A 96,263-nucleotide genomic window follows, 5' to 3' on the forward strand; every position below is an offset into this window, starting at 1 on the left:
CCGATGATGCATCCGTCCGGTCTCGGCGACAGCGAACACGCCGGTGCACGCCGCGGCGATCCGGGTGGTCGCCTCGTCGAGGCGCCCGAGCGAGGCGATGACCGAACGAGCATCTCGGCTCTGGAGGACGTCGTTGGTAGCGGCGGCCGCAAGGGTTCCAAGCGCAGGGACGACGACCACGTCGAACTCTCCGGACTCCGACAGCGGGTGGTCCACCGACAGGGTCATCGATGCCGTCGTGGTCACTCGCCGTTTCGGTCCGAGGATGGCGAGTTCGATCGGGTCGATCCGCGGGTCGACATCGCCGCGGGCTCCGTCGGCCACCCGCACGATGTCGATGATCGACGCGATAGCCGAACCGAAGCAGCCGTCGATCGCGATCAGCCCGATACGCATGACGTAAACAATAGCAATACTGCCGTATACGCCACTCCCCACCGGCCCTCGCTCGTCATACGCTGAACTCGTCCCAAGAAGAACCCCGACGTCAAGGAGAGTCCCTCATGTCCACACCCGCATCACTTCCGTATGCCTTCGTCGCCAAGATCGTCGCGGCCGATGGACAGCACGACGCGGTCGCCGATCTGCTCGCCGGCGCTGTCGCACTCGCCAACGAAGAAGTAGGAACGATTGTCTGGTTCGCGGTCAGGACCCACGCCGACACCTTCTGGATCTTCGATGCATTCCCCGACGAAGCCGCTCGCGACGCCCACGCCAACGGCGCCATCGTCGCAGCCCTGATGGCCAACCAGCACCTCCTCGGCGCAGCACCCGAGATCCTGGCGGCCGACGTCCTCGCGTCCAAGCTCCCGTAGTCCGCCAACGCACGAGACGATCGCGCCCCGCCGAGCCGTCGCCAGGTCGAGACGCAACGCCACGCTGCGTTGCCGAGCGGTGCGAGGCCTATCGGCACACGGACAGGATGCCGGCCGCGAGCGCTCAGCCGGCGAGGGGTCCGTCGCAGAGGAGAGCGACGTCGGTGTCGGGCAGAGCCGTGAGGCCAGCGCATCGCGCGACCGCCAGAACGGTTCGCCGGAGCCGCCTGTCGGAATCGAACGGACGACCTCATCACGTCGGCTTTGCGTCTATCGCTTGATGCGCCCACTGGGCGAACGAGCCGCTGACCTGCGCAAACGCCGAGCGTGGAGGACGCCGCCATCCGGTGGTGACCGACGACGACCGACCAGTACCGACCGTTTCACCGGAGCTTGCGGCGGCGTCGAAGCCGAGCAAGCTCCATTCTTCTAGCTCACCGCGCCCTCCTCCTCGCCGGCCCCGTCGTCGGCGAAGACGTTTCAGGGGTCTTCTCAGATGACGGTGTAGGTCGGCCGGGAGCGTCGGTCCGCAGATAGACGTCGAGGTCTCCCGACGACGGAGGTTCCTACGCCATCCGTCCGAAAGACCTCGACGTGACCGACGCTACCCCGCCGGCCGGCTTCGGCCGCCCTGACCTGACCGCCTTCGCTCGACTCGACGGCCTCGGTCTGCACACCGGCGCGGACCTGCTCACCGACAAGCAGAGCGACAGGCTACGCGCGCTGTTCGTTGATGACGCTCACGTCGAGGTCGAGGCGACCTGGGGTGTCTACCAGCGCATGATCGCCGCCTATCGCCACGAGGACCGGCAACGTGGCCGCGAGCTCATGAAGAAGCTGATCACCGACCTCAGCGCCGGCGTCCCCAAGGTGCTCACCGAGCTCACCACCCTGGGCCGGACCCTGAAGAAGCGAGCCGCTGACGTGCTCGCCTACTTCGAACGACCCGGCACCAGCAACGGGCCGACCGAGGCGCTCAACGGAAGGCTCGAACACCTGCGCGGCTCCGCACTCGGGTTCCGCAACCTGACCAACTACATCGCCCGAAGCCTGCTCGAGACCGGCGGCTTCAGACCCCAACTCCTACACCCCCGATGGGGATGAGCCGCTCAGCTCCGGCGCGGCCGCCCCGTGAAGTGCTTCACCCCGTAGACCAGGAGGAGCAGGATGCCGCTCAGCTGCAGGGCGAGCGAGAAGCCGGAGGCGAATTCACCGGCCGGCCACACCAGCCTCAGCACCAGCGCGACGAACATCGCTGTGACCCCGACGACGAACAGGACTCGATTCCGCATCCGTCGAGTCGACCATCCGCACGCGCATCGGGGCCAGCCGGACGGCTCAGCTCAGGCGCTCGGTCAGGTGGACGGTGACGACGTCGCCGAGGTCCTTGCCGATCGTCTTCCGCAGTTTCGCGCTGATCGACAGCATGTGACCGCCGGCGCCGGTCGGCAGCAGGCCCGCGGTCACCGGCTCGCCGTCGACGGTGGCGACCACCTTCACGGACCTCCCTGTGCCGAGCAGCTCGACGGAGCCGGGCACCTCGACGCACGACCAGAGGTCGCCCTTCACGGTGACGCCGATCGGGGCGGTGAAGGCGAGGTCCAGGGGGCCGGCGCTCATGCGCTCTCCTCCGCGGACGCCGCGCTCTCGCCGGAGGAGTCCTGCCCGCTGTACCGGTCGAGGATCTCGTCGTACATCGCGGCGTCGAGCAGACCATCGGACAGGGCCCGGCTGACCTCCTCGAACTCTCCCGGGTCGAGGGTCGTCCAGTCGAAGCCGTCGCTCGGCGATCCGGGCCGGTAGCGCCGGCGGCCGAGCTCGTCGACGGCCTGCTCCCGCGTCAGCTCCCCCGCGGCGAAGCGCTGCGCGATCCCGTACGGTGTCGCGGTGGAGAAGCCGGAGCGCACGTGCGGCAGCGCGGCGGCGGCCTCGATCCCGTCGGACACCTCGTCGATCGACATGCGGACCCCTCCCGTCCGAGGGTCCACCGACCCTCCCGTCGACCCTACGACGAGACGTCGCATCCCGGTCGGGCCGGGCGACGCGCACTGCCCTCGACAGGCGGCTACCGTTCCTCCATGACCGGACACGCCGCTACGTCCCGGTACGAGTTCCGCGTCGACTCGCGCACGCTCGTCGCCCACGACTTCCCCGGCACTCGAGCCCCCCGCGCTGCAGTCGTCTGGTGCGGAGGGACACCGCACACCGGCGCACTCCTCGCTCCCCACGTCGACGCCGCTGCGGCGCGCGGCATCCGGCTCGTCTCCGTCGCCCGTCCCGGCTTCGGCGGCTCGATGCGCGCTCCCGGACGGAGCATCGCGGATGCGGCCGCCGATGTGCTCCGCGTCGCCGACCTGCTCGGGATCGAGCGCTTCGTGGTGACGGGCTACTCCGGCGGCGGCCCGCACGCACTGGCCGTCGGGGCTCTCGGAGGTGATCGCGTCCGGGGCGTCGCGACGTTCGGCAGCCCGGCGCCCTTCAGTGACGACGGAGCATGGTTCGACGGCATGCAGGATCCGGGCGCTCTCCGCAGCGCGCGCAACGGCCGGGCTGCGCGCGAGGAGTGGGAGGAGACGGCCCGCTTCGATCCGGAGCAGTTCACCGGTGACGACTACTCGGCCCTCGACGGCCCGCTGACGGCGCTCGGCGCAGAGGCCGGCCGCGCCTCGGAGCTCGAACAGGGCGGGAGCGTCGACGACGACCTCGCCCTCGTCATGCCCTGGGGCGTCGACCTCTCGCGCCTCACCGCGCCGGTCCTCCTCCACCACGGCGCGGCCGACAGGGTGGTCCCGGTGGCCCACGCGGAGCGGATCCGCCGCCTCCACCCGGCTGCGGAGCTCACGATCCGGCCCGGTCGAGGCCACATCGGCGTCCTGCTCGACTGGCCGGACGTCCTCGACCGCCTCCTCGCGGACGGGTTCCTCGGGGACCGCCCCGGCAGCGGAGGCTGAGCGTCTCATCGCGGCCGGCAGCGGATCCGACGCGCAAGGTGGGCCTGGAAGGGCCACGCTTCGGGAGGGCTCCCTCCGCGAGGATCACGGCATGGCCCCCCACACGGATCCCCGCCGATGACTCTGCAGGACCTCGCCGACGAGCTCGCCCAGGCTCTCGACCGCCCGGTGACGATCGAGGACGCCTCGAGCCGGGTGCTGGCCGCGACGCGCGCGCGCGAGGAGGCGCCTCACGACGGCGTGTTCCCCGTCCAGGATCCGCGGGGCCGGCTCGCGACCCTCCTCCTCCCCCGGGAGCGGCCCGCGCCGCTCACTCCGGCCGAGTACTCGCTCATCGATGCGGCCGTCCGAGCGATCCGCCGCCTCCTCGGCCCCTCGACGCGGGCGGGCGGCAGCTCCCGGCGCGCAGACGTCCTCGCGGCGCTCCTGTCGGGCGACGGCGGCACCCGGCGCGCCTCCTTCGCCGAGGCGGTCGAGCGCCGCTGGCTGCGCCGGGACGCCCAGACCGTGGTCCGCGCGGTGCGGCTGACCGGCCCGACCGGCTCCCTGCAGCGGACGGCGCTGGCGCGGCGGATCGACGCGAGCGCCGCCTCCGGCCTGACGTTCCTCGGCGACCAGGAGGGTGTGCTGTTCTTCGTGAGCGTGGAGGCGCCCGAGGCCGCCGCGGAGGCGGACGACGTCCTGCGGGCGGAGGCGCGCGGCCGCGGCACGGCCGTCGACGCGATCGGCTCGGCGCACTTCGACGTCCGCGACGACGACCTCCTGCCGACCGCCGAGCGGGCCGCTCTCGCGGCGACCATCGTCGGCTCCCTGCCCGACGGCCGTAGCCGGGCCGACATCGCCGAGCTCGGGGCCTGGGTGCTCCTCGCCTCGATCGGGGCGGACAGCTCGCAGCTCGCCATGCTCTCGCCGGCCGCGGCGACGCTGCTCGAGCGGGGCGACGAGGTGCAGCGGCGGACGGTCGAGGCCTACCTCGACGTGCGCGGCAGCGTGCGGGAGGCGTGCGGGCTCCTCCACATCCACCGCACCACGCTCTACTACCGCCTCGACAACCTGCCCGAGGCGGTCCGGGAGGCGCTCGACGACGGCCTCGCCCGCAGCACGCTGCACCTCTGCCTCAAGCTGATGAAGTTCCGCGACGGGCTCGAGCGGCGGCGGGCCTCGTGACCGTGGCCGGGGACCTCCCGCAGGTCCGCCTCTACGGGCGGCGCGAGAGCCGCGACGCGTGGGAGATCCGCGACCTCCTCTCGCGCAGCGTCGTCTCGTTCTCGTGGACGCCGATCGACACGGACGAGCAGTGCCTCGCCGTCGCGGGGCATCCGCTCGCCACCGCGTCGCTCCCCCTCGTGGTGTTCCCGGACGGCAGCCGCGCCTCCGATCCGACGCTCGCCGAGGTCGCGGCCCGGCTCGGCTGGGTGGGCTCGCCGCGGCTCGCGGAGTACGACCTCTCCATCTACGGAGCCGGCCCGGCCGGGCTCTCGGCCGCCGTGTACGCCGCCTCGGAGGGGCTGAAGGTCGTGGTCCTCGAGCGCTCGGCCATCGGCGGGCAGGCCGGCTCGAGCAGCCTGATCGAGAACTACCTCGGCTTCCCGCACGGGATCGCGGGAGCCGATCTGGCCGAGCGCGCGCGGCAGCAGGCCGTCTCGTTCGGCGCCGAGCTGCTGCGGATGCGCGAGGGGATCCGCGGGCGCTTCGCCGACGACCGGATCCACGCGCTGCTCGCCGACGGGACGACCGTCGTCGCCCGCACCAACATCTGCGCCACGGGCATCCAGTGGCGCCGGCTCGGCCTCGAGCGCGAGGACGAGCTGCTCGGCGTCGGCCTCTACTACGGCGCCGGCACGAGCGAGGCGCCGCTCTGCGAGGGCGAGGACGTCGTGGTCGTCGGAGGCGGCAACTCGGCCGGGCAGGCCGTGATGAACCTCTCGGCGCACGCGCGGCACGTGACCATGCTGGTCCGCGGCCCGGATCTGGCCGACAGCCTCTCCTCCTACCTCGCGGAGCGCGTCGTCCGGCAGCCGAACGTGACGATCCTGCTCGACTCGCGCGTCACCCGCCTGCACGGCGCCGACGCCCTCGAGTCGATCGAGGTCGAGAACTCGGCGACCGGTGTGCACGGGGCGCTGGCCACCTCCCACCTCTTCGTCTGCATCGGGGGCGAGCCGGATACGACGTGGGCGGCGGAGACCGCGATCGTCCGCGACTCCGGCGGCTACCTCGTGACGGGACCGGATCTCGCCGGTGAGCACGCGGCTCGCGACTGGCCGCTCGAGCGGGCGCCGTTCTACCTCGAGACCAGCGTCCCCGGCTCCTTCGCCGCGGGCGACGTGCGCCGCAGCTCGGTCAAGCGCGTCGCCTCCGCCGTCGGCGAGGGCGCGATGGCCGTCACCTTCGCCCACCGCCACCTGCAGGAGACCTCGTGAGCCGCCGGCTGCCGATGGTGCGCCACGGCGTCGGCTTCTGGATCGTCGCCGCGACCTTCCTGCTCGTGATGGCGTACTCGACGGTGCCGACTCCGCTCTACCCGCTCTACCAGCAGCTCGACGGCTTCCCACCGTTCGTGATCACCGTCGTCTTCGCCGCCTACGCGGTCGGAGTGATCGTGAGCCTGTACCTCGCCGGTCACGTCAGCGACTGGCTCGGCCGCCGCCGGGTGCTGCTGATCGCGGTGCTCGTCTCGGCGATCTCGGCCGTGCTCTTCTCGCTGACGACGGAGGTGCCGGGGCTGATCGTCGCCCGCTTCGTCAACGGCGTCAGCATCGGGATGCTCACCGCCACGGCGACCGCCCACCTCGGCGAGCTGCGCGCCCGCGCCCGGCCCGACGAGAACACGATCGTCGCCGCGTCGATCTCGGGCGCGGTGAACCTCGGCGGACTCTCGCTGGGCCCGCTGCTCGGAGGGGTCTTCGCCGAGTTCCTGCCCGATCCGCTCCTCCTGCCGCACCAGGTGTTCCTGGTCGCGCTGCTCGTGGCGGGCCTCGCGCTGCTCCTCGTGCCCGAGACGGTCGACGTGCCGGAGACGGCGCCCGCCTACCGGCCGCAGCGGCTCTCGGTGCCGGCGGACGCGCGCAGGGCGTTCCTGCTCGCGGCGTTCGGAGCGTTCTCGGCCTTCTCCGTCCTCGGCCTCTTCACCTCGCTCGCACCGACGTTCCTGGTGCAGACCTTCCAGGTGCGCGACCACCTGCTGGCCGGCGCGACGTCCTTCGCCGTGTTCGCCTTCGCGGCCCTCGGCCAGCTGCTGCTCGTGAAGGTGGGGATGCGCCTGCAGCTCTCGATCGCGGTGGCGGGCTGCGCGGTCGGGCTGGCGGCGGTCGCGGCCGGAGCGATCGCTCCGCAGCTGGGAGTGTTCCTCGCCGGGGCCGTCGTCTCGGGCTTCGGGGTGGGGCTGCTCTTCAAGGGCTCGATCGGCACGGCGGTCGCCCTCGCGGATCCCGCCCGCCGGGGCGAGACCCTGGCGGTGGTGTTCCTGGTCGCGTACACGGGGCTCGCGGTGCCCGCACTGGCGGCGGGAGCGGCGCTCAACCTCGTCGCCGCGACGACGGTGCTGACGGTGTTCGCGGCGCTCGTGCTGGCGGCGACCGCGACGGCCGGCGTGCTGCTGCGCGCCCGCAGCGCGGCGGCCGGGCGATGAGCGGCGGAGCGGGGCGGCGCTGCGGGGTGCGGGCCGGCGGCCGTCCGGGTGCCGGCCGCGTGCACCCCGGACGGCCGCCCGCCGCATCAGAAGTCCTCGCGCCGCTCCTGCTCGGCCTCCGCGGCCGGCTCGAGCGCGGCGAGATCCCCGAGCGCGAGGCGCAGCTGGCGCAGCAGCCACTCCTCGGTCAGCGCACCCGCGTCGAGCGCGTCCAGCCGGCGGAGGCGCTCGGCGGCCGACCCGGTGAGGTCGGCGGGCGTCCCGGCGCTCATGCGCCGTACCCCGCTCCGCGGAGCAGGCGGCGCAGGTCGACGAGCTGCTGCTCGTCCACGTCCTTGTGGTGCGGCCGGTGGAGGGTCTCGGTCGTCGAGCCGACCGTCACCGAGAAGGCGCCGTCGTGCTTCTCGTGGACGGTGCCGACGGCCTCGAGCAGCGTCAGCACGTCCGCCCAGAGGACGTTGTGGCTCGGCGAGTCCTCGAGCAGCCGCTCGAGGGTGTCTCGCTGGTTCGAGTGGAGGTGGCGGGTGTCGATCATGAACGGCCCTTCGGTGTCTGCGCACGCGCCCCGGTGGCGGTGCTCGGCGTCGCGTCCGACGGTAGGCGCGCGGGTGGAGCCGGTGCGCGAGTCGGATGACTCGAAGAGCGGACGCCGCGGGGCGGCCCCGCGAGAGGTGCGGCCGTGAATCCGGAGCCGGGCGACCGCCTCGACGAGGAGGACTCTCCCCGCACGCCCGCGCTGCCCGAGGCCGCCGTCTCCGCCGCGTCGCTCCCGGACCGGCCGGCCGCGTTCCTCAACGCCCTGCTGACCGAGCACTTCGTGCTGGAGTCGGCGCGCGGGATCACCGTGACGGAGTCGAGCAGCCGCGCCTCGCTCTACCTGACGATGCTCTCCAGCTCGCTCGTGGCCTTCGGCTTCCTCGCCCCGACCCGGTACGCGATGGGGTTCCTCGCGGTGATCATCCCGGTCGTCGTGCTGCTGGGGGTGTTCACCTACGAGCGGCTGGTGCAGACCTCGATGGAGGACATCGCCGCGCTGACGGCCATCCAGCGCATCCGCCGCTACTACGGAACGCTGCTGCCGGGCGCGGGCGCCTACTTCGCGGTGCCGCGTGGCCGCCACGCGCCGAACGAGCTGCTCGAGATCGGCCGGCGGCAGAGCTGGCGGGGCATCTTCTTCACGATGTCCTCGGCGATCGCGGTGGTCAACTCGATCGTGGCGGGCGCCGGAGTCGCGCTCGCGCTGACGCAGAGCGGCGCGGACGAGGTCCCCGCGATCGCGTGCGGGATGGCGGCCGCGGTCGTCCTCGCGGTGCTGCACGGGGTGTACCAGTTCCACCGCTACCGGCAGATGCGGCTGCGGATCGCCGAGGCGGAGGCGCTGGACGGGGTCGAGAGGGGGTGACGGGGCGGGGCTCGGCCGGCGGGGTCCGGAGCTGACGAACACCGATCAGGCGCGGCGTCGGCCGCCGGCTGGGCAGCTGGCTCCGACCTGCTCCCGCGACTGCTCCCGCGACTGCTCGAGAGTTGTCGCAGTCGACGCCCAGTGCGACAACTTCTGGACTCTCGTGGCGATCGCTCCTGGGCGGGCCGCCGCGACCATTCAGAAGTAGCCGTCGTCGGTCGCGAGTACGGCGACTCCTGGCTACTCGCCGGCTGTGGACAAGCGTTGGGCGTCGGCGGCTCCGACGGCCGCGACTGCTCGAGAGTTGTCGCAGTCGACGCCCAGTGCGACAACTCCTGGACTCTCGTGGCGATCGCTCCTGGGCGGGCCGCCGCGACCATCCAGAAGTCGCCGTTGTCGGTCGCGAGCACGGCGACTTCTGGCTGCACGCCGCCTGCGGACGTGCGCAGGGAGCCGGCGGCCGGCGACTGTCCAGGAGTTGTCGCAGTCGATGCCGAGTGCGACAACTCCTGGACTCTCGCGAAAGTCCTGCGCTCTCGCGGAGGCGCGCGGCTCAGCCGCGCTCGGCGCGCTCGGCGAGGAGGTACTGCCAGTCGCGCGGCACGCGGTCCTTCGGCCCCGGGGTGGTCTGGCTCGCCGGGTGGCTCTGCGGGTCGGCCAGGGCGGGGCCGTCGGCGTAGTCGTCGGTCCGGTAGTCCCAGAACCAGTCCTCGCCGGGCTCGAAGCTGCGGATGACCGCGTGGCCGGTCGAGTGGTAGTGGGCCGTCGCGTGGCGGTTCAGCGAGTCGTCGCAGCAGCCGATGTGCCCGCAGAGCGCGCAGCGGCGCAGGTGCAGCCACCACGAGCCGGACTGCTCGCACTCGACGCAGCCGGGGCCGCTCGGCGGGACGGAGGGGTCGATCATCTGCTGCGACGTCATGCGCTCAGCATGCGCCTCCCGCGGCGGCAGGCACCAGGTCGGATGACTCGATCCTGCGGCTCCGTCACGCGCTCCGGGCGTCCTCGAGGCTGAGGAGCGCGTCGCGGAGCCCTGCCCGCGAGGTCACCCCGAGCTTGGGGAAGATCCGGTACAGGTGCCCGCTGACGGTGCGGGGCGAGACGAAGAGCTGCTGGGCGATCTGCTTGTTCGACAGGCCGGCGGCGGCCAGGGAGACCACGCGCCGCTCCTGCTCGCTGAGGTCGGCGGCGACCGGCGCCTCCCCCGCTCCGCCTGCCGCCCGCAGCTCGTGCTGGGCGCGGGCGAGCCAGAGCTCGGCTCCCACCGCGGCGAACCCCGCGGCGGCCTGGCGGAACCGGGTGCGGGCCTCCAGCCTGCGCATCCGGCGGCGCAGCCACTCGCCGTGGCAGAGCTGGACGCGTGCCCGTTCGAACGGCCACTCCTCGGAGGCCGGGTCGAGGGCGCGCTCGAAGAGGGCGCCCGCGCCGCCGGTCGGATCGAGGACCGCGGTCGCCGCGAGGGCGAGCATCCGCCCGCGGGGAGCGAGGGGCCGCGCGGCGAGGTCCGCCGCGGCCGCCGCCAGCTCGGCGCAGTGCTCGGGCAGGCGGAGGCGCGAGGCGGCCTCGGCTGCGTCGAGGAGCTCCAGCGGGTCGCCGCCGACGCGGGAGGAGGAGCGGGCGTGCGCCTCCTCGAAACGGCCGCCGCCGAGGTCGAGCGAGCACAGGGCGTGATCGGCGGCGCGCGCGACCGACGCCGCTCCGTGCCGCAGCGCCCAGGCCGTCGCGCGCTCGGCGCACTCGAGGGTGCGTGCGCGGTCGCCCTGCAGGGCGTGGATCCGGGCTCGAGTCGCGTCGATCAGCGCGCGCACGGCGGGCAGGTCGTCGGCGCGGGCGGCGGCGCGGTCGAGGTCGGCCGAGGCGTCGTCGAGGCGACCGCCGTCGAGTGCGGTGGTGCCGCGGCGGAGGAGGGCGAGGGCGCCGGGCAGGCCGTCCGCCTCCTCCCCGCCGTCGAGGAGCCCGGCGAGGCGGTCGCGGCGCTCGTCCGAGACCTCGAGCAGCGACCAGGCGAGGTGCAGCGCGACCGTCTTCCACGGGTCGCCCGTGACCGCGGAGTCCTCGGCGAGCCGCAGGCGGCGCTCCCACTCCTCGCCAGGGACCGGCTGCACGCAGGCCTCCACGAGGCGCAGGACGGGATCGAGGGGGTGCTCCTCGCCGACGGCGAGCGCCTCCTGCCACCATGCGGGATCGCCGCGGAGCATGCAGGCGAGGTGGAGGACGGTCGTCAGCAGGTCGGCGGCGTCGTCGTGAGGGGCTGCGTGGTCGGCGGGGAGGCTGCTGACGTCGTCGCGGGAGGCGCCGGTCTCGGCGGGAGAGACACCGCCGACGGGAGAGACACCACCGACAGACGAGGCACCACCGACTCCCGCGCCCCCACGCCCCACCCGAGCGCCGAGCCCCCGGAGGGCCGCGCGGCGGACCCCGCCCACGTCCCCCGTGCGGAGCAGCGCATCGGCCAGCCGCGCCGCCTCGACGCCGGCCCTGGGAACCCCGCCGTCCTCCCGCGAGCGATCGACCACCCGCTCGAGGGCCGCCGCGTCGCCGGTGAAGGCCGCGACGGCGGCCGCGCGCGTCTCGAGCTCCTCCCGCAGAGCAGCACCGCGCGCACTCGAGCGCGCCTCGGCGAGGAGGAGCAGCGCCTCCTGCGGCCGACCCGCGCGGAGTCGCTCCTCCGCCGCGTCCCTCAGCAGCCGCGCCCGCTCCTCCGGCCCGGCCGCGTCGTCCGCCGCGAGCAGCAGGCGGAGGTGCGGGGCCGACTCCGGGCGCTCGGCGAGCCGCCTCCGGGCCGCCCGCAGCGCTCGGGGCGTCGCCGTCGAGAGCACCACCGCTCGGACCACCGGGTCGCGGAACGCACGGCCGCCCGCCGTCAGGATCCCCGCCTGCACCAGGGCGCTGTCCCCGTCTCCGAGGGCCGACCCGATGCTCTCCGGGAACTCGGCGCCCGCCACCGCGGCGACCAGGAGCGCCTCCCGGCTCGGCTCCGACAGCGGAGCCAGCAGATCGAGCACCCGGGTCTCGGCCTGCTCGAGTCGCGGGTAGACCGGGAAGGGCGAGGGAGCGTCCTCGTCGGCCCAGGCCCGCCCGAGGACATCGAGGAGCAGCGGATTCCCCTCCGCGACCCGCAGCAGGCGCGCCTCGACGGCGAGCGGCCGGCGGCCGCCGTGGGCGCGCAGGAAGCCGCGGGCCGCCTCCGCATCGAGGGGCTCCGTGCGACGGTGCCGGAGGCCCTCCCAGCCGGCGAGGACGCGACGGTCGCCGGTGGCGAGGAGGCAGGCGGCACCGACCTCGTCGACCAGCCGGGTCACCAGGGCCTGGAGGGTCTCGCGGGCGGCGACGTCGAACCGCTCCCAGTCGTCGACGACGATCAGGAAGCCGGGGTCGCAGGGCGAGGCGGAGGAGTCGCGCACCCGCTGCAGACGGCCGATCAGCGTGGCGAACAGCGCGAGCGAGGACGCGCCGATCACGGCGTCGCCCCGGTCCGGCCGCACCTCCACGACCTCGCAGCCGGCGGCGCGAGCGGTGGCCGCGGCGGAGCGCAGCATGTGCGTCCGGCCCGAGCCGATCCCGCCCTCGACCACCAGGAGCCGCTCCCGCGCGGGCGACGCCGAGCTCAGCATCCGGACCACCACGTCCTCGGGGGCGCTCGGGTGCGCGGGCGGCGAGGAGAGTGCACTGATCGTCATCGCGACTCCAAAGGGACGGGTTCCGAGGACCCCATGCTGACCGCCGGGCGCGGGCGCGCTCTCCTCCCTCTGTCGGAACCCTCCGGAGCGCACCCTCTGTCGAACCGTCCCGAGCGCCCGTCTCCCGGTCGGCGCCGGGCAGGAGGCACAGGAGGGCAGTGGGCCCCGCGAGCGCCCGACGGTACTCTGTGTCCCACCGGACGACCGGTACGGCCCCACCCCCGCACGACCGCCGCTCGACGCGGCGGGTGATCCGATGGAGTCGCACGATGAGCTCTCGCAGCCCCCTCGCGGAGTTCCTCCGCGCTCGCCGGGCGGCGCTGCGGCCGGAGCAGGTCGGCGTGCCGACCGCGGGCACCCGGCGGCGGGTGCCGGGCCTGCGCCGCGAGGAGGTCGCCGACCGCGCCCGGATCAGCCGCGACTACTACCTCCGCGTCGAGCAGGGGCACGCGGTCGCCCCGTCCGACCAGGTGCTGAACGCCCTCGCCGAGGCGCTCGCCTTCGACGAGTTCGAGCGCGCCTACCTCTTCCGGCTCGCCCGGCTGCGCCCCGGGCCGCGCGATCCCGACTCCCCTCCGCCGGGCCAGGGCGTGGAGTCGCTGCTCGCCCACTGGCCGAGGACCCCGGCGTACGCGTTCGACCGCAACCTCGACGTCCTCGGCGCGAACGACCTGATGAGCCGTCTCGCCCCCGACAAGGGCGTGCCCGGCGCCAACATGCTGCTCTCCACGTCCCGCGGCTACGCGCGCGCCGTGGCGAACGGCGACCCGCCGGACCAGCTGCAGGCGTGGGCCCAGGTCTTCCGTGAGCTGATCGCCGCACTGCGGTTCTACAGCGACCCCGACGATCCGCGGGTGCACGAGATCGTCGGCGAGTGCTCGGTCGAGAATCCGCTGTTCCGGTCGATCTGGGCCGAGTACCAGGTCCGCCCCTTCACCCACCGGTGGATCCGCGTCCACGTCGAGCCGTTCGGCTGGCTCGACCTCGAGATGCAGACCCTGGAGCTCGCCGGCGCTCCGGGCCGGTACGTCGTGACCTACCTCGCGGCAGCGGGGACTCCGGCGGCCGCGGCCGTCGACGTCCTCGCCTCGCTGCGGCACGCTCCGGAGGCGGGCACCGCGCTGGCCGCCCCGGCCGGCGCCTGACTCGTGGCGGCGAGCCGCGCGAGCGCCTCGCGGCCCGCCGCGTCACCCGCCTCGAACAGGAGCAGGAGGCGCGCGCCGTCCCGGACCAGCCGGTAGTCCATCGGAACGGAGCCGACCGCGGTGTCGAGGAACACGACCGACCCGCGTGCGTCGGCCTCCGCCCCGGCCGCCCACGAGTCCGCGAACCGCGGGCTCCTCGCCGAGAGCTCCCCGACGACCGTCAGGAACTCTCGGTCCCCCCGATGCCGCTCGAGCGAGTCGCGGAGCATCGCCGCGACCTGATCGGCGGCGGACCCCCAGCAGGGCAGGTCCTCGACCTCGGACGAGTCCAGGAAGGTGAAGCGGGCGATGCTCACTCCTGGGGCGAAGGCGGGCGAGAGCGCCCGCGCGAGCGGAGTCGCGGCCAGCACCCGCAGGTGCCGGTCCAGCAGCACCGCCGCCCTCCCCGCCCACGGCAGGAGCGCCGCCTCGTGATCCTCCGTCATGTCCCCGTCCCCTCCGCGCGTCCCGCCCTCAGCGCAGCGGAGTGATCCCCTGCGTCCCGGGCGGGAAGGTCGCCAGCACCTCCTCCGGGATGTTCAGGTGCTGCGCGACCAGCGACGGCGGCAGGTGGCTCAGCCACTGGGCGAGCGACACCTCCTCGTAGCGGGAGCTCTTGAAGGTCTCGATGTAGACCAGCGTGTCGTCGCCGGTGTTCTCCACGTAGTGGCCGAAGTTGCGGCGCACGACGCCCACGTCTCCGGCGTGGAAGTCGGTCGTGTTGGCGTGCGGGCCGGTGTTGAAGACGGTCATCCGAGCGGATCCGCGGAGGTAGTACTGCCACTCGTCGGCGTTGGGGTGCCAGTGCAGCTCGCGCATCGAGCCGGGCTCGACGGTCGTCAGCGCGGCCGAGACCGTGCGCGAGGCCGGGAAGTTCGTGCTGTCGGCGATCTGGATCCGGCCGCCGCTGTTCTGGTGCACGGGCTCCGAGCGGGAGAGCCGGAAGATCACCGCCTCGTCGCCGTCCTGCACCCCGGCCGCGGCCCGGTCGGCCTGGAGGTCGCCGGGCACGTCGCCCGGGAAGATCCAGAGGTCGTGCAGCGGGATGTCGCGGAAGACCTCCTGCGCGACGCCGAAGTTCTTCGCCAGCACGTCCGGCGGCGTGTGCGCGAACCAGTCGGTGAGCAGGAGCGTGTTGCTCTCGGACTGCTCGCCGTCGTCGAACGCGAGCACGAACTCCGCCCCGTCCGGGCCGAGGCCCTGCAGGGAGTGCGGCAGGCCGGGCGGGAAGTACCAGAGGTCCCCCTCCTGCACGTCGTCGACGCTGGGCCGGCCGGTGCGGCTGAGCGTGGTGATGCGGCAGTTCCCCTTGGTCATCAGCGCCCACTCGGCGCTCTGGTGCCAGTGCAGCTCGCGGATCCCGCCGGCCTCGAGGTACATGTTCACGCCGGCGATCTCGTTCGAGATCGCGAAGTCGGCCTGCGTGAGCTCGCGCGCCCAGCCTCCCCGCTGCACCCGCCGCGGCGAGATGTTGAAGGAGGACCAGAAGAACGGCTGCGTGCTGATGTCCGTCGCGGGCGCGGCGATCTGGTTCGGGAACAGTCCCTCCAGGACGCGGTTCTGCGGGCCGGTCATCGTGTTCGCCGAGGGATCGCCCTCGGTGTTCACGATCCCCTCCTGGGGGAGGTCCGGGTCTCCGAAACCGGGGGTCTCGTGGTGCGGAGCGGTGCTGTCGTCGGGTTCCACGGCGTTCTCCCTGCTGATCGTCCTGCGCGCCTGCGCTGCTCCGATCCCACCGCTCCGGCCCGGGCGGCACCACGGTCATCCGACTCGATCCGCGCCCCGACGACCGGCCCGGGTCAGCCGCCCAGGCCCTCGAGCACGTCCCGCGAGGGCACGAAGTAGACCCCGCCGGTCGTCGCGGTCGAGAAGTCGAGGAGGCGGTCGTGCCGGCCCGCGGGCACGCCGACGAACATCCGCGTCAGCATCGTCTCGATCACCGACAGGTCGGCGGCCAGGCCGAGGAAGTACGTGCCGAACTCGCCCTTGCCGGGCCGGCCGAAGGGCATGTTGTCGCGGAGGATGTCGTGCTCGGTCCCGCCGGCGTCGACCACGGTCGCGAGCCCCTTGTGCGAGAGCTGCGCCGGATCGTCCTCGCGCTCGACGTTGTCGGCCTTGCTCCGGCCGATGACCCGCTCCTGCTGCTCGGTGGTGAGCGCGTGCCAGGACGTCAGGTCGTGCAGGTACTTCTGCACGACCAGGTAGCTGCCGCCCGCGAACGCCGCGTCCTCCGCGCCGATCAGCGCGACGCGGGGCAGCGCCTCCCCGGTCGGGTTCTCGGTGCCGTCGACGAAGCCCAGCAGGTCGCGGTTGTCGAAGTAGCGGAAGCCGACCACCTCGTCGCGGACGACGACGTCCTCGCCGAGCGCGTCGAGCAGGAGTCGCTCGAACTCGAAGCAGGCGTCGTCGCGCTCCGCCCGGATGTGGAACAGGAGGTCGGTCTGCGTCGAGACGGCCGTGTGCGCCGCGCCGACCACCTCCCGGAACGGGTGCAGCTGCGCGGGGCGCCCCTCCCCGCCGAAGCGGTCCCACGCGTCGCTCCCGATCCCGACCAGGCAGGAGAGGCGCAGGCCCAGGTCGCGGAAGCCGACCGCGCGGAGGATCCCGCCCACGTCGGCGACGACGTCCCGCACGCGGTCCGCGGCGTCCTGCCCGCCGACGATGTCGAGCGAGAGGAAGACGGCGGATCTGCTGAGCGGAGCGACGACCGCCTGCGGCTCGCTGGGGACGCGGTCCTCGACGGTCACCGGAGCACCGCCCGCCGGGGCGTCGTCGTCCTGGGCGTCGGCAGGGCCGTCGTCGTGGGCGTCGTCGTGGGCATCGCGACCTCCGATCCGCGCGCCGCGGGAGGGCGCGTCCGCCGCGATCCTGTCAGCGCCCGCGGTGCCGGTCACGAGTCATCCGACCCCACTCGGCGAGCGCGGCCGGCGGCCCCGGCACCGCCCGGGCGACCAGGTCTGGACGATCGTCGGAACATCTCCCCGCGCTCTTCAGGGAGCGCTCCCACGCCCCTATCGTGGAGCCGCTCCCCACCCTCATCCGGGGAGGCACCACCTTGGACACGACCCGGGCCGGGCTCGGGATCGACACGAGCACGGAGGTTCGAAGATGCCGTTTGTGACCACGGACGACGACGTCGAGATCTACTACAAGGACTGGGGCAGCACCGACGCGCAGCCCATCGTCTTCCACCACGGCTGGCCGCTGTCGTCCGACGACTGGGACGCGCAGATGCTGTTCTTCCACGCGCACGGCTACCGCGTCATCGCGACCGACCGCCGCGGGCACGGACGCTCGACCCAGGTCGGCACCGGACACGACATGGACCACTACGCCAGCGACGTGAACGCGGTCGTCGAGCACCTCGACCTGCGGAACGCGATCCACATCGGCCACTCCACCGGAGGCGGTCAGGTCGCGCGCTACGTCGCGAAGTACGGCGAGCCCCAGGGTCGCGTGGCCAAGGCCGTCCTCGTCTCGTCGGTCCCGCCGCTGATGGTGCAGACCGAGGCGAACCCCGAGGGCACGCCGATCTCGGTGTTCGACGGCTTCCGCGACGCTCTCGCGGCGAACCGCGCCGAGTTCTACCAGGCCGTGGCCTCCGGGCCCTTCTACGGCTTCAACCGCGAGGGCGTCGAGCTCTCGCAGCCCGTGGTCGACAACTGGTGGCGCCAGGGCATGACCGGATCCGCGCTCGCGCACTACGAGGGCATCAAGGCCTTCTCGGAGACGGACCAGACCGAGGACCTGAAGGCGATCACCGTCCCCGTCCTCGTCACCCAGGGCGACGACGACCAGGTCGTCCCCTACAAGGACGCCGCGCTCAAGCAGCACGAGCTGCTGCAGAACTCGACGCTCAAGATCTACGAGGGCTACCCGCACGGCATGCTGACCGTCCACGCCGACGTCATCAACCCCGACCTGCTGGCCTTCATTAAGGAGTAGCGCGGTCCGCTCGCAGGCGTGTCCCGGCCGTTCCGGGGCGCGCCTGCGCGTCTGCGCTCGGAGTGGGGCCCGGCGCCCCTGCGAGCGGAGTCCCGCCTCAGACGTCGGCGCCCGCGTCCCTCCCGAGCACCGCGGCGAGCTCGCCCCGCCCGCCGATCCCGAGCTTGCGGTACGCCGCGTACAGGTGCGCGCCGACCGTGCGCGGCGAGAGGAACAGGTTCTGCGCGATCGCGCGGTTCGACAGCCCCGTGCTCGCGAGAGCGCAGATGCGCAGCTCCTGCGGGGTCAGGGTGGCCGCGGCCGGCGACGGCGCGTCCGCGATCCTCCCTCCGGCGGCCCGGAGCGCGTCACGGGCCCGATCGGCCCAGGCGTGGATCGGCAGCTCCTCGAGCATCGCCAGCGACTCGCGGAGGAGGGGCCGCGCCTCCGCCGCCCGACCGGCCCGGTGCAGCCCGTCGCCCACGAGCAGCAGCGCCCGCGCCCGCACGTACGGGAGCGGCGGCGGAGTCCGGCGGAGCAGCCCGGCCGCGGCGTCCGGCGCTCCGTCGGCGAGCGCCACGGCGATCTGCGCGTACCGGAGGGCCGCCTCGATCATCGGCTGGTGCCAGCGCTCGAAGAGCGATTCCAGCCTCGCGGCGTGCAGGCGCACGACTCCGACGTCCCCGATCGCGAGAGCCGCGTCGACGAGATCGGGCGTGGTCAGGATCGCGAAGCCGGGGTTCAGGCAGTCGTCGTCCGTGTCGAGGAGGGGCAGGAGCTCCGGCACGGCGTCGCCCGGTCGCGACTCGAGGACCGCCACCGCCGCTCGCGATCCGCGGAGCGTCGCCCGCATCACGCTCGAGCAGAGGACGGCCGCGCCGATCGCGCTGCCCGCGCTGATCGCCTCGGGATCGGGCGCGACGCCCTCCATCGCGTCGAACCAGGCCAGGCAGGCCCGGGACGCGGTCTCGAAGCCGACGTCCCCCAGGTCGCTCCCGAGGACGAGCGCCTCCTCGGCGAAGGAGCGGGCGCGCGAGAAGCGGCCGGCGAGCGACGTGGTCATCGAGGCCGCGAGGAGCGCCTGCGGGAGGATCCGGATGTCGCCGCGCGCGCGCAGCCCGGTGATCGCCTCCTCCAGGAGCTCCCGGGCGACCTCGACCTCGCCCGCCGTGTTCAGCGCGTAGCCGAGCCACCACGCCTCCTCCGGACCGCTCGCCCCGCCGGCCGCCGCGAGCGCCCGGCGGACGACCTCGTCGCCGCGGGCGATCGGCTCGGTGACCGCCGCGAGCAGGACGGCGCGCGGGTCGGAGTCGTCGAGGGCGAGCGCGCGCACCGCCTGGATCATCGGCTCCCCGGGCGACGCCTCGCGGTTGTGGTCCCAGGCGATGGCGGCGAGGTGCAGGAGCGCGGCGGTCGCGGCGTCGACGGCTCCGTGGCTCTGCAGCGCCGTCACTGCGGCGAGCGCGGGCGAGAGGTCTCCCCGCGAGAGGGCCGTGCGCCCGGTCGGCAGCGTCTCGCGCGTCCAGGCGGCGCGGGCGGTGAGCACCGGATCGACGGTCTCGCCCGCCGCGCGGTGCACGAGCAGCGCCGCCTCCGCGGTCCGGCCGGCGAGCCCGGAGTACTCGGCCGCGTCGATCAGGCGCGAGACGCGCAGCGGCCCCGCGGGGGTCAGCTCCGCCGCCCGCTCCATCGCCTGAGCCGCCAGGACGACGTCGCCCGTCGCGAGGCCTGACGCCGCGAGACCGGCGAGCTCCTCGCCGACCGGCCCGTCAGAGCCGGTCGCGAGCTCCGACCGCCACCAGAGCGTCCGGCTCGGGTCGTCGCGGTGCTCCTGGACGAGCGTGCGGAGCACGGCCGCGCGCTCGGAGGGGCGGCTCACGCTCGTCACCGCGGACTGCACGAGAGGGTGCCGGAAGCGGAGTCCGCTCCCCGGCGTCCAGCTGAGCAGCGACGCGGCGACGGCCCGGTCGATCCAGGAGGGGTCGGGGTGGCGGCCGATCGCCAGGTTCGCCAGCCGGCTCGCCTCCTCCGCCGTCGCGACGTCGCCCAGCGCCACGGCCAGCACGGCGAGCCGCGAGGGCTGGTCGAGCTCCGCGAAGCGCTCGGCGAAGGCCGACTCGAGGCGTCCGGTCACCGCGCGGTCCTCCGCCTCGTCGGCGGACGGGTCGCGTCCGGTCAGCTCCACCAGGGCGAGCGGATTCCCGCGGGCGAGGTCGAGCAGAGCGCGCCGGGCGGCGCCGCGAGGAGGATGCGGGAGCGTGTCGAGGAGAGCGGCCGAGTCGGCGGCCGACAGCGGCCCGAGGTGGAGGTGCTCGAGGCCGGAGTCCTCCTCGGGCCGGTCCCTCGTGGTCATCACGACGACGACGCGGTCCTCGCCGATGCGCCGGGCGAGCATCCGCAGCGCCCACGCCGACTCCGGGTCGATCCGGTGCAGGTCCTCCACGACGACCAGCAGGGGCCGATCGGCAGCGGCGTCGCTCAGGAGGGTCAGGGCCGAGAGGCCGGCCAGGAGCGGCGTCGGCTGCACTCCGTCCGCCAGGTGGAAGGCCACGCGGAGCGCGTCCCGCTGCGGCAGGGGCAGGCCGTCGAGGCCCGGGCGGAGCGGGTGCAGGAGGAGCTGCAGCGCCGCGTACTGGTCGCCCGACTCCGCTGCGGAGCCCGCGGTCCGCAGCACCCGCACGTCGAGTGCGCGGGCGTAGGCGACGACCTCCTCGACCAGGGTGGTCTTGCCGACCCCGGCGTCCCCGTCGATGACGAGCGCCGACCCGTGGGCGGCGATGCCGTCGACCATCAGCCGGAGCCGCGCGAGCTCCGATCCCCGACCGACGACGAGCGCGTCCCGCTTCACGCGTCGAGTATCGCACCCTCGCGCAGACACTCCTCGACCCGGTGACGGGCCCGGATGAAATCGATCGCGGCGGCTGCGGCGCTGCCGGAGGCGCCGAAGAAGGAGGTCAGGAAGTGGTCGCCTCCGTGCACCTCCAGGGTCTGCCAGCGGAAGGCGATGAAGCCGAAGGGGTCGACGCGCACCGGGGACGAGCCCTCGCGGAGCGGGTACGCCTCCTGGCTCGCCCAGACGCGGCGGAACACCCGCGAGCGGCCGCCGAGCGAGGCGACCAGGACCCGCAGACGCGGGTCCACCGGGTCGGAGTGGAAGCGGAGGGCGGCGGTCATCACGGCGATCGTGCGGTCCCAGTCCTCGTGCCGCTCGGCGTCGGTCTCGAGCGCCGCGGCGTCGACGACGGCCTCGATCATGTTGGTCCCCTGCTCGCAGGCCAGGGGGAGGAACAGGCGGCCGAGCTCGTTCACGGCGACGAGGTCCTGGTAGCGGTCGACCACGTAGGCGGGCGTCGTGGTCCAGGACGAGACCATGCTCGTCAGGCTGCCGACCTGCGCCGGGGTCGGCCCGGCCTGCGCCCAGCCCGGTGAGCGGCGCGGCGCGGCGTGCCCGCCGAGCCGGAAGAGGTAGTCGCGCCCGTCCGCGTCGAGACGGAACGCGCGGGCCAGAGCGTCCAGGACCTGCGCCGAGGGGCGGCGGTCCTTGCCCTGCTCGAGCCGCAGGTAGTAGTCCGGGCTGATCCCCGCGAGCACGGCGACCTCCTGGCGGCGCAGCCCGCTGACGCGGCGCCTGCCGTCGGCGCCCAGGCCGACCTCGTCGGGGCGCAGCCGGTCGCGGTGCCCCCGGAGGTAGGCGCCGAGCCGCGCGGTGTCCGTGTCCACGATCCCGCCCTTCTCTCCCTTCGAGGCTAGGGAGGCGGCGGGCCCGACTCCACGCGACGCCGACCTAGATCCGCGGCGGGAGTACCTAGATCCGCGGGGCGTGCTTCCGGGTGGGGGCGGTGCGCGGCGGGGTGCGGAGGAGCACACCGGCACTCGGCCACCCCTCCGCGGTCAGGCGACTCCGCGGTCAGCTCAGCTCCGCCGCAGCGTCGGCGATGACCCGCGCGACCTCCTCCGGGTGCGAGCGCATCACCAGGTGCGGCGCGTCGAGCTCGACGACCGAGCGCACGCCCGCCCGCCGGTAGCCGAACCGCTCGACGTCCGGGTTGATCGTCCGGTCCGCGGCCGCGACGACGCCCCAGCTCGGCCGGGTCCGCCAGGCGGCGACCGGAGCGGCCTCGCCGAACGCCAGAGCGGCGAGCGGGCGCTGGCCGACCGCGAGCACGGCCGCCTCGGCCGGATCGATCCCGGCCGCGAACACCTCCGGGAACGCCGACACCGCGACCGACACGTCCGTGCCCGGCTCCGCTCCGTCGATCGGGAACGGGGTGTAGACGAGGTTCGCCGGGAGGTCGGAGTCGGGGAAGGCGCCCTGCAGCTGCCCGAGGCTCTCCCCCTCCTCGATTGCGTAGGCCGCGAGGTAGACGAGGCCGACCACGTTCTCGGCGACCCCCGCCACCGTGATCACGGCGCCGCCGTAGGAGTGGCCCGCCAGCAGGACCGGCCCGTCGAGCTGCTCCACGAAGGAGCGTACGTACTCCGCGTCGCCCAGCAGGCTGCGGTTCGGCACGGCCGGGACGCGCACGGCGTGGCCGGCGTCGAGCAGGATCCGCGTGACCGGGGCGAAGCTCGCGGCGTCAGCGAACGCTCCGTGGACGAGGACGATGGTGGGTGCGGGCATGGGGTGTCCTTCCGGTCGGGCTGCGGTCCGGCAGCCGGCTGCGCAGCCGATCCGGACCCGGGCCGAACCTAGGACGGCGGACGGCGCGCGTCGTGACCCCGCGACTCCCCTGCCGACCGGGCGGCCGCCTGTCGCCCGCCCGAGGACACGCTCCAGCGCTCGTCCCGCCCGCTCACGGCGGGCCCCGACCGCTGCAGCGTCCGCGTCCTGGCCCCGGCGGGGTCACCCTTCGACGGCTGGACCGCCCGGGATCGCGGCGAGGCGGGTCCGCTCGCGGCCTCTCCGGCCGGATCGCCGGCGACAGCGGCGGATCGGCACGCGGACTCCTGTGGCCCGAAGCCCGGGCCGCGGCGTGTCAGCTCGCGAACTCCTCCGGCCAGCCCAGCGCGGCCAGCGACCGGCGCACGCGCTCGATGTCCTCCTCCGAGGGCAGCTCCGAGGTCACTCCGGCGATCGCGGTGCCGACGTCCGCGCGGGAGGCGGGCGCGTCGGCGGCGAGACCGGCGGCCACCTCGGCCACCTCCTCGTCGCTCAGACGGCGGCGGAGGAGCGCCAGCAGCGGCACGAAGTCCTGCTCGGGCAGCCCGGCCGGATAGCCGGCGCGCAGCCAGCGGACGATGCGCGCGACCAGGCCCTCGCGAGTGTCCGGCTCGGCCAGCGACTCCGGGCCCGCCAGCGGCCAGCCCGCGCTCGCGAGCCGCGAGGAGACGCGGGCGACGTCCTCGGGCAGCGCCGGTCCGAGCAGCAGCTGCTCGATCCGCTCGCGCACCACGGCCCGTGAGACGACCGTCTCGGCCCGCTCCGACTCCGACAGGAGCCGAGCGACGACCTGCTCGACCTCGTCCGTCGTGAGGCTGCGGCGCAGCAGGCCCAGCAGCGGCAGGTAGTCCTGCTCCGGCACGCCGGACGGGTAGCCCGCGCGCAGCCAGCCGACCACGCGGGCGACGATCCCCTCCCGCGCCGCGATCGGATCGGTCGAGGCCATGCTCAGCCCTTGGGCACGAAGGTCGGGATCACGTGCTCGAAACTCACCGACTGGCCGAGGCCCGTCGCGATGATGACGCTCAGGCCGATCACGACCGAGCCGACGACGAGGGCGAAGCAGAGCACGCCGATCCCGCGCAGCACCGGGGCGGGCAGACCGCTCCGGACCGCGGGGGCGTCCGACCCGCCCGAGGCGGGAGCACCGGCGGCGACGGCGAAGGAGCGGACGCCGACGGCGAAGAGCACGGGCAGGCCTGCTCCGAGGAGCACGGCGACGAGGGCCACCTGGCCGGCGGCGGAGAGGAAGAGGGAGAGCACGGTGCGGATCCTTTCGCTCAGACGCCGGCGGTCTCGGGCGCGGGGCGTGCCGCCGCGTCCTGCCACTCGTCGTTGACGTTGTGCGCGCCGATGCTGTCGCGGCGCGAGCGGATGTAGATGAGGGAGGCGACGGCGACGAGGATCGCGGCCATCAGGAGGCCGCCTGCCGCGCCTCCGACGAGGTGGCCGATCCACCACATCACGGCGCCGACGAGGGCGGCGGCCGGGAGCGTGATGACCCAGGCGATCACCATGCGCAGCGCCACGCGCCAGCGCACCTGCGCGCCGGGGCGGCCGACTCCGGAGCCGAGGATCGAGCCGGTCGCGACGTGGGTGGTCGAGAGGGCGAAGCCGAGGTGGCTGGAGGCGAGGATGACCGCGGCGGAGGCGCTCTCGGCGGCCATGCCCTGCGGGGTGTCGATCTCGACGAGGCCCTTGCCGACGGTGCGGATGATCCGCCAGCCGCCGATGTAGGTGCCGAGCGAGATGGCCAGCGCGCAGCTGAGCTTGACCCAGAAGGGGACCGACTCGGTGTCGCTCCAGCCGCCGGCCGCGATCAGCGCGAGCGTGATCACTCCCATGGTCTTCTGCGCGTCGTTGGTGCCGTGCGCGAGCGAGACGAGGGAGGCGCTGCCGATCTGGCCGAAGCGGAAGCCGCGGTGGAGGCTCTTCTCGGCGAGGTTGCCGATCACGCGGAAGACGAGCCAGGTGCCGATCGCCGCGACCGCGCCGGCGAGCACGGGCGACATCAGCGCCGGGAGGATCACCTTGCCGACGACGCCGTCGAGCTTCGTGCCGTCGCCGGCCCAGTTCACGCCGTTGAGGCCGAGGCCCGCGAGAGCGGAGCCGATCAGGCCGCCGAAGAGGGCGTGCGACGAGCTCGAGGGAAGGCCGAGCAGCCAGGTCAGCAGGTTCCAGACGATGCCGCCGATGAGGCCGGCCAGCACGATCAGCAGCAGAGCGGATCCGCCGTCCTCGAGCAGCGCCGGATCGGGTGCGCCCGAGGAGTCCTGGATCTTCACGACCGCGTTGGTGACGGTCAGCGCCACCTCGATGCTGAGGAACGCACCGACGAGGTTCAGCGACGCCGAGAGGGCGACGGCGGTGCGGGGCTTCAGGGCACCGGTCGCGATGGACGTGGCCATCGCGTTCGCCGTGTCATGGAAGCCGTTGGTGAAGTCGAAGGCGAGGGCCGTGACGACGACGAGCGCGAGCAGGATGAAGGGATCCACGCAGACATGATGCTCCCGCGGCGGGAGGCGTTCCGGCGTGGTCGCGAGGCTTCACCTGCTGTTCACCTCGCGGGGCACGCCCACCCGAGTAGTCTGTGCGGATTCTCAGGCGGGCGGCGCATCGGTGGGTGCGATCCACCCGAGTCCGCACCGGCGTGCGGCGCTCAGACGGGTGCGCTCAGGAGGCCGAGCGCGGCATCGGCGGGGTGAGGTCCGGGGTGTGCGCGGGGTCGGAGTCGGGGGCCGGCTCCTGCTGGGCGGCGGACCCGGCCGCGGCGCCGGCGTCCTCGGCGGACTCCTGATCCTCGGCGGGCTCCTGCGAGCCGGGCAGCGGCGGGGTGAGGTCGAGGGCGCCGACCGCCGGCTCGGCGGCGTGCTTCGGCGTGGTCGGGCGGTTCTCGACCGCGGCCGCCTTCTTCGCCGCCTTCTCCTGGGTGCGCTTGAGCTTCTCGGTCTGCTCGGCCAGCTTGCGGGCCTTCTTACGCAGCTTCTTGCTGGAGTCGCGGACCGCCTCGTGCGCCGCGCGCACCGACTTCTCGGCCTTCTTCAGCGCCTTCTTCGCGCGCTTCTGCGCCGCCTTGTCGCGTGCGTCCTTGTCCTTGCCGGTCCCGGCCATGTCCGCTCCTCCGCTCGTCGACCGCTCCGGCCGACTCCCCCACGCTACCGAGCGGCACCCGCCCCGCGAACCCGCTGGCGAGCGCGCCCGGGCCGCGCTAGGCGCGCGGGCGGCGGTTGTTCTGCGCCCGTGCCGTCCCGCCTCCCCTTCCCCCTGGTCGCCGCCTCTCCTCCTTTCTCCTCGGCTCTCGCTTCAGCCCTGCGGTGCCGTTCGCGGCTGGGAGTCGCGGGCGAGTCGGCCCCGCGACGGGCGCGGGTTCGGCAGGCTGGAGGCATGGTCTTCCAGCACGATCCCGGCGGCTACCAGGGCCGCGCCGGCCTCCGGCGTCCCGTGCGCGGGCCCAGGCGCGACAAGTGGATGTGGTGGCGCCTGGGCTCCGGAGTCGCGGCGACGATCGCCGGCGTGATCGCCCTGCTCGCCTTCACCGCCGACCGCTGAGCACGCCCGTCGGCGACCCGGCGCACCCCCGCCACCCCGGATCGAGAGCCGATCGATGCGCTCAACCGCTTGACTCCGGAGGTTTCTCTCAGGTCGGATCCGGCGGAACGCGGGTAGTTTGGAGGGTCGCATCGACTCAGCCGTGCGATCAGCCCCACTGCCCCACCCGGCGCTCGCCTCCCCCCTCGAGCGTCGGCAGACCTGGAACCTCCTCTGCATGCACCGTTCGTCACGCGCCTCGACTCCCACCCCCGCAGGAGCCGAGACCGGCAGTCCGTCCGCCCTCCCGACCCGTCGCTCGCTCCGTGAGCAGGAGTCCCGCAGCCGCCGCCCCTCCCGCGGCCCGTCGCGCCCCCGCGTCTCCGCCGTCGCCGCGATGACCCTCGTGGCCGGCATCGCGATCACCTCGACGATGCCCGCGTTCGCCGTGGGCGGCACCGCCGACTCCGAGCTGACCCGCGACACGGCCACCGCCGTCGCCGCGGCCCGCCCGCAGAGCTTCGTGGCGGCCGGAGTCGTGCAGCAGAGCGTCACCCGCGACGCCTTCGCCGCCGAGGCCAAGCCCGAGGTCCTCGTGCCCACCGCGTCCCTCGACGCGATCACGGCCACCTCCGGCGAGTCGACCGCGGCCGCCGCCGGAGCGTCCGGAGCGTGGGTCGTCCCGATCTCCGGTCACATCAGCAGCAGCTACGGCCCCCGCCCCGACGCGCCGGTCGCCGGCGTGAACCTGTTCCACAAGGGCACCGATCTCGCCGGCGCCTGCGGCACGCCCGTCCTCGCGGCCTCCAGCGGCACCGTCGAGGAGGCGTCGTACCAGGGCAGCTACGGCAACTGGATCCTGCTCGACAACGGCGGCGGCATCGAGACCGGCTACGCCCACAACAGCGAGCTGATGGTGTCGGTCGGCGAGACCGTCACCGTCGGCCAGGTCATCGCGCTGCGCGGCTCGACCGGCGCCTCCACCGGCTGCCACCTGCACTTCGAGACGCGGGTCGACGGCGAGGCGGTCGACGCCGTGCCGTTCATGGCCGAGCTCGGCGTCCCGATCGGCTGACGCCCCGGGCGACTCGAGAACCCGGACGTCGCGGTGGCCGCTCTCGACCACCGCGACTTATCTGTTCTCGTGAGCGCACAGGCCGGCGTCAGGGCCCGGGGACCGTCCGCGCCCCGGTCGAGACGGCGGCCGACCAGTGCGCGTCGTCCGGCACCGTCGTCACCCTGATCTCGGCGTCCTGCTCGACGGCGATCTGCATGGTGCCCGTGTTGCCGCCTCCCGTGCCGGTGCGGGTCGTGCTCGGGCTGTAGACGCACGACGATCCGCTCGTCATCAGGCCGACGACCTCGATCGTCACCTCGGCGTCCGCGGTGTCGCAGGCGACCGAGACGGTGATGTGCAGCGGATCGCCGCTGAGGTACACGGTCTGCGGATCGACGGGGCCGACCTGGTCGGTCCACCGCACGGCGGCGGTCGCGCCCTCGGGCAGCGTCACGGGCCCGAGCGGAGCCTCGGTGGGCGTCGCGGTCGGAGCGGCGGTCGTCGGAGCAGCGGTGCCGGGAACGGCGGGTGTCGCCTCCTCCGCCTGGTCGGCGCCGCTCGTGCAGCCGCTCAGAGCGAGCGCCGCGAACAGTGCCGAGGCGCCCAGCGCGGTCGCGCGCCGTCCCGCCCGGAGCCCCGTCGCCCGGCGCGGAGCGGTCGTTCTCGTGGTGTCCATGGTGGTTCCCCCTGTCCACTGGCGTCCCTCCGGTCTACCCGAGCCCGCGCGGCCGCGGACCGCACTCTGCGGCGGTTGCCAGGGTCGGGAGCCGTGCTGCGGATCGATGGGGAGCTCCTCCGTACCGGCGCGGCGGCCCGTCGATCCGCTCGGGTGCCGCGGATGATCGGCACCGGGCGGATCCGACGCCCGCCGTACCCGGCGCACCCCGCCGAGCCGACCCTCTGCACCCGGAAGGCACCGCCTTGATCGCCTCGAACACCTACCCCTTCGCCGGACGCACCGTCCTGATCACCGGAGCCGGCTCCGGCATCGGCCGCTCCATCGCACGCGCCTTCCTCGAGCAGGGCGCGAGCGTCGCGGTCGCCGGGCGCACCCCCGCCACGCTCGAGGAGACCGTCGCCGGCTTCCCGGCCGAGCGCGTCCTGGTCGTCCCCACCGACGTCTCGGTCCGAGCCGAGGTCGACGCGCTCGTCGAGGGCACCGTCGCGAGGTTCGGCGGGATCGACGTCCTCGTGAACAACGCGGCCGGCCACCTCGGCGGCCCGATCGAGGAGGTGGAGGACGAGGCCTGGCGCTCGCTCTTCGCGACGAACGTCGACGCCCTCTTCTACGCGGTGAAGGCGGCGCTCCCCCACCTCAAGGCGAGCCGCGGCAACATCGTCGTCGTCTCCTCCGTGTCGGGCATCCGCGGCGACTGGGGTCAGGCCGCCTACAACGCGACCAAGGGCGCGATCACGACGTTCGTGCAGTCGCTGGCCCTCGACTTCGGCGCGCACGGGGTGCGGGTCAACGCCGTCGCCCCCGCCTTCACGCAGACGCCGCTGACCGAGTCGATGGCCTCGACCCCCGAGGAGCTCGCGCCCTTCATCGACCGCATCGCCCTCGGACGCCCCGGGCAGCCGGACGACATCGCCCCGCCGGTGCTGTTCCTCGCCAGCGCGGACGCGGCGTACATCACCGGCGCGATCCTCGCCGTGGACGGCGGGACGAGCGCCTCGACGGGGCAGCCGCACCTGTAGGCGGGCGAGCGGCGGATCGGCCGCGGCCAGGCGACTCGCCTGCTCGGCCGGGGCGGCTCGGCGATTCGCCTGCTCGGCCGGTGCGGCTCGGTCGCCCGGAAGCGGCGGCCAGGCGGATCGGGGTCGGGGGCGGCTCTGCCCAGAACCCGAGTGCTCGCATCGGATCCTGCGGCCCCGCTCGCGAGGGTCCACCGGACTCGACTGCGGGCGCCCGCAGCCCGGATCACTCCATCCCTGACCGCGCACTCAGACTCAACCGACACCTGTGGCGTATCGTTGAGCCAATTGCATGCAGACGCATGGATACGGACTCGCCGACCGCACGGCCTCCGAGCCCATCCCTCTTCGAGCAGGAGTCGTCATGACCACCACCAGCACCCGATTCACCGACCGCGTCGTCCTCATCACCGGAGGTGGATCCGGCCTGGGTCGCGCTGCCGCCGTCCGCCTCGCCCAGGAGGGCGCGAAGCTCGCCCTCGTCGACATCTCGGAGCAGGGCCTCGCCGCCACGGTCGACGTCCTGCCCGAGGGCACCGAGTCGATCACCGTCCTCGCCGACGTGTCGAAGGAGGCGGACGTCGACGCCTACGTCGCGCGCACCCTCGAGGCGTTCGGCCGCGTCGACGGCTTCTTCAACAACGCCGGCATCGAGGGCCGCCAGAACCTCACCGAGGACTTCACGGCCGACGAGTTCGACAAGGTCGTCGCGATCAACCTCCGCGGCGTGTTCCTCGGCCTGGAGAAGGTGCTGAAGGTGATGCGCGAGCAGGGCTCGGGCATGGTCGTCAACACCGCGAGCGTCGGCGGCATCACCGCGATCGGCAACCAGTCCGGCTACGCGGCCGCCAAGCACGGCGTCGTCGGCCTCACCCGCAACTCCGCGATCGAGTACGGCGAGTTCGGCATCCGCATCAACGCGATCGCGCCCGGGGCCATCTGGACCCCGATGGTCGAGAACTCGATGAAGCAGCTCGACCCGCAGAACCCGCGCAAGGCGGCCGAGGAGTTCATCCAGGTCAACCCGACCAAGCGCTACGGCGAGGCCGACGAGATCGCCTCGGTCGTCGCCTTCCTCCTCTCGGACGACGCCTCGTACGTGAACGCGACCGTCCTCCCGATCGACGGCGGTCAGTCCATCAAGTACTGAGGTCCCGCGGAGGGAGCGGAGGGAGCGCCTGCTGCGGCGGGCGAGCCCTCCGCTCTCCCGCTGACGCCGTGTCGTTCGTGGGACGGACTCGGCCGCTCCTCCACAGGTGCTCCCTCCGACGTGCGTCCCCACCGGGCCTCCGTCGCGCAGCACCCGGCACCGCGGCGGGAGCAGAATGGGGGTCGGTCCCGCCAGCGGCCGGACCTCGACCGCTACGGAGACATGCATGAACCCCACCGGGAGCTTCCGCGCCGCCCGCGACACCCTCCTGCAGCACCGCACCGATGCGGTCGCCGCGAACGAGGCCTTCCAGTGGCCGGACGTCGGGCCCCGCTTCAACTGGGCGGTGGACTGGTTCGACGCGATCGCCATCGGCAACGAGCGCCCCGCCCTCTGGATCGTGGAGGAGGACGGCTCCGAGGAGAAGTACTCCTTCGACCGGATGCGCTGGCGCTCCGACGAGGTCGCCGCCTGGCTCCACTCGGTCGGCGTCGAGCAGGGCGATCACGTGATGCTCATGCTCGGCAACCGCCTCGAGCTGTGGGAGTCGATGCTCGCGATCATGAAGCTCGGCGCGGTCATCCTCCCCACGACGACCCTGCTCTCACCCGCCGATCTGGCCGACCGCCTCGAGCGCGGCGAGGTCGCGCACGTCATCGCGGACGCCTCCGAGACAGCCAAGTTCGACGAGATGGAGGGCGGCTTCGGCCGCATCGCGGTCGGCGGCGCCGTCGAGGGCTGGCTCGACTACGCCGACTCGCTCGAGCCCTTCGGCATCAGCCCGACCGTGGTCGTCCAGAGCTCCGATCCGTGCCTGATCTACTTCACCTCCGGCACCACCTCGAAGCCCAAGATGGTCGTGCACACGCACGAGTCGTACCCCGTGGGGCACCTCAGCACGATGTACTGGCTCGGCGTCCAGCCGGGCGACGTGCACATGGCGATCAGCTCGCCGGGCTGGGGCAAGCACGCGTGGAGCTGCTTCTTCGCGCCGTGGAACGCCGAGGCGACGGTGTTCGTCTACAACTACAGCCGCTTCTCCCCCACCGCTCTGCACCAGCAGCTCGACCGGGCCGAAGTCACCACGTTCTGCGCGCCGCCGACCGTGTGGCGGATGCTGATCCAGTCGGCGCTGGGAGCGAAGCCGCGCGCGCTGACCGAGATCCTCTCGGCGGGCGAGCCGCTCAACCCCGAGGTCATCGCGACCGTCGAGCGGGAGTGGGGACTCACCATCCGCGACGGCTACGGCCAGACCGAGACCACCGCGATCATCGCGAACCCGCCCGGCGCCCCCGTGGTCCCCGGAGCGATGGGCCGCGCGCTGCCCGGCGTCGCCATCGCCCTCGTCGATCCGCTGACCGGCGAGCCCGCCTCCACCGGTGAGATCTGCCTCGACCTCTCCGTCGAGCCCGTCAACCTGATGTGCGGCTACCTCGGCGACGAGGACCGCACCGAGCGCGCCCGCGCCGACGGCTACTTCCACACCGGCGACGTGGCGGTCCGCGCGGTCGACGGCACGATCACCTTCGTCGGCCGCACCGACGACATCTTCAAGTCCTCCGACTTCAAGATCTCGCCGTTCGAGGTCGAGAGCGTGCTGCTGCAGCACCCCGCCGTCGCCGAGTCCGCGGTGGTGCCGGCTCCGGACGAGGTGCGCCACAGCGTGGTGAAGGCGTACGTCACTCTCGCCGAGGGCTGGGAGCCGACCGCCGAGACGGCGAGCGCGATCTTCGCCCACACCCGCGAGCTGCTCTCCTCCTTCGAGCGGGTGCGGCGCCTCGAGTTCCACCCCCTGCCCAAGACGACCTCGGGCAAGATCCGCCGCGTCGAGCTGCGCGAGCGCGAGGAGGAGGCGTTCCGCCGCGGCGAGGAGATCCCCACGGAGTGGCGCGCCGACCGCCTCTAGGCGCGGCGGCCCTCGTCCGCCGGGACACCGCCGGGACCGCCGCAGCACCGCTGAGACGGCGGCGTCCCGGCGGGGCGGTGGTGTCTCGAGGGGATGCGGTGGGCCGGGACGACGGCCGCCGGTGACCAGCGGGAGCGGGTGCCGTCAGCGCGGAACCAGCGCGGCGTCGGCGGCGTCCGGATCACAGGCAGGCGATCAGTTCGGCGTCAGCGTGGGCGGACGGCGATCAGCTCGCCGTGGTCGCGGACGCCGGGGGCGCTGCGGTGGAGCGAGTGGGTCACCTCGAGGCCGGCCTGCTCGGCGAGCGCGCGCATCTCGGTGAGCGGGTGAAACCACGCCGGTGCGACGGCGTGCGCGAACGCCTCCGAGCGCGGCCCTTCGAAGAAGCCGATCAGCAGGCTTCCGCCCGGTCGGAGGTGCGCGGCGAGCGCCGCGACCGCGCCGGGCAGCTCCGCCGGCGGCAGGTGAATGAGCGAGTACCACGCGAGAACGCCCCCGAGGCCGTCGACGTCGAGCTCGAGCGCCGAGCCGAGCCGGAACGGGACGTCCGGGAACCGCGCTCGAGCCAGCGCGACGAACTCCGGCACCGGGTCGACGCCGACCGCGGCGGCTCCGCGGCGCCGGAGGAACTCCGTCCAGTGCCCGGGCCCGCAGCCCACATCGGCGACCGTGCCCCCCAGCCCGTCGGCCCACGACCCGATCAGCTCGCGATCGGCCGCGGGCCCCGCGTCGACCGATCCGAGCAGCGCCGCGTACTCCTCCGCCCGCGCGCCGTACGCGTCCCGCACCTCGTCCATCCGGTGAGCGTAGGCCGTCTCGAAACAGCGCGCAGCGGGCACGCGGAGGCGCGTGGCACGTTCCGCGGTGCCGTTGGCACAGCTCGGCGGCACGGTCCACTGGCGCGTTCTGACGTTCTGGCGCGCCTGCCTCGTGAGCGTTCGCGCCCGGCCTCCCGAGGCGCTCCGCGAGGACGGATCATCGAGGTGCCGCGCCCCGTCCCCGCCCCGAAGGAGACCCGATGACCCCTGCCGACGCCGCCCCCGCCCTGCCCGCCGCCGCCCTCGTCTTCCCCCTGCTCGTCGGCGTCGCGCTGCTCGCCTCGGGCGCGACCGCCCTGCTCCGCGCCACTGGTCCTCATGGCGTCCGGAGGCGCCTCGAGGAGTCCCGCGCCCGCGCCGCGGCCCTCGGCGGAGGCCCGGGCGCGCGCGGATGCAGCGCTCCCGGCGTCCTCCCGGCCTGCCTGCGGGTCGTCGTCGGCGCCCTCCTCCTGCTGGCCGCCGGCCCGGCCTACACCGCGGCCGCCCTCGTCGCCGCAGCCCTCTGCGCACTCGCCCTCGCGCACGCCGTCCGCCGCTTCGCCCAGGACTCGGAGGGCGACCCGCCCGCCCCGGCCGCGGTCGCCGCCACGGCCGCGCTGCTCGCCTTCGCCACCGTCGCCGCGGCCCAGGGGATCCTCGGATTCACGGGCGTCCCGGAGCACCTCCGGGAGTTCGACCAGCAGGACCTGAGCTGGGCGGCCGCCCTCGTCGGAGTGGTCGCCGCGTGCGGCCTCCTGCAGCTGGCGGGACGCGCAGCGCAACCGGTGGCCGCACCGGCGGCGGGCGTCAGGCGGCGCGGCTGATGCTCGGAGCTCCGACGCTCGATGCGCCCCCGCACCTCGTCCTCGACGGCAGCGCGGTGCGGCTCGCGCCCGCCCGCGGCTCCGTCGCCGTGATCACCTTCTGGATGCAGTTCCACAACTCCGGCACCGCCGCCCTGCACGACCTCGCCCTGTTCTGCGGCTCCTTCACCGACGGCTCGGGCGCCGAGCTCGACTACGACGAGGCCCCGGTCACCGTCGTCGGCCGGCCCGAGCGGGTCGCCCCGGGAGCGGGGTTCGTGGCCGTCGCGCACTACACGATCGCGCCGCTGCGGGCGCCCCGGACGCTCCGCCACTCCATCGTGCTGCGGGGCCGCACGAGCGACGACCGGCCCTTCACCGACGTCGCCGCGCTCGAGGTCCACGTCGATCCGAGGCGCACACCGGAGGTCCGGTTCCGTCCCCCGATGGCGGGATCCGACACCTTGCGGTGGAGGTGAGCGACGATGCGATCGCATGAAGACTTCTCACCACCGGGCCGGATCGGCCAGGGTAGAGGGATCGCGTCGTACGGAGGACGCGCCAGAGGAAAGGACTCCGCCGTGAGGGGAATCGCAGAAGGCAGCCGACCGATCGTCGATCGCGGGGTGTCCCGCCGGGACACGGCGGCGGCCGCGTGGCTGGCCCAGAGCGGCGTCGACGTCCGCGCGAACGGCGCGTTCCGCATCGTGGCCGACACCCTCTGCAGCGACGGCGTCGACGTGCTCCGGATCTGGCACTCGCCGGCCCGCCTGCACCGCACCTCCGCCATCGGCCCGGGCGTCCGCCTGATCATCCCGCTCGAGGGCGCGATCGTGATCCAGCCGGACGATCCGGCGGCACTCGAGGTCCGCGTCGCGCCGGGCGACATCGCCTTCCTCCACTGCGACTCCCCGTTCACGATCGTGACCGACACCCCGAGCGCCCGCACCGAGATCGCCCTCGACCGCCCGCTGCTGGGCCTGGTCGACTCGGCCGACCGCGGAGCCGTCGTCACCGAGGCCGACGCGGCCAGCCGCGGCATCCTGCTCTCGACCGTCAACGCGACCTTCGGCTCCACCCTCGACGCCGACTCCCCCGCCTTCCCCCTGGTGCGGGCCGCCGTCGAGCAGCTGGCGGGCGCTGTGCTGGCGACCTCGCTGCCGCGCGAGAGCAGCGAGGACGTCTACACGCGCGCCCTCGCCCTGATCGCCGCGATGTCCACCGACCCCCGCCTCTCGGTCCAGGAGATCTGCGAGCGCCTCGGCGTCCCGAAGCGGACGCTGCAGCGCACCTTCGCGCGGAACGGCACCACCGTGTTCGACGAGATCCGCCGCGCACGCCTCACGACCGCGCGCGCCCTCCTCGGCGGGAGCGACTCCCCGCCCTCGCCCGAGCACGTGCTGAGCAGCTACGTCCGCTCGCAGCGCCTGCGCCGCGACCTGCTCCACCTCGAGACGGTGCCCGCCTCGAAGCTGGGCTGACGCCGGGGCCGCAGCTCTCGCAGGGTCGGTGGGCACGGTCGGCGACGGAGGTCACCTCGTTTGCGCGCCTCCGGTCCGGACGCTCCGGCTCGGAGGCACCGTCTCCGCAGCCGCCCCGCGCTCAGCCCGGGTACGGCACCGACGCCGCCGGCCACCCCGAGGCCGCGAGCTCCGCGCGCAGACGATGGTGGTGCTGCACCGCGCCGAGCGAGTCGGTGCGGAAGGCTATCGCGAGGGCCGCGTCGGCCCAGTAGGCGTCCCAGCCGGAGTAGCGCTCGAAGACGCGGTCGCCGACGGCGGCCAGCAGCTCCCAGGCCCGTGCCGCCGGGAGGTAGCCGGCGACGTAGGCGTAGCGGATCGCGCCGATCGTGCGCTCGGCGTCGCCCGCGAGCAGGAGCAGCGGCGGACGCCCGTCGACCGCCTGAGCGAGCTCGAGGAGGTGGAACTCGCTGCCGCCCGTGAGCGCGGCGACCCGGGAGCGCATCCGCTCGGCGTCGCCGGAGGCCGAGACCTCGGCGAAGCGGGTCGAGAGCGGCCCGCGGGTGAGCACGTCGGCGACCAGCAGCTCGACGTCGTCGGCCGAGGCGATGCGGAAGTCGCGGTCGAGCGCGACCCGGTGCTCGACGAGCGGATGCAGCGGCAGCTGCTGCCACGGCGCTCCCTTCGCTCCGTCGGCGTAGCGGCGCCGCAGCTCCTCCGGGAGCTCGGCCCAGGAGGGCTGGAACGCGAGGGAGGAGTTCCAGCCGGCGAACGAGAAGTCGCTGACCGCGTCGAGCGCGAGCAGCTGCTGCTGGCGGAGGGACGGGGTCGGCGAGCCGGCCGCGCCGAGGTACGCGAGCTGCTCGCGGCGCGGCGCGCGCGCATCCCACTGCTGGAAGCCGACCGTGGCGGCGAGCAGCCCGAAGGCCAGAGCGAACGCGAACGCCGTGAACGCGACGACGCTCTCGCCGCCGCCGAGCGCGAGCCCCCACGCGAAGCCGACCAGGCCCACCGGAGCCGCGAAAGCGGTCACCAGGAGGGCGCGGCGTCCGGCGCCCTGACCGCGACGGTGCGCATCGGCCGCCCGCGCGTAGCGCAGCCGGGGTCGGACGGGGAACTCGACGTCTCCGGGATGGTTCTGCAGCGGCACGGTCGCAGCCTAGGGGGGCGGGTCCCGTCGATGTGTGCTTGCCTGGTCGCATGACTCTCGCCGAAGCACTCCTCGAGCGGGCCGACCTGCAGAAGCGGATCGAGGCCCTCCAGTCGCGGATCGTTGCGAACGCCTCCTACCAGGAGGGGGAGGAGCCGACCGAGGACCCGGCCGAGCTGCTCGCCGACTGCACGCGCGCACTGGGCGAGCTCGAGCGGCTGGTCACGGCGATCAACCTCACCAACGCGACGGCGACCACTACCACCGGAGAGGTGCTGACCGCGGCGCTCGCCCGGCGCGAGGCCCTGCGCGCCCGGCACAGCCTCCTGACCCGCGCGGCCGACGCGGCCGCCGGCGAGCGCGGCTACCGCCAGCTCCGGAGCGAGCTGCGCCGCCTGCCCGCGCTGCCGGTGCGGGAGCTGCGCGAGCAGGCGGACGCCGTGGCGCGCGAGCTGCGCGGGCTCGACGCCGACGTCCAGAGGACGAACTGGGGGGTCGAGCTGCAGAGCTGACACGAGACGCGGTGAGTCGGTAGGCGCACCGGAGCGAGCACGCACCGTCGGGCCGGCGGTTCATCCGGCCCTCTGTCACGCGGTGGGCAGCGTCCCGGCTCCGGCCGTCACTCACAGCCCAGCACCGAGGACCGGTGACCGCGCAGACAGGACACCTCATCACCATGTGCTGGCCGGTGCGCCGAGGGCGGGTTCGGGGACCTCACCGCGTCTCGGGCGTGCGCGGATGCACGCCGGGTCGGGCGGGATCTTCTCGAACGGGCACGTGGACGCACGCCGGGCTCGGGGTCTGCGGCTCCTCGAACGGGCACGTGGACGCCTGCCGGGTCCGGGCCGGTGTCCGGCCGCCTTCCCCCGGCCGCGCCCGCCCTCCCCGCCGCTCAGTACTCGATGCGCCCGCGCCGGTCGTGGAACTCGCCCGTCGGCCCGTCGGAGCCGAGCAGGGCGAGCGCGACGGTCGCGTCCGTGCCCTCGGTGACGGTCTGGTGCCCGCCGTGCCCGTTGAAGTCGGTCGCGGTGTAGCCGGGGTCGCTCGCGTTGATCCGCATCGCCGGCAGGTTCTTCGCGTACTGCACGGTGAGCGCGACGACCGCCGCCTTCGATGCCGCGTAGGGGATCGCGGTGACGGGGAACTCGTCGTGGCCCTCGGTGCTCAGCCAGCGCGGCCAGCCGACTCCGGACGCCACGTTCACGACGACCGGGGCCGCGGAGGCCCGCAGCAGCGGGAGCGCGGCCTGTGTGACGCGGACGATGCCGACGACGTTCGTCTCGAGGACGCCCGCCATCGCCTCCGGGGTGAGGTCGTCGACGCCGAACGAGGTGCCCAGCACTCCGGCGTTGTTGACGAGCACGTCGAGCCCGGGCAGGGAGGCGATCGCGGAGTCGACGCTCGCCTGATCGGTGACGTCGAGGCGGACGGGGTGGGCGCCGAGCGCGCGGGCGGCGTCGCCGTCGGCGGTGTCGCGCATGCCGGCGTAGACGGTGTGGCCCGCCTCGAGGAGTCGGCGGGCGGTCTCGAGGCCGAGGGAGCGGTTCGCTCCGGTGATGAGTGTCGTGGTCATGCGCCCATCCTGCGCGGGTCGTCGGGCCTCGACCAGGCCGCGCTCGACGGGGGGACCGTCAGTACCTGGCTCGGCGACGGCGGGCGGAGGAGGATGGGCGGCATGGAGGAGTTCGCCACGGTGCTGCGCTCGTGGCGCGACCGCATCCGTCCCGCCGACGTCGGCCTGCCAGTAGGCTCGGGCCGCCGCGCCACGGGCCTGCGCCGCGAGGAGCTGGCGGCGCTCTCGGGAGTGAGCGTCGACTACCTGGTGCGGCTCGAGCAGGGACGCGCGCGGAACCCGTCGCTGTCGATGCTCCGCTCGCTCGCGGTCGCGCTCCGGCTCACGGACAGCGAGCGCGACCACCTCTACCGGGTCGCCGGTGCCGCCGTCCCCTCGCCGGGCGTCGTGCCGCAGCACGTGAGCCCGGGCGTGCAGCGGATCGTCGACCGCCTGGGCGACGTGCCGCTCGCGGTGTTCACGGCGGCCCACGACATCCTGCTGTGGAACCCGCTCTGGGCCGCCCTGAACGGCGACCCCTCGGTGTACACCGGGCTGGAGCGGAACCTCGTCTGGCGGCACTTCACCTCCGGCCACGCCGGCACCGAGTTCGACGCGCAGCACGAGGAGGACTTCGCGACCGACCTCGCGGCCGACCTGCGCGCGGCGACCGGACGCTACCCGCGCGATCCGGCGCTCGCCGCCCTCGTCGCCCGGCTGCGGGAGGAGTCGCCCGAGTTCGAGCGGCGCTGGGCGGAGGCGCGCATCGCCGAGCACCGCGCGAGCCGGAAGACGGTGACGCGGACGCCCGTCGGACCGATCACGATCGACTGCGACGTGCTCACGGCTCCGGGCACCGACCTGCGGATCGTCGTCTACACGGTGGCGCCGGGCAGCGAGGACGAGGCGCGGCTCGACCTGCTGCGGGTGACGGGGCTGCAGGCGCTGAGCACGGCGCCGGCGTGAAGCGGACGGGCGCGGCTGGGGCGCGCACAGCGGAGCGGGGCGCTGGCTGAACCGGGCTGAGCTAGTCGAGCGGGCTGAGCCGAGCCGAGCCGGGCGGGGTAAGCCGGGCTCGTCCCACGGCGGGCGGGACCGGCTCGGCGCGGCCGACGGCGCAACCTGCCGATGCGGGCGAGCGGCGGCGAGTGACGGCCGAGGTGGACGGCGAGACGCGTCCGCGGCGCCGACGTCCGCGTCCCCGGACCGCCCGCCACCCCTGCTCAGGACGAGCAGTACGCGGTGATGAACGCGTAGAGCTCGCCCTTCTGCTCGGGGGTCGCGGCGACGACGACAGTGCCCTGCCGGCCCGCGGTCTCGACGGTGACCGGCAGGCGCGTGCCGACCTTGTCCTCGGCGAGCGCGTGGGTGTCGCAGCGGGTGGGGACGGCGTCCAGGACCACGGAGTCGAGGGTCCCGGCGGGCACGGAGCGGTCGAGGGTCCAGGCGTCGGCGGCGTCGGGCGGCTGCAGCAGGATCGTGGCGTCGACGCTGCGGAGCACGATGGGGGTGCCCCGGACGTCGGCGGTGATCGTGAGGCGCGCCGGCTCGTGGGCGGCGCCTCCGGACGTGTCGATCCGCAGGGCGAGGTCGGCGTCGACGCTGCGGGCGAAGCAGCCGGACCGGGCGAGAGCGTCGACGAACGAGAACGGGTCGTCGGCGGGGTACGCGTGCTCGCCGTGGCCGTCGATGGCGAGGACGACCTCGAGCGCGGTGGGCGCCTCCGCGGCAGGGCAGGCGGGCTCGGGCACGTCGACCCGGAGGTCTCGCGAGGTCCCGTCGGGGACGCCCGTGCCGCCGGTCCAGGTGAGCGGGGCGGCCAGGCGCGGGTCGGTGAGGCGGGCCGCGGTGACCTCGATCGGGGCGCCGCTGCCGTTGTGGACCTCGAAGGCCATGGTGCCGCCGGCGATGTCGGAGCGGTTCTGCTGGACGGAGACGGTGACCCCGGGAGCCGGGGCGGACGCGGCGGAGGAGCGGGCCGGGTCGGGGGTGGCCTGAGACGGGGTGGCGGTGGTCGCAGCCACGGTGGCCGCCGCGGTGCCGCTCGGGGCGCCCGTCGCGCCTCCCGGCGCGCAGGCCGCGAGGGCGGGCAGGAGGAGCAGCGCGGTGGCGAGGGCGCGGAGGCGTCGCATCGTGCCTCCCTCCGCTCGCCGTCATTCTGGCGCCCCGGCCCCCTCTCCGCGAGCGGGCGCTCCGCCTCCCCAGCTCGATCGATGCGTCACGAACGGTCGCCACGGCGGGCGGATGACGACCGTTCGTGACGCATCGCCGGAGCGACAGGGGGTGAGGACGCGGGGACGCGCACCCATCCGGGTGTGCGTCCCCTCCGAAGAAGGTCGGGGACTTCAGGAGGAGACAGATGGCACGCGGCAGATGGCACGTCGGCACGATCGTCGCGCGAGTGCGCGCATCCGCAGCGATCGGGGCCTCCGGGCTCGACGCGGTGGAGAGGGCGGAGCGCCGGGCAGAGGTCCTGCGCATCGCCGGAGGAGTCGACTCCGGCCGTCTCGGCGACGACCAGGCGATCGCGGCGTTCGGCCGGATCGTCGACGGCCTGCAGAGCGACCTGCCCGGCTCGGCGCTCGGCGCCTAGCCCGCGAGGCCGGCGTCCCAGCACCCGCCCGGAGCGGACACCCGCCGGGTCGACATCCCGAGCCTCCGCGCGGCGCTGAGATCCGCCGGGCGAGCGTGCCGACGGCCCACTGGGCGCGGAGACCCGCCAGCCCGGCACCCCGAGCACCCGCGCCCCGCGCCCCGCTACCCCAGCGTCCCGAGCGCGATCCGCGGCAGCAGCCGCTGGATCGCGACGGCCGCCGCGCCGCGCGCCCACTCCACGAGCCCGCCGTCGTCGACGAGCAGCGCCAGGGGCGGAGCGTCCGGGTCGCGCGTGGCCGCGATCGCGGCGTCCACCACCGCGGCCTGCTCCGTGTAGAGGGCGACACCCTCCCCGGCCAGGATCACCGTGCCGGACATCGAGAGGTTGCCGATCGCGGCGATCATCGTCCCGAGCGCGCGGGCGGAGTCGGCGAGGATGCGCTCGGCACCGGGGTCGCCCGCGCGAGCTGCGGCGAAGCCCTCGGCCAGGGTCAGCTCGCGGCCGGTGGCGACGAAGAGCTGGCGGAGGAGCGAGGGCAGGCTGAGCATCGCGGTCGAGCAGCCGCGGTGGCCGGCCTCGCAGACGGGGCCGGTGGGATCCAGCGGGTAGTGGCCGCCCAGGCCGAGCCCCGCCTCCGGGGGCGCGACCACCCGGTCGTGCACCACCAGTCCGTAGCCGACGCCCGCGCCGACCGTGAGCACCGCGAAGTGCGGGATGCCGCGGCCGCGCCCGAACCAGTGCTCGGCGCCCGTGAGCGCGACCACGTCGTTCTCGAGGGCGACCGGCAGCCCGAGGGCGGCGGAGAGCGGAGCGGCGAGGTCGACGTCGCGCCAGCCGAGGAACGGCGCGCGGCTCACCCGGCCGTCGGCGGCGATGCTCCCGCCGAGCGTCACGCCCAGGCCGGCGAAGGCGGAGGGGCCGCCGAGCTCGTCGACGACCGAGACGATCGCGGCGATCACGTCGGCGGGCTCCGTGCCCGGCAGCGGGCGGACCAGCTCCCGCTCGGTCCGCGCGCGCAGGTCGGTGCGGACGGCGAGGACCTCGGTGCCGGTGATCTTCACGCCCGCGAAGCTCAGCGCGTCGGCGCGGATGTCGAGCGGGCGGGCGGGGCGGCCGACTCCGGTGCTCTGCTCGGGGCCCTCGACGACCAGGCCGCCGTCGAGGAACGGGCGCGCGAGCCGGGTCAGGCTGGCGGGCGAGAGGCCGAGGCGGCGGCCGAGCTCGGCCCGCGAGACGGGACCGTGGATCAGGACCTCGCGCGCCAGGAGCTCGGAGGAGCTCCCGGAGGCGTCCTCGGCGACGATGGTGTCGGTCACGGGGCTCCTTCTTTCCGGCCTGGTAGAAAGCTACCGGCACTGCGCCGAACCAGGAACGGATCCGGCCACTCCTGCCGCTCTTGACACCCCTATTACTTCTGCTCTAGAAATAAGCCATGCACCGCAGCATCGCCCCCACGAACGACTCCGTGACCCTCTCCGGCCGGGAATCGCGCCTCTTCCACTTGCAGGACGGGGGCACCAGCGTCGTCGTCGACGCCCGCCTCGTCACCTTCCCCACTATCGTGCACTGGGGCGCCGCGCTCGGAGATCTTTCCGCCGCCGAACTATCCGCCCTGGCAGACGCCGCCCTCCCCCAGCGCGTCTCGGGCGGGCTCGACGCCTTCGCGCCGTTCGGGCTCGTCGCCGTCGAGGCCGACGGCTGGCAGCACGCCCCCACCTTCGAGGGCACCCACGAGCGCGCGGCCGCGTCGGAGCGGTTCGAGGTCGAGAGCATCGAGGCGCTCGGCTCCGCCCTCCGGACCGTCGCCACCGGCGCGGGCGTGCGCCTGACCGTGGACCTCGAGGTCGACGCGGCCGGCCTGCTCACCCAGCGCGCCCGGGTCGAGAACCTCGACGCCCGCCCGTTCCGCCTCGAGCGCTTCGAGCTCGGCTTCCCGCTCCCCGCGACCGCGCGCGAGATCCTCGACACCACCGGCCACCACCTCCGCGAGCGCCACCCGCAGCGCCGCCCGCTGACCATCGGCGAGCACACCCGCCGCACCCGCCGCGGCCGCCCCGGCGCCGACGCGACCCTCCTCCTCGCCGCGGGCACGCCCGGCTTCGGCTGGGAGCGCGGGCTCGTGCACGGCGTCCACCTCGGCTGGAGCGGCGACACCTCGCTCCGCGCCGAGCGCACCGTCGAGGGCGTCTCGCTCCTCGCGGCCGGCGAGCTGCTGCGGCCCGCCGAGATCGAGCTCGCGCAGGGCGAGAGCTACGAGACCCCGGTCGCCTACGGCTCCTGGGGCGACGGGCTCAGCGCTCTGCAGGCCCGGTTCCACGCGTCGCTCCGCGCCCGCCCGCAGCACCCCGTCACTCCGAGGCCCGTCACCCTGAACACCTGGGAGGCCGTCTACTTCGACCACGACCTCGCTCGCCTCACCGCCCTCGCCGAGCGGGCCGCGCGGATCGGGGTCGAGCGCTTCGTGCTCGACGACGGCTGGTTCCTCGGCCGCCGCGACGACACCGCCGCGCTCGGCGACTGGATGGTCGATCCCGCGGTCTGGCCGGAGGGCCTCACCCCGCTGACGGACGTCGTCACCGGCCTGGGCATGCAGTTCGGCCTCTGGGTGGAGCCCGAGATGATCAGCCCCGACTCCGACCTGGCCCGCGCGCACCCGGAGTGGATCCTCGGCCCTGCCGGCCATCTCCCGGCCTCGGGGCGGCAGCAGCAGGTGCTCGACCTCTCGCAGCGCGGCGCGTTCGAGCACGTGCTCGACGCCCTCGACGCGCTGCTGATCGAGTACCCGATCGCGTACCTCAAGTGGGACCACAACCGCGACGTGATCGAGGCGGTCTCGCCCGCCACCGGTCGCTCCGCCGTCCATGAGAACGTGCTCGCGCTCTACCGCCTGCTCGACGAGCTGCGCTCCCGGCATCCCGGCGTCGAGATCGAGTCGTGCGCCTCCGGGGGCGCCCGCGTCGACCTCGGGATCCTCGCCCGCACCGATCGCATCTGGACGAGCGACTGCATCGACCCGCTCGAGCGGCAGACCATCCAGCCCTTCACCCAGCTGGTGGTGCCGCCCGAGCTGATGGGGCAGCACATCGGAGGGCCGCGGTCGCACTCGACGCAGCGCACCCACTCGCTCGCCTTCCGCGCCGGCACCGCGCTGCCCGGCCACCTCGGCATCGAGTGGGACGTCTCGGATCTCGCCCCCGCCGTCGAGGAGGAGCTGACCGCCTGGGTCGCCTTCCACCGCGAGCACCGGGCGCTGCTGCACACCGGGACGGTCGTGCGCGCCGACCTCGCCGACGACGCCGCCTCGCTCTCCGGAGTCGTCGCCGCCGACCGCTCCGCCGCCCTCTTCACCTTCGCCCAGCTGCGCACCGGCGAGACCTACCCGCCCGGCCGGATCACGCTCCCGGGCCTGGATCCGGAGCGCACCTACTCCGTGGCGCTCGCCCCGGTCACGTCGCCGCTCGGCGGCCCCGGGCAGTCGCCGCTCGGCTGGGCCGAGCACGGGACCGCGCTCCGCGGCCGCGTGCTGGGCACCGTCGGGCTCCAGGCCCCCGTCCTCGATCCGGAGCAGCTCGTCGTGCTCGTGCTCACCGCCCTCTGACCCGCCCTCCCGGCGCCGGAGCCGACCCCGCTCCCCCGCCGCCGCACCTGCTCTCGCACCGCCCTCCGCGGTCGAGCGCGCCCTGAGACCTGTCCCCACGCGCAAGGAGGCGCCGCATGTCCGCTCATCCGCATCCCCCCGGGTTCTCCCGGCGGCTGTTCCTCTCGGTGCCGCTCGCCGCGGCGTCCGCCGCCGCCCTCGCCTCCTGCGCCTCCCCCGGCGCCGGCGACGGAGTGACCACGCTCGACTTCTTCCAGTTCAAGGCGGAGGCGGTGGAGGACTTCGCGCGGATCATCCGCGAGTTCGAGGCGGCCAACCCGGACATCCGGGTCGTCGCCAACAACGTGCCCGACCCCGACACGGCCATCCGCACCCTGCTCGTCAAGGACAAGGTGCCGGACGTGCTGACCCTGAACGGCAGCGGCTACTACGCCGACCTCGCGAAGGCCGGCGTGTTCCACGACTTCACCGGCGACGAGCTCGTCGAGCGGGTGAACCCGGCGGCCCTCGACATCCTCGCCGCCCTCGGCAGCTTCGAGGGGAACGAGGTGAACGCGCTCGCCTTCGCGAACAACGCGGACGGGATCCTCTACAACCGCACGATCTTCGCCGAGAACGGGATCGAGGTGCCGACCACCTGGGACGAGCTGATCGCCGTCTGCGAGACGCTCACCGCCGCAGGGATCACTCCCTTCTACGGCGCCCTGCTCGACAACTGGACCGGCGCCCCCGCCTTCAACGCGCTCGGCGGGCAGCTGCAGCCGGACGGCTTCTTCGACGCGATGCGCGAGGAGGGAGCGGCACTCGGCCCCGACTCCCCCGTCTCGTTCACGAAGGACTACGCGACGACGATGGAGCGGCTCGGGCAGCTCTTCTCGTACACGCAGGAGGGCTCGTTCGGCCGCGGCTACGACGACGGCAACCAGGCCTTCGCCGCGGGCGAGGCGGCCATGTACCCGCAGGGCATCTGGGCGATCAACCCGGTGCGCACGAACAACCCCGACATCGATCTCGGCGTCTTCCCCTACCCGGTGCTCGACGACCCCGCGGACACGCGGGTCACCTCGGGCGTCGACGTGGCCGTCGCCATCGGCCGCGGCACTCCGAAGCTCGACGCGGCCCGCCGCTTCGTCGACTTCCTGCTGACCCCCGGAGTCGTCGAGCCGTACGTCGAGAGCCAGGCCGCCTTCTCGCCGCTGGTCGGCGCCGCACCCAACTCGGACCCCACGCTGGCCGAGCTGCAGCCCTACTTCGAGCAGGGACGGCTGATCGGCTTCGTCGACCACCAGATCCCCGCGAGCATCCCGCTCAACCCCACGCTCCAGGCGTTCCTCGCCAGCGGGGACGCCGACGCGGCGCTCCGGACCCTCGACAGTGAGTGGCGCAAAGTCGCGGCACGCACGACCAGGAAGTGACCCCATGACCACGACCACGACGGCCGCCGCGCAGGCGGTGGCGACCACTCCTCCGCCGCCCGCGCGCCGCAAGCGCACCATCGGGCGCACCTCGAAGACCTTCTACTGGATGACGGTCCCCGCCGTCCTGCTCTTCTTCGTGCTCCACACGGTCCCGGTCCTCACCGGAATCTTCTTCAGCTTCACGGACTACGCGGGCTACGGCTCCTGGGACCTGATCGGCGCCTCGAACTACCTCGCGCTCCTCCAGGACGACCGCGTCTGGAAGGCCTACGGGTTCACCTTCGGCTTCGCGATCGTGGCGACCGTGCTGGTGAACGTGATCTCGCTCGCCATCGCCGTCGCCCTCAACGCGCGGATCAAGTTCCAGACGGCGTTCCGCGGGATCTACTTCATCCCCTACGTGCTCTCGACCCTGGTCATCGGCTACGTGTTCCAGTACCTCTTCGCGAACTCGCTGCCGCAGATCCTCGGCGCGATCCCGGTGATCGGCGAGAACATCCTCGCGAACGCCGACTGGGCGTGGGTGGCGATCGTGGTGCTGGCGGTCTGGCAGGCCTCGGCCTTCTCGATCATCATCTATCTCGCCGGACTCCAGACCATCCCGGGCGAGCTCTACGAGGCGACCTCGCTCGACGGAGCGGGGAGGTGGCGGCAGTTCACCTCGATCACGTTCCCGCTGATCGCCTCCTTCTTCACGATCAACATGGTCATCTCGATGAAGAACTTCCTCCAGGTGTTCGACCACATCATCGCCCTCACCAACGGCGGTCCCGGCACCTCGACGGAGTCGATCACGCTGCTGATCTACCGCGGCGGCTTCCAGGGCGGCGAGTACGCCTATCAGACGGCCAACGCCGTCCTCTACTTCCTCATCATCATCGTGGTCTCGCTGATCCAGTTCCGAGTCCTCAGCCGCAGAGAGGCGTCGTTCTGATGACATCGACCATCACCCCCACGACCGCGATCGCCCTCGGCGAGCCCGAGGGGCGGCGCCGGCCCTCCCGCGACACCTACCGGATCAACTGGTGGGCGACCGCGCTCATCGCGGTCTGCTCGCTGACGATCCTCCTGCCGCTCTACTTCGCCGTCGTGACCGCGCTGAAGACGCCCGACCAGCTCGGCGGCACCGGGTTCGAGCTGCCGACCTCGATCTCCTGGGGCAACTTCGCCGAGGCGTGGACGGCGACCCGCTTCCCGCAGGCCTTCGTGAACACCGCGCTGATCACGGTCGGAGCCGTCGTGCTGACGCTGTTCTCGAACTCGATGGTCGCCTACGCGGTCGCCCGGAACATGCACAGGCCGTTCTTCAAGGGCGTCTACTTCTACCTGCTCGCCGCGGTCTTCGTGCCGTTCCCGATCATCATGCTGCCGGTGGTGAAGGAGACGGCTCTGCTGGGCCTGGACAACCAGGCCGGGCTGATCCTGCTCTACGCCGTGTTCGGGCTCTCGATCAACACGTTCATCTACACCGCCTTCATCCGCTCGATCCCCATCGAGCTCGAGGAGGCGGCGCGCACCGACGGCGCCTCGACCTGGCGGACCTACTGGCAGGTGATCTTCCCGCTGCTCGGCCCGATGAACGCGACCGTCGGGATCCTGACCTGCGTGTGGGCGTGGAACGACTTCATCCTGCCGCTCGTGGTGCTCTCGGACCCGTCCGCCCGCACCCTGCCGCTGGCCGAGTACGTCTTCCAGGGGCAGTTCAACACGAACTACACCGTCGCCTTCGCGTCCTACCTGATGGCGATGGCGCCGCTGCTGATCGTGTACCTCTTCGCGCAGCGCTGGGTGGTCAGCGGAGTGATGCGCGGGTCGATCAAGTAGCGGTCGCGGCGAGCGCCGCCTCGAGCAGGTCCGTGAGCACGGTGCCGTGGGAGCCCGCGTCCTCCGGGTGCCACTGCACGCACCAGAGCGGCGCGGACTCGTGCTCGAGGGCCTCGACGGTGCCGTCGTCGGCGCGGCCGACCACGACGAGGCCCTCGCCCGGACGGTCGACGGCCTGGTGGTGGGAGCTGCGGACGACGAGCTCCGCGGCGCCGAGGATGCCGGCGAGGGCGCTGCCCGGCTCGAGCGCCACGCGGTGGTCGACCATCCCCGACAGGTGCTCGCCGGGGACCGACCGGCCGACATGACCCGCGCCGGGCAGGTGCTGCACGAGGTCGCCGCCGAGAGCGACGTTGACCAGCTGCATCCCGCGGCAGATCCCGACCAGCGGGGTCCGCGTCTCGACGGCCCGGCGGACGAGCGCGATCTGCGCGCGATCGGCGGCGGGGAAGGACTGGCCGCGGTGCGGGTCGTCGGGTCGGCCGCCGTAGAGGGACGGGTCGACGTCCTCCCCTCCGGTGACCACGACGGCGTCGGCGGCGGCGAGCCGGCGCTCGAGCTCGGCGGCGCCGGCCTGCTCGGCAGGGACGCGGTCGACCACGAAGCCCGCGGCGGTGGCGGCCGAGACGACGCTCGCGGTCAGCAGCTGCAGCTCGATCTCGAACTCGGGATCCTCGCGGCCGCCGTCGGCGACGTCGACGACGAGCAGGACGGGGCGGTCGGAGGCCATGCGGACATCGTGCCACCCGGCCGGCTCCTGCAGAACGTCGGCGGAGAGGAGGGCCTGTGCGTCGGCGGGCGAGGGACCGCGCTCTCGGCGTGCGTTCTGCAGGAGCCCGCAGACCTCTCCCGGGGTCTGGTCAGGATCCGATACCGCGATCTAGGATGTTCAGGTTCACATTCCGTGCGAAGACGCACACCTCCGCGGCCCTGCGGATCGTGCCTCGACGCCGCACCCGATCACGAGGGCCTAGCTGCATGAGACGATCACGATCGGCGGTGAGGACCGCTCTGGCGGTCGCGACCGTCGCCGCCACGGCGCTGCTCGGCGCCACGGTCCCCAGCTCCGCCTTCGGAGCCACCGAGACCCCGCTCCTCCACTACACGTTCGACACCGCCCCCACCGGCACCACGGTCGCCGACACCAGCGGCAACGGCTACAGCGCGACGCTGCGCGGCTCCGGAGCCCAGTTCCGCAACGGGCTCATCAGCCTCCCCGGCGGATCCGCCGCGGCCGCCCCCTACCTCGAGGTCCCCACCGCCGGCCTCGTCGGCAAGAAGGACCTGACCTTCTCCACCTGGCTCGCCCACAAGGGCGGCACGGGCAACGTCGCCGCCGCGTTCGTCGGAGCGCCCGTCGCCTCCGGCGCCTCGTTCTCCTCCGGCTACTGGCTGCTCAACCCGAGCAACCTCTTCGGCTACACCAAGTCGGTCGTCACCAACTCGGTCAACGCGGGCGCTCCCTACAACACCGAGGTCGGAGCCGGAGCGACGGGCACCCCGACCGTCGGCGCGCGCACCCCCTCGGGCCTCTCGCTCTACACGACCGTCATCGACGGCTCGACCGGCAAGCTCACCGTGTACGTCAACGGCGCGCAGATCTCGCAGAGCACAATCGCCCGCGACGTCTCCTCGTTCGGCCCGTCGCTCGTCGCGTACATCGCGCGCTCGACCTACAACGACCCGGGCTGGAACGGCGAGATGGACGACTTCGCCGTCTACGACAGCGCCCTCAGCAGCAGCTCCGTGCAGGCGCTCTACTCCTCGCAGGCCCTCGACCGCGCCGTCGCGTCGGTCACGGTGCCCACGGAGGCGACCGCCGGCTTCACGGTGCCCACCACCGCCAGCGGCGTCGGCATCACCTGGACGTCGAACAGCGCGGCCGTGGCCATCACCGGCGGCACCGCGACCGTCACGCGCCCCGCCGCGGGGCAGCCGGACGCCACCGCCACCCTCACCGCCACCTACAGGGTCGGCACCGAGACCCGCTCGGTCGACTACGCGGTGCGCGTCGCCGCGCAGCTGGACGACGCGACGAAGGTCCAGCGCGACCTCGCCGCGATCGCCATCCCGAACGTCGGCGACATCCGGACGAACGTCTCGGTGCCCACCACCGGCACGCTCGGCTCGAGCATCGCCTGGAGCGTCGTCAGCCCGAGCGGAGCGACCGTCCGCGACGGCAGCGCCGCCGGCACCCGCACCATCGACGTCGACCGCCCCGCGACCGGGAGCCCCGCGATCGACGTGGTCGTCCGCGCGACCGCGACCAGCGGATCCACCACCCGGACCCGCGACTTCACCCTCCGGGTGCAGCCGCTCCCCGCCGGCACCGACGACACCGAGGCGTACGTCTGGGCGTTCTTCACCGGAGAGGGCGACGGCGCCGAGCGCATCAGCCTCGCCGCCTCGAAGGGCAACGACGCGCTGAGCTGGAACACGCTGAACGGCGGCAAGCCGGTCTTCACCTCGAACCTGGGGACGATGGGCCTGCGCGACCCGTTCATCATCCGCTCGCACGAGGGCGACAAGTTCTTCATGCTCGCCACCGACCTGAAGATCGACGGGCTCCCCGGCGGCTTCGACACCGCGCAGAAGTCGGGCTCGAAGTACATCGAGGTCTGGGAGTCGACCGACCTGGTGAACTGGTCCGCCCAGCGCCACGTCAAGGTCTCCACCGACTTCGCCGGCAACACCTGGGCCCCCGAGGCGTACTGGGACGACGAGCTCCAGACCTACGTCGTCTTCTGGGCCTCGAACATGTACCCGACCACGAACACGGCCGATCGCGCCTCCGTCACCTACAACCAGATGATGTACGCGACGACCGAGGACTTCACCTCCTTCTCGGAGGCGAAGCCGTGGATCGACGTCAAGCGCGGCGCCGGCAAGGGCACCATCGACTCGACGGTCGCGAAGGACGGCGACACCTACTACCGCTTCACCAAGGACGAGGCGTCGATGACCCTCCGCGAGGAGAAGAGCACCGACCTGCTGGCCACCGTCTCGGGCTCGCTGCCCGGCACCGGCGGACCGGCGGACGAGTGGTCGCTGGTCAAGGAGAAGGTGGCCTCGGGCCTGCCCAACGGCGAGCCCGGGAAGACCTTCACCAGCGGTGAGGGCCCCAACGTCTTCCCCGCCAACGAGGGCGACGTGAACGGCCTCGACTGGTTCCTCTTCATCGACCAGCCGAACTACCACGACGGGCCGAACCACTACATCCCGTTCGGCACCGACGACCTCGCGAACGGCGACTCCTGGCAGCCGCTCGGAGCGAAGCTCCGCACGGGCCTGCCGCAGAACGCCGACGGCGGCAAGCCGCGCCACGGCACGGTCATCCCGGTGACGCGCTCCGAGTACCAGAAGGTGCTCGAGGGCTACGCCCCCGGCCTGGCCGTCGCCTCGGTCGCTCCGCTGACCGCGACGACCACGGTCGGCACCGCGCCGGTCCTGCCCCGCGCCACGATCACGACCGCCGCCGGCACCACCAGCACGGTCGACGTGGCCTGGGACGCCGTCGCGCCCGCCGCCTACGCCACGGCCGGGACCTTCACGGTCTCGGGCGTCGCGCAGGACGCGTCGCGCATGCCGGTGCAGGTCACGGTCACCGTGCAGTCCTCGCTGAAGGTGAGCGCGACCGCCACGTCGCGCTGCGTCGCCGGCAAGGTCGTGCTGACGGTCGTCGGCAGGAACGGAGACACGGTGCCGATGGACGTCTCGATCAGCACCCCGGAGGGCGTGAAGACGATCGCCGGCGTGAAGCCGGGCGCCTCCGGCTCCGCCGCGTTCACGGTGCGCTCGACGCAGCTCGCCGCGGGCGAGGCGACGGTCACCGGCACGGCCACGGTCGGCGGCAAGACCGTCACGGCCACGGCCACCGCGCCCTACAGCGCGCGCAGCTGCGGCTGACGCACGGCACTCCTCGGGAGCCCGTCGCACCTCACCGGTGCGGCGGGCTCCCGTCGTCGTGCGGGGGGAGCCGGGAAACCGCCCTGACGCCGAGACGCCGCCGCCTCGGCCGCGCTTCGACGGACGGCGCGGCGCCTCGTCACGCGGGCGGGCCCGGGGCGGCCCGCCCGGCGTCATCCGGCGACGGCTGCCTGTCCGGCTTCGAGCAGGTCGCGGACGCTGCGCGGCTCGCGTCCGAGGAGGCGCCCGAGCTCGGGACCGGTGCCCGCGAAGAAGCCGCGCTCGGCCGCCCGGTGCATCCCGAGGGTGAAGCGCACGAGGAACTCGGGCTGACCCGCCGCGACGCGCGCGGCGACCCACTCGTCGTCGCCGAGGACGCGCAGCTCGACGGGTCGCCCGCCGACCTCGGCCGCGATCCCGGCGATCTCCTCGAACGTCGGAGCCTCGGCCGCGGTCAGCGTGACCGGCCCGTCGTGCGGGCTCCCCGAGAGGAGGAGCCGGGCGGCCGCCTCCGACTCGTCCTCGCGGGCCGTCCACGAGACGCGACCGTCCGAGGGGACCTCGATCACGCCGGTCTCCCGCCACGGTCCGAGGAACAGACCCAGGCTGTGCGCGTAGAAGCCGTTGCGGAGCGACGTCCAGGCGAGTCCGGACTCGGCGAGCAGGCGCTCGGTCGCCGCGTGGTCCCGGCCCGGGCCGAAGGGGGTGTCGGCGGCGGCGCCCTGGTGGCTCGTGTAGAGGACCCGTCCGACTCCGGCCGCGACGGCCGCCTCGACGGCGGTGCGGTGCAGGGCGACGGCGTCGGCCCGCGGATCGCTCGAGGAGACGAGGAGCAGCTGATCCGCTCCGTCGAAGGCGGCCGGGAGGGAGGCGGGGTCGGCGTAGTCGCCGACGCGCACCTCCACTCCGCGCTCCGTGAAGCGGGCGGTCTTCGAGGCGTCGCGGGCGACGACGGCGATCCCGGAGGCGGGGACGGAGTCGAGGAGGTGGTCGACGGTGGCGCCGTTCAGAGCGCCGGTGGCACCGGTCACGATGATCATGGGGAGAGCCTTCCGATGAGGGGTATCAGCGATACCACGAGGAAGATAACCACGGAATTCCGCCGATAGCAACCGTGCGCTACCGTCGATACGTGACCAGCCCCACTCCTCCGACCGACACGCGCCTGCGCATCGTCGAGGCGGCCGCCGGCCTCCTCCGCGACGAGGGCCCCGCCGCCGTCACCACGCGAGCGGTCGCCCAGGCGGCCGGGCTGCAGGCCCCGGCGATCTACCGCCTCTTCGGCGACAAGGACGGCCTGCTCGAGGCGGTCGCGGAGCACGTGCTGGCCACCTGGGTCGACTCCAAAGCGCGGACGGTCGAGGCGGCCGTCGCCGGGGGCGTCGACCCGGTCGAGGACCTGCGCGCGGGCTGGGCCGCGCAGGTGGAGTTCGGCCTAGCCAACCCCGCGCTCTTCCGCCTCCTCAGCGATCCGGGCCGCGCCTCCGGATCGCCGGCCGCCCTCTCCGGGCGGCGGGTCCTCGCCGCCCGCGTGCAGCGCGTGGCCGCCGAGGGCCGCCTCCGCGTGCCGGAGGAGCGCGCCGTCGGCCTCATCCAGGCGGCGGGCACCGGCGTGGTCACCACCCTGCTCTCCACCCCCGCCGCCGACCGCGACCCCGGTCTCGCCGATGCCGCGCTCGACAGCGTGCTCGCGGGGATCCTCGCCGACCCGCCCTCCCCCGGCGACGGCGGGCGGCTCACCGCCCTCGTCGGCGTCCGGGCCCTCGCACCGGAGCTCGCCGGCCTCACGCCCGCGGAGCGCCTGCTGCTCGCGGACTGGCTCGACCGCGCCCTCGCGGCGGCCGCGCTGGAGTGACGGGCGCGCAGGAGTGAGGGGCAGGCAGGAGTGACGGGCGCGCAGGAGTGACGGCCGCGCTTCCACCACAGGAGTGACGGGCGCCATCCCGCCGCGGGGACGACGGCGCCTCCGTCCCGCAGAGGCGCGGGCTTCGCGGCTAGGCGCGCCTGCCGTCGGGCGGGAGGATCGACGCCTGGATGAGCGGCACGAGGCAAGGAGGGCATGTTGAAGCTGTGGAGCGCGTCGAACGCGTTCCTCTACCTCGGCAACGTGAAGGAGAACGACTTCCTCCAGAACGTCTCCGAGCTCGTCGGGGACTACGACCGCGAAACGACCTCCGCCAGCTACAACAAGGGCGTCCGCTCGACCTCGACCGCCTACCTCAACGACATGCCAAGTCGCGATTAGCAAATTCACCTGGTCTTAGAGTAAAGCTTCTCCGCAACGAACTGTAGTTCGGGCTCAGAGTAGTTGGTGTGCTGGAATATATTGGCCATGAAGGTCACTCCGCAAACCATGTCGAAGTGATGACAGATTGAGACCGTGCGTTGGGCGAGGGTGTTCGGAATCGGCGGCGCCCCACCTGCGTTGCCGGACAAAATGGATGCCCAAATCCCGGGATATGGTTGAGCCGTCTCTGTTGTGTTAAGGCCGGCATATTTATCTTCTGCCCCAAAGGAGACACGGGACCCGTCCGCGACAAGCGCAACACCGATGATCTTATCCATAAGAGCAGTATCGCCGCCATGCATTCGAAGGAATTCGTGAATGACAATACCCCCTTGGGAATAGCCGCTGAGAATAAACTTCTCACGTGGACAACGGCGCGACTCCTGGTCAAGTAGGTCATATAGTAGATCAGCTCCATCATAAACAGAGTCAGCGAAGGACGTCGGCGATACGAATCCCTGCAGCAGCGGGCTATAATTTCCCGGAGTAGGTACCGCTGCGTATCGCAGGCCAAGCGGTTTAACAGACCGCGAGTCCAGCGCGGCGTAACTGTTGTAAATCTCCTGCACGTAGTCACCGAAGAAGTCCTCCTCCGTTTCGACTGCATTGTCGCTGTAGTCAAAGGAATATTGAGGTACCTGACCGGAACCACGGGCGCCGATAAAGGCGATCGACTTGCAATCGTAGTAAACGGGCAACGTCGCGTGTGCAGTTGGCGTCTTCCGCACAGGGGCGACGTAGCCGACCCATGGGACGATGACTGCTCCGGCACCGGTAACAGCAGGACCTCCCCCGAGCGGCGCAGGGCCAGTAGGGTCGCCTCCCCAGTCGGTATTGGTCACGTCGGCGTAGCCGTCCGCCTGCACCCCTGCGGTAGTAAATCTCACCCAGCCATGAAGCTCAGCACCGGCTCCACTTGCGACGTACAGGGCAGTGCTCGCATATCGGATGTCCGTGCCGATCAGGTGCGCTTGGCCTGCGTCGATGACGTCGATGCCCTGCCAGTCGCCGGCGCTCGGGACCGTGACGTCTCCGTCGCCGTTGCCGTCTCCGCCAATGGTGTCGTCTCGGAGGGAGGTGAATGTCACTGGGCTTGTCGCGGTGCCATTTGCGGGCAGCGAACCCGAAACCTGAATACCGGCCCCATAAGACTTGATGACTTGACCAGCGCTGATGGTGAGGGTGGCGTTGCTCGCGATCGTCAGGGCGTCGGCCCAGTAGGTGCCGTCATCAATGATGAGCGGAAGGCCTCCGAGGGGAACGGATGCGTTCGTGGTCAGCTTTCCCGAGACACTGATGCCATTGATGGTGTTGCTCGAGCCGCCATTTCCGCGCAGGAGTGCGCCGTCGAGTTTGTCGCCAAAGATGTGAATCGCGGTGCTGCCGGAACCGGTGACCGTATTGTTCTGGACGGTAGGGATCGGGATCTGTGTTCCGGAACCTTCCGGTTGGCCAGTCGCTCTAACGAAGATCCCCATTCCAGCGCTGTTGCGGACGATATTGTTCTGGATCTTCACTGATGCGGTTCCCGCGTTCGCTCCGGAACGGTCGACCCAAACATCGATTCCAGTCGATCCGCTGTTGCTGATCGTGGCATTGGACACCTCGACGGTCTTAGCTCCCGCGTTTGCGTTCACGGCAGTGGATGCGTATCGGATGTTCCCGTATGTGCTCACGAGCGAGCCTGCGTCGATGACGTCGATGCCCTGCCAGTCGCCGGCGCTCGGGACCGTGACGTCTCCGTCGCCGTTGCTGTCTCCGCCAATGGTGTCGTCTCGGAGGGAGGTGAATGTCACTGGGCTTGTCGCGGTGCCATTTGCGAGCAACGAACCCGAAACCTGAATACCGGCCCCGTAAGACTTGATGACGACCCCGCCCTGAATCTGCAAGGTAATTCCATTCGGAATGATCAGATCGTCGTCAATCACTACAACTGGGGTGTTTGTTGCATCCCAAGTCTGATTCGAGCTGAGAGTGCCCTTGACATGGAGCTCGGCGGTGATCTCTGCGGTCGGAGCGGAGGTCTTCGAGGTGGTCGTGTAGCCGGTCTTCGTTCCGGTGACGGTGACGGTGACGGTCGCGCCGACGTCGGCGGTGACGGGCTTATAGGTCGATGTGGTCGCGCCGCTGATCACGGTGGTTCGGCGCTTCCACTGATACGTGAACGTCGGCACGGGATTCCACGTCCCGGGCACTGCCGTCAGGGTCAACCCGACCGTGGTTGTCCCGGTGATCGTCGGCGTCGGCGCGGCCGTGAACGCTGTCGCTGCGGCAGCCTTGATCGCCGCGGTCGCCGCGGAGGTCTTGGAGGTCGTGGTGTAGCCGGTCTTCGTTCCGGTGACGGTGACGGTGACGGTCGCGCCGACGTCGGCGGTGACGGGCTTATAGGTCGATGTGGTCGCGCCGCTGATCACGGTGGTTCCGCNNNNAGCCGGTCTTCGTTCCGGTGACGGTGACGGTGACGGTCGCGCCGACGTCGGCGGTGACGGGCTTATAGGTCGATGTGGTCGCGCCGCTGATCACGGTGGTTCCGCGCTTCCACTGATACGTGAACGTCGGCACGGGATTCCACGTCCGGTGACAGCGGTCAGCGTCGAGCCCACCGTCGTGGTTCCGGTGACCGTGGGGACCGGCGCGGCCGTGAACGCTGTCGCTGCGGCAGCAGGGGTTGCGGGTAGCCCGGTCAGTACGAGCGCTAGTAGCAAGAGCATCGCAATGCGGGCGCGGGAGGAGAGCTTGAGCAGCACCGGAAACCAATCGAGGATGTGACAAGGACCGCGACATCGCTCGGGAGGACGGAAGAGTAGCAGCCCACACCGCCCGGTTGAGAAGCCGCTCATTGTCTCCACAGCCGGAGCTACTCCACAATCACCAAAACGGTGACAAATCGGTTGACGTGGCGTGAGGGGCCGATGTGAGAGTTAGGTGAGCGGTCCGGGCTCGAAGAAGTGCGGCGGCAGGGGTGTGTAGGGCAGCGGGTCGCCGGGCTTGTTCTCGTCTGTTAAGAGTGACGAACGGCGGGTGCGTCCCGGCGCACCAGCTGGTCGGCTGCGGGAGAGCTTGCAACCAGCGAACTGACATAACGTTGGTTATCGGAGCTTGGACCCGACAGTCTTGAGTTTGCCACTGACTCGGGCGCAGATCTCACGCTCTACGCTCAATCAGTGAACGCCCAGGAGCACATGGCGCGTGACCGCGTTGGTACTAGAACGGATCTACCCCGCCCGCGACATCGCCGCTCCCCGCGCATGCGCTACCGCTCCTCCGAGCCACTTTCCCCGTCAGACGAGCCCTCATTGGCGATTCTTACGCTACATTGCGTTCACAACCTCGCCGGCTCGATTGGACACCTGGTGCACAACAACATCTCGGACGAAGACTGGAACGCCCTCGTCGAGGGCCTTGTCCTCAAGCGGTATCACCTACTTCTTGGTGCAGGTGCTTCTCGAGACGTTCAGGATCGGAACGGGATTACGCTTCCGGGCGGGGACGAGATGGCCACCGAGATGGCCAGTACCTTTCAAATAACAGTTAACGACCGCGAGCGAACCGATTTACCTCGTATTTTTCGAGCCGCGGAACGCCATAAGACTACCACGGGTCAATCACGAAGCGAATGGATCGCAGCTCGATTCTCTCGCACGCAACCCCCGGCCTGGTACGAAATGATCCACTCGGTTTCGTGGAAAACGATGTGGACACTGAATATTGATGATGCCCTCGAGGAATCCATAGAAGGCAACTGCCGCTCAGTCCATTTCACGGACCAAGTCGAAGAGGTGAACTATGGAACACCCTCCATTGTACACCTTCACGGAAGCGCAAGAACACCATCCAAAGGCGTGGTGTTTACCATTGACGAATATAACGAGTACATCTTGCGGCCGCGATCTTGGCCAATCCGTTTCCAAGAAGTTCTTTCTGACAACCCGTTTGTGATTCTGGGTGCTGCCCTACACCACGAAGTCGACCTAATTAGTTCTTTACGCACCCGCTCCGCCGGAAGATCTCGTATAGAGCCAACCATCGCCGTTATGCCGAACCCGTCGGCGATGGACATAGAGGACTTTGCGCAGTGGAACATCAAAATCTTTGACGGCACTGCCGAACAGTTTCTAGTTCGAATGCGAGACTCGCTTGTTGAAGCAAGAGTGCGTCTTGTTCCCACCGGGCCCAACCGGGCCCCCAGTCCAACTCTTGTCTCTTTTCTTGAACGATGGCGACCAATAGCTAGGACTCCTCGATCGCCCTGGCATGACTACCTTGGCGGCGAAGAACCGCAATATGCGGATGCAGCAAGCGACAGTATCGTAGAGCGAAGTATGCAGGCCGCGATCATCAGGGCAGTCGAGCAAGGTGAGCCCGTCCTCATTTATGGTCCGCCTTTCAGTGGAAAATCTTCTGTCGCCCTTTCCTCTTTGAGACAACTCGAGAACCAGGATTGGCGCGTCTTTTCCTTCGATGGCGACTCCGAATTCGATCATCTAGCGGTTATAGCAAAGCTTAGAGAAAATCCTGAAAGCATCTTATATATCGATTTTGCCAGTGAGTTCACAAGTTCGATACAGAGGCTATTGCAACATGCTGAAACTGTTGGTATCCCGGTTCGGCTAGTAGCAGTTGCCCGCTCGGGTCCAATTGAACAGTTGCGCGCGACCAGACGGTTCACAGAATTCGAAATACCGGAGACTCTCACCGAGAAAGAGTTGATCCTCTTATGGACTAAACTGAAACAATCGAATCGCCTGGTTCGACCATGGTCGGCGATGAAGGGAATGCCTACCTTCAACGAACTCAAGAACGCGGGAGTCACCTCCATGAGCAGAGCCATTTCTGTTCTCGTGCTCGGCGAAGCGTTTGAGTCCAGAGTTCAGCGTGATTATCGTTCGATCGCGGACCCTAGCGTTAGAAGCGTCGCCATCCTTGCCGCCCTAGGCTCACGAGTAAGCGGTGGCATAACACTGGGAGTCGTCGCTGTCGCCCTTGGAATCAGCGCTCGATTGATTGAAGATAAGCTCGCGACGGACAACATGGGTGCATCGATCGTTCGACTCGACAACGGCCGCTTGCGGCTGCGGCACCGCTTCTTCTCAGAGTATCTGACGGACAGCGTAGTCCTGCAGAAGGAAATGAAGGACGTAGTCACTGGGCTATGCTTCGCACTTGCCCCCCAATTGAGCCTCGATGCTATTAAGCATCGCACTTGGGCTCATCGTATGTCGCGTCACGTTCTCGACCATGACCAATTGTCGAACCTTATCGGCAGGTCTGAGCTGGACAATTTCTACACCACTATTGAAGGCGCATTCAGCTGGAATGCGAGATTTTGGGAGCAACGTGCTCTCGCTGCCGATAAAGATCATGCTTCGGTCATCGCGCGGCAATACGCGAACCGCGCGCTCGAAACGTATCGTGATAGCTACACTCTCAATACTGTCGCCACAATCTTATTGAGGCAGATAAAATACCGAGATAATCTGAGTCCGGCTGATCAGGGACGCGTGCATGAAGGCTTTTGGGATGCGGTTGTTTATCTACGAGAAGCTCGCAATACCGCTAAGGCCACATCGGAGCACCCATTTGTGAATTTCTTCACCAACGTCATCCGATACGGAAGATGGCAGATCCGGACGTCGGGAGAGCTTAGTTTTGCCGTCAGGAAGGAATGGAACGAGTGGTATCGCCTGGCACAGGAGAGTAGTGCGTACGTGACCCCGGAGAGACTTGCTGGACTTCAGCAGTACCAACACGAGTGGCTGCTTCTCGTAACGAACTGATGACCACATCAGGCGGTATCGACGCATGAACTCACCGGTGGCAGTGCTGGGTAGCGGTTAACGCGCCCGCTCTCGGCTGCGGCGAACGGGTCACTGAAGGTGTGCGGCTGGTCTCCGGCACGAGCACTCGTCCGGATTGCGTGACCGCTTGGCTCACCGGACGCCCTTGAGCGATCTATGCGCGCATGCGCACATCGATGACGCTTCGCGGGATCCCATGGGCGTTTATCTCATTCGCGATGGCCGTGCTGTCGTAGAAGAGGTGGAGGCAATACATGGGGAAGTAGGCCCATCGATTTGGCACGCCCAGTTGAGGAGCGCCGTAGCCCACCCGCCGAGCGGCCGGACTCGGCGCCGACCGCTCGATGGTGCTGCAGCACCAACTAGCGCGCATGCTCGCCGCGCTCCGGCAAATGCGCTGCTGAACGTCCGCGGTTGGTTCTCGGCACGTGTACGCGACCGGACTGCGCGACCACATCGCTCGACGGACGTCCCTGAGCGATGTCGGCACGCATCCGCACGTCAATGACGTCTTGCGGGATCCCGCGGACCTTCATCTCGTTCGCGGCGGCCGTGCGGCGAGCGGCGCTGTCGTACGACATCCCGCTCTCTGCTCGCAGCGCGTCTGCTCGCCCCTCGGCGCCAGCCGGAACGGCGTCAGCGGTACGGGCGCTCTGGGAGGGCAGGGGCTCGTTGCGGAAGTAGGCGGCCTCGTCGCGGTACTCCGCAGCGTCGGAGCGCAGCTGTTCCGGGGTCAGCGTCGCTGTTCCGCCGGCATCCGCCTCGCGATCGAACCGGTCTGCCTCGCTCAGTAGGAAGTCGACATCCTCGTCAACGTCGCCGCGGTCGAGAGCCAGTTGGTAGTTGTCATCGAACCTGCCGAGCCGAGCGGCTTCCGCCTCGGCCGCGAACTGATCGAGACGCCCTGCCTCGACGTCGGCAGCGATGGACTGGTGGAGATCCCCGCCCGCGGCAGCGAGCTCTGAGGCGGCGGCGTTGTCGGCGGCGGTCAGCGCGCCGGCGCCGTCCCGGTAGAGCTGCGCCTGAGCGCGGGCGTCGTCTGCGAGGGCGCGCAGCTGGTCGGGCGTCTGCTCGGAGGTTCCGCCTTCCTCGGCCTGCGCCTCGTACTCGCGAGCGTTCAGCTCGAGCGCGGCCGCCTGATCGATGTTCTCTTGACCGTTCTCCGCTCCGCCCTGGTCGGTCGGCGTGGTCGGCTCGTCCCGCGTGGCGTCGGCGCGGCGCTGGTCGGCGTCCATCATCCCGGCGACGGCTGCGGCTTCGACGGTTGTCTCGACGCTCTCCGCCCGTCCTCCGTCAACGGCCGCGCGCTGCTCGTCGGTGAGGAGCTGCAGGACCTTCTCAGCGATCGCAGCGTCCACCGCCGCGTCATTGCCGGCCAGAGCCTTCACCTCGTTCAACGGATCCGCAGGGCCGGACTCGGGCACCCGATCGGTGGCCTCAGCGGCTGCGACGACAGCGAGGGCCTTCTCGGCGGAGAAGTCGGCCGACTGGTCGCCGCGCAGCTTGTCCGCGATGTCGGCGACGTCGACGCCGTAGCGGTCCTGGACTTCACGCGCGATGGCCTGTGTGGCACGTTCGGCTACAGGGTCGAGGTCCTTCCACTGCTGCGCCGTGGAGAGGACGTCAGCGACCTGCTGCAACTCGGCGCGCTGCCACCAGTCGGGGCGATCCACAACAGCGATCTGCGCACGCGCGACGTCGCGCTCAGCCGAGAAGCGGGCCGCGAGCGCGCGCGCGTCGGCCTCGCTCGTGCGCAGCGCCTCACGCGCCAAGTCCTCCCGCAGTCGGGCGAACTTGTCGCCCAGCTGGAGCGCGACGGTCAGCGCGACCCGCGCCGACTGACCGACCTCATCCTCAACGCTGTCCCCATCGCTCATCAGCTCTGTCCCCTCTCGCTATCTCTCGAAACCGTCGCGCTCACGCGTGCCGGCAGTCTTCGTGGTCGGCACCTGTACAGCCGGCTCCGCCGCGGGAGTCAGGCGCGTGGGCACCGGCCCGCCGCGACCCGCGGCGAGCTCTGCGCGCTGCTTCGCGGCCTGCTGCTCCGGCGGGAGCGCGGCGACCTGGTTGGCGGCGATCTGCGCGGTGTAGCCGTCACGGACGACGGTCAGGCGCTGCGTCATCATCCGCGCGAGCTCCTGCGACCGGTGCAGATCCCCGACATCCTTCGCGGCACGGAAGATCGACGCGGTGGTCTGCGCGAGCTGCTTCAACAGAAGAGCCTCCGCTGCCGCGTTCTGGCCGCGCTTGGCCTGCACCAGGATCAGCGCAGCGGTCGTTGCCGTCGACGGCATCGCGACCGGTCGCGGCCGCGACTCGCCCGCCCGCGGCTGCGCCGACCGGGCCAGCGTCCGCGACGCCTCGGCCAGCGGTCCCGGCGTCGGCTCCAGGCGCCGCCACCACGCCGCGTACTCGCCGGACGCCTCGCGGGCGAGGTGCGCCCAGGTGGCCCTGTCTGACGGGTCGACGGAGGCGATGTAGTCATGCAGACGGCGCATGTCCTCGGCGTACATGGCGAAGAACTTCGGAGACATCTCGCTCTCCTCGCGCCCCGGATTCGCCGGCCGGGACTGCCACGGATTCTTCGACGTCGCACGCCACTCCTGCGCCGCTTCGGACGCGGACTCGGGACGGTCCGGCCATCCCTTCCGCAGCTGCGGGAGCGTGAGGTCGAGGGGTATCCTGCCGCCTCCGTGCCGCACGACGGGCTGGCCCTTCTCCGGGCACAGCGCCACGGAGTAGCCGACCACGACGTCGTCACGTCCGACCGCGAACCGCGGACGGATCACGATGCCCTCACGGCGCATCCGACGCACGAACTCGCCCTCGTCCTGCGACGCGGTAGCCGCCGCTCGAAGGCTCCGCTCCAACCGCTTCGCGTCGACCTCGGTCCCGCCGCGGCGCGACGCGGACTCGCGCTCGGCCGGCTTCTCGCCGCGCTGCGCCCCTGCGCGCTCGGACTCGTGCAGCGGCTGCAACTCGAACTCCCGCTCGAGCTCCCGCGTGATCGTCTGCGCCTTCGAGAAGTCGCGATGGACAGAAGCCTTCGTGCCGTCCTCGCGCACCAACGACACGGCGATGTGCACGTGGTCGTTACCGTTTTTCGACAGGCCGTGACGCACCGCCACCCACCGGCAATCAGCCTTGCCGATGTCGGCGCCGGCGAACCCCATCCGCTCCACGAACCGCTCGGAGATCTCGGCCCACTTCTCTTCCGAGAGCTGGCCCTCCTCGGCGCTGATCGAGAGCGAGCAGTGCCACACGTCGGCGTCAACGCGCTCCTTCGACGTCACACGCCCGTCTCCGGATCCGTGACCTCCTTGACGCGGGTGACCGACGTCCCGAAGACGCGGCGCGGCTCATCCAGATCGGCAGCGATCGCGAGGGCCGCTGCGCGGTCCAACTCGACGTAGCCGTTCTCCGCCATGATCGCGCCGTTACCGGCGACCAGGTGTGGCTCTACGTGCTCGTTCGCCCGACCCTCACCCTGCAGGTAGCTCATCAGTCCGGACATGCGTCCGCCCCGGGTCACGCTCGGGATCACGCGCCGGCCAGCCTCTTCATCGCCACCGATACTCAGAGACGACCGCGCGGTAGTCAGCGATCCTCGTCGGGGAATCGGCTCTCCGTGTTCGCGAACCGGGCGAGCTGGTTGAGGTTGCTCGAGACGTACCCGATCGTGCTGCGGATGTTCATCAGATCCGCGGCAACTGACTTGAACTCCGCGTCCGTGATGACCGCGTCCTCGGCCGTCGCGGACTCGAACGGGGAAGTATGACGCCCGCAGCGGGTCGAGCAGGCTGTCGCCGGCGACTACTCGCCGTCCTTCGCCCTCGCGCTGATGCAGAAGGACGCGGGGCTGATCCAGGCCTACGCGGACAGCGTCGGCGCGCCCGTCCCCGGCGTCGCGACGGCCCGCCATTACATCGACGAGGCGATGGCCGCCGGCTTCGGCGGGGAGAACGCCTCGGCGCTGATCAAGGCGATCGCCGCGGAGGCCGACGTCGACCTGACCCGGCGCTGACCCTCCGCCCCGGGGTGCCCCTGCCCGGCCGTGACGGCCGCTGCAGGGGCTCCCCCGGCACCCTCCCCGTCCCGGCCGCGCCGCGTGCTTCACTGGAGGGATGACCACGCGTGACGACCACATCGCCGACTTCGCCGAGTTCCTGACCGCCTCCCCCTCCTCGTACCACGCGGCCGCCGAGGCGGCACGGCGCCTCGAGGGAGCCGGATTCACGGGGCTGGACGAGACGCAGGCGTGGCCCGCGGGGCCCGGCCGGTACTACGTCGTCCGCGACGGCGCGATCATCGCCTGGCACCTGCCCGAGGGCTCCGGGGCGACCACGCCCTTCCGCATCCTGGGCGCCCACACCGACTCCCCCGGCTTCATGCTCAAGCCCCGGCCGACGATCGGTTCGAAGGGCTGGCTGCAGGCCGGCGTCGAGATCTACGGCGGCCCGCTGCTCAACTCCTGGCTCGACCGCGAGCTCGAGCTGGCCGGGCGCGTGGTCACCCGCGACGGCTCGACGCGCCTGCTCCGGACCGGCCCGCTGCTGCGGATCCCGCAGCTCGCGATCCACCTCGACCGCACGGCGAACGAGGGCCTCACCCTCGACCGCCAGAAGCACACCGTCCCCGTGTTCGGCATCGGCGACGCCTCCGAGGTCGACCTGCTCCAGCTGCTCGCCGCGCACGCCGGGCTCGACGACGCCTCCGACATCGCCGGCTACGACCTGCTCACCGCCGACACGCAGGCGCCGCGCCGCTTCGGGCTCGACGAGATGTTCCTCGCCGCCGGGCGGATGGACGACCTCAGCTCCGTGCACGCCGGCCTCGTCGCGCTCCTCGCGGCGAGCGCCGATCCCGCGGCGCCGCCCGCGCACATCAGCGTGCTCGCCGCCTTCGACCACGAGGAGCTCGGCTCGGCGAGCCGGTCCGGAGCGAGCGGGCCGTTCCTCGAGGACGTCCTCTCGCGCATCGGCACGGCCCTCGGCGCCGGCGTCGACGAGCGCGCCCGGGCGATCGCCGCCTCCTGGTGCCTCTCAGCCGACGCTGGCCACTCCGTGCACCCCAACTACTCCGAGAAGCACGATCCCGCGAACCAGCCGGTGGCCGGGAAGGGGCCGCTGCTCAAGATCAACGCGACGCAGCGCTACGCGACGGATGCGCGCGGCGCGGCGCTGTGGGCGGGCGTCTGCGAGCGCGCCGGGGTCGGGTACCAGGAGTTCGTCTCGAACAACTCGGTGCCGTGCGGATCCACGATCGGCCCGCTGACCGCGACCCGGCTCGGCATCTCCACGGTCGACGTGGGAGTGCCGCTGCTCTCGATGCACTCGGCGCGCGAGCTCGCCCACGTGGACGACCTGGTCGCCCTGACCGCGGCGATCGAGGCGTTCTTCACTCCCTGAGCCGGGTCCGGCGCGACCGGGATACCGCGGCCTGGAGCACCCACCGGGCGGACCCTGCGACTCCGCTCAGTCGCCGGGCGGCCGCCGGCGCTGCTGCTTCGTCTCGGAGCGCTGCTGCTTCGCGGCGAGCCGGCGGCGGGTGGAGCCGCGCGTGGGCCGGGTCGGGCGCCGCGGGGCGGAGGGAGGCGCGAGGGCCGCGGTGATGATCCCGCGGAGCAGCTCGAGGGCCGTCTCGCGGTTGCGCAGCTGCGAGCGCTCCTGCGTCACCGTGACGGTGACCGCCCCGGAGACGAGCCGCCTCCCGAGGCGCTCGAGCAGACGCGAGCGCTGCTCGTCCGAGAGGGCCGTCGACTCCTCGACGTTCCAGGTGAGCTGAACGCGGCTGTCGGAGGTGTTCACGTGCTGCCCGCCGGGCCCGGAGGAGCGCGAGAACCGCCACTGCAGCTCCGATGCGGGGACGACGAGCCCCGGCCGCACCTCGAGATCCATGCGGCAAGCCTGGCACGCGCCCGCCTCCGAGCGGGAGCGCCCGCGATCCGCTCCCGGGTGCGGTGTCCTCTTCCGGACGTGTCCGCTACAGGCTCTTGTCCCCGCCGTGGTCACGTCCGGACACTGGAGAGGTGCCCGGGCGGGCGCATCGGCCGACTCCTCACTGCCACCCGAAGGCGTCGAGGGGTCGGCCGCACGGCTCGGTCCCGCGGGAGCTCAATCGCGCGGCACCGTCTCGGCGAGGTCGATCTCGCCGTCGTCCAGCGCTCCCGGCTCGAGCGCCTCCGGATCGACGAGCACCGGCTCTCCGGCACCGGCGTCGCCGTCGCGGGTGCGCGAGTCCGCCGCCCACGCCGTGCCGAGCGCGAAGAGCGTCGCCACCCCGTAGTGCTCCATCGCGGCGGCCACGCGGCGGCGGCCGGTCCGCGGATTCATGCCGAGCCGGTGCGACGCGGTCTCGAGCGTGACGCCCTGGCGCATCAGCCGGAGCAGCGGCAGCCAGCTCTGGTCGACGGCGCCGATCGGAGCGGCCTGCCGCCACAGGACCTCGAAGTACGACTCGACCAGCCCGGCCAGCGCCGCATGGCGCACGCCGAGCACGCTGGTCGGCTTCGTCTCGCCCCGCTCGAACGGGACGGCGAGGTGGTCGCCGTCGACCCAGAACCAGCTCGGCGGGCTCTCGAGGAGCCGGTACTCGACGCCCGCCGCCTGGTACGCCTCCACCCGGGCGAGCACCCGGGGGTCGCGCGCGCCGGCGGCCGGCATGATGACGCGCACCCGGTCCTTCGCCGCGAGCGCGTGCCCGAAGCGGATCGCCCGCTCCGTCGGCGGGTCGAGGAACCGCTCCACGTTCGGGAGCACCGCCACGAGCGAGCCGGAGTCGCGGCGCACGAGGTCGAACCAGAGGTCCTCGGACGCGTGCGGACCGTGGCGGAGGAGGGTCGGCACGGGATCCGACGTGTCCTCGCCGACCCGCCAGGCGCCGAGCAGCATCGGCAGGCCCGCGACGACGCGCTCGATCCCGTCCAGGGACTCCCTGCCCGCCCGCCGCGCCGACTCGGTGTGCCGGGCGATGGCCGCGGCCGCCCACTCCATCGGCGCCGGGAAGTCGAGCTGCTCGCCCTCGCCGCCCATGAGCCCCCGGCCGCGGAGCCGCTCGATCGCCGCAGCGACCTCGGCCTCGTCGATGTGGGTCAGCTCCGCCGCGTCGGCCAGCGTCGCCGGCCGTCCCCGCAGCAGCGCAGCCAGGAGTCCGTCGTCGTCCATGCGTCTCCTTCGCCGTGGGCCGTCACCCGAGGGTGCCGTCTCCGCGGTCGAGGAGCAAGGGACGCGCGGCGGACGGCGGGGAGCGGCCAGGCGGGGGCGGGGGATGAACTCGTGACGAGCACGGCCCTCGGCTCACCTGAGGACTTCCAGCGGAGACCTTCTTCTTCGCTCTCGATCGCACTCTTTCGCAGTGGCGGCTCGTCACCGGGAAGGCGGTGGTCACTGCGGACGTCCGGGATCGATCAGGAGCGCGGTACTGCGGTCACTCGGACAGCAGCGGGATCGAGCGGCCCAGGCGCCTGCCGTACTCGGCGATGGCGCGGCCGACGGGGAGCCGCTCGGCCTCGTAGCGCTGGAGCGCCTCGTCGACCGGGTGCCGCGCGAGGGAGCCGGCGAGGGCCAGCGCGTCGCCCGCCGCCTTGGCCGCGCCCATGGCCGTGTGCGGCCGCACCGTCACGGCGGCGTCACCGAGGAGGGCGACCCGGCCGCGGACCGTCCGCGGCGGGACGTAGTCGACGATCGCCTGCAGGAAGGGCTGCGGCTCGGCCAGGACGGCGGCCGCGAAGGCCGGCGGCAGGCGGTCGAGCGCGTCCTCCTCGAGCCGGCGGCGGAGATCGGGAGCGAGGTCGCCGGGCGCGAGGGACACGCTCTCCGGTGGACGGCCGGACGCCGTCATCACTCCGCGGAGGGCGTCCTCGGAGAGGGGCCGGTACCAGACCCAGTTGTAGCGCCGTCGGCCGGGCTCCACCTCGCCGGCTGGTCCGGGGACGAGGTAGCCGAGCATGTGCTCGCCGGGCGCGGTGTAGAAGGCGAAGCGTCCGAGCAGAGTCGCCGCGGCCTCGGCGGGGAGCGCCGACTCCGGGATCAGCCCGCGCCAGGTCGAGTAGCCGGCGTAGCGGTTCCCCGGCACCTCGGGCGCGACCGCCGCGCGCATGACGGATCCGAGGCCGTCGGCTCCGATGACGACGTCGAACTCCAGGCCGCTCCCGTCGCGCAGCTCGACGACGACCGGGTCCGTCCCGGTCGAGGGGCGCACCCCGGCGACGGCGTGGCCGAGGAGGTAGCGGTCGGCGGGGATCTGCGCGCGGAGCGTGTCGTAGAGGTGGTCCCACGACACCTGCGTCTGCGGGGAGGGGTCGCGGCCGATCACGCGCCCGGAGCGGTCGAGGGTGATCCGCTCGTGCGCGACGACGCCGACCCGCGCCTCGTCGTCGCGGCCGATCGCGTGCAGGAGGTCGATCAGGTCCTGCTGGGCCACCAGCCCGGCTCCCCGCCGCGACAGGCCTGTCGCCGACCGCTCGAGGACCGTCGCGCGGTGCCCGTCGCGGACGAGCAGGGCCGCGGCGAACAGTCCGCCGATCGAGCCGCCGACGATCCCGACGTCGAGCGGGCGCACCGCTCCTCCTGCTGCTATGAGCGCGACCGTACCGGCGAGCGGGCGGCGCCCGTTCCTACAGACGGCGGAACAGCGCCCCTCAAGTGCGGTCGTCCGCGCGCAGCGACCGGATCATTCCGCGGAGCAGGCGCGCCGCCGCCTGCCGCTCCTCCTCCGCGAGCCCCTCCAGCATCCGCAGCTCCACCCCGCGGACGGCGGCGGACGCCTCGGCCAGGCTCCGGCGTCCGCGCTCGGTGAGCCTGGCGGGGAGCGCCTTGCCGACGGGAGCCGCGTCGGGGCGGGTGACGACGCCGTCGCGCTCCAGAGTCTGCAGCAGGACGTTCATCGACTGCCGGGTGACGAAGGCGCCCCGCGCGAGCTCCGAGTTCGAGAGGCCCGGCCGCTGGGCGAGGAGCTCGAGGCAGGAGTAGTGGGTGACCGTCATCCCGAGCGGGCGGAGCACGGCCTCCATCGCCGCGCGCAGGGCGCTCGACGCCTCCTTAAGCAGGTAGCCGAGCGAGGTCTCGAGGTCGATGCCGTCTTGACTCATGTCAGAATTCTGACATACGCTCCGGTGTGTCAGAAAGCTGACACAACCGAGGAGGAACCCCATGCCCGTTACCGGCCCCGACTTCGTCTCGCTCCAGGTCCGCGACCTCGCGGCGTCCCAGGCGTTCTACGAGCAGTACCTCGGCCTGGTCCGCTCGCCCGCCGGCCCGCCGCACGCCGTCGTCTTCACGACGACTCCGATCGCCTTCGCCCTGCGCGACCTCGCGCCCGGCACCGACCTCGACGCCGCCTCCCGCCCCGGTATGGGCGCCGCGATCTGGCTGCACGCGACCGGCGTGCAGGAGATCCACGACGCGCTCGTCGCCGACGGGCACCCCGTCGTCGCGGCTCCGATCGACGGCCCGTTCGGGCGCACCTTCACCCTCGCCGACCCGGACGGCTACCACGTCACCCTGCACGACCGCGCCTGAGCGGGACGGTGCGGACCGCGCCTGAGCTGAGCGGGGCAGAGCGGGACGGGACGGGGCAGAGCGCCTCAGCCCATCGCGCGCAGCTGGGCGGCGAAGAGGTGCAGCGAGCGGTCGACCTCGGGCAGCGCCGGCGTCCGGTTGAGGTGCCCGTGGGGCATGCCGGCGGCCAGGTGCCCGGTCACGGCGACGCCCGCCTCCGCGAGCTGGCGCAGGAGCAGCTCCGCTGACCCCCGCAGCTCGTCGTACTCGTTCACGACAACCGTGACCGGAGGCAGACCCGCCAGCGGCGCGGAGCCGGGCAGCGCCTCGACGGGGAGGTCGGAGATCCGCCCGAGGTAGGTGCGCACCATGCCCTCGATCCTCGACGGAGGAAAGCGGAGGACGGGCGGCAGCTCGCGCAGCTCGGCCGCGATCGCGTCGTCGACGGCGGGGTTGGGGAAGTGGGAGAAGGGGTAGGCCAGGAGCACGTGCTCCGGCAGCCGCGCACCGGCGTCGCGCTCGCGGAGGACCGCACCGAGGGCCAGGGCCGCTCCCGCGCTCGCGCCGCCGATCGCGACGGGTGTGGATCCGGACTCCGTGCTGCGGAGGTGCCGCCAGGCGGCGTGCACGTCGTCGAGCGGGACGGGGTAGCGGACGTCGGGGCCGGCGAGCCGGTAGTCGACGGAGACGACCCGGGCCCGCGCCCGGTGGGCGAGCTCCGCCGCGACGACGTGCGACTCGCGCATGTCGATGCTCCCGGCGGCGAACCCTCCTCCGTGCACCCAGAGCAGAGCGCGCTCGGGCGCGGCGGGCGAGTACACGCGCAGCGGGACCGGTCCGTGCGGGCCGGACGCCGTCTCCGTGACGACGTCGATCCCCTCGGGCAGCGACCAGGGCCCCGGATCCTCCTCGAACGCGGCCATGCGGGCGGTCTGCTCGGCGTCGAGCGGATACGCGAGGCCGGCCAGGAGGGGCAGCCGGGCGGCGAGGTACGGATCGAGCGGCATCGGCGCCTCCTGCGGGGTCGGGGTCGCGGACCACGCTAGCCCGGCCGCGGGTCCTCGAGCGGCGCCTGCTCAGCCGCGTCGCTGCAGGAGCATCACGCCGTCCAGGAGCACGGCTGCCGTGCCGTCGGGAGCGGTCACGGCGCGCTCCCTCGTCTCGACGAGCTCCGCGGTCCACTCGGCGGGGTCGAGGGCCAGCTCGGCGAGCTCCTCCTCGGGGCCGACGAGGTGCATCGCTCCGTGGCGGTGGTCGTCGCCGCTCGCCCACGGCGGGGGCGCGGCGTGCGAGACGACGGCGAGGCGGCCGCCGGGAGCGACGACGGAGGCCGCCCGCCGCAGCACGTCGATCCGCGGGAACTCGGCCATCGAGTGCAGGAAGCTCGCCGTCACCAGATCGAACTCCCCCACGACCGGCCAGTCCTCGGCGAGGTCGGCCTGCACGAAGTCCACGTCGGCGCCCCGCTCGGCCGCGGCCGCGCGCGCCCGGCCCAGCGCCGTCTCGGAGAGGTCGAGCCCGGTCACGCGCCAGCCGAGCGACGCCAGCCACAGCGCGTCCGCCCCCTCGCCGGCGCCGAGGTCGAGGGCGCGGCCCGGCGGCACCGGGCCGACCAGCCCGACCAGCGTCGCGTTCGGCCGGCCCGACCAGATCCGATCGGAGTCGGCGTAGCGCGCCTCCCACTGCTCGCGTGCGGTGCTCATGCTGCTCCTCGTCCCCGGGCGCAGGGGCACCCGCGTCGAGGATGCCGCGCCGCCGCTCCGGCCGCCAGCCGTCGTGCCGAACCGGCACGGGCACCCGTCCCGCGGACGACACGGCCGGACGGAGCCGCGGCGCCGCGCGGACCCGCCGGACGCACTTCCCCGACACGCCCCGCGCCGATTAGCGTCGGTGCATGGCCCTCCGACTCGAAGAGATCATCGTCGACTGCACCGACTTCCGGACCCTCGCGCACTGGTGGCAGGAGGCGCTCGGCTGGGACGTCGTGGACGAGGACGAGGACGGCATCGAGCTGCTCGCCCCGTCGGGCCGCGGGCCGAGCCTGCTCTTCCTCGACGTGCCCGAGCGCAAGACCGTGAAGAACCGGCTGCACCTGGATTTCGTGCCGGACGACCAGGAGGCGGAGGTCGCGCGGCTGGTCGGCTTGGGGGCGACGCGGTCCGACGTCGGGCAGGGCGAGCAGTCCTGGGTCGTGCTCGCCGACCCGGAGGGCAACGAGTTCTGCATCCTCTCGGCGCGGGAGTGAGAGCGCTTCCACTTTCCAGGACGGTTGTCGGGAAAGCGCTTCCATGCGCACGCATCGAAAAAGATTCCGAGAAGTCAAGGGTAGAACGATCGTTCTCGACTCCCTAGCATCGCCTCCGACGCGTTTCCCGACCGGGAGCGCGCGGAGCCGAGGAGTCACCGTGACCACCTACGACAGACCCGTCGCCGCCGTCGGCATGACGCAGTCGCAGCAGCAGGGCGAGCTGCTCGCCGGCCGCGCCCTCGAGAACCGCGCCCTCGGCCTCTACGCGTACGCCTACCGCCTCACGCTGTCGGACTCCGCGGCGAGCGCCGCCCTCCGCCACGCGGCGGTCACCGTCCGCAGCGGACGGCCGCAGGGACTCGACGACACGGGCGCCCTCGACCTGATGCGCTCCGAGGTCGGACGCGCGAGCGTGCAGCGCGGCGGCTCCGCGATGGAGCGCGCCGAGCAGGCCCCCGCGGCGATCCGCGAGGACGACCTGCTGCGCTCGGGCTTCCACCGCCGCCTGCACGCCCTGCCGACGCTCGAGCGCCAGGCCTGGCTGCTCCGGCACACCGGCGGCCACGACGTCGACGCGATCGCGGCGATGCTGCAGGAGCCGGCGGAGCGCATCCGCTCGGCCCTCGCCTCGGCCGCCCGCACGCTGGTCGAGGGCGAGCTGGCCGAGAGCGAGTCCGCGGAGTAGCGCGGCACGAGGTGCCCGAGAGACGCCGGGTCCAGCCGGCGGCGCCCCTCAGGCGTCTGGGACCCGGCCGCGACTCGGCGCGACCGGGAGGACGGGGTCAGTCGAGGTAGTCGATGTCGTCCCACGGCTGGTGGACGTCACCGGTGTCGCGGTCGTCGTCCGGCACCTCGAGCTCCTCGAAGATCACCGGAACACCCGTCGAGATCAGGACGCTGACCTGGCGGTTGCCCACGATCACGAAGTCGACGAGGCCTCCTCCGGCCTGCGTCGCCTCGGTCGCCGACCGCTTCAGCTCGGCGACGTCGGTCCCCTGGGACAGCCCGTAGGTCTTGCCCTCGATGGTGACGGTGGTGCGGATCATGTGGCGCTGCTGCTCCTCGGCTCGATGGGTTCAGCGTACGAATCGCGACAGAGCGCTGCCAGGCCTTGCGGTGGACGCCCGCGGCTGCCACGGGTGAAGGGGCCGGCTGAGGCGAGCGGCGTCCGGAGCCGAGGCCGGAAGCAGCGTGACGGGCCGCTCGGGCGGATCCGCCGCTCCTGACCTCGGTTCCGGACACCGGGCGGCGGAGTCGACCGGGCGCGCTCCACGGAGCTCCCGCCGTAGCGTGGAACCTGTCCGCACGTTCCGCATCCGGCGACAAGGAGGATCCGATGACCGAGAAGAACACTCCCGAGGACCCGCAGACCACCGACCCCGAGCACGTCGACCCCGAGACGGCCACCGACCCCGAGGGCGACCCGGTCGAGAACCCGTCGGGCTGACGCCCGCACCGGAACGGCCCGCGGCCACCGGGACACCGCTGAGAAGGCGGAGTCCCGGGGGTCGCGGGCCGTTCCGGTGTCCGGCGCCGCCATACTGACGGAGTGCAGGCCGAGGACGATGAGCGCAGGGATCTCGAGCGGATCCTGTCGGCCCGACCCCGCGACGACGGCGCCGACCGGGACGAGCGGCGCGAGGCGCTGCGACGGCTCGGCGAGCTGGAGGCGGAGGACGCTCCTCCCGGAGTGACGGGATCCGGCGCTCAGACCGGCGCCGCGCCGTCCGGAGCGCAGCCGGGCGCGGCGCATCCCGCGACGGCGACCGACTCGCGTGCCCCCCTGCCGGCAGCCGCACTTCCGCTGTCGGCGACCGTCGGCTCCGAGACTGCGGAGTCGCCCGCCGAGCACCCCGACGGGCCGGCCCCGCGGACGCCGCACCCGCGCCGCCGCCGCCTCGTGCTCGCTGCCGCGATCGTCGGCGGAGCCGCGGTCGGCGCGATCGTCCCCACCGCGCTCCTCCTCCCTCCGCCCGCGGACCCCGTCGCCCCGCCGACCGCCTCCGCGGATCCCGCCGACCGCTTCGCCGCGCTCGTCGAGGGCTGGGAGCCGACCACCGACGTCCCGCCGGGCCTCGCCCTGCTCGCCGGGGAGGCCGTCGTCTACGGCTCCGGGTTCGACACCGCCGAGAACGACCGCCTGCTGATCACCGAGCCGAACGGCACCACGGTGTGCCTCGCCGTGCAGCGCCCGGACGCGTCCTTCTTCGCCGGCTGCACCGGCTCGGAGGCGTTCTTCGCCGGGGAGCCCCTCCGGGTCAGCGGTACGACGCTCCGCAGCGGCGCCCCGGTGTACACGCAGATCCTGCTCCGCCCGGACGGGACGATCGAGGGCGGCTACCAGCTGGTGCCGGAGTCACCGCAGCCCGAGGCGGAGGAGTCCGGATCGGTGGAGTCCGGAACGGTGGATTCCGGGTCACCGGACCCCGCGACCAGCGAGCCCTGAACCGCCGAGGCCGCGACCAGCGAGCCGTGAGCCCGCGACCAGCGAGCCGCTAGGCGCGCGTCGCCTCCGCCGCGTCCGCGATCACCTCGGCCGCGGACGCCGTCCGCTCCCACACCGCGCGCTGCCGCTCGGCGCCCGTGCCCCGCGCCAGGACCCGCTCGACGCCGCACGCCGCGACCTCCTCGTCGCCCGACTCCGCCAGCGCCGGGCCCGCGTGGTCGAGCAGGCGCGCCAGCACCGCGGAGGCGGGGACCGGGCAACCGTCGACCGGATCGATGAGGTCGCCGGTCGTGCCGTGGCGGCTCGCCAGCCAGGAGGAGACGGCGATCACCGGAGTCGGCAGCGGCACGGGCGGGACCCCGGCGCCCGCGTCGCGCACGGCCGTCTCGGCGAGCGCCCGGATCAGGACGGCGATCAGCGCCGAGTCCTCCGCGTGCAGCGGGACGTCGGCGATGCGCACCTCGACGGTCGGGTGCGCGCGGGAGAGACGGGCGTCGAAGTAGAGCATGCCCTCGTCCAGCAGCACGCCGCAGGAGGTGAGGGAGGCGACGACGCTCCGGTACTGCTCGACGTCGCCCCAGATCCCGACCGGGCCGGCGGTGGGCCAGCGCCCCCACGACTGGTAGCGCCAGCTGGCGAAGCCGGTGTCGACGCCGGCGCTCAGCGGGGAGTTGGTGCTCAGGGCGAGGAGGGCGGGCAGCCAGCCGCGCAGCCGGTCGAGGACCGCGATCCCCTCCTCCGGCGACCCGATCCCGACATGGACGTGCAGGCCGCAGGTGAACTGCTCGCGGGCGACGAGGCCGAAGCGCTCGGCCATCCGGTCGTAGCGCTCGTCGGCCGAGAGGTGCGGCTCGAACGCGGCGGGGCTGGTCGCGACCGCGACGGCGCGGGCACCGACCTCGCGGGCGGAGTCGTCGGCCAGGCGGCGGCCCTCGCGCAGTCCGGCCAGCAGCGCGTCGTGCGTGCGGGCGGGAGCGCCGACCGCCTCGATCTGCTCCGCCTTGAGCTCGGCGGCCAGGGCGACCGCCGCGGAGCCGCGGACGGAGCCGAGCAGCAGCGGCGCCGCGGGCGTCGGGAGGAACGTGCCGGCGTCGACGAGGAGGTACTCCTCCTCCACCCCGAAGGTGCGGGCGCTCATCGGAGCGCCTTCCGCCCGAGTCCCCCGCCGCAGCCCACCCGGTCATCCCACCGTGCCGGGCGCCCGCCGGGCAACCGTCCTCGGCCGATGTTCAGCGTCGGGACGCCCGCGACGCCGGTCCGCGGGCGGGCTGTCAAGGCCGGGTGCAGCGGGGCGCGGAGCGGCAGGATCGGAGCACACCCAGAACCGGAGGTCCCCGTGCCCGACAGCACTCCCGAGCAGGCCGAGTACGACGTCGCCGTCATCGGCGCAGGACCCGCGGGGACGGCCGCCGCCCTCCGCGCCGCGGAGCTGGGAGCGCGCGTCGTCGTGCTCGAGGCCGCGCGCGTCGGCGGCACCTGCGTCAACACCGGATGCGTGCCCACTCGCGTCCTGGCGAAGACGGCGCGGATGATGCGCGAGACCCGCTCCGCCGGCGACTACGGGATCGAGATCGGCACTCCCGTCCTCGACTGGGCCGCGACCGTGCGCCACGTGCACGAGCGCGTCGACCTGGTGCGCTCGATCAAGCGCGAGGCGCAGCGGTTCGAGGAGGCGGGGGTCGACCTGATCCACGAGGGCCGCGCCCGCTTCGTCGACGTGAGCACCCTCGTGCTCGACAGCGGGCGGCGGATCCGCGCGCGCTCGATCATGGTCTGCGTCGGCGGGCACTCGCGGCGGCTGCCGATCCCGGGCGCCGAGCTCGCGACCGTGCCGGAGGACGTGCTCGGGCTGACCGAGCTGCCGCGCCGCGTCGCCGTGATCGGCGGCGGCAACACGGGCGCCCAGCTCGTCACCGTCTTCAACGCCTTCGGCTCCGAGGTGACGCTCCTCGATGTCGCCCCGCGGATCCTGATGACCTCCGACTCCAGCATCTCCGAGCACGTCGGCGCCGCCTTCGAGCGCCAGGGCGTCCGCGTCCGCACCGGGATCGAGACGGTGTCGGGCATCGAGCGGCAGGACGACGGCTCGCTCGCGATCGCGTGGCGCGAGGGCGGCGAGGACCGGACGGCCGAGGTCGACGTGGTGATCATGGCCACCGGCTGGCCCGCCGACGTCGAGGACCTCGGACTCGAGAACGCGGGCATCGAGGTCGTCCGCTCGGCGATCCCCGCCGATCAGTACTTCCGCACGGTGGTGCCGCACATCTTCGCGGTCGGCGACGCGAACGGGCGCGACATGCTCGTGCAGGCGGCGCAGTTCGAGGCGGAGGCCGCCGCCGAGAACGCGGTGCTCGGCGCGAACCGGCGCACGCCTCAGTTCCTCCTGCCCGCGGGCGGATTCACGGACCCGGACTACGCGGGCGTCGGCTTCACGCAGGAGCAGGCCCGCGAGCGCGACCCGCAGTGCGTCGTCGCCTCGGTGCCGTTCTCGCACCTGGACCGCGCCGTCATCGACGACCGCGAGAACGGGTTCCTCACGCTGATCGCCGACCGGCGCCGCGAGCTGCTGCTCGGCGCGCACGCGGTCGGCGAGAACGCGATCGAGGTCGTGCAGTCGGTGACCACGGCGATGGCGGCCGGAGTCGACCTCGCGACCCTCGCGAACGTCCGCTTCGCCTACCCCACCTACAGCGCGGTGATCGGGATGGCGGCGCGCGCCCTGCTGGCCGAGCCGGCGCGCCCGACCGAGCTGGACTGACGCGCTACCCGATCCTCGGAGGCGGCGCCAGCCCCGAACCGGCGGCCCGCCGCCTCCGAACCACTGGAGACGGGCACTCCGCCCGCCCCGCCGAGAGGAACCCCTGTGCCGATCCCCGCTGTCGACTACAACCACGTCCGACTCACCGTCCGCGACATCGCCGTCTCGCGCCCCTTCTACGACTCCGTCTTCGGCTTCGACGTCGCCTTCGAGGCGCCGCCGGCCGACGCGTCGCCGGAGGAGAAGGAGCAGCTGGCGTTCGTGTTCGGCGGCGTGATCTACCAGTTCCCGGGCGGACTGCTCGGCCTGCGCCCCGTCGCGCCCGGCGACGACCGCTTCGACGAGGACCGGGTCGGGCTCGACCACGTCAGCTTCACCGTCCCCGACCTCGACGCGCTGAAGGCGGCCGCGGCCGTGCTCGACGACCTCGGCATCGCCCACGAGCCGATCAAGGACGCCGGCGGCATGAGCCTCCTCGAGTTCCGCGACCCCGACAACATCGCGCTCGAGATCACGTCCCCGAGCTGATCGGAGCAGCGCGCGTATCGAGATCTCCACGCACGAACGGGCAGGTCTCGATACGCCGCTTCGGGCTACTCGACCAGCAGAAGTCCCCGACATGCTGATCGAGTAGCGCGCTCAGCGCGCGTATCGAGATCCCCGCGCACGCACGGAGAGCGGACTACGGATGCCGCCGTCGGTACGGAGTCGTCGTCGACACCCGGACGAGGCCCGCGCGCTCCAGGATGGGCCGTGAGTACTCGGTCGAGTCGCTGTGCACGAGGGTCTTCCCGAGTGCCTGGGCGGAGGCGGCGCGGGCGGCCGTGACCAGGCCGTAGAGCCCGCGTCCGCGGTACTCCGGCAGCGTCGCTCCGCCCCAGATGCCGGCGAAGGCGGTGCCCGGGACGGGCTCGAGCCGGCCGCCGGACGCCATCCGCCCGTCGACCTCGGCGACCCACAGCTCCATGCCGTCGCCGCGCGCCAGGCGGGCGACGAGCGAATCGGCGATCGACACGTCGACCTCCTCCTCGAAGGCGGCGTCGATCATGGCGCTGAACGCGCGGACGTCCGGCTCGTCGACGACCCGCCGCAGCACGACCCCCTCCGGGACCGGCCGGTCCGAGAGCAGCGCCTCGACCGGGCCGATCATGATCGACTCGGCCTCGTCCGGCGCGAAGCCGTTCGCGACGAGCGCGTCGTGCAGGCCGGGGGCCTCGTCGTGGCCGCGGGTCTTCCACTCGACGCGGGTGATGCCAGGATCGGCGTCGAAGTGCGCGCAGGCCGCGGCGACCAGGCGGGCGATCTCCGCGGAGGAGGCGCCGGCGAGGTCGCGGTAGGTGACGAATCCGCGTCCTCCGGCGAAGGTCACCAGACGCAGAGGCCCCTCGCGCGTCACGGAGACGGCGCTCGGGGTCTCGGCGTCGGAGCGGAGCTGGTCGTCGTAGGCGCGGAGGTAGTCGGAGCTCATCGCCCCGACGCTACCCCCGGACCCGGGCGATCAGGTCCTGGATGAAGGGGATGACGTCCTTCGCCTGGTCGACGCTGGCGAATCCGGTCGCGACGAGCGGCCAGATCGAGCCGATGAGCGTCGCGATGACGGCGGCCACAGCGGCGACCCAGGCGAGGGCCGCGTTGCGGGAGAGGAACGCGACGGCGAGGCAGGCCAGGCCGACCGCGTAGCTGAGGACGATCGAGAGGACGATCGCGCCGACCGGGACGTCGAGCGCCCCGGCCGTGGTGCCGTCGGCCGCGCCGATCAGCCCGAGGACGGGCAGCAGCACGGCGACGACGACCACGAACGAGAGCACGACGCCCGTGCCGAGCGCGATCCAGGCCGCGCGCGGCTTGCGTCGCGCGCCGTACGAGCGGGTGCGCACGGGACTACTCCCGACCGGCGGCGGACGACGCGCGGTCGTCCTCGGAGCGGTGGGCGTCGGTGTCGTCGGACGCGTCGTCGCGATCGGCCGCGGCCTCGTCGCGCTCGACGTGCTCGGACTCCTCCGCCGGAGCGACCTCGACGGTCGCGGTGCGGGGGTCGCCGTCGTCGTCGACCGGCTCGACCTGGACGCGGACCACGAACTCCGCGGTCTCGACGACGGCCGGGGCCGCGTGCGTCTCGACGCGGGGGTCGTCCTCGTCGCGCTCGGCGGCGCGCTCGTCGTCGGCCGTCTTCTGGGCGGCTGCGCGCTCGTCGCGCTCGTCGCGCCCGTCGGCCGCACGGTCCATCGCGTCCGCGGCGTCGTCGGCGGCGTCCGCCAGGCGTCCGCGGGCGGAGTCGACGGCACCGGAGACGGCGTCGTGGGCGTTCCCGGCGGCCTCCACGGCGGAGTCGCGGGCGTCGGACACGGCGCGCTTGGCGGTGTCGACGAGCGGCTCCTTGTCCTCCTCCGGCTTCTCGATCGGGTCGAACGGGCCGTGGACGTCGGTCGCCTCGACGTTGACGACGACGTGGCCGCCGGCGACCGGCTCCGCCACGCGCTGCACCTGATCGCGCACGGCGTCCAGGACCTCGCGGACGGGGTGGGGGTACTCGACGACGAGGTCGATGTCGACGGTGGTGACGCCGTCGGCCTTCGAGACCGTGACTCCGGGGACGGTGCTGGTGCCCAGCACGCGGCGGGAGGCGCGGTCGAGGCCGCGGGCGACGGCTCCACCGAGGTGGTGGACGCCGGCCACGCGCTGGGCGCTCTCGCCGGCGGCGGTCGCGACCCGGCTCTCGGTCGACTCGGGCTCGGACGGCTTCCCGTCGCGGCGGGCGGACTCGCGCCGGCTCTGCTCGTTCGGGGTCGGCTGCTCATCGGTGCGGATGCGTTCGACGGTGCCGGGCTCCATCGGATCGGACATGGGGTGCTCCTTCAGAAAGACTTCCATCCCGCCTGAGCGGGGCTCTCCGGCCCTCCCGATCGGGAGGGCCGGACGGTGGTGCCGGCGGCTACTGCACGCGGGCGGTGCCGCTCATCTTCGTCCGCAGACCGCTGACGATCTGGATGACGACGGGCGTCTCCTCGCCGAGGAGGGCGTCCCACTGGCGGACGGCCTGGTCGACCGTCTGCCGGGTGCGGGCGGGCGAGGCGCCGCGGCGGGTGTGCGCGGTGACGCGCAGCACCTTCTGGTGCTTGATCTCGAACGCGGTCACGTCGACCGCGACGATGGACGGCTCCTGTGACAGGGCCTCCTCGAGGACCTGCTCGGCGACCTTCGCGTCGATGGTGACGGAGCCGCCTGTGGGCGTCCCCGCTCCCTCTCCCGAGCCGACGCGCAGCAGCGTGGAGGTGCGGCCGCGGCCCTGGCGCACGATGAAGCGCACCAGCAGCAGGATGAGGACGAGCGCGACGACCGCGGTGACCCAGAGGATCCACGGGGTGCCGCCCGAGAGGGCCTGGCTCGTGGGGTCGGCCGCGTCCTGCGCGGCGGTGGACACGTTCTCCTGGACCTGCGGGAGCAGCGACCCCACCGCGACGGCGCCGCCGGCGAGGAGGAGGACGAGGCCCACGACGAACAGGAGCAGCCGGTTGAGGAATCGGTTCGTGGTGGTCATCAGCGGACCGTTCCCTTCTCGGACAGGCGCACCTTGGAACGCAGGCGCGGGGTGCAGTCGAACGTGGCGAGCTCGGCGTCGACGGCCTCGCGGATCGGCGTGACGTCGATGCTGCGGCCGGAGGTGCGGGAGACCGTCACGTCGACGACGCGGGATCCGACCGACACCGATACGTTGTCGGGGTCGACGTCACCGGCGTAGCCGGCGGTGCGGGCGACGGCCTGCGCGATGACGCGGTCGTCGACGATCGCCGCGGTGCGGTCGGTGCTGACGGCGCGACGGCCGCGACGGCCGGGCTTGAGCGACACGACGATCAGGACGAGCCCGATCAGCGCGAGCACGGCGCCGGCGGCGGCGGTCAGCGCGATGGGCGCCGCGGCCGCGTTGAGCAGCGAGGACGCTCCGTCCTGCGGGGCCACGAGCAGCGCGGGCTGGCCGAGGACGGCGAGGACCGCCTCTGTGCCCAGCCACGCGAACAGCAGGATGAGCAGGACGGCGAGGACGATCGCCGATCCGGAGCGGGACGAGTGCGTCTCGCGCCGCACCAGGCGCGGGTAGAGCGCCCGGCCGGCAGTGGTGGGAGTCGTCACGACACCCTCCTTCGTTCTCGGAGGTCGGCACCGGTGATCCGGAGGTCGACCCGGCCGATCGTGGAGCCCGTCAGTTCGAGGCAGCGCGAGCGGATGGTCGTCTGCGCCCGGCTGAGTCGGTCCAGCAGCGTCCCGGAGGAGCGGCGGCCCGTCTCGCCCAGGGGCGTGACGTGGATGGGGGCGTGCGCGACGACGTGGAGGCGTCCTCCCTCGTCGTCGAGCTCGACGGACACGTCGGACGAGGTCACGTCCAGCGCCTCCGCGGTGACGGCCGACACGACTCGGCGCACGGCGCGCGAGCTGATCGTCGTGCGGCCGTGGCTGGCCTCGTCGGCCATCACCGCCGCGGTCACGAGGACCGCCGCCCGCGGAGGGTGTCGCCGAGGGAGCGCAGGTCGAGCTTGCCCTCGACGACCCGCCCGACGCCGTAGCCGATCGCCATGGCGAGCGCGACCCAGAGGAGCGCCCAGAAGCCGAAGACGAGGGCGGTCAGCGCGAGGACCGCGCCGAGGACCAGGCCGATGTGGGACGGAGTCACTTGACGCGGCTCTCGGTCTCGTCGTCCTTGTCGTCCGAGGGGATGAAGACGTCGGAGATGGTGACGTTCACCTCGGCGACCTCCATGCCGACGACCGAGGAGATGGCCTCGGAGACGGCGGAGCGGATGCTGTCGGCGAGCTTCTGCAGCGCGACGGGGTACTCGGCGACGACGGTGATGTCGGCGGCGACCTGCTTCTCGCCGACCTCGACGGAGATGCCCTGGCCGCGGTCCTGCGCGTTGATCGCGTTGCGGATGGCGCCGATGGCGCGGGCGGCGCCGTTGCCCAGGTCGTGCACGCCGGGGACCTCGCGGGCCGCGATGCCGGCGACCTTCTCGACGACGCCGTCGGCGATCGTGTTCTTGCCGGCCGAGGTGGCGGTGCCGTGCTTGGACGAGGAGGCGTTGGCGAGGCTGGTGGGGGTGACGTTGGTCATGATCTTCTCCAGATGGTCAGAGGTCGTGGCCGGGGCCGCGGTGCTCACGATCCGTGGCACATGATGAAGACGTGGCCCGGGGTCCGGACGTCCCGGTGGCTCAGCCAAGGTGCAGGGAACGTCGAGCGGAGATGCGTTTCGCGGCCACCGGCGTCCACAGGCTCCTTCGGCGCACTCGCTGAGCGGCCAGCGGAGTGCACAGCCGCGTCAGGCCGCGGTCGCCGTCCCCGCCGGGAACCGGCGGTCGCGCCGGCGGGTGAGGGCGCGGCGCCAGGCGGGGCTCCACCGCTCCTCGGCGACCGCGTTGAGGCCCCAGGACAGCAGGAGGACGACGACGAAGGCGACGAGTCCTGCTCCGTCGCGGCCGATCAGCGGCCAGAGCGCGCTGACGATCGCGCTGCCCACGACCAGATGGAGGATGTAGAGCGAGTAGCTGATCCGCCCGAGCCAGAGCAGCGGCGCCCATCGCAGCACGGCGGTCCGGCGCCGCATCGCGACGACCGCGACGGCCGCGCAGACGCCGAGGACGACCGCTCCGTCCGGCCCGCCGTGGAGGAGCTGGGCGTTCAGGGCCGCGATCAGAGCCGCCGGCACGGCGAGGATTTCGAAGCGCCCCTGGCGTCGCGAGAGGAACAGCAGCATCCCGACGCAGAAGAGCGGTCCGTACTCGGCCAGCGTCAGGTTCGCCAGGACCCGGACGGCGACCGGCGCCGAGACGACGTCGACGCCTCCCGAGGCGAGGTGAGCGGCGACGGAGGCGGTCACGGCGACGCCGAGCCAGACGACCACCAGCACGCGGACCAGCCGATCCGTGAACCGGCACTTCGTGAGGACGAGCACGAGCAGCACCAGCAGGTAGAACTGCATCTCGACGGCCAGCGTCCAGAACGCGCCGTTCACGTTGGGCACCAGCAGCAACCGCTGCACCATCGTGAAGTTGAGCAGCAGCTCCAGCGGCGTGAGGTCGGTGCCGGGGACGCGGGCGAGAGCGCCGACGACGATCGAGACGACCACCGCGATCCAGTAGGCCGGGTAGAGGCGGCTGACGCGGGAGATCGCGAAGTCCGACGGCCGCCGCGCGCGGTCCGCGGACATCAGGATCACGAAACCGCTGATGACGAAGAAGAGCTGGACGCCGAACTCGCCGAACGGGAGCGCGAAGGATCCCGGCGGTGCATCCGGATGATCGAGCGAGAACGCGGTGGTGAAGTGGTAGACGACCACGCCGAGGGCGGCGAGGCCGCGCAGACCGTCGAGCTCTACGAAGCGTGACGCCACCGGCTCCCCCGCTCCGGAGCCCCCGCCCCTCGCTCGAGTGTTCCAGAGCGCTCCGGTCGCCCGCGCGTCGGCCGTCCGTCGTTCCGCGCCGCGCCGGCACCCGCCTCGACCCGCATCCCGGCGGCGGCGGCGCGGGGAGGGCGGCGCTCAGCTCTCGGGACGGATGCGGAGCGCGCGGGCGAGGGTATGCCGAACTGTCCGAGCGGTTCGTCGCGGATGCGATCGCGTCGGCCTCGCGCATGACCGAGCGCGGGCTCCTCCCCGCGGAGGAGCAGCGCGTCAGGCCTCGTGCAGGTGGCGGTCGAGCGTCATCCAGTTCTCGCGGCTGAGGCGGGCGGCGCCGTCGGTGTCGCCCGCGCGGAGGGACTCCACGATCGCGCGGTGCTGCTCCACGGATCCTCGGGCCGCGAGGGAGGCGAAGCGCTGGCGCTCGGCACGGCGGATGAGCGGAGTGGCCTGCTCGAGCACGTCCTCGATCATCCCGTTGCCGCTGAGCCCGGTGAGCACCGCGTGGAACGCGTCGTCGGAGCGCAGCGCCAGCTCGACGTCGCCGTCCGCCAGCGCCCGCGCGAAGTCGTCGTTCGCCGACTCCATCGCGACGAGCGCCTCCGGAGTGACGGCCGGGCCGGCGAGGCGCGTGGCGAGCTCGTGCATGGCGGCGGCGATCTGCTGGGCGTCGCTGATGCTCTCGGCCGTGGCGGGGGTCACGATCGTCGCCCGGCCGGGCTTGGCCGAGACGAGGCCGACGCGGGCCAGCCGGAGCAGCGCCTCCCGGATCGGCGTCCGGCTGACCCCGAGCCAGGCCTCGAGCTCCTGGTCGCGGAGGCGCCCCCCCAGTAGGCGCGCGGACACGATGCACCCACCGGCGCCGGAGAAGCCTCGCGCTCCTCGATGAGCGAGAGGACATAAGCTCGCACACGTGGCAGCCGGCGCAGTGATGTACAACTTCGCGATACAGCTGGCTGATGTGGACCGCGGTGTCTACGAGGACATCACGCTGCGAGCCGCTCGGCACCCCTCCGAGACCGACGCGTACATGATGACGCGCGTGCTCGCGTACTGCCTCGAATACGTGGAGGGGATCACCTTCAGCGAGGGGATCTCGTCGACGGCGACCGAGCCGGCGGTGCTGGTCCGCGATCTCACCGGCAGGCTGACCACGTGGATCGAGGTGGGCGCGCCGGATGCCGAGCGACTGCACTTCGGGAGCAGACTGGCCGACCGCACGACGGTCTACACGCATCGCAACCCGGACAAGGTGATCGCGGCGTGGTCCGGCAAGCGCGTCCACCAGCTCGAGCAGATCACCGTGCAGAGCTTCGACCAGGGGTTCCTGGATGCCGCGGTCGCCGTACTCGAGCGCCGCAACACGCTGACCGTGTCGGTCGTCGAGGGGCAGCTGTATCTCGAGTTCAACGGCGTGACGTCGAGCAGCGACATCCACGTGCATCAGCCGGGCTGAGCCGGCGCCGATTGTCACGAGGCTCGTGTCCGGAAGACCGGTCGGAGGACACGAAGGAGCATCCTCCGAAACGGCCCCTCGGGGCGCACCCGGAGACGACGAGGGCCCGGCACCGTCCTGAGACGGTCCGGGCCCTCGGGCTCGCCGGGGCTGCGCGTCAGCGGCGCAGCGTGTGGCTCGGCTTCTCGTCGAAGCGCACCTGGTACGCGCTCGCGAAGCGACCGAGGTTGCCGAAGCCCCACTCGCGGGCGACCGCGGCGACAGTGGTCGAGCAGGGGTCGCCGGCGACCAGGTCGGAGTGGGCGCGGTCCAGGCGCACGTCGCGCAGGTAGACCGACGGCGACACCCCGAGGTGCCGCTTCGTCGCCTGCTGCAGTGTGCGGGTGTGCAGACCGGCCGCGCGGGCGGCGTCGGCCGGGGTGATCGGCTCGTGGGCGTGGTGCTGGAGGAAGTCGAGCGCCACCCGGGTGCGGGAGGCGGACGGGCGCCGCAGCACGGCCGGCACGTCCCACGCGCGCCACGGGAACAGCAGGAGCAGCACGCGGGCGAGGTCGAGCTCGGCGGTGAAGCGCACGAGCGGAGTGATCGCGGCCGTCGCGAGCGCGGCGCTCGCCTCCGTCACCGCGGCGCGCCAGCGGGCGAGGACGCCGGGGTCGGCGTCCACCCCGTGGTCGAAGGAGACGGGCTGGCGGGGGCCGGCGTGCGTCTCGGTCGCGACGTCCTCGAGGAACCCGGGGGCGAAGTGGATGAGGTTCTGCCGGTGCGGCTCGAACTCGAGCCCGAACTGGCGCTCCGCGGGGAACAGGAACGGGGCCGAGAGCGCGCCGGTCCGGGTGAACGGCGGCAGGTTCAGGCGTCCGCCTCCGGCGCGGAACCAGCCGACGACGTACTCCTTCAGGTGGGGGACCTGGCCGGTGAGGGCGCCGGAGCAGTCGGAGGTGCGCAGGGTCACCCGGTCGCTGCCGCGGACGGCGTAGCGGTAGGAGAAGCCGCGCTGCGACGGAGCGACGCGGAACTCGCCTCCGCCGTACGCCTCGGAGTAGACGGCGGACGCGGCGGACGGATCGTCGCCGGAGGCTTCGTAGCGCCGGTCGGCCCGCTCGTCGCCCGCGAAGGGGCTGCCGAGGGTGAAGGTCGACTCGCTCATGACGTCCGCCCGGGGCGGCGGCGGAGGGACCAGTGCATGGGGGACTTCTTCCGGGTTCGGGGTCCGTGCGCTCGGGGGGACGCACGAGGGGTACGGAATCAAGACGTGTCGAGGAGCCGGAATGTCACGAATCCCGTCTCGAGACGTCCCCCATCGGCGGCACTCGCAATCCGGCCAGCGGATTCGGCGGCCCGTTGTCAAGGCTGGTAGTCATGCCGGACGGCGCCCCACACTGAGGGCATCGTCGCGCGGGGACACCGCGCGCGGGACCGCGGAGGAGGCGCTCATCGACGACGACCCCCTCCTGAACGCGTCCGACGCGACCCTCGCCGCGCGCGCCGTCGACGGCGACGTGCAGGCGTTCGAGCAGCTCGCCCGCCGCCACGGCGCCCTCATGCGCGTCTACGCCGCGAAGCTCCTCGGCTCCGAGGCGGAGTCCGAGGACGTGGTGCAGGAGGCGTTCCTCACCGGCTGGCGGCGCCTGGCCGATCTCGACAGCCCGGCGCACATCCGCAACTGGCTGATGCGCATCGTCACCCACAAGGCGATCGACCGGATCCGCGTCCGCCGCCGCCACGACGACATCGACGACTGGGATCCGCCCGCGCCGCCCGAGCACTCCCCCGAGCGCATCGTGGAGGCGCGACTCCAGCTGGACGCGGTCTGGGAAGCGCTGGACCGATTGCCTGCTGATCAGCGACGCTGTTGGCTACTCCGCGAGACCGCCGGCTACAGCTACCAGGAGATCGCCGACGCTCTCGAACTCCCCGTCTCGACGGTCCGCGGCCTCCTCGCCCGGGCCCGTCGATTCCTGCTCCACGAATTGGAGGCATGGCGATGACCGACGACGCCGCCGTGCCCGAGGACGACCTCGACGGCCACACGCTCGAGGAGCTGGGCGAGTACCTCGACCGCGGCCGCGAGCCGCGCGACCCCTCGATCGAGAACTCCGCCGCGTGCCGGCTCGCTCTCGCGAACCTCACCCGCCTCACCGAGCTCTCGGCACGGGCGCTGCGCCAGGAGGCCGACCGCGAGCCCGACCGCGACGAGGTCTGGATCGCCGGCCTGCTCGACGCGATCCGCTCCGAGGTGCGCTCCGGCCGCGACATCCCCGTCCGCCACCCCGACCCGACCCTCCGCCTGGCGCTCACCGAGGCGGCCGTGCGCGGGATGATCCGCCGCGCCGGCGACACGATGGGCGGCGTCATCATGGGCCGCTGCACCCTCGACGGCGACGTCTCGGCTCACGGCGCGGTGGTGCGGATCGACGTGACCTGCGCCCTCGAGTTCGGCCTGCCGGTCGCCGTGGCCGCCGACCGCCTGCGCGAGCGCATCCGCTACGCCCTGGAGCGCCACACCGAGCTGACCGTCGGCGCGATCGACGTGACCGTCGACGACGTGTACCCCCACCGGGAGGAGCGGGAATGACCGACGACACCGAGCTCTCGCAGCGGCTGACCGCCGAGATCCGCGACATCGAGGGAGTCGCGGGGGTCTACCCCGCCCAGCCGATCGTCGAGGCCGCGGCCGACGCGCTCGCCGTGAAGCTGGACCTGCGGCAGCCCGACGTGCTGGTCGACATCGACCGGTCGGAGGGGTTCACCACGGTGAGCGCGCACATCGCCGCGTCCGCCGCACTGCCGGCCCCCGAGACGCTCCGCCTGGTGGGCGAGCGGATGCACGCACTGCTCGCCGCCGACCCGTCGGTCTCGGGGCCGCTCGCCGTGAACGTGAAGGTCCGCCTCATCGAGGATTCGGGGCGCGCCGAGCACTGAGCGGTGCCGCCGCCGTCCCCTCCCGCGGGAAGCCGCTCGGGTACGCCGCGTGCGGCGTGCCGCGTAGCGGAGCGGCATCCCGCGGAAGGGATCAGGGGCAGCCCGACCGGGTCAGCAGGAGACGAGGCGGTCGAAGCGGGACGCGACGCCCGAGCTGTCGCTGAACTTGCGGTTGATGACGCTCATCTTGTTGCAGCCGCTGTCCGGGCCGTTCCTCCAGATGACCTTGACGTTGCTCGCCTGGTCGCAGTGCCACCACACCGTGACCTGCGCGCGACCCAGGGAGTCGCGCTGCGAGCGGACCTCGTAGCAGTTGCCCGGGCCGCCGTTCTGGTAGACGAGCTGCCCGGCGGAGGCGGGGGTCGCGACGGCGACGGCCCCTCCGAGGGCGAGGGCGATCGCGGCGAGCGTTGCCGTGAGACGACGGTGCATGGTGTTCTCCTTCGAACGGGCGATCGGAGGCGAAGGCGGCCGCCCCTCTGCCAGCACCCTAGACCCGGCCCGGCCGAGCCCGGTCGTGAGCTTTCGTGCCGGAGATCACCCCGCCTGGAGGGTGGGGGGAGAGCGAGTACTCCTCACTAGCGTCGAGGCGCGTGCAGCTGCGCGCCCCTTCGACGCAGAGGACTCGCCATGCCTTCACGACTCCTCGACCGGCCGCGACTCGCCCTCGCCCTCGCGGCCCTGTGCCTCGGAGTGCTGGCGGCGACACCCCCGCAGGCGGTCGCCGCCCTCGCACCGGCGTCCACGACTCCGACCGCCTCGTCCGCCGGCCAGGCCGTCACGGCGGCACCCGCCGACGCCCCGGGCTGGACCACGCTCCTGCGCGACGACTTCACCGGGCCGGCGGGCGCGCCGGTCGGGAGCCAGTGGGAGCACGAGGTCGGCACCTGGGGCACCGGGGCGGTCGACCGGACGACCGCGTCGACGGCGAACGTCTTCCTCACGGGCGGCGGCGCTCTGGGCATCCGCGCCCTCCGCGACTCCGCCGGAGCATGGACCTCCGGGCGGATCGTCACCGCCGACAAGTCGTTCTCGGCGCCGGCGGGCGGCCGACTGCTGATGACCGCCTCGATCCAGCTGCCGGACGTCGCGCAGGCCACCGGCTACTGGCCCGCCTTCTGGGCTCTCGGGCGGGACGCGAACGCCGTCATCGACTGGCCCGCGACCGGCGAGTTCGACATGCTCGAGGCCGTCAACGGCACCGCCCAGGTGATCCAGACGCTGCACTGCGGAGTACCGGACGGCGGCCCCTGCGACGAGCCCGCCGGCCGGACGAGCGGGATGCTGGACTGCGCGTCCTGCGTGACCGGGTTCCACCGCTACTCCGCCCTGCTCGACCGGACCGTGCCCGGCGACGAGCGCGTGGAGTTCCTCGTCGACGGCGTCACCCGGCACGTGGTGCGGGAGTCGGAGGTGGGGACGGCCGCGTGGCAGGCCGCGGTCCCGAACGACGTGCTGCTGATCCTGAACCTCGCCATCGGGGGCGGGCTGCCGAACGGGGTGTGCGGGTGCGACAGCGCGGCCGCTCCGAAGAGCTCCGGCGGGACGATGCTCGTCGACCACGTCGCGGTCTACCGGTCCGACGCGGCGCCGGCTCCGGTCGTCGTCGGGACCGCCGCGGTGGGCGCGACCCTGTCCTCCTCCGCCGGCCGGACGGGACCGCTCGTGCACCGCTGGGCGGCGGGAGGCGTCGACATCGCGGGAGTGACGGGTCCGGATCTCGTGGTCCCCTCCTCCGCGGTCGGCAAGCGGGTGACCGTGACGGTGAGCGCCGCCGACGGCTCCGGCCCGACGACCTCGCAGCCGACCGCACCGGTCGCCGCCGGCACCCTCGGCGCCGCGACGCCGACCGTCACGGGCACGGCCCGGGTCGGAGCGGTGCTCACGGCAGCCCCGGGTCCGTGGACGCCGACTCCCGTCAACCTCACCTACCGGTGGAAGGCGGACGGCGCGGCCATCGCGGGAGCGACGTCGCCGCGGTTCACGCTCACGAAGGCTCAGGCGGGGAAGCGGATCACGCTGACCGTCACCGGGACGAAGACCGGCTACTCGACCGCGAGCCGGACCTCCGCGGCGACGGCGGTCGTGGGACGGTGACGGGCGCGGGCTGTCCCCCGCCCGCCACCGTGTCTCAGACCTCGCGCTTGCGGCGAGGAGCGATGCGCAGGACGGCGGTCCCCGCAGCGATGAGGGCGAAGGCCGCGAGTGCCAGCCAGACCGAGTCGAACCCGGTCATGGCGAGCGTTCCGGCACCGACTCCGGCTCCGGCGGCTGTTCCGATGTGGTTGTACATGTCTCTCTCTCTGTTTCACCAGTCGCGCCGACGGCGTGTCAGCGCATCCAGGTAGGCCTTGGTGTGGACGACCTGCAGGAACAGGTCGACGACGAGCTCGTACATCGACGCGGCGGCGAGCATGTACCGCCAGCCGCGGTCGCGGACCGTCACGATCCGCTCGACGACGAAGATCGCGGTGACGGCCAGCCAGAACGGCTGGAGGCTCAGCTCGCCCCAGCCGACGGCGTAGACGATCGTGGCCAGGTAGACGTAGGTGATGATGCAGCCGAGCATCGTGAGCAGCTGGCGCCCCCAGTAGGGAGCCGTGACCCGCGTGAAGCCGTACTGCACGCAGTTCTCGACCGCTCCGCGCTTCCAGCGCAGGCGCTGACGCCAGAGGTCTCCCCAGGTCGGCATGACCTCGGTGACGAGGGTGCAGCCGGCGGGGCTCAGCACGTCGTAGCCGAGGTGGCGGATCGCGAACGTGAGCTCGTTGTCCTCGGTGAGGACGGTGGTGTCGTAGATGCCGCCGATGCCGTCTCCGGAGGGGAGGGAGCCGGCCAGGCGGGCCGCGCTGATGCGGCGCATCACGGCGACCTGGAGCACGGCCGCGGTGCCCGTGACGACGAGGCACTTCCCGTTCAGCCGGCGCACGTCGCGGGCGTAGCGCGCGTACTCGTTGCGCTGGAGGTGGCCGACGAAGCCGCCGCCCTCGCCGCCGCGGAACACTCCTCCGACCGCGCCGATGCCGCCGTGCAGCCTGCCGCGGGCGATCTCGAGGAACCCGGGGTCGAGCGCGGAGTCGGCGTCCTGCACGAGCACCAGGTCGTCGTCCTGCAGCCCCGGGAGGACCTCGGCGAGGAACTGGTTGAGGCCGCCCGCCTTCTTGTGGCTGTTCCCGACGGTGACGAACACCTCGGCGCCGTGCGCGAGAGCGATCTCGACCGTGGCGTCGGTGCAGTTGTCGGCGATGACGACGATCCGGTCCGGCGGCCAGGTCTGCCGGCGCAGGCCCTCGATCGCCGCGGCGATCCCGGCCTCCTCGTTGTGGGCGGGGAGGGCGGCGACCAGGTCGCCGATGCGCGACGAGGCGCGGCGGCCGCTGCGGGGGCGCGTGCCGGCGATCGGGGTGGATGCCGGAGGGAGTCGGTCGGCGTCGACGGAGGGGAGCGCGGTGCGCTCGAGGACCGCGGCGGGGGCCGGCGGACGCTCGAGCAGCGCGGTCGGGGCGGCCGGGCGCTCCAGGAGCGCGGTCGCGGCGGACGAACGCTCGACCACGGCGGTCGGCGCGGCCGGACGCTCATTCATCGCGGCCCGACGCTCCAGCACCGCGGTCGCGGCGGCCGGTCGCTCGACCACTGCGGGCGGGGCGGCCGGACGCTCCAGCACCGCGGTCGGGGCGGCGGGGACCGTCACCGCTCCGGCAGGCGTCGCGGACGCGAGGCGGCGCGGAGCGGAGACCCGCTCGCGCCCGGAGCGGGCGGCACGGCGTCCCGAGAGCGGGCGCGAGGCCGTCTCGTCGTGCGCCTCCCAGGTCGCCCGGCGACGGGGAGCCGCCGGCTCGTCCGCGCCGTGGCCGGGCTGTGTGCTCATGACTGTTCCTCTCCGCGGCCGGGGGCCGATGTGCGCTGATGAGCGCCCGCGCGGAACGGAGGTCGTCGCCGGGGTGGGCGCGACCCGAGTGAGGAACGGCGTCCGACGGGGGGATCGGAGCAGGGCCTGACAGAGGACAGCATCGGGGGGTGCTGCGATCAACCTAGGGGCACGGAGATGATGGAAGCAAGTGAATTTTGTCACCCTAAAGGGGCCATGCAAGGTCCTTGCGGCTCCGTCGTCTTCGTCGTAAAAGGTCAGTCGGCTCGCCGAGCCTCCTCCACACCCGGCGCACCCCTCTCCGCTCGGCCCCGCGGCGGGCCGTTCGGGGGTCGGCGGCGCTCTTGTGCGTCGAGCCGCCGGGGTCCACCATCGAGCGACGGCCCCCGCCCGGGGCGGCCGCACCCGACGGGTCAGGGGCGCCATGCGGTCGCGAGGTCTGCTCTTCTGCCTGATCCCGCCGATCCTCTGGGGCGGCATGCTCCCGGTCGCGGACAGCATCGCGGCGACGGTCGACTCCTTCTTCATGACCCTCATCCGCTACACCGCCGCCGCGGTCGTCCTGGCCGCGCTGCTCGCCCGGGCAGAGGGGCTCAGCGCCTTCCGGCTCGACGGCCGCGGGTGGCGGCTGGCGCTGCTCGGCGCCTCCGGATTCGCCGGCTTCGGCCTGCTCGCCTTCACGGCTCTGCGGTTCACCTCGGCCCCGAACGTCAGCCTGATGATGGGGATGATGCCGGCGATCGGCGCGGTGCTCGCGAGCATCGGCGCGCGTCGCCTGCCGCCTGCCGCCACCGTCGGCTGCATCCTGCTCGCGCTCGCCGGAGTCGCGCTCGTCGTCACCCGCGGCGACGTCGCCCTCCTCCTCGACGGCGAGCTGGGGTTCGGCGAGCTGCTCGCCCTGCTCGGAGCGATCTGCTGGGTCGTCTACACGCGCGGAGCCGCGGCGTTCCCCGGCTGGTCGGCGCTGCGGTACTCGACGCTCACCACCGCGCTCGGCTGCCCCTCGATCGCCGTCGCGGTCGCCGTGGCGACGGCCACCGGCTCCGCGCACCCGCCGACCGGGGCCGAGGTGCTCGCGGCCTGGCCGCAGCTGGCGTACCTGATCCTCCTGGCCGGCGTCGTCGCCGTGCTGCTGTGGAACGCCGGCATCAAGCTGCTCGGCGCCCTCAACGGCACGCTCTTCCAGAACCTCGTCCCGGTCACGACCTTCGCGATCAGCATGGCGGGCGGCTACCGGCCGGGGCCCGTCGCCCTGCTCGGCGCGGCCATCGTCGTGACGGCGCTGCTGCTCAACAACTGGGCGACGCGGCGCGCGGCCGCGGTCGCCGCGCGTCCCGCGGCGGTGCCGGCCCCGGTGCGCTGAGCGCACCGCGGGAGCCTCCCGCTCGGGGCGGTCACTGGTCGGAGTTGCCGGCCCAGCGGACGGAGCCCTGCGCCTCCTCCTTGCTGATCGGGGACACGGTGCCGCAGTGCGAGCACTCGAGCAGGTAGCGGGTCGAGACGGTCAGGACGGGGACGAAGAAGAGCGAGAGGCGCGTCCGGCGGCGGAGGATCCGCTGCTCGTCGCGCTGCCCGCAGACGCGGCAGACGAAGACGAGCATCCGGAGGAGGTCCTCGACGGCTCGGGTCCCGAAGATGAGGAGCATGCGTCCGAGCGTAGGGAGCAGGGCGCGCTCGGCGGAGGGGGTTTCCGGGGCGCCGTCGCCGCGTAGCGCCGGGCGCAGACGACCACGGCGAGCGCCGTCTCGAGCAGGTCGCCTCCGTAGAACAGCAGGAGCGCCGCCTGGCGTCCGGTCTCGTCCGGAGCCTCCGCGTAGAGCACGGTCGCGAGCAGCCCGTGCGCGGCGATGCCCGCTCCGAGCACCCCCAGGCGCAGGCCGAACGGGGCGCGGTGCGGGTTCGGATCGACTCCGGCGAGCGCCGCCGTCAGCAGGCAGCCGCTGAGGAGGAAGTGCACGCTGAGCGCGAGGTGCAGCAGCGGATCGGCGTGCGCGGTGGTGAGCAGTCCGGTCGCGTGCACGAGCCAGAGGGAGCCCGTCGAGAGCAGGAGCGCCGTCACGGGGTGGGCGAGGAGACGGGCCGGGCGGCTCCGGAGCAGCCGCGAGAGCCGCCGGGCAGCCGTGACGTCGAGCGCGCGCAGGGCCAGGGTGACGGGGGCCGAGAGCACCAGGAGGAGCGGCGCGAGCATCCCGACGACCAGGTGCGTCAGCATCGCCCCGCGCGGATCCGCGTGCGACCACTCCGCGAGCGGACCAGCGAAGCAGAGCGCCGCGGTCGCGAGCCCGCCGAGGAGCAGGGCGGTGCGGTGGAGCGGCCACGGCCGTCCGCGCCGCCGCTCGAGTGCCGCGGCGCCCCCTCCGAGCGCCGCCGCCGCGGCCAGCGGGACCAGGAGCAGCAGGCCCGGGTCGAGCAGGGTGTGGTCGGCGTGCGGGGTCACGCCGTCGCGCGCCGTCGCCGAGGCAGGAGGAGCAGGCCCGCCGCCAGCAGCACCGCTCCGGAGGCGATCCAGACGGAGTCGTAGAGCAGCAGGTCGACGTCGTAGCGCACCTGGTGCACCCGGAGCAGCTTGTGGTCGACGACTCCGTCCCACAGCTGGAACAGCCCCGCCCCCGTGAGCCCCGCGGCCCACGCCGTGCGCGGACGCAGAGCGGATCGGCGCCGGGCGTCGGCGAGCAGGAAGCCGCCGCCGACGAGCGCGAGGATCTCGGCCGCGTGCAGCAGCCCGTCCGAGAGCAGGCCGATCGCCGGAGTGGAGCGGTCGTAGAAGTGGTGCCAGGCGAGGACCTGGTGGAAGACGATCTCGTCGACGGCCGCCATGAGGCCGACTCCGATCAGGAAGGCGCCCTGGAACGCCCTGTCGCCGCGGAGTCCCCGGCCGCTCCGCCGCATCCGGTCCCCTCCCGATCGAGTGCCGGGGCCCCGGGATCCCGAGACCCCCGCGCCTCCTCCCGAGGCCCCGCCACCAGGGAAGCGGACGCCCGGATCGCGGCCTAGAGGGTTGACTCCTCGCGCCCGCGCCGGTCGTGCTGCCCCTCCGCTACGGGCTGGGCCGACGAGGCGCAACCCCGCGCGAGGGGCGCTCCCGTTCGGGAGAGTGGAGGCATGCAGCAGCTGACCTACGCCTCCAAGAGCTTCGTGACGACCGACGCCGTGACCGAGGCCCTCCTCGACCTGGTGACCGCGATCGACCGCCAGGAGCACTCCGAAGCAGTCACGGTCCCGGCGTTCACCGAGGACGGCGAGCTCATCGAGGCGAAGATGACGCTCGACGCGAGCAGCGAGCTCGTCGCCGTCCCCGTCGAGGTCTCCATCAAGGACGAGGAGTCGACCACCGGCGCCGTCGAGGCCGCCGTCGAGGACATCCGCTCCCGCATCAAGAGCAACCGCGCCACGATCGCGCGCCCCGTGATCGACGAGGACCCGGAGCCCTACAACTACGAGGAGTTCTGAGCCGCGCCTGCGGGCCTCCACGCATCCGCACCTCCGCACTGAGGTGCCCGGATCTGCTCGTGACACACCGGAGCGGCCGGCCGATCCGGGCACCTCAGCGCCGGTCCACGAGCTGCGCCTCTTGACCGGCGGCGCAGCAGGGAGTCGGATGAGGGCGTGCGCGCGCTGGTCCCCGTCTCCGATCCGTGGTCCGTCGACGGGAGCGGGCGGACGGACGACGGGCCCGTCGACGACCTCTCGGTCCGCGCCGAGCGGGACGGCGGCTCGTACTCGGTCCGCACGCTGCGGCTGACCGGTGTCCGCCTCGGGCCGCGCGGCTCGGTGCACGGAGTGGTCACCGACCCGGTCGCGACGGCCGCGCTCGCGATCGGCTCGCTCCTCCTCTCGGTGATCCCCGCCGGCCTGCCCGGGGACCGGACGCGAGCGGCGATGGTGGCGGCGGAGGCGCGGGCCCAGGAGCTGGCCGCCGACCGGCCCGCGTGGGACGTGAGCGCCCTCCCCCTCGAAGGGATCGACTACGCGCTCTTCACCCGGACCCTGCCCGAGGGCGCCGTCGCGCACGCCGACCTCGGCTGGGCCGTCGTCGCGCTGTGGAGCACAGGCCTGCTCCCCCGGGGTCCCTTCCACCTGCTCGACATCCCCGACGAGCCCGTCCAGCGCTGAGTCGCCCGGATCGGCTCGCGACACACCGCAGCGGGGAGCCGATCCGGGCGACTCAGCGAACGGGTCAGCGCACTCAGCGCGGGGTCACGCGCCCGCGACCGTGGAGCCGCGCACCAGCAGCTCGGTCGGCAGCAGCGTCACGCGCTGCACCTCCTCGCCGGCCAGGAGTCGCACCAGCACGTCCGCCATCGCCTCGCCGAGGCCCGTGGAGGGCTGGCGCACCGTGGTGAGGCGCGGCTCGCTCGCCTCGGCGAAGTAGTCGCCGTCGAATCCCGCGAGCGCGATGTCGCCCGGCACCGTGAGGCCGCGCTCGCGCAGCGCCGTCAGGGCGCCCGACGCCATCTGGTCGTTGGAGGCGAAGACCGCGTCGATCGGCCGGCCGGAGTCGAGCAGGCGGCGCATCGCGGTCGCGCCGTCCTCGGGCGAGTAGTCGCCGTACTCGACGAGCGAGTCGTCGAGGCCCGCGGCGGTGACGGCCGAGCGCCAGCCGGACAGGCGGTCGATCGCGGCGGGCATGTCCTGGCGGCTCGCGATCATCGCGGGGGCCGTGCGGCCGAGGCCCAGGAGGTGCTCGGTGACCGTGCGCGCCGCTCCGGTGTTGTCGACGTCGACGAAGTAGCTGCCGCCCTCCTCCGTCAGCGGCCGCCCGCCGAAGACCACGGGGAGGGAGGCGCCGAGCTGCGCGTAGGAGTGGTCGCCGCTGTGGTGCGAGACGACGAGCGCGCCGTCGACGTTGCCGCCGAGCAGGTAGCGCCGCGTCTTCTCGGGAGCCGCCTCCGACGCGATCACGATGGTGAGCGTGTACTCGGTGCCGGCGAAGGCCATCGCGGCGCCCTGCACCACTGAGGCGAGGAACGGATCCGCGAACACCTTCGCCGCCGACTCCGGCACCACGAGCGCGACGGTCTGCGTGCGGCGGCTGGCGAGGGAGCGCGCGGCGCGGTTGGGCACGTAGCCGAGCTGCTCGATCGCGGCGAGCACGGCCGTCCGGGCGCCGTCCTTCACGCGCGGGGAGTCGTTGACGACCCGGCTGACCGTCGCGCGGGAGACTCCGGCCAGCGCGGCGACGGCTTCGAGGGTCGGGGCGGCCGAGGCGGTGTCGTGGGTCATGCGGGCCTTCCTCGCGGGTGCCTCCGAGGCTAGCCGAGCGCCGGAGGAGCGGGCTCGTGCGGGGCGTCCGCGGCGTGAAGTGGCGCGGATCGCGGCCATTCGGGGGTGATGCGGGGCGGCGGACCGGGCCGGCGGAGTGAGTCCGCGGCCTGCGAGGGCGCGGATAGCGGCCGTTCGGGGTGGCGCCGGGCGGTCGGGGCGCCGCCTCGGCGATCACCGGCGCGACCGGCGCACGGCGATCGGTCGCGCACTGGCGGAGGCAGGCAGCCTCGCGCCCGTCAGCGCCCGCGGCGGAAGCGCGCGAGGAGGCTCCGGAGCCGCTCGGCCTGCCGGTCGGTGAAGTCGTTCGACAGCCGGAACGCCTCGTTCGTCGGGTCCGCCCCGTTCGCGACATCGCGGATGGCGCGCAGCGCCTGCTCCGACGGCGTCGGCCCGTCCCCCGGACGCGGCTCCGACGGCCCGCTCGAGGGGTCCTCGTCGCGCCGGTCCTTCGGCTCCATGTCGCCTCCTCTGCGCCAGCCTAGGCGGCGGGAGGTCGGGCCAGGAGGCCCGAACGGGGCGTGATCGGCGGGATCCTGCGCGGCAGTGGTCGGGATGCTCCGAGCACGACGACCGGTCGGGTCGCGAACCCGCCGGCCGCTCAGTCCACGGCCCGATCCCTCCCCGCAGCCCCCGACCCCCGGACCCGG

At 72.8% G+C, this 96,263-nt stretch carries 99 protein-coding genes and 2 pseudogenes (1 of these 101 running past the window's edge); 44 read left to right on the top strand and 57 right to left on the bottom strand.

Annotated features, from left to right (window positions below):
- On the bottom strand, positions 1 to 396 hold the beginning of the coding sequence (locus C5C63_RS05335) for a GlxA family transcriptional regulator (protein ID WP_104325625.1). The gene continues 546 nt to the left of window position 1, outside the view; the window shows 396 of its 942 coding nt (coding positions 1–396); the start codon lies at positions 394 to 396; its stop codon lies off the left edge, out of view.
- A gap of 107 nt (positions 397 to 503) precedes the next feature.
- On the opposite strand from C5C63_RS05335, the gene C5C63_RS05340 reads away from it, so the two are divergent.
- Positions 504 to 815 carry a putative quinol monooxygenase gene (locus C5C63_RS05340; protein WP_033107114.1) on the top strand — a complete coding sequence of 104 codons (312 nt, stop codon included), beginning with the start codon at positions 504 to 506 and terminating at the stop codon, positions 813 to 815.
- A 669-nt stretch (positions 816 to 1,484) separates the two neighbouring features.
- A pseudogene (locus C5C63_RS05350) lies at positions 1,485 to 1,919 on the top strand (transposase); the annotation flags it as partial.
- A 5-nt stretch (positions 1,920 to 1,924) separates the two neighbouring features.
- On the opposite strand, the gene C5C63_RS05355 reads toward C5C63_RS05350, so the two are convergent.
- From C5C63_RS05355 to C5C63_RS05365, 3 genes are read right to left on the bottom strand one after another with little or no spacing between them, the layout of a single operon-like run.
- Entirely contained in the window at positions 1,925 to 2,107 is a 183-nt protein-coding gene (locus C5C63_RS05355; RefSeq protein ID WP_104224784.1) for a hypothetical protein, read from the bottom strand.
- A gap of 46 nt (positions 2,108 to 2,153) precedes the next feature.
- Positions 2,154 to 2,435, bottom strand: a complete 282-nt coding sequence (locus C5C63_RS05360; RefSeq protein WP_104292322.1) for a DUF1905 domain-containing protein — start codon at positions 2,433 to 2,435, stop codon at positions 2,154 to 2,156.
- Positions 2,432 to 2,776, bottom strand: coding sequence for a hypothetical protein (locus tag C5C63_RS05365; RefSeq protein ID WP_104325626.1), 345 nt, complete (start codon positions 2,774 to 2,776; stop codon positions 2,432 to 2,434). The genes C5C63_RS05360 and C5C63_RS05365 overlap by 4 nt, the downstream gene beginning before the upstream one ends.
- A 117-nt stretch (positions 2,777 to 2,893) precedes the next feature.
- Between C5C63_RS05365 and C5C63_RS05370 the strand changes: the two genes are divergently transcribed.
- The 4 genes from C5C63_RS05370 to C5C63_RS05380 all read left to right on the top strand — a co-directional run bounded on the left by C5C63_RS05370 (position 2,894) and on the right by C5C63_RS05380 (position 7,397).
- The gene (locus C5C63_RS05370) at positions 2,894 to 3,766 is read left to right on the top strand and encodes an alpha/beta fold hydrolase (protein ID WP_104325627.1); all 873 of its coding nucleotides are present in this window, start codon (positions 2,894 to 2,896) and stop codon (positions 3,764 to 3,766) included.
- 117 nt (positions 3,767 to 3,883) lie between these two features.
- Positions 3,884 to 4,933 carry a helix-turn-helix domain-containing protein gene (locus tag C5C63_RS17240; RefSeq protein WP_219815276.1) on the top strand — a complete coding sequence of 350 codons (1,050 nt, stop codon included), beginning with the start codon at positions 3,884 to 3,886 and terminating at the stop codon, positions 4,931 to 4,933.
- Positions 4,930 to 6,189, top strand: a complete 1,260-nt coding sequence (locus tag C5C63_RS05375; protein ID WP_219813015.1) for an NAD(P)/FAD-dependent oxidoreductase — start codon at positions 4,930 to 4,932, stop codon at positions 6,187 to 6,189. Before C5C63_RS17240 ends, C5C63_RS05375 begins: the two co-directional genes overlap by 4 nt.
- Positions 6,186 to 7,397 carry an MFS transporter gene (locus tag C5C63_RS05380; protein WP_258065391.1) on the top strand — a complete coding sequence of 404 codons (1,212 nt, stop codon included), beginning with the start codon at positions 6,186 to 6,188 and terminating at the stop codon, positions 7,395 to 7,397. Before C5C63_RS05375 ends, C5C63_RS05380 begins: the two co-directional genes overlap by 4 nt.
- Positions 7,398 to 7,483: 86 nt before the next feature.
- Here C5C63_RS05380 and C5C63_RS05385 read toward each other — a convergent pair whose 3' ends face one another.
- Both C5C63_RS05385 and C5C63_RS05390 read right to left on the bottom strand, forming a co-directional pair.
- Complete coding sequence (locus C5C63_RS05385) at positions 7,484 to 7,669, bottom strand: hypothetical protein (RefSeq protein ID WP_104224778.1); 186 nt, start codon at positions 7,667 to 7,669, stop codon at positions 7,484 to 7,486.
- Positions 7,666 to 7,932, bottom strand: a complete 267-nt coding sequence (locus C5C63_RS05390) for a hypothetical protein (protein WP_104224777.1) — start codon at positions 7,930 to 7,932, stop codon at positions 7,666 to 7,668. Before C5C63_RS05390 ends, C5C63_RS05385 begins: the two co-directional genes overlap by 4 nt.
- A 144-nt stretch (positions 7,933 to 8,076) precedes the next feature.
- On the opposite strand from C5C63_RS05390, the gene C5C63_RS05395 reads away from it, so the two are divergent.
- Positions 8,077 to 8,799: a hypothetical protein gene (locus C5C63_RS05395; protein WP_104224776.1), complete on the top strand. Its 723-nt coding sequence runs from the start codon at positions 8,077 to 8,079 to the stop codon at positions 8,797 to 8,799.
- A gap of 553 nt (positions 8,800 to 9,352) precedes the next feature.
- Here C5C63_RS05395 and C5C63_RS05400 read toward each other — a convergent pair.
- Together C5C63_RS05400 and C5C63_RS05405 are read right to left on the bottom strand one after the other, a co-directional pair.
- A complete protein-coding gene (locus tag C5C63_RS05400; protein ID WP_104227372.1) occupies positions 9,353 to 9,718 on the bottom strand; it encodes a UBP-type zinc finger domain-containing protein in 366 nt (121 codons plus the stop codon).
- Between the two features lie 64 nt (positions 9,719 to 9,782).
- Positions 9,783 to 12,476, bottom strand: coding sequence for a LuxR C-terminal-related transcriptional regulator (locus C5C63_RS05405; RefSeq protein ID WP_104325628.1), 2,694 nt, complete (start codon positions 12,474 to 12,476; stop codon positions 9,783 to 9,785).
- Positions 12,477 to 12,745: 269 nt separating this feature from the next.
- On the opposite strand from C5C63_RS05405, the gene C5C63_RS05410 reads away from it, so the two are divergent.
- A complete protein-coding gene (locus C5C63_RS05410; RefSeq protein ID WP_104325629.1) occupies positions 12,746 to 13,621 on the top strand; it encodes a helix-turn-helix transcriptional regulator in 876 nt (291 codons plus the stop codon).
- Here the strand turns inward: C5C63_RS05410 and C5C63_RS16685 are convergent.
- The 3 genes from C5C63_RS16685 to C5C63_RS05420 form a co-directional block, all read right to left on the bottom strand.
- Positions 13,513 to 14,106, bottom strand: coding sequence for a hypothetical protein (locus C5C63_RS16685; RefSeq protein WP_146086359.1), 594 nt, complete (start codon positions 14,104 to 14,106; stop codon positions 13,513 to 13,515). The two genes, C5C63_RS05410 and C5C63_RS16685, sit on opposite strands and share 109 nt — an antisense overlap.
- A 28-nt stretch (positions 14,107 to 14,134) precedes the next feature.
- The gene (locus C5C63_RS05415; protein WP_258059808.1) at positions 14,135 to 15,346 is read right to left on the bottom strand and encodes a cupin domain-containing protein; all 1,212 of its coding nucleotides are present in this window, start codon (positions 15,344 to 15,346) and stop codon (positions 14,135 to 14,137) included.
- 113 nt (positions 15,347 to 15,459) lie between these two features.
- Positions 15,460 to 16,554 (bottom strand): Dyp-type peroxidase, encoded by a 1,095-nt coding sequence (locus C5C63_RS05420; protein WP_308471540.1) that lies wholly within the window; start codon positions 16,552 to 16,554, stop codon positions 15,460 to 15,462.
- A gap of 214 nt (positions 16,555 to 16,768) precedes the next feature.
- Here C5C63_RS05420 and C5C63_RS05425 point away from each other — a divergent pair, with 214 nt between their 5' ends.
- Positions 16,769 to 17,605: an alpha/beta fold hydrolase gene (locus tag C5C63_RS05425; RefSeq protein WP_104308304.1), complete on the top strand. Its 837-nt coding sequence runs from the start codon at positions 16,769 to 16,771 to the stop codon at positions 17,603 to 17,605.
- Positions 17,606 to 17,702: 97 nt separating this feature from the next.
- Here C5C63_RS05425 and C5C63_RS05430 read toward each other — a convergent pair whose 3' ends face one another.
- The 7 genes from C5C63_RS05430 to C5C63_RS05460 all read right to left on the bottom strand — a co-directional run bounded on the left by C5C63_RS05430 (position 17,703) and on the right by C5C63_RS05460 (position 25,355).
- Positions 17,703 to 20,432, bottom strand: coding sequence for an AAA family ATPase (locus tag C5C63_RS05430; protein WP_104325630.1), 2,730 nt, complete (start codon positions 20,430 to 20,432; stop codon positions 17,703 to 17,705).
- The gene (locus C5C63_RS05435) at positions 20,429 to 21,304 is read right to left on the bottom strand and encodes a helix-turn-helix domain-containing protein (RefSeq protein WP_181110561.1); all 876 of its coding nucleotides are present in this window, start codon (positions 21,302 to 21,304) and stop codon (positions 20,429 to 20,431) included. The genes C5C63_RS05430 and C5C63_RS05435 overlap by 4 nt, the downstream gene beginning before the upstream one ends.
- 187 nt (positions 21,305 to 21,491) lie before the next feature.
- Complete coding sequence (locus C5C63_RS05440; RefSeq protein WP_104291858.1) at positions 21,492 to 22,205, bottom strand: alpha/beta fold hydrolase; 714 nt, start codon at positions 22,203 to 22,205, stop codon at positions 21,492 to 21,494.
- A 355-nt stretch (positions 22,206 to 22,560) separates the two neighbouring features.
- Entirely contained in the window at positions 22,561 to 23,190 is a 630-nt protein-coding gene (locus C5C63_RS05445) for a DUF3349 domain-containing protein (protein ID WP_104227379.1), read from the bottom strand.
- Positions 23,191 to 23,192: 2 nt separating this feature from the next.
- Positions 23,193 to 23,507, bottom strand: coding sequence for a hypothetical protein (locus C5C63_RS05450; protein WP_104227380.1), 315 nt, complete (start codon positions 23,505 to 23,507; stop codon positions 23,193 to 23,195).
- Positions 23,508 to 23,524: 17 nt separating this feature from the next.
- Positions 23,525 to 24,739, bottom strand: coding sequence for an inorganic phosphate transporter (locus C5C63_RS05455; protein ID WP_104224012.1), 1,215 nt, complete (start codon positions 24,737 to 24,739; stop codon positions 23,525 to 23,527).
- A gap of 178 nt (positions 24,740 to 24,917) precedes the next feature.
- The gene (locus C5C63_RS05460; RefSeq protein ID WP_104325632.1) at positions 24,918 to 25,355 is read right to left on the bottom strand and encodes a hypothetical protein; all 438 of its coding nucleotides are present in this window, start codon (positions 25,353 to 25,355) and stop codon (positions 24,918 to 24,920) included.
- 273 nt (positions 25,356 to 25,628) lie between these two features.
- Here C5C63_RS05460 and C5C63_RS16965 point away from each other — a divergent pair, with 273 nt between their 5' ends.
- A complete protein-coding gene (locus C5C63_RS16965) occupies positions 25,629 to 25,793 on the top strand; it encodes a hypothetical protein (RefSeq protein WP_181065564.1) in 165 nt (54 codons plus the stop codon).
- 217 nt (positions 25,794 to 26,010) lie between these two features.
- The gene (locus tag C5C63_RS05465) at positions 26,011 to 26,847 is read left to right on the top strand and encodes a M23 family metallopeptidase (protein ID WP_104239337.1); all 837 of its coding nucleotides are present in this window, start codon (positions 26,011 to 26,013) and stop codon (positions 26,845 to 26,847) included.
- An 88-nt stretch (positions 26,848 to 26,935) separates the two neighbouring features.
- On the opposite strand, the gene C5C63_RS05470 is transcribed toward C5C63_RS05465, so the two are convergent.
- The gene (locus C5C63_RS05470; RefSeq protein WP_104325633.1) at positions 26,936 to 27,505 is read right to left on the bottom strand and encodes a hypothetical protein; all 570 of its coding nucleotides are present in this window, start codon (positions 27,503 to 27,505) and stop codon (positions 26,936 to 26,938) included.
- A gap of 245 nt (positions 27,506 to 27,750) precedes the next feature.
- On the opposite strand from C5C63_RS05470, the gene C5C63_RS05475 reads away from it, so the two are divergent.
- The 3 genes from C5C63_RS05475 (at position 27,751) to C5C63_RS05485 (ending at position 31,580) form a co-directional block, all read left to right on the top strand.
- Positions 27,751 to 28,527, top strand: a complete 777-nt coding sequence (locus C5C63_RS05475) for an SDR family NAD(P)-dependent oxidoreductase (RefSeq protein ID WP_258065392.1) — start codon at positions 27,751 to 27,753, stop codon at positions 28,525 to 28,527.
- Positions 28,528 to 28,888: 361 nt separating this feature from the next.
- Positions 28,889 to 29,674: a glucose 1-dehydrogenase gene (locus C5C63_RS05480; protein WP_258065393.1), complete on the top strand. Its 786-nt coding sequence runs from the start codon at positions 28,889 to 28,891 to the stop codon at positions 29,672 to 29,674.
- A gap of 226 nt (positions 29,675 to 29,900) precedes the next feature.
- Complete coding sequence (locus C5C63_RS05485) at positions 29,901 to 31,580, top strand: AMP-binding protein (protein ID WP_104325635.1); 1,680 nt, start codon at positions 29,901 to 29,903, stop codon at positions 31,578 to 31,580.
- 206 nt (positions 31,581 to 31,786) lie between these two features.
- Here C5C63_RS05485 and C5C63_RS05490 read toward each other — a convergent pair whose 3' ends face one another.
- Positions 31,787 to 32,377: a trans-aconitate 2-methyltransferase gene (locus tag C5C63_RS05490; protein WP_104325636.1), complete on the bottom strand. Its 591-nt coding sequence runs from the start codon at positions 32,375 to 32,377 to the stop codon at positions 31,787 to 31,789.
- A gap of 221 nt (positions 32,378 to 32,598) precedes the next feature.
- Between C5C63_RS05490 and C5C63_RS05495 the strand changes: the two genes are divergently transcribed.
- The 3 genes from C5C63_RS05495 to C5C63_RS05505 all read left to right on the top strand — a co-directional run bounded on the left by C5C63_RS05495 (position 32,599) and on the right by C5C63_RS05505 (position 34,661).
- Positions 32,599 to 33,201, top strand: a complete 603-nt coding sequence (locus C5C63_RS05495) for a hypothetical protein (RefSeq protein WP_104325637.1) — start codon at positions 32,599 to 32,601, stop codon at positions 33,199 to 33,201.
- A complete protein-coding gene (locus C5C63_RS05500; protein ID WP_104295149.1) occupies positions 33,201 to 33,659 on the top strand; it encodes a hypothetical protein in 459 nt (152 codons plus the stop codon). The genes C5C63_RS05495 and C5C63_RS05500 overlap by 1 nt, the downstream gene beginning before the upstream one ends.
- A 147-nt stretch (positions 33,660 to 33,806) precedes the next feature.
- The gene (locus tag C5C63_RS05505) at positions 33,807 to 34,661 is read left to right on the top strand and encodes a helix-turn-helix domain-containing protein (RefSeq protein ID WP_146085188.1); all 855 of its coding nucleotides are present in this window, start codon (positions 33,807 to 33,809) and stop codon (positions 34,659 to 34,661) included.
- A gap of 121 nt (positions 34,662 to 34,782) precedes the next feature.
- Here the strand turns inward: C5C63_RS05505 and C5C63_RS05510 are convergent, their stop codons facing one another.
- Positions 34,783 to 35,790, bottom strand: a complete 1,008-nt coding sequence (locus C5C63_RS05510) for a DUF1266 domain-containing protein (protein WP_104325638.1) — start codon at positions 35,788 to 35,790, stop codon at positions 34,783 to 34,785.
- Between the two features lie 50 nt (positions 35,791 to 35,840).
- On the opposite strand from C5C63_RS05510, the gene C5C63_RS05515 reads away from it, so the two are divergent.
- Positions 35,841 to 36,302 (top strand): DIP1984 family protein, encoded by a 462-nt coding sequence (locus C5C63_RS05515; protein ID WP_104325639.1) that lies wholly within the window; start codon positions 35,841 to 35,843, stop codon positions 36,300 to 36,302.
- A 380-nt stretch (positions 36,303 to 36,682) separates the two neighbouring features.
- Here the strand turns inward: C5C63_RS05515 and C5C63_RS05520 are convergent, their stop codons facing one another.
- Positions 36,683 to 37,363 carry an SDR family NAD(P)-dependent oxidoreductase gene (locus C5C63_RS05520; RefSeq protein WP_104227483.1) on the bottom strand — a complete coding sequence of 227 codons (681 nt, stop codon included), beginning with the start codon at positions 37,361 to 37,363 and terminating at the stop codon, positions 36,683 to 36,685.
- 102 nt (positions 37,364 to 37,465) lie between these two features.
- Between C5C63_RS05520 and C5C63_RS05525 the strand changes: the two genes are divergently transcribed.
- Positions 37,466 to 38,308 carry a helix-turn-helix transcriptional regulator gene (locus tag C5C63_RS05525; RefSeq protein ID WP_104325640.1) on the top strand — a complete coding sequence of 281 codons (843 nt, stop codon included), beginning with the start codon at positions 37,466 to 37,468 and terminating at the stop codon, positions 38,306 to 38,308.
- A gap of 257 nt (positions 38,309 to 38,565) precedes the next feature.
- Here the strand turns inward: C5C63_RS05525 and C5C63_RS05530 are convergent, their stop codons facing one another.
- Entirely contained in the window at positions 38,566 to 39,474 is a 909-nt protein-coding gene (locus C5C63_RS05530; protein WP_104325641.1) for a hypothetical protein, read from the bottom strand.
- Between the two features lie 227 nt (positions 39,475 to 39,701).
- Here C5C63_RS05530 and C5C63_RS05535 point away from each other — a divergent pair, with 227 nt between their 5' ends.
- On the top strand, positions 39,702 to 39,935 hold the full coding sequence (locus tag C5C63_RS05535; protein WP_104224027.1) for a hypothetical protein: 234 nt from the start codon (positions 39,702 to 39,704) through the stop codon (positions 39,933 to 39,935).
- A 164-nt stretch (positions 39,936 to 40,099) separates the two neighbouring features.
- On the opposite strand, the gene C5C63_RS05540 is transcribed toward C5C63_RS05535, so the two are convergent.
- A complete protein-coding gene (locus C5C63_RS05540; protein WP_104227467.1) occupies positions 40,100 to 41,254 on the bottom strand; it encodes an ROK family transcriptional regulator in 1,155 nt (384 codons plus the stop codon).
- 116 nt (positions 41,255 to 41,370) lie between these two features.
- On the opposite strand from C5C63_RS05540, the gene C5C63_RS05545 reads away from it, so the two are divergent.
- From C5C63_RS05545 to C5C63_RS05560, 4 genes are all read left to right on the top strand, one after another.
- Positions 41,371 to 43,536: an alpha-galactosidase gene (locus C5C63_RS05545; protein WP_104291866.1), complete on the top strand. Its 2,166-nt coding sequence runs from the start codon at positions 41,371 to 41,373 to the stop codon at positions 43,534 to 43,536.
- Between the two features lie 116 nt (positions 43,537 to 43,652).
- The gene (locus C5C63_RS05550) at positions 43,653 to 44,951 is read left to right on the top strand and encodes an ABC transporter substrate-binding protein (protein ID WP_104291867.1); all 1,299 of its coding nucleotides are present in this window, start codon (positions 43,653 to 43,655) and stop codon (positions 44,949 to 44,951) included.
- Between the two features lie 4 nt (positions 44,952 to 44,955).
- The gene (locus tag C5C63_RS05555; RefSeq protein ID WP_104225874.1) at positions 44,956 to 45,888 is read left to right on the top strand and encodes a carbohydrate ABC transporter permease; all 933 of its coding nucleotides are present in this window, start codon (positions 44,956 to 44,958) and stop codon (positions 45,886 to 45,888) included.
- Positions 45,888 to 46,778, top strand: a complete 891-nt coding sequence (locus C5C63_RS05560) for a carbohydrate ABC transporter permease (RefSeq protein ID WP_347877594.1) — start codon at positions 45,888 to 45,890, stop codon at positions 46,776 to 46,778. Before C5C63_RS05555 ends, C5C63_RS05560 begins: the two co-directional genes overlap by 1 nt.
- On the opposite strand, the gene C5C63_RS05565 is transcribed toward C5C63_RS05560, so the two are convergent.
- On the bottom strand, positions 46,771 to 47,508 hold the full coding sequence (locus tag C5C63_RS05565) for a gamma-glutamyl-gamma-aminobutyrate hydrolase family protein (RefSeq protein ID WP_104257460.1): 738 nt from the start codon (positions 47,506 to 47,508) through the stop codon (positions 46,771 to 46,773). The two genes, C5C63_RS05560 and C5C63_RS05565, sit on opposite strands and share 8 nt — an antisense overlap.
- A 269-nt stretch (positions 47,509 to 47,777) precedes the next feature.
- On the opposite strand from C5C63_RS05565, the gene C5C63_RS05570 reads away from it, so the two are divergent.
- Positions 47,778 to 50,684 carry an immunoglobulin-like domain-containing protein gene (locus tag C5C63_RS05570; RefSeq protein ID WP_181110562.1) on the top strand — a complete coding sequence of 969 codons (2,907 nt, stop codon included), beginning with the start codon at positions 47,778 to 47,780 and terminating at the stop codon, positions 50,682 to 50,684.
- 173 nt (positions 50,685 to 50,857) lie between these two features.
- Here C5C63_RS05570 and C5C63_RS05575 read toward each other — a convergent pair whose 3' ends face one another.
- Positions 50,858 to 51,724: an NAD(P)H-binding protein gene (locus tag C5C63_RS05575; RefSeq protein ID WP_104257462.1), complete on the bottom strand. Its 867-nt coding sequence runs from the start codon at positions 51,722 to 51,724 to the stop codon at positions 50,858 to 50,860.
- A gap of 92 nt (positions 51,725 to 51,816) precedes the next feature.
- On the opposite strand from C5C63_RS05575, the gene C5C63_RS05580 reads away from it, so the two are divergent.
- Positions 51,817 to 52,539 (top strand): TetR/AcrR family transcriptional regulator, encoded by a 723-nt coding sequence (locus tag C5C63_RS05580; RefSeq protein ID WP_104257463.1) that lies wholly within the window; start codon positions 51,817 to 51,819, stop codon positions 52,537 to 52,539.
- A 204-nt stretch (positions 52,540 to 52,743) separates the two neighbouring features.
- Positions 52,744 to 52,929 (top strand): TraM recognition domain-containing protein, encoded by a 186-nt coding sequence (locus C5C63_RS05585; RefSeq protein WP_104250476.1) that lies wholly within the window; start codon positions 52,744 to 52,746, stop codon positions 52,927 to 52,929.
- Positions 52,930 to 52,934: 5 nt separating this feature from the next.
- Here the strand turns inward: C5C63_RS05585 and C5C63_RS05590 are convergent, their stop codons facing one another.
- Positions 52,935 to 55,385, bottom strand: a complete 2,451-nt coding sequence (locus tag C5C63_RS05590; protein WP_104325643.1) for a cutinase family protein — start codon at positions 55,383 to 55,385, stop codon at positions 52,935 to 52,937.
- Between the two features lie 939 nt (positions 55,386 to 56,324).
- Between C5C63_RS05590 and C5C63_RS05600 the strand changes: the two genes are divergently transcribed.
- Complete coding sequence (locus C5C63_RS05600) at positions 56,325 to 58,748, top strand: SIR2 family protein (RefSeq protein WP_181110563.1); 2,424 nt, start codon at positions 56,325 to 56,327, stop codon at positions 58,746 to 58,748.
- Between the two features lie 383 nt (positions 58,749 to 59,131).
- On the opposite strand, the gene C5C63_RS05605 is transcribed toward C5C63_RS05600, so the two are convergent.
- From C5C63_RS05605 to C5C63_RS05615, 3 genes are read right to left on the bottom strand one after another with little or no spacing between them, the layout of a single operon-like run.
- The gene (locus tag C5C63_RS05605) at positions 59,132 to 60,646 is read right to left on the bottom strand and encodes a hypothetical protein (RefSeq protein ID WP_104250478.1); all 1,515 of its coding nucleotides are present in this window, start codon (positions 60,644 to 60,646) and stop codon (positions 59,132 to 59,134) included.
- An 18-nt stretch (positions 60,647 to 60,664) separates the two neighbouring features.
- The gene (locus tag C5C63_RS05610) at positions 60,665 to 62,062 is read right to left on the bottom strand and encodes a relaxase/mobilization nuclease domain-containing protein (RefSeq protein ID WP_104325645.1); all 1,398 of its coding nucleotides are present in this window, start codon (positions 62,060 to 62,062) and stop codon (positions 60,665 to 60,667) included.
- Positions 62,059 to 62,271 carry a hypothetical protein gene (locus C5C63_RS05615; RefSeq protein WP_181110564.1) on the bottom strand — a complete coding sequence of 71 codons (213 nt, stop codon included), beginning with the start codon at positions 62,269 to 62,271 and terminating at the stop codon, positions 62,059 to 62,061. The genes C5C63_RS05610 and C5C63_RS05615 overlap by 4 nt, the downstream gene beginning before the upstream one ends.
- Positions 62,272 to 62,574: 303 nt before the next feature.
- Between C5C63_RS05615 and C5C63_RS05620 the strand changes: the two are divergent.
- Both C5C63_RS05620 and C5C63_RS05625 read left to right on the top strand, forming a co-directional pair.
- Positions 62,575 to 62,793 (top strand): annotated as a pseudogene (locus tag C5C63_RS05620) (NAD-binding protein); the annotation flags it as partial.
- A 100-nt stretch (positions 62,794 to 62,893) separates the two neighbouring features.
- Positions 62,894 to 64,177 (top strand): M18 family aminopeptidase, encoded by a 1,284-nt coding sequence (locus C5C63_RS05625; protein WP_104291874.1) that lies wholly within the window; start codon positions 62,894 to 62,896, stop codon positions 64,175 to 64,177.
- Positions 64,178 to 64,243: 66 nt separating this feature from the next.
- Here C5C63_RS05625 and arfB read toward each other — a convergent pair whose 3' ends face one another.
- From arfB to C5C63_RS05645, 4 genes are all read right to left on the bottom strand, one after another.
- A complete protein-coding gene (gene arfB / locus C5C63_RS05630) occupies positions 64,244 to 64,666 on the bottom strand; it encodes an alternative ribosome rescue aminoacyl-tRNA hydrolase ArfB (protein ID WP_104325646.1) in 423 nt (140 codons plus the stop codon).
- A 216-nt stretch (positions 64,667 to 64,882) separates the two neighbouring features.
- Entirely contained in the window at positions 64,883 to 65,932 is a 1,050-nt protein-coding gene (locus C5C63_RS05635) for a hypothetical protein (RefSeq protein ID WP_104325647.1), read from the bottom strand.
- 262 nt (positions 65,933 to 66,194) lie between these two features.
- Positions 66,195 to 67,328 (bottom strand): FAD-dependent monooxygenase, encoded by a 1,134-nt coding sequence (locus C5C63_RS05640; RefSeq protein ID WP_104325648.1) that lies wholly within the window; start codon positions 67,326 to 67,328, stop codon positions 66,195 to 66,197.
- Between the two features lie 79 nt (positions 67,329 to 67,407).
- Complete coding sequence (locus C5C63_RS05645) at positions 67,408 to 67,857, bottom strand: MarR family winged helix-turn-helix transcriptional regulator (RefSeq protein WP_104257475.1); 450 nt, start codon at positions 67,855 to 67,857, stop codon at positions 67,408 to 67,410.
- 61 nt (positions 67,858 to 67,918) lie between these two features.
- On the opposite strand from C5C63_RS05645, the gene C5C63_RS05650 reads away from it, so the two are divergent.
- Positions 67,919 to 68,287: a VOC family protein gene (locus tag C5C63_RS05650; protein ID WP_104325649.1), complete on the top strand. Its 369-nt coding sequence runs from the start codon at positions 67,919 to 67,921 to the stop codon at positions 68,285 to 68,287.
- 65 nt (positions 68,288 to 68,352) lie between these two features.
- Here C5C63_RS05650 and C5C63_RS05655 read toward each other — a convergent pair whose 3' ends face one another.
- Both C5C63_RS05655 and C5C63_RS05660 read right to left on the bottom strand, forming a co-directional pair.
- Positions 68,353 to 69,273 (bottom strand): alpha/beta hydrolase fold domain-containing protein, encoded by a 921-nt coding sequence (locus tag C5C63_RS05655; RefSeq protein WP_104325650.1) that lies wholly within the window; start codon positions 69,271 to 69,273, stop codon positions 68,353 to 68,355.
- Positions 69,274 to 69,342: 69 nt separating this feature from the next.
- On the bottom strand, positions 69,343 to 69,969 hold the full coding sequence (locus C5C63_RS05660; RefSeq protein ID WP_104250487.1) for a class I SAM-dependent methyltransferase: 627 nt from the start codon (positions 69,967 to 69,969) through the stop codon (positions 69,343 to 69,345).
- A 191-nt stretch (positions 69,970 to 70,160) separates the two neighbouring features.
- Here C5C63_RS05660 and C5C63_RS05665 point away from each other — a divergent pair, with 191 nt between their 5' ends.
- Positions 70,161 to 70,511 carry a VOC family protein gene (locus C5C63_RS05665; RefSeq protein ID WP_104225854.1) on the top strand — a complete coding sequence of 117 codons (351 nt, stop codon included), beginning with the start codon at positions 70,161 to 70,163 and terminating at the stop codon, positions 70,509 to 70,511.
- Between the two features lie 160 nt (positions 70,512 to 70,671).
- Positions 70,672 to 71,199, top strand: coding sequence for a hypothetical protein (locus C5C63_RS05670; protein WP_104325651.1), 528 nt, complete (start codon positions 70,672 to 70,674; stop codon positions 71,197 to 71,199).
- Positions 71,200 to 71,296: 97 nt separating this feature from the next.
- Here the strand turns inward: C5C63_RS05670 and C5C63_RS05675 are convergent, their stop codons facing one another.
- On the bottom strand, positions 71,297 to 71,560 hold the full coding sequence (locus tag C5C63_RS05675) for a hypothetical protein (RefSeq protein WP_104224053.1): 264 nt from the start codon (positions 71,558 to 71,560) through the stop codon (positions 71,297 to 71,299).
- Between the two features lie 503 nt (positions 71,561 to 72,063).
- On the opposite strand from C5C63_RS05675, the gene C5C63_RS05680 reads away from it, so the two are divergent.
- The gene (locus tag C5C63_RS05680) at positions 72,064 to 72,960 is read left to right on the top strand and encodes a hypothetical protein (RefSeq protein ID WP_104325652.1); all 897 of its coding nucleotides are present in this window, start codon (positions 72,064 to 72,066) and stop codon (positions 72,958 to 72,960) included.
- A gap of 49 nt (positions 72,961 to 73,009) precedes the next feature.
- Here C5C63_RS05680 and C5C63_RS05685 read toward each other — a convergent pair whose 3' ends face one another.
- Positions 73,010 to 74,098 carry a glutamate--cysteine ligase gene (locus tag C5C63_RS05685; RefSeq protein ID WP_104325653.1) on the bottom strand — a complete coding sequence of 363 codons (1,089 nt, stop codon included), beginning with the start codon at positions 74,096 to 74,098 and terminating at the stop codon, positions 73,010 to 73,012.
- 198 nt (positions 74,099 to 74,296) lie between these two features.
- Between C5C63_RS05685 and C5C63_RS05690 the strand changes: the two genes are divergently transcribed.
- Both C5C63_RS05690 and C5C63_RS05695 read left to right on the top strand, forming a co-directional pair.
- Positions 74,297 to 75,718: an NAD(P)/FAD-dependent oxidoreductase gene (locus C5C63_RS05690; RefSeq protein ID WP_258065394.1), complete on the top strand. Its 1,422-nt coding sequence runs from the start codon at positions 74,297 to 74,299 to the stop codon at positions 75,716 to 75,718.
- A gap of 105 nt (positions 75,719 to 75,823) precedes the next feature.
- The gene (locus C5C63_RS05695) at positions 75,824 to 76,246 is read left to right on the top strand and encodes a VOC family protein (protein ID WP_104223996.1); all 423 of its coding nucleotides are present in this window, start codon (positions 75,824 to 75,826) and stop codon (positions 76,244 to 76,246) included.
- Positions 76,247 to 76,400: 154 nt separating this feature from the next.
- Here the strand turns inward: C5C63_RS05695 and C5C63_RS05700 are convergent, their stop codons facing one another.
- From C5C63_RS05700 to C5C63_RS05745, 10 genes are all read right to left on the bottom strand, one after another.
- Entirely contained in the window at positions 76,401 to 77,186 is a 786-nt protein-coding gene (locus C5C63_RS05700) for a GNAT family N-acetyltransferase (RefSeq protein ID WP_104325655.1), read from the bottom strand.
- Positions 77,187 to 77,196: 10 nt separating this feature from the next.
- Entirely contained in the window at positions 77,197 to 77,595 is a 399-nt protein-coding gene (locus C5C63_RS05705; RefSeq protein ID WP_104223994.1) for a hypothetical protein, read from the bottom strand.
- 4 nt (positions 77,596 to 77,599) lie between these two features.
- Positions 77,600 to 78,562 carry an Asp23/Gls24 family envelope stress response protein gene (locus C5C63_RS16970; protein ID WP_258065395.1) on the bottom strand — a complete coding sequence of 321 codons (963 nt, stop codon included), beginning with the start codon at positions 78,560 to 78,562 and terminating at the stop codon, positions 77,600 to 77,602.
- Between the two features lie 88 nt (positions 78,563 to 78,650).
- A complete protein-coding gene (locus C5C63_RS05715; protein WP_104325656.1) occupies positions 78,651 to 79,256 on the bottom strand; it encodes a hypothetical protein in 606 nt (201 codons plus the stop codon).
- Positions 79,256 to 79,846: a DUF6286 domain-containing protein gene (locus C5C63_RS05720; RefSeq protein ID WP_104225847.1), complete on the bottom strand. Its 591-nt coding sequence runs from the start codon at positions 79,844 to 79,846 to the stop codon at positions 79,256 to 79,258. Before C5C63_RS05720 ends, C5C63_RS05715 begins: the two co-directional genes overlap by 1 nt.
- Positions 79,843 to 80,199, bottom strand: coding sequence for a hypothetical protein (locus C5C63_RS05725; RefSeq protein ID WP_258065396.1), 357 nt, complete (start codon positions 80,197 to 80,199; stop codon positions 79,843 to 79,845). Before C5C63_RS05725 ends, C5C63_RS05720 begins: the two co-directional genes overlap by 4 nt.
- A complete protein-coding gene (locus C5C63_RS05730; protein WP_104223990.1) occupies positions 80,196 to 80,384 on the bottom strand; it encodes a DUF2273 domain-containing protein in 189 nt (62 codons plus the stop codon). The genes C5C63_RS05725 and C5C63_RS05730 overlap by 4 nt, the downstream gene beginning before the upstream one ends.
- On the bottom strand, positions 80,381 to 80,821 hold the full coding sequence (locus tag C5C63_RS05735; protein ID WP_104325657.1) for an Asp23/Gls24 family envelope stress response protein: 441 nt from the start codon (positions 80,819 to 80,821) through the stop codon (positions 80,381 to 80,383). Before C5C63_RS05735 ends, C5C63_RS05730 begins: the two co-directional genes overlap by 4 nt.
- A gap of 207 nt (positions 80,822 to 81,028) precedes the next feature.
- A complete protein-coding gene (locus C5C63_RS05740; protein ID WP_104325658.1) occupies positions 81,029 to 82,099 on the bottom strand; it encodes an acyltransferase in 1,071 nt (356 codons plus the stop codon).
- A 279-nt stretch (positions 82,100 to 82,378) separates the two neighbouring features.
- Positions 82,379 to 82,951 carry a GntR family transcriptional regulator gene (locus tag C5C63_RS05745; protein ID WP_219815278.1) on the bottom strand — a complete coding sequence of 191 codons (573 nt, stop codon included), beginning with the start codon at positions 82,949 to 82,951 and terminating at the stop codon, positions 82,379 to 82,381.
- 67 nt (positions 82,952 to 83,018) lie between these two features.
- On the opposite strand from C5C63_RS05745, the gene C5C63_RS05750 reads away from it, so the two are divergent.
- A complete protein-coding gene (locus C5C63_RS05750) occupies positions 83,019 to 83,561 on the top strand; it encodes a YaeQ family protein (RefSeq protein WP_104325659.1) in 543 nt (180 codons plus the stop codon).
- A 157-nt stretch (positions 83,562 to 83,718) separates the two neighbouring features.
- On the opposite strand, the gene C5C63_RS05755 is transcribed toward C5C63_RS05750, so the two are convergent.
- Positions 83,719 to 84,708: a helix-turn-helix transcriptional regulator gene (locus tag C5C63_RS05755; protein ID WP_104325660.1), complete on the bottom strand. Its 990-nt coding sequence runs from the start codon at positions 84,706 to 84,708 to the stop codon at positions 83,719 to 83,721.
- A gap of 352 nt (positions 84,709 to 85,060) precedes the next feature.
- Here C5C63_RS05755 and C5C63_RS05760 point away from each other — a divergent pair, with 352 nt between their 5' ends.
- The 3 genes from C5C63_RS05760 to C5C63_RS05770 are packed head-to-tail and all read left to right on the top strand — an operon-like array spanning position 85,061 to position 86,483.
- Positions 85,061 to 85,549 carry an RNA polymerase sigma factor gene (locus C5C63_RS05760; protein ID WP_244248147.1) on the top strand — a complete coding sequence of 163 codons (489 nt, stop codon included), beginning with the start codon at positions 85,061 to 85,063 and terminating at the stop codon, positions 85,547 to 85,549.
- Complete coding sequence (locus C5C63_RS05765) at positions 85,540 to 86,136, top strand: Asp23/Gls24 family envelope stress response protein (protein ID WP_104325662.1); 597 nt, start codon at positions 85,540 to 85,542, stop codon at positions 86,134 to 86,136. The genes C5C63_RS05760 and C5C63_RS05765 overlap by 10 nt, the downstream gene beginning before the upstream one ends.
- Positions 86,133 to 86,483 carry a hypothetical protein gene (locus tag C5C63_RS05770; RefSeq protein ID WP_104223972.1) on the top strand — a complete coding sequence of 117 codons (351 nt, stop codon included), beginning with the start codon at positions 86,133 to 86,135 and terminating at the stop codon, positions 86,481 to 86,483. The genes C5C63_RS05765 and C5C63_RS05770 overlap by 4 nt, the downstream gene beginning before the upstream one ends.
- 111 nt (positions 86,484 to 86,594) lie before the next feature.
- On the opposite strand, the gene C5C63_RS05775 is transcribed toward C5C63_RS05770, so the two are convergent.
- Positions 86,595 to 86,915 carry a hypothetical protein gene (locus tag C5C63_RS05775; protein WP_104255207.1) on the bottom strand — a complete coding sequence of 107 codons (321 nt, stop codon included), beginning with the start codon at positions 86,913 to 86,915 and terminating at the stop codon, positions 86,595 to 86,597.
- 198 nt (positions 86,916 to 87,113) lie between these two features.
- Between C5C63_RS05775 and C5C63_RS05780 the strand changes: the two genes are divergently transcribed.
- Positions 87,114 to 88,580 (top strand): family 16 glycosylhydrolase, encoded by a 1,467-nt coding sequence (locus C5C63_RS05780; RefSeq protein ID WP_104232935.1) that lies wholly within the window; start codon positions 87,114 to 87,116, stop codon positions 88,578 to 88,580.
- A 34-nt stretch (positions 88,581 to 88,614) separates the two neighbouring features.
- On the opposite strand, the gene C5C63_RS16975 is transcribed toward C5C63_RS05780, so the two are convergent.
- Together C5C63_RS16975 and C5C63_RS05785 are read right to left on the bottom strand one after the other, a co-directional pair.
- Positions 88,615 to 88,776 (bottom strand): hypothetical protein, encoded by a 162-nt coding sequence (locus C5C63_RS16975; protein ID WP_167305255.1) that lies wholly within the window; start codon positions 88,774 to 88,776, stop codon positions 88,615 to 88,617.
- 15 nt (positions 88,777 to 88,791) lie between these two features.
- Positions 88,792 to 90,351, bottom strand: coding sequence for a glycosyltransferase (locus C5C63_RS05785; protein WP_258065397.1), 1,560 nt, complete (start codon positions 90,349 to 90,351; stop codon positions 88,792 to 88,794).
- Between the two features lie 424 nt (positions 90,352 to 90,775).
- Between C5C63_RS05785 and C5C63_RS05790 the strand changes: the two genes are divergently transcribed.
- Positions 90,776 to 91,714, top strand: a complete 939-nt coding sequence (locus tag C5C63_RS05790; protein WP_104325663.1) for a DMT family transporter — start codon at positions 90,776 to 90,778, stop codon at positions 91,712 to 91,714.
- A 31-nt stretch (positions 91,715 to 91,745) separates the two neighbouring features.
- Here the strand turns inward: C5C63_RS05790 and C5C63_RS17550 are convergent, their stop codons facing one another.
- Genes C5C63_RS17550 through C5C63_RS05805 form a run of 3 tightly spaced genes read right to left on the bottom strand, consistent with a single transcriptional unit; the run spans position 91,746 to position 93,240 of the window.
- Positions 91,746 to 91,952 (bottom strand): zinc-ribbon domain-containing protein, encoded by a 207-nt coding sequence (locus tag C5C63_RS17550; protein ID WP_104325664.1) that lies wholly within the window; start codon positions 91,950 to 91,952, stop codon positions 91,746 to 91,748.
- Positions 91,856 to 92,788 (bottom strand): cytochrome c oxidase assembly protein, encoded by a 933-nt coding sequence (locus C5C63_RS05800; protein ID WP_104325665.1) that lies wholly within the window; start codon positions 92,786 to 92,788, stop codon positions 91,856 to 91,858. Before C5C63_RS05800 ends, C5C63_RS17550 begins: the two co-directional genes overlap by 97 nt.
- Positions 92,785 to 93,240, bottom strand: a complete 456-nt coding sequence (locus tag C5C63_RS05805) for a DUF2243 domain-containing protein (RefSeq protein WP_104325666.1) — start codon at positions 93,238 to 93,240, stop codon at positions 92,785 to 92,787. The genes C5C63_RS05800 and C5C63_RS05805 overlap by 4 nt, the downstream gene beginning before the upstream one ends.
- 213 nt (positions 93,241 to 93,453) lie before the next feature.
- Between C5C63_RS05805 and C5C63_RS05810 the strand changes: the two genes are divergently transcribed.
- Entirely contained in the window at positions 93,454 to 93,801 is a 348-nt protein-coding gene (locus C5C63_RS05810; RefSeq protein ID WP_104223965.1) for a hypothetical protein, read from the top strand.
- Between the two features lie 156 nt (positions 93,802 to 93,957).
- On the top strand, positions 93,958 to 94,464 hold the full coding sequence (locus C5C63_RS05815; protein ID WP_104295112.1) for a hypothetical protein: 507 nt from the start codon (positions 93,958 to 93,960) through the stop codon (positions 94,462 to 94,464).
- Between the two features lie 84 nt (positions 94,465 to 94,548).
- On the opposite strand, the gene C5C63_RS05820 is transcribed toward C5C63_RS05815, so the two are convergent.
- Complete coding sequence (locus C5C63_RS05820; RefSeq protein ID WP_104250504.1) at positions 94,549 to 95,574, bottom strand: LacI family DNA-binding transcriptional regulator; 1,026 nt, start codon at positions 95,572 to 95,574, stop codon at positions 94,549 to 94,551.
- 278 nt (positions 95,575 to 95,852) lie between these two features.
- Positions 95,853 to 96,074, bottom strand: a complete 222-nt coding sequence (locus C5C63_RS05825) for a hypothetical protein (protein ID WP_104232942.1) — start codon at positions 96,072 to 96,074, stop codon at positions 95,853 to 95,855.
- Positions 96,075 to 96,263 lie beyond the last annotated feature (189 nt).

Origin of the sequence: Rathayibacter sp. AY1B8 (assembly GCF_002932775.1) — a bacterium.
GTDB lineage: Bacteria > Actinomycetota > Actinomycetes > Actinomycetales > Microbacteriaceae > Rathayibacter.

Excerpts from the sequence above, each read along its gene's own strand:
- C5C63_RS05340 (WP_033107114.1), top strand. The coding sequence starts at position 504 with ATGTCCACACCCGCATCACTTCCGTATGCCTTCGTCGCCAAGATCGTC.
- C5C63_RS05355 (WP_104224784.1), bottom strand. The coding sequence starts at position 2,107 with ATGCGGAATCGAGTCCTGTTCGTCGTCGGGGTCACAGCGATGTTCGTC.
- C5C63_RS05360 (WP_104292322.1), bottom strand. The coding sequence starts at position 2,435 with ATGAGCGCCGGCCCCCTGGACCTCGCCTTCACCGCCCCGATCGGCGTC.
- C5C63_RS05365 (WP_104325626.1), bottom strand. The coding sequence starts at position 2,776 with ATGTCGATCGACGAGGTGTCCGACGGGATCGAGGCCGCCGCCGCGCTG.
- C5C63_RS05370 (WP_104325627.1), top strand. The coding sequence starts at position 2,894 with ATGACCGGACACGCCGCTACGTCCCGGTACGAGTTCCGCGTCGACTCG.
- C5C63_RS17240 (WP_219815276.1), top strand. The coding sequence starts at position 3,884 with ATGACTCTGCAGGACCTCGCCGACGAGCTCGCCCAGGCTCTCGACCGC.
- C5C63_RS05385 (WP_104224778.1), bottom strand. The coding sequence starts at position 7,669 with ATGAGCGCCGGGACGCCCGCCGACCTCACCGGGTCGGCCGCCGAGCGC.
- C5C63_RS05390 (WP_104224777.1), bottom strand. The coding sequence starts at position 7,932 with ATGATCGACACCCGCCACCTCCACTCGAACCAGCGAGACACCCTCGAG.
- C5C63_RS05400 (WP_104227372.1), bottom strand. The coding sequence starts at position 9,718 with ATGACGTCGCAGCAGATGATCGACCCCTCCGTCCCGCCGAGCGGCCCC.
- C5C63_RS05405 (WP_104325628.1), bottom strand. The coding sequence starts at position 12,476 with ATGACGATCAGTGCACTCTCCTCGCCGCCCGCGCACCCGAGCGCCCCC.
- C5C63_RS05410 (WP_104325629.1), top strand. The coding sequence starts at position 12,746 with ATGAGCTCTCGCAGCCCCCTCGCGGAGTTCCTCCGCGCTCGCCGGGCG.
- C5C63_RS16685 (WP_146086359.1), bottom strand. The coding sequence starts at position 14,106 with ATGACGGAGGATCACGAGGCGGCGCTCCTGCCGTGGGCGGGGAGGGCG.
- C5C63_RS05425 (WP_104308304.1), top strand. The coding sequence starts at position 16,769 with ATGCCGTTTGTGACCACGGACGACGACGTCGAGATCTACTACAAGGAC.
- C5C63_RS05440 (WP_104291858.1), bottom strand. The coding sequence starts at position 22,205 with ATGCCCGCACCCACCATCGTCCTCGTCCACGGAGCGTTCGCTGACGCC.
- C5C63_RS05445 (WP_104227379.1), bottom strand. The coding sequence starts at position 23,190 with ATGGCCTCGACCGATCCGATCGCGGCGCGGGAGGGGATCGTCGCCCGC.
- C5C63_RS05460 (WP_104325632.1), bottom strand. The coding sequence starts at position 25,355 with ATGGCCGGGACCGGCAAGGACAAGGACGCACGCGACAAGGCGGCGCAG.
- C5C63_RS16965 (WP_181065564.1), top strand. The coding sequence starts at position 25,629 with ATGGTCTTCCAGCACGATCCCGGCGGCTACCAGGGCCGCGCCGGCCTC.
- C5C63_RS05465 (WP_104239337.1), top strand. The coding sequence starts at position 26,011 with ATGCACCGTTCGTCACGCGCCTCGACTCCCACCCCCGCAGGAGCCGAG.
- C5C63_RS05470 (WP_104325633.1), bottom strand. The coding sequence starts at position 27,505 with ATGGACACCACGAGAACGACCGCTCCGCGCCGGGCGACGGGGCTCCGG.
- C5C63_RS05480 (WP_258065393.1), top strand. The coding sequence starts at position 28,889 with ATGACCACCACCAGCACCCGATTCACCGACCGCGTCGTCCTCATCACC.
- C5C63_RS05485 (WP_104325635.1), top strand. The coding sequence starts at position 29,901 with ATGAACCCCACCGGGAGCTTCCGCGCCGCCCGCGACACCCTCCTGCAG.
- C5C63_RS05490 (WP_104325636.1), bottom strand. The coding sequence starts at position 32,377 with ATGGACGAGGTGCGGGACGCGTACGGCGCGCGGGCGGAGGAGTACGCG.
- C5C63_RS05495 (WP_104325637.1), top strand. The coding sequence starts at position 32,599 with ATGACCCCTGCCGACGCCGCCCCCGCCCTGCCCGCCGCCGCCCTCGTC.
- C5C63_RS05500 (WP_104295149.1), top strand. The coding sequence starts at position 33,201 with ATGCTCGGAGCTCCGACGCTCGATGCGCCCCCGCACCTCGTCCTCGAC.
- C5C63_RS05515 (WP_104325639.1), top strand. The coding sequence starts at position 35,841 with ATGACTCTCGCCGAAGCACTCCTCGAGCGGGCCGACCTGCAGAAGCGG.
- C5C63_RS05520 (WP_104227483.1), bottom strand. The coding sequence starts at position 37,363 with ATGACCACGACACTCATCACCGGAGCGAACCGCTCCCTCGGCCTCGAG.
- C5C63_RS05525 (WP_104325640.1), top strand. The coding sequence starts at position 37,466 with ATGGAGGAGTTCGCCACGGTGCTGCGCTCGTGGCGCGACCGCATCCGT.
- C5C63_RS05530 (WP_104325641.1), bottom strand. The coding sequence starts at position 39,474 with ATGCGACGCCTCCGCGCCCTCGCCACCGCGCTGCTCCTCCTGCCCGCC.
- C5C63_RS05535 (WP_104224027.1), top strand. The coding sequence starts at position 39,702 with ATGGCACGCGGCAGATGGCACGTCGGCACGATCGTCGCGCGAGTGCGC.
- C5C63_RS05545 (WP_104291866.1), top strand. The coding sequence starts at position 41,371 with ATGCACCGCAGCATCGCCCCCACGAACGACTCCGTGACCCTCTCCGGC.
- C5C63_RS05550 (WP_104291867.1), top strand. The coding sequence starts at position 43,653 with ATGTCCGCTCATCCGCATCCCCCCGGGTTCTCCCGGCGGCTGTTCCTC.
- C5C63_RS05555 (WP_104225874.1), top strand. The coding sequence starts at position 44,956 with ATGACCACGACCACGACGGCCGCCGCGCAGGCGGTGGCGACCACTCCT.
- C5C63_RS05560 (WP_347877594.1), top strand. The coding sequence starts at position 45,888 with ATGACATCGACCATCACCCCCACGACCGCGATCGCCCTCGGCGAGCCC.
- C5C63_RS05565 (WP_104257460.1), bottom strand. The coding sequence starts at position 47,508 with ATGGCCTCCGACCGCCCCGTCCTGCTCGTCGTCGACGTCGCCGACGGC.
- C5C63_RS05575 (WP_104257462.1), bottom strand. The coding sequence starts at position 51,724 with ATGATCATCGTGACCGGTGCCACCGGCGCTCTGAACGGCGCCACCGTC.
- C5C63_RS05585 (WP_104250476.1), top strand. The coding sequence starts at position 52,744 with ATGTTGAAGCTGTGGAGCGCGTCGAACGCGTTCCTCTACCTCGGCAAC.
- C5C63_RS05605 (WP_104250478.1), bottom strand. The coding sequence starts at position 60,646 with ATGAGCGATGGGGACAGCGTTGAGGATGAGGTCGGTCAGTCGGCGCGG.
- C5C63_RS05615 (WP_181110564.1), bottom strand. The coding sequence starts at position 62,271 with ATGAGCTACCTGCAGGGTGAGGGTCGGGCGAACGAGCACGTAGAGCCA.
- C5C63_RS05625 (WP_104291874.1), top strand. The coding sequence starts at position 62,894 with ATGACCACGCGTGACGACCACATCGCCGACTTCGCCGAGTTCCTGACC.
- arfB (WP_104325646.1), bottom strand. The coding sequence starts at position 64,666 with ATGGATCTCGAGGTGCGGCCGGGGCTCGTCGTCCCCGCATCGGAGCTG.
- C5C63_RS05635 (WP_104325647.1), bottom strand. The coding sequence starts at position 65,932 with ATGGACGACGACGGACTCCTGGCTGCGCTGCTGCGGGGACGGCCGGCG.
- C5C63_RS05645 (WP_104257475.1), bottom strand. The coding sequence starts at position 67,857 with ATGAGTCAAGACGGCATCGACCTCGAGACCTCGCTCGGCTACCTGCTT.
- C5C63_RS05650 (WP_104325649.1), top strand. The coding sequence starts at position 67,919 with ATGCCCGTTACCGGCCCCGACTTCGTCTCGCTCCAGGTCCGCGACCTC.
- C5C63_RS05655 (WP_104325650.1), bottom strand. The coding sequence starts at position 69,273 with ATGCCGCTCGATCCGTACCTCGCCGCCCGGCTGCCCCTCCTGGCCGGC.
- C5C63_RS05660 (WP_104250487.1), bottom strand. The coding sequence starts at position 69,969 with ATGAGCACCGCACGCGAGCAGTGGGAGGCGCGCTACGCCGACTCCGAT.
- C5C63_RS05665 (WP_104225854.1), top strand. The coding sequence starts at position 70,161 with ATGGCCCTCCGACTCGAAGAGATCATCGTCGACTGCACCGACTTCCGG.
- C5C63_RS05675 (WP_104224053.1), bottom strand. The coding sequence starts at position 71,560 with ATGATCCGCACCACCGTCACCATCGAGGGCAAGACCTACGGGCTGTCC.
- C5C63_RS05685 (WP_104325653.1), bottom strand. The coding sequence starts at position 74,098 with ATGAGCGCCCGCACCTTCGGGGTGGAGGAGGAGTACCTCCTCGTCGAC.
- C5C63_RS05700 (WP_104325655.1), bottom strand. The coding sequence starts at position 77,186 with ATGAGCTCCGACTACCTCCGCGCCTACGACGACCAGCTCCGCTCCGAC.
- C5C63_RS16970 (WP_258065395.1), bottom strand. The coding sequence starts at position 78,562 with ATGTCCGATCCGATGGAGCCCGGCACCGTCGAACGCATCCGCACCGAT.
- C5C63_RS05715 (WP_104325656.1), bottom strand. The coding sequence starts at position 79,256 with ATGACCACCACGAACCGATTCCTCAACCGGCTGCTCCTGTTCGTCGTG.
- C5C63_RS05735 (WP_104325657.1), bottom strand. The coding sequence starts at position 80,821 with ATGACCAACGTCACCCCCACCAGCCTCGCCAACGCCTCCTCGTCCAAG.
- C5C63_RS05755 (WP_104325660.1), bottom strand. The coding sequence starts at position 84,708 with ATGAGCGAGTCGACCTTCACCCTCGGCAGCCCCTTCGCGGGCGACGAG.
- C5C63_RS05765 (WP_104325662.1), top strand. The coding sequence starts at position 85,540 with ATGGCGATGACCGACGACGCCGCCGTGCCCGAGGACGACCTCGACGGC.
- C5C63_RS05770 (WP_104223972.1), top strand. The coding sequence starts at position 86,133 with ATGACCGACGACACCGAGCTCTCGCAGCGGCTGACCGCCGAGATCCGC.
- C5C63_RS05775 (WP_104255207.1), bottom strand. The coding sequence starts at position 86,915 with ATGCACCGTCGTCTCACGGCAACGCTCGCCGCGATCGCCCTCGCCCTC.
- C5C63_RS05780 (WP_104232935.1), top strand. The coding sequence starts at position 87,114 with ATGCCTTCACGACTCCTCGACCGGCCGCGACTCGCCCTCGCCCTCGCG.
- C5C63_RS16975 (WP_167305255.1), bottom strand. The coding sequence starts at position 88,776 with ATGTACAACCACATCGGAACAGCCGCCGGAGCCGGAGTCGGTGCCGGA.
- C5C63_RS05785 (WP_258065397.1), bottom strand. The coding sequence starts at position 90,351 with ATGAGCACACAGCCCGGCCACGGCGCGGACGAGCCGGCGGCTCCCCGT.
- C5C63_RS05790 (WP_104325663.1), top strand. The coding sequence starts at position 90,776 with ATGCGGTCGCGAGGTCTGCTCTTCTGCCTGATCCCGCCGATCCTCTGG.
- C5C63_RS17550 (WP_104325664.1), bottom strand. The coding sequence starts at position 91,952 with ATGCTCGTCTTCGTCTGCCGCGTCTGCGGGCAGCGCGACGAGCAGCGG.
- C5C63_RS05805 (WP_104325666.1), bottom strand. The coding sequence starts at position 93,240 with ATGCGGCGGAGCGGCCGGGGACTCCGCGGCGACAGGGCGTTCCAGGGC.
- C5C63_RS05810 (WP_104223965.1), top strand. The coding sequence starts at position 93,454 with ATGCAGCAGCTGACCTACGCCTCCAAGAGCTTCGTGACGACCGACGCC.
- C5C63_RS05820 (WP_104250504.1), bottom strand. The coding sequence starts at position 95,574 with ATGACCCACGACACCGCCTCGGCCGCCCCGACCCTCGAAGCCGTCGCC.
- C5C63_RS05825 (WP_104232942.1), bottom strand. The coding sequence starts at position 96,074 with ATGGAGCCGAAGGACCGGCGCGACGAGGACCCCTCGAGCGGGCCGTCG.